This is a genomic window from Peribacillus simplex NBRC 15720 = DSM 1321 (genome assembly GCF_002243645.1).
Taxonomy (GTDB): Bacteria; Bacillota; Bacilli; order Bacillales; family DSM-1321; genus Peribacillus; species Peribacillus simplex.
In genome coordinates this window covers 461,372-576,714 of sequence record NZ_CP017704.1, presented here as the reverse complement: position 1 = coordinate 576,714, position 115,343 = coordinate 461,372, and the positions used below count along the sequence as shown (strand labels likewise).

Annotated in this window: 91 protein-coding genes, 5 pseudogenes and 2 riboswitches (2 of these 98 running past the window's edge); of the genes and pseudogenes, 81 read left to right on the top strand and 15 right to left on the bottom strand. The window is 37.6% G+C overall.

Features of this window, described 5'->3' with window-relative positions:
* On the top strand, positions 1-32 hold the end of the coding sequence (locus BS1321_RS28470) for a hypothetical protein (protein WP_257790330.1). Its footprint begins 91 nt before the window's first position; only the last 32 of its 123 coding nucleotides appear in the window; the start codon falls outside the window, past its left edge; it ends in the stop codon at positions 30-32.
* 217 nt (positions 33-249) lie between these two features.
* On the opposite strand, the gene dapA is transcribed toward BS1321_RS28470, so the two are convergent.
* Positions 250-1,146, bottom strand: a complete 897-nt coding sequence (dapA, locus tag BS1321_RS02595; RefSeq protein ID WP_063235434.1) for a 4-hydroxy-tetrahydrodipicolinate synthase — start codon at positions 1,144-1,146, stop codon at positions 250-252.
* 135 nt (positions 1,147-1,281) lie between these two features.
* Positions 1,282-1,460: riboswitch (Lysine riboswitch) on the bottom strand.
* A gap of 406 nt (positions 1,461-1,866) precedes the next feature.
* On the opposite strand from dapA, the gene BS1321_RS02590 reads away from it, so the two are divergent.
* From BS1321_RS02590 to sda, 4 genes and pseudogenes are all read left to right on the top strand, one after another.
* A complete protein-coding gene (locus tag BS1321_RS02590; protein ID WP_411836524.1) occupies positions 1,867-2,454 on the top strand; it encodes a threonine ammonia-lyase in 588 nt (195 codons plus the stop codon).
* Positions 2,414-2,635 (top strand): annotated as a pseudogene (locus BS1321_RS02585) (amino acid permease); the annotation flags it as partial. The gene BS1321_RS02590 and the pseudogene BS1321_RS02585, both read left to right, overlap by 41 nt.
* A gap of 615 nt (positions 2,636-3,250) precedes the next feature.
* A riboswitch (ZMP/ZTP riboswitch) is annotated at positions 3,251-3,329 on the top strand.
* A 52-nt stretch (positions 3,330-3,381) separates the two neighbouring features.
* Positions 3,382-4,974 carry a glutamate/serine transporter AimA gene (locus tag BS1321_RS02580; protein ID WP_063235437.1) on the top strand — a complete coding sequence of 531 codons (1,593 nt, stop codon included), beginning with the start codon at positions 3,382-3,384 and terminating at the stop codon, positions 4,972-4,974.
* Positions 4,975-5,183: 209 nt separating this feature from the next.
* Positions 5,184-5,315, top strand: a complete 132-nt coding sequence (gene sda, locus BS1321_RS27300; RefSeq protein WP_144477046.1) for a sporulation histidine kinase inhibitor Sda — start codon at positions 5,184-5,186, stop codon at positions 5,313-5,315.
* Between the two features lie 770 nt (positions 5,316-6,085).
* Here sda and BS1321_RS02565 read toward each other — a convergent pair.
* Positions 6,086-7,528, bottom strand: coding sequence for a GntP family permease (locus tag BS1321_RS02565; protein WP_063235439.1), 1,443 nt, complete (start codon positions 7,526-7,528; stop codon positions 6,086-6,088).
* A gap of 295 nt (positions 7,529-7,823) precedes the next feature.
* Entirely contained in the window at positions 7,824-9,812 is a 1,989-nt protein-coding gene (locus BS1321_RS02560) for a YjhG/YagF family D-xylonate dehydratase (protein ID WP_063235440.1), read from the bottom strand.
* A 667-nt stretch (positions 9,813-10,479) separates the two neighbouring features.
* On the opposite strand from BS1321_RS02560, the gene BS1321_RS02555 reads away from it, so the two are divergent.
* The 13 genes and pseudogenes from BS1321_RS02555 to BS1321_RS28675 all read left to right on the top strand — a co-directional run.
* A complete protein-coding gene (locus BS1321_RS02555) occupies positions 10,480-11,247 on the top strand; it encodes an IclR family transcriptional regulator (RefSeq protein ID WP_063235441.1) in 768 nt (255 codons plus the stop codon).
* Positions 11,248-11,320: 73 nt separating this feature from the next.
* The gene (locus BS1321_RS02550) at positions 11,321-12,214 is read left to right on the top strand and encodes a fumarylacetoacetate hydrolase family protein (protein ID WP_063235443.1); all 894 of its coding nucleotides are present in this window, start codon (positions 11,321-11,323) and stop codon (positions 12,212-12,214) included.
* Between the two features lie 172 nt (positions 12,215-12,386).
* Positions 12,387-13,853: an alpha-ketoglutaric semialdehyde dehydrogenase GucD gene (gucD, locus tag BS1321_RS02545; RefSeq protein ID WP_063235444.1), complete on the top strand. Its 1,467-nt coding sequence runs from the start codon at positions 12,387-12,389 to the stop codon at positions 13,851-13,853.
* A 481-nt stretch (positions 13,854-14,334) separates the two neighbouring features.
* Positions 14,335-15,732, top strand: a complete 1,398-nt coding sequence (locus BS1321_RS02540) for an MFS transporter (RefSeq protein WP_081113052.1) — start codon at positions 14,335-14,337, stop codon at positions 15,730-15,732.
* Between the two features lie 131 nt (positions 15,733-15,863).
* On the top strand, positions 15,864-17,477 hold the full coding sequence (locus BS1321_RS02535; protein ID WP_063235445.1) for a glycoside hydrolase family 43 protein: 1,614 nt from the start codon (positions 15,864-15,866) through the stop codon (positions 17,475-17,477).
* Positions 17,478-18,159: 682 nt separating this feature from the next.
* Complete coding sequence (locus tag BS1321_RS02530) at positions 18,160-19,191, top strand: ABC transporter substrate-binding protein (RefSeq protein ID WP_063235446.1); 1,032 nt, start codon at positions 18,160-18,162, stop codon at positions 19,189-19,191.
* Between the two features lie 13 nt (positions 19,192-19,204).
* Positions 19,205-20,011 (top strand): ABC transporter ATP-binding protein, encoded by an 807-nt coding sequence (locus tag BS1321_RS02525; RefSeq protein ID WP_063235448.1) that lies wholly within the window; start codon positions 19,205-19,207, stop codon positions 20,009-20,011.
* Positions 20,012-20,038: 27 nt separating this feature from the next.
* A complete protein-coding gene (locus BS1321_RS02520; protein WP_063235449.1) occupies positions 20,039-20,860 on the top strand; it encodes an ABC transporter permease in 822 nt (273 codons plus the stop codon).
* Positions 20,861-20,882: 22 nt separating this feature from the next.
* Positions 20,883-22,241: an LLM class flavin-dependent oxidoreductase gene (locus BS1321_RS02515; protein ID WP_063235450.1), complete on the top strand. Its 1,359-nt coding sequence runs from the start codon at positions 20,883-20,885 to the stop codon at positions 22,239-22,241.
* Positions 22,242-22,277: 36 nt separating this feature from the next.
* Complete coding sequence (locus tag BS1321_RS02510; protein WP_063235451.1) at positions 22,278-23,630, top strand: LLM class flavin-dependent oxidoreductase; 1,353 nt, start codon at positions 22,278-22,280, stop codon at positions 23,628-23,630.
* A 309-nt stretch (positions 23,631-23,939) separates the two neighbouring features.
* Positions 23,940-24,185 (top strand): hypothetical protein, encoded by a 246-nt coding sequence (locus BS1321_RS02505; protein ID WP_063235453.1) that lies wholly within the window; start codon positions 23,940-23,942, stop codon positions 24,183-24,185.
* Between the two features lie 420 nt (positions 24,186-24,605).
* A complete protein-coding gene (locus BS1321_RS28465) occupies positions 24,606-24,737 on the top strand; it encodes a hypothetical protein (RefSeq protein ID WP_094246567.1) in 132 nt (43 codons plus the stop codon).
* 630 nt (positions 24,738-25,367) lie between these two features.
* Positions 25,368-25,531: pseudogene (locus BS1321_RS28675) on the top strand (IS4 family transposase); the annotation flags it as partial.
* Between the two features lie 11 nt (positions 25,532-25,542).
* Here the strand turns inward: BS1321_RS28675 and BS1321_RS02495 are convergent.
* On the bottom strand, positions 25,543-26,907 hold the full coding sequence (locus BS1321_RS02495) for a citrate:proton symporter (RefSeq protein ID WP_063235454.1): 1,365 nt from the start codon (positions 26,905-26,907) through the stop codon (positions 25,543-25,545).
* 1,047 nt (positions 26,908-27,954) lie between these two features.
* Here BS1321_RS02495 and ttdA point away from each other — a divergent pair.
* From ttdA to BS1321_RS02480, 3 genes are read left to right on the top strand one after another with little or no spacing between them, the layout of a single operon-like run.
* The gene (gene ttdA, locus BS1321_RS02490) at positions 27,955-28,866 is read left to right on the top strand and encodes a L(+)-tartrate dehydratase subunit alpha (RefSeq protein WP_232522761.1); all 912 of its coding nucleotides are present in this window, start codon (positions 27,955-27,957) and stop codon (positions 28,864-28,866) included.
* The gene (gene ttdB / locus BS1321_RS02485) at positions 28,863-29,474 is read left to right on the top strand and encodes a L(+)-tartrate dehydratase subunit beta (protein WP_063235456.1); all 612 of its coding nucleotides are present in this window, start codon (positions 28,863-28,865) and stop codon (positions 29,472-29,474) included. Before ttdA ends, ttdB begins: the two co-directional genes overlap by 4 nt.
* A 20-nt stretch (positions 29,475-29,494) precedes the next feature.
* Positions 29,495-30,292, top strand: a complete 798-nt coding sequence (locus BS1321_RS02480; protein ID WP_081113053.1) for a fumarylacetoacetate hydrolase family protein — start codon at positions 29,495-29,497, stop codon at positions 30,290-30,292.
* Between the two features lie 179 nt (positions 30,293-30,471).
* On the opposite strand, the gene BS1321_RS02475 is transcribed toward BS1321_RS02480, so the two are convergent.
* Positions 30,472-31,263 carry a GntR family transcriptional regulator gene (locus BS1321_RS02475; RefSeq protein ID WP_063235458.1) on the bottom strand — a complete coding sequence of 264 codons (792 nt, stop codon included), beginning with the start codon at positions 31,261-31,263 and terminating at the stop codon, positions 30,472-30,474.
* A 1,178-nt stretch (positions 31,264-32,441) separates the two neighbouring features.
* Here BS1321_RS02475 and BS1321_RS02470 point away from each other — a divergent pair.
* The 7 genes from BS1321_RS02470 to BS1321_RS02440 all read left to right on the top strand — a co-directional run bounded on the left by BS1321_RS02470 (position 32,442) and on the right by BS1321_RS02440 (position 41,407).
* Complete coding sequence (locus tag BS1321_RS02470; protein WP_232522760.1) at positions 32,442-34,040, top strand: long-chain-fatty-acid--CoA ligase; 1,599 nt, start codon at positions 32,442-32,444, stop codon at positions 34,038-34,040.
* A 101-nt stretch (positions 34,041-34,141) separates the two neighbouring features.
* On the top strand, positions 34,142-35,419 hold the full coding sequence (locus tag BS1321_RS02465) for an MFS transporter (protein WP_063235461.1): 1,278 nt from the start codon (positions 34,142-34,144) through the stop codon (positions 35,417-35,419).
* 96 nt (positions 35,420-35,515) lie between these two features.
* Entirely contained in the window at positions 35,516-36,688 is a 1,173-nt protein-coding gene (locus BS1321_RS02460) for a thiolase family protein (RefSeq protein ID WP_063235462.1), read from the top strand.
* 157 nt (positions 36,689-36,845) lie between these two features.
* Entirely contained in the window at positions 36,846-37,994 is a 1,149-nt protein-coding gene (locus BS1321_RS02455) for an acyl-CoA dehydrogenase family protein (RefSeq protein ID WP_063235463.1), read from the top strand.
* A 70-nt stretch (positions 37,995-38,064) separates the two neighbouring features.
* Entirely contained in the window at positions 38,065-39,249 is a 1,185-nt protein-coding gene (locus tag BS1321_RS02450; protein WP_063235465.1) for a thiolase family protein, read from the top strand.
* Positions 39,250-39,335: 86 nt separating this feature from the next.
* Positions 39,336-39,740, top strand: coding sequence for a PaaI family thioesterase (locus BS1321_RS02445; protein WP_063235466.1), 405 nt, complete (start codon positions 39,336-39,338; stop codon positions 39,738-39,740).
* Positions 39,741-39,808: 68 nt separating this feature from the next.
* Positions 39,809-41,407: a long-chain-fatty-acid--CoA ligase gene (locus tag BS1321_RS02440; protein ID WP_063235467.1), complete on the top strand. Its 1,599-nt coding sequence runs from the start codon at positions 39,809-39,811 to the stop codon at positions 41,405-41,407.
* A gap of 109 nt (positions 41,408-41,516) precedes the next feature.
* On the opposite strand, the gene BS1321_RS02435 is transcribed toward BS1321_RS02440, so the two are convergent.
* The gene (locus tag BS1321_RS02435; protein ID WP_063235468.1) at positions 41,517-42,269 is read right to left on the bottom strand and encodes a hypothetical protein; all 753 of its coding nucleotides are present in this window, start codon (positions 42,267-42,269) and stop codon (positions 41,517-41,519) included.
* A gap of 479 nt (positions 42,270-42,748) precedes the next feature.
* Here BS1321_RS02435 and BS1321_RS02430 point away from each other — a divergent pair, with 479 nt between their 5' ends.
* Positions 42,749-43,321, top strand: a complete 573-nt coding sequence (locus tag BS1321_RS02430) for a hypothetical protein (RefSeq protein ID WP_063235470.1) — start codon at positions 42,749-42,751, stop codon at positions 43,319-43,321.
* 172 nt (positions 43,322-43,493) lie between these two features.
* Here the strand turns inward: BS1321_RS02430 and BS1321_RS02425 are convergent, their stop codons facing one another.
* Complete coding sequence (locus tag BS1321_RS02425) at positions 43,494-43,910, bottom strand: PaaI family thioesterase (RefSeq protein WP_063235471.1); 417 nt, start codon at positions 43,908-43,910, stop codon at positions 43,494-43,496.
* Positions 43,911-44,327: 417 nt separating this feature from the next.
* Between BS1321_RS02425 and BS1321_RS02420 the strand changes: the two genes are divergently transcribed.
* The 12 genes from BS1321_RS02420 (at position 44,328) to BS1321_RS02365 (ending at position 58,321) form a co-directional block, all read left to right on the top strand.
* Positions 44,328-44,486: a hypothetical protein gene (locus BS1321_RS02420; protein ID WP_155726518.1), complete on the top strand. Its 159-nt coding sequence runs from the start codon at positions 44,328-44,330 to the stop codon at positions 44,484-44,486.
* Between the two features lie 180 nt (positions 44,487-44,666).
* Positions 44,667-45,521, top strand: coding sequence for a MurR/RpiR family transcriptional regulator (locus tag BS1321_RS02415; protein WP_063235474.1), 855 nt, complete (start codon positions 44,667-44,669; stop codon positions 45,519-45,521).
* A 46-nt stretch (positions 45,522-45,567) separates the two neighbouring features.
* Positions 45,568-46,698 carry an amidohydrolase gene (locus BS1321_RS02410; RefSeq protein ID WP_063235475.1) on the top strand — a complete coding sequence of 377 codons (1,131 nt, stop codon included), beginning with the start codon at positions 45,568-45,570 and terminating at the stop codon, positions 46,696-46,698.
* Positions 46,699-46,718: 20 nt separating this feature from the next.
* Complete coding sequence (locus BS1321_RS02405; RefSeq protein WP_081113054.1) at positions 46,719-48,218, top strand: amino acid permease; 1,500 nt, start codon at positions 46,719-46,721, stop codon at positions 48,216-48,218.
* 154 nt (positions 48,219-48,372) lie between these two features.
* Positions 48,373-49,203: a GNAT family N-acetyltransferase gene (locus tag BS1321_RS02400; RefSeq protein WP_063235477.1), complete on the top strand. Its 831-nt coding sequence runs from the start codon at positions 48,373-48,375 to the stop codon at positions 49,201-49,203.
* 113 nt (positions 49,204-49,316) lie between these two features.
* A complete protein-coding gene (gene menC, locus BS1321_RS02395) occupies positions 49,317-50,432 on the top strand; it encodes an o-succinylbenzoate synthase (RefSeq protein ID WP_063235479.1) in 1,116 nt (371 codons plus the stop codon).
* 314 nt (positions 50,433-50,746) lie between these two features.
* The gene (locus BS1321_RS02390; protein WP_063235480.1) at positions 50,747-52,720 is read left to right on the top strand and encodes a transporter substrate-binding domain-containing protein; all 1,974 of its coding nucleotides are present in this window, start codon (positions 50,747-50,749) and stop codon (positions 52,718-52,720) included.
* Between the two features lie 19 nt (positions 52,721-52,739).
* Positions 52,740-54,095, top strand: coding sequence for a sigma-54-dependent transcriptional regulator (locus BS1321_RS02385; RefSeq protein WP_063235481.1), 1,356 nt, complete (start codon positions 52,740-52,742; stop codon positions 54,093-54,095).
* Positions 54,096-54,459: 364 nt separating this feature from the next.
* Positions 54,460-55,404 carry a formimidoylglutamase gene (gene hutG, locus BS1321_RS02380; protein ID WP_063235482.1) on the top strand — a complete coding sequence of 315 codons (945 nt, stop codon included), beginning with the start codon at positions 54,460-54,462 and terminating at the stop codon, positions 55,402-55,404.
* A 5-nt stretch (positions 55,405-55,409) separates the two neighbouring features.
* Positions 55,410-56,603 (top strand): sodium/glutamate symporter, encoded by a 1,194-nt coding sequence (gene gltS, locus BS1321_RS02375; protein ID WP_063235484.1) that lies wholly within the window; start codon positions 55,410-55,412, stop codon positions 56,601-56,603.
* A gap of 477 nt (positions 56,604-57,080) precedes the next feature.
* Complete coding sequence (locus tag BS1321_RS02370) at positions 57,081-57,695, top strand: HutD/Ves family protein (RefSeq protein WP_063235485.1); 615 nt, start codon at positions 57,081-57,083, stop codon at positions 57,693-57,695.
* Between the two features lie 272 nt (positions 57,696-57,967).
* Positions 57,968-58,321: a C40 family peptidase gene (locus tag BS1321_RS02365; protein ID WP_063235487.1), complete on the top strand. Its 354-nt coding sequence runs from the start codon at positions 57,968-57,970 to the stop codon at positions 58,319-58,321.
* Positions 58,322-58,592: 271 nt separating this feature from the next.
* Here BS1321_RS02365 and BS1321_RS02360 read toward each other — a convergent pair whose 3' ends face one another.
* The 3 genes from BS1321_RS02360 to BS1321_RS02350 form a co-directional block, all read right to left on the bottom strand.
* Positions 58,593-58,817, bottom strand: coding sequence for a twin-arginine translocase TatA/TatE family subunit (locus tag BS1321_RS02360; RefSeq protein ID WP_063235488.1), 225 nt, complete (start codon positions 58,815-58,817; stop codon positions 58,593-58,595).
* A 116-nt stretch (positions 58,818-58,933) separates the two neighbouring features.
* Positions 58,934-60,103, bottom strand: a complete 1,170-nt coding sequence (locus tag BS1321_RS02355) for a ZIP family metal transporter (RefSeq protein WP_063235490.1) — start codon at positions 60,101-60,103, stop codon at positions 58,934-58,936.
* A 17-nt stretch (positions 60,104-60,120) separates the two neighbouring features.
* The gene (locus tag BS1321_RS02350) at positions 60,121-61,128 is read right to left on the bottom strand and encodes a multicopper oxidase domain-containing protein (RefSeq protein WP_063235491.1); all 1,008 of its coding nucleotides are present in this window, start codon (positions 61,126-61,128) and stop codon (positions 60,121-60,123) included.
* Between the two features lie 421 nt (positions 61,129-61,549).
* Here BS1321_RS02350 and BS1321_RS02345 point away from each other — a divergent pair, with 421 nt between their 5' ends.
* The 7 genes from BS1321_RS02345 (at position 61,550) to BS1321_RS02310 (ending at position 68,891) form a co-directional block, all read left to right on the top strand.
* Positions 61,550-61,753, top strand: a complete 204-nt coding sequence (locus BS1321_RS02345; RefSeq protein ID WP_063235493.1) for a hypothetical protein — start codon at positions 61,550-61,552, stop codon at positions 61,751-61,753.
* 247 nt (positions 61,754-62,000) lie between these two features.
* On the top strand, positions 62,001-62,843 hold the full coding sequence (locus tag BS1321_RS02340; RefSeq protein ID WP_063235494.1) for a YitT family protein: 843 nt from the start codon (positions 62,001-62,003) through the stop codon (positions 62,841-62,843).
* Positions 62,844-63,445: 602 nt separating this feature from the next.
* Positions 63,446-64,222 carry a GNAT family N-acetyltransferase gene (locus tag BS1321_RS02330; protein WP_063235498.1) on the top strand — a complete coding sequence of 259 codons (777 nt, stop codon included), beginning with the start codon at positions 63,446-63,448 and terminating at the stop codon, positions 64,220-64,222.
* 385 nt (positions 64,223-64,607) lie between these two features.
* Positions 64,608-65,165 (top strand): isochorismatase family protein, encoded by a 558-nt coding sequence (locus BS1321_RS02325; RefSeq protein ID WP_063235500.1) that lies wholly within the window; start codon positions 64,608-64,610, stop codon positions 65,163-65,165.
* Positions 65,166-65,612: 447 nt separating this feature from the next.
* A complete protein-coding gene (locus BS1321_RS02320; protein WP_063235502.1) occupies positions 65,613-66,995 on the top strand; it encodes an aminotransferase-like domain-containing protein in 1,383 nt (460 codons plus the stop codon).
* Positions 66,996-67,205: 210 nt separating this feature from the next.
* Positions 67,206-68,408: an aminotransferase-like domain-containing protein gene (locus tag BS1321_RS02315; RefSeq protein WP_063235504.1), complete on the top strand. Its 1,203-nt coding sequence runs from the start codon at positions 67,206-67,208 to the stop codon at positions 68,406-68,408.
* Between the two features lie 105 nt (positions 68,409-68,513).
* Positions 68,514-68,891: a VOC family protein gene (locus BS1321_RS02310; protein ID WP_063235505.1), complete on the top strand. Its 378-nt coding sequence runs from the start codon at positions 68,514-68,516 to the stop codon at positions 68,889-68,891.
* An 811-nt stretch (positions 68,892-69,702) separates the two neighbouring features.
* Here the strand turns inward: BS1321_RS02310 and BS1321_RS02305 are convergent.
* Complete coding sequence (locus BS1321_RS02305; protein WP_063235506.1) at positions 69,703-70,017, bottom strand: helix-turn-helix domain-containing protein; 315 nt, start codon at positions 70,015-70,017, stop codon at positions 69,703-69,705.
* 941 nt (positions 70,018-70,958) lie between these two features.
* Here BS1321_RS02305 and BS1321_RS02300 point away from each other — a divergent pair.
* The gene (locus BS1321_RS02300) at positions 70,959-72,317 is read left to right on the top strand and encodes an MFS transporter (RefSeq protein ID WP_232522759.1); all 1,359 of its coding nucleotides are present in this window, start codon (positions 70,959-70,961) and stop codon (positions 72,315-72,317) included.
* A gap of 217 nt (positions 72,318-72,534) precedes the next feature.
* On the opposite strand, the gene BS1321_RS02295 is transcribed toward BS1321_RS02300, so the two are convergent.
* Entirely contained in the window at positions 72,535-74,478 is a 1,944-nt protein-coding gene (locus tag BS1321_RS02295) for a XylR N-terminal domain-containing protein (protein ID WP_063235507.1), read from the bottom strand.
* 377 nt (positions 74,479-74,855) lie between these two features.
* On the opposite strand from BS1321_RS02295, the gene BS1321_RS02290 reads away from it, so the two are divergent.
* The 8 genes from BS1321_RS02290 (at position 74,856) to BS1321_RS02255 (ending at position 84,288) form a co-directional block, all read left to right on the top strand.
* Positions 74,856-76,034, top strand: a complete 1,179-nt coding sequence (locus BS1321_RS02290) for a thiolase C-terminal domain-containing protein (protein ID WP_063235508.1) — start codon at positions 74,856-74,858, stop codon at positions 76,032-76,034.
* A gap of 37 nt (positions 76,035-76,071) precedes the next feature.
* Entirely contained in the window at positions 76,072-76,521 is a 450-nt protein-coding gene (locus tag BS1321_RS02285; RefSeq protein ID WP_157732793.1) for a Zn-ribbon domain-containing OB-fold protein, read from the top strand.
* A 7-nt stretch (positions 76,522-76,528) separates the two neighbouring features.
* Entirely contained in the window at positions 76,529-77,857 is a 1,329-nt protein-coding gene (locus BS1321_RS02280) for a CaiB/BaiF CoA transferase family protein (RefSeq protein WP_063235511.1), read from the top strand.
* A 16-nt stretch (positions 77,858-77,873) separates the two neighbouring features.
* Positions 77,874-79,127 carry a CaiB/BaiF CoA transferase family protein gene (locus tag BS1321_RS02275; RefSeq protein ID WP_063235512.1) on the top strand — a complete coding sequence of 418 codons (1,254 nt, stop codon included), beginning with the start codon at positions 77,874-77,876 and terminating at the stop codon, positions 79,125-79,127.
* 551 nt (positions 79,128-79,678) lie between these two features.
* Complete coding sequence (locus BS1321_RS02270) at positions 79,679-80,959, top strand: Rieske 2Fe-2S domain-containing protein (RefSeq protein WP_063235514.1); 1,281 nt, start codon at positions 79,679-79,681, stop codon at positions 80,957-80,959.
* The gene (locus tag BS1321_RS02265; protein WP_063235515.1) at positions 80,959-82,161 is read left to right on the top strand and encodes a dipeptidase; all 1,203 of its coding nucleotides are present in this window, start codon (positions 80,959-80,961) and stop codon (positions 82,159-82,161) included. Before BS1321_RS02270 ends, BS1321_RS02265 begins: the two co-directional genes overlap by 1 nt.
* 224 nt (positions 82,162-82,385) lie before the next feature.
* The gene (locus BS1321_RS02260) at positions 82,386-83,807 is read left to right on the top strand and encodes an amidase (RefSeq protein ID WP_063235516.1); all 1,422 of its coding nucleotides are present in this window, start codon (positions 82,386-82,388) and stop codon (positions 83,805-83,807) included.
* A gap of 97 nt (positions 83,808-83,904) precedes the next feature.
* A complete protein-coding gene (locus tag BS1321_RS02255) occupies positions 83,905-84,288 on the top strand; it encodes a VOC family protein (protein WP_063235517.1) in 384 nt (127 codons plus the stop codon).
* Between the two features lie 765 nt (positions 84,289-85,053).
* On the opposite strand, the gene BS1321_RS02250 is transcribed toward BS1321_RS02255, so the two are convergent.
* A complete protein-coding gene (locus tag BS1321_RS02250; protein WP_063235519.1) occupies positions 85,054-87,132 on the bottom strand; it encodes a helix-turn-helix domain-containing protein in 2,079 nt (692 codons plus the stop codon).
* A gap of 151 nt (positions 87,133-87,283) precedes the next feature.
* On the opposite strand from BS1321_RS02250, the gene BS1321_RS02245 reads away from it, so the two are divergent.
* From BS1321_RS02245 to BS1321_RS27290, 4 genes and pseudogenes are all read left to right on the top strand, one after another.
* Positions 87,284-88,522, top strand: coding sequence for an MFS transporter (locus tag BS1321_RS02245; RefSeq protein ID WP_063235520.1), 1,239 nt, complete (start codon positions 87,284-87,286; stop codon positions 88,520-88,522).
* Positions 88,523-88,689: 167 nt separating this feature from the next.
* Positions 88,690-90,090, top strand: a complete 1,401-nt coding sequence (locus tag BS1321_RS02240) for a M20 family metallopeptidase (protein WP_094246564.1) — start codon at positions 88,690-88,692, stop codon at positions 90,088-90,090.
* Positions 90,091-90,294: 204 nt separating this feature from the next.
* Positions 90,295-91,716, top strand: a complete 1,422-nt coding sequence (locus BS1321_RS02235) for a M20 family metallopeptidase (RefSeq protein ID WP_094246563.1) — start codon at positions 90,295-90,297, stop codon at positions 91,714-91,716.
* A gap of 69 nt (positions 91,717-91,785) precedes the next feature.
* Positions 91,786-92,009: pseudogene (locus tag BS1321_RS27290) on the top strand (IS3 family transposase); the annotation flags it as partial.
* Positions 92,010-92,324: 315 nt separating this feature from the next.
* On the opposite strand, the pseudogene BS1321_RS02225 reads toward BS1321_RS27290, so the two are convergent.
* Positions 92,325-93,961, bottom strand: a pseudogene (locus tag BS1321_RS02225) (spore germination protein).
* A 646-nt stretch (positions 93,962-94,607) separates the two neighbouring features.
* On the opposite strand from BS1321_RS02225, the gene BS1321_RS02220 reads away from it, so the two are divergent.
* On the top strand, positions 94,608-94,820 hold the full coding sequence (locus BS1321_RS02220; protein ID WP_063236070.1) for a hypothetical protein: 213 nt from the start codon (positions 94,608-94,610) through the stop codon (positions 94,818-94,820).
* Between the two features lie 452 nt (positions 94,821-95,272).
* Here BS1321_RS02220 and BS1321_RS02215 read toward each other — a convergent pair whose 3' ends face one another.
* Complete coding sequence (locus BS1321_RS02215; RefSeq protein WP_063236077.1) at positions 95,273-96,160, bottom strand: DMT family transporter; 888 nt, start codon at positions 96,158-96,160, stop codon at positions 95,273-95,275.
* Positions 96,161-96,393: 233 nt separating this feature from the next.
* Here BS1321_RS02215 and BS1321_RS02210 point away from each other — a divergent pair, with 233 nt between their 5' ends.
* The 19 genes and pseudogenes from BS1321_RS02210 to BS1321_RS02120 all read left to right on the top strand — a co-directional run.
* Complete coding sequence (locus tag BS1321_RS02210; RefSeq protein ID WP_063236069.1) at positions 96,394-96,876, top strand: Lrp/AsnC family transcriptional regulator; 483 nt, start codon at positions 96,394-96,396, stop codon at positions 96,874-96,876.
* Positions 96,877-97,128: 252 nt separating this feature from the next.
* A pseudogene (locus BS1321_RS02205) lies at positions 97,129-97,820 on the top strand (aminotransferase class I/II-fold pyridoxal phosphate-dependent enzyme); the annotation flags it as partial.
* Positions 97,821-97,938: 118 nt separating this feature from the next.
* Positions 97,939-99,246, top strand: a complete 1,308-nt coding sequence (locus tag BS1321_RS02200) for an MFS transporter (protein ID WP_169803991.1) — start codon at positions 97,939-97,941, stop codon at positions 99,244-99,246.
* A 396-nt stretch (positions 99,247-99,642) separates the two neighbouring features.
* Positions 99,643-100,830 carry a hypothetical protein gene (locus BS1321_RS02195; RefSeq protein ID WP_063236075.1) on the top strand — a complete coding sequence of 396 codons (1,188 nt, stop codon included), beginning with the start codon at positions 99,643-99,645 and terminating at the stop codon, positions 100,828-100,830.
* 17 nt (positions 100,831-100,847) lie between these two features.
* Entirely contained in the window at positions 100,848-102,074 is a 1,227-nt protein-coding gene (locus BS1321_RS02190) for a Zn-dependent hydrolase (RefSeq protein ID WP_063236068.1), read from the top strand.
* 2 nt (positions 102,075-102,076) lie between these two features.
* Entirely contained in the window at positions 102,077-103,252 is a 1,176-nt protein-coding gene (locus BS1321_RS02185) for an amidohydrolase (protein ID WP_063236067.1), read from the top strand.
* A gap of 728 nt (positions 103,253-103,980) precedes the next feature.
* Positions 103,981-105,219 carry an amidohydrolase gene (locus BS1321_RS02180; RefSeq protein ID WP_198319692.1) on the top strand — a complete coding sequence of 413 codons (1,239 nt, stop codon included), beginning with the start codon at positions 103,981-103,983 and terminating at the stop codon, positions 105,217-105,219.
* Between the two features lie 118 nt (positions 105,220-105,337).
* Entirely contained in the window at positions 105,338-105,526 is a 189-nt protein-coding gene (locus tag BS1321_RS02175; protein ID WP_063236065.1) for a twin-arginine translocase TatA/TatE family subunit, read from the top strand.
* 56 nt (positions 105,527-105,582) lie between these two features.
* Positions 105,583-106,335, top strand: coding sequence for a twin-arginine translocase subunit TatC (gene tatC, locus BS1321_RS02170; RefSeq protein ID WP_063236074.1), 753 nt, complete (start codon positions 105,583-105,585; stop codon positions 106,333-106,335).
* A 337-nt stretch (positions 106,336-106,672) separates the two neighbouring features.
* Complete coding sequence (locus BS1321_RS02165; protein ID WP_063236064.1) at positions 106,673-107,449, top strand: DeoR/GlpR family DNA-binding transcription regulator; 777 nt, start codon at positions 106,673-106,675, stop codon at positions 107,447-107,449.
* Between the two features lie 523 nt (positions 107,450-107,972).
* On the top strand, positions 107,973-108,800 hold the full coding sequence (locus BS1321_RS02160; RefSeq protein ID WP_094246561.1) for a MerR family transcriptional regulator: 828 nt from the start codon (positions 107,973-107,975) through the stop codon (positions 108,798-108,800).
* 130 nt (positions 108,801-108,930) lie between these two features.
* Positions 108,931-110,418, top strand: coding sequence for a UbiD family decarboxylase (locus BS1321_RS02155; RefSeq protein ID WP_063236063.1), 1,488 nt, complete (start codon positions 108,931-108,933; stop codon positions 110,416-110,418).
* A gap of 55 nt (positions 110,419-110,473) precedes the next feature.
* The gene (locus tag BS1321_RS02150) at positions 110,474-111,049 is read left to right on the top strand and encodes a non-oxidative hydroxyarylic acid decarboxylases subunit B (RefSeq protein WP_063236062.1); all 576 of its coding nucleotides are present in this window, start codon (positions 110,474-110,476) and stop codon (positions 111,047-111,049) included.
* Positions 111,050-111,084: 35 nt separating this feature from the next.
* The gene (locus BS1321_RS02145; RefSeq protein WP_063236061.1) at positions 111,085-111,546 is read left to right on the top strand and encodes a pyridoxamine 5'-phosphate oxidase family protein; all 462 of its coding nucleotides are present in this window, start codon (positions 111,085-111,087) and stop codon (positions 111,544-111,546) included.
* A gap of 279 nt (positions 111,547-111,825) precedes the next feature.
* Positions 111,826-112,659: an alpha/beta fold hydrolase gene (locus tag BS1321_RS02140; protein WP_063236060.1), complete on the top strand. Its 834-nt coding sequence runs from the start codon at positions 111,826-111,828 to the stop codon at positions 112,657-112,659.
* Between the two features lie 239 nt (positions 112,660-112,898).
* Positions 112,899-113,585: a cyclase family protein gene (locus tag BS1321_RS02135; RefSeq protein WP_063236059.1), complete on the top strand. Its 687-nt coding sequence runs from the start codon at positions 112,899-112,901 to the stop codon at positions 113,583-113,585.
* 14 nt (positions 113,586-113,599) lie between these two features.
* On the top strand, positions 113,600-114,319 hold the full coding sequence (locus BS1321_RS02130) for a carboxymuconolactone decarboxylase family protein (protein ID WP_063236058.1): 720 nt from the start codon (positions 113,600-113,602) through the stop codon (positions 114,317-114,319).
* 21 nt (positions 114,320-114,340) lie between these two features.
* Positions 114,341-115,030 carry a CoA transferase subunit A gene (locus tag BS1321_RS02125; RefSeq protein WP_063236057.1) on the top strand — a complete coding sequence of 230 codons (690 nt, stop codon included), beginning with the start codon at positions 114,341-114,343 and terminating at the stop codon, positions 115,028-115,030.
* A protein-coding gene (locus BS1321_RS02120) for a 3-oxoacid CoA-transferase subunit B (protein WP_063236056.1) crosses the window boundary here: on the top strand, positions 115,023-115,343 show its 5' portion. It continues 312 nt past the right edge of the window; only the first 321 of its 633 coding nucleotides appear in the window; it begins with the start codon at positions 115,023-115,025; its stop codon lies off the right edge, out of view. Before BS1321_RS02125 ends, BS1321_RS02120 begins: the two co-directional genes overlap by 8 nt.

The window sequence follows — 115,343 nt, the reverse complement described above, 5'->3', positions numbered from 1 at the left end:
TTAATGAGTTAAAGGAAAACGCGGTGAATTAAAGGTCAGGCTATATAATTAATGTTGGTTCAGTTGACGCAATAATATCTTTAACTTTATTATCTCTAGCTATTTCTACTAGCTTTAATTCCTGAGTCGTGATCGATTAGAAAGCAGTGCACTTCTTTCGGAGTTGCACTGCTTTTTAAAATTTCTCCAGTTTATATGATTATTAATTAGGAAATCTGTATCCCAAGACTCGCTAAATGAATCATTAGTTTATTTATCTAACAAAATTGCTTCTACGTTACTAGGGGGTAGAGCTATTTGTAGTGCTCTTTTTTCTTCATAGTTTAAAGGGACCAATGGTAAGCGGACACCTCCAACATTTAACCCCCGCATATTTAATGCTGATTTTACCGGTGCTGGGCTTGGTGCAGCAAATAATGCTTTCATAATTGGAAGAAGGGTACGATGTGTAGTAGCGGCACCATGGACATCACCATTTTTAAAGCTATTGATCATTTCTTGCATTTCATTACCAATTATGTGTGAAGAAACCGAAACAATGCCTGTTCCGCCGATGGCTAAAACCGGTAATGTTAACCCGTCATCGCCGCTGTACAGTGTAAAATCACTAGTTGTTTTGCTTATGATTTGTGCCATGGCATCTAAGTCACCACTTGCTTCTTTTACTGCCACAATATTGTTAATTTTTGAGAGACTAACAATCGTCTCTACTGACATGTTTACAACACTCCGTCCTGGGATATTATAAAGCATTACCGGTAATGATGTTGAATGGGCAATAGCATTAAAGTGCTGAAATAATCCTTCTTGAGACGGCTTGTTATAGTAGGGGGTAACGAGCATAATTCCGTCGACTCCTGCTGCCTCTGCTTGCCTTGTTAAGCTGATAGAAGCTTTCGTGTTATTTGAGCCAGTTCCAGCTATGACTGGAACTCTTCCATCAACAATTTCTACAACAATTTTGAATAAATCTACTTTTTCTTCTGCAGTTAATGTTGGAGACTCTCCAGTTGTACCAGCTATAACTAAACCATCAGAACCATTAGCAATTAAATAATTTACTAAAGTTCGCGTAGCATTAAAATCAACCTCATTATTATGATTAAATGGGGTAACCATTGCGGTTAAAACTTGGCCAAAATTCATAACTTCACACCCTTTTGTATAATTTTTTTAAAAAATTCAGAGGTGGTTAGGGCCTTTCAGGAGTAAACGCAAAAAAGCAACAACGAGGATTCGCTGCTGCAGTAGAAACAATATTTATCAAAAAAATGTTTCCGCGCGTAAGATAGCCCTCCATATAGTTTCCTATATGACAGTCCTGTATTTATTCAATAGCAGAACCAGCTTCAAGAACATGAGATTCTTTCCGCTTCGGCAAATTCCCCTTTCCACAATAGTCATAGGATCTCATTCTCCTCAAAATGTGTACTAATGGTCTTTGCTCCTCTATCCTCACTTCAAAAAGTATGAAGTAAGAAAATATTTAATTGACTGTAATATAACAGGGAATCCTTTTTATTGCAAGGCAAATTTTGAAGTTTTTTTTAAGAATACATGGATAATCGATGGAAATGGCTACAGTATTGGGTTGGATTCATCTTTTTTAGTTATTATGTAAACTCAATATAATAGTTTTATAAAACAAATTGTATGAAAAGTTTCACCCTTTTATAGTCAGTATTTACAATTGATATATCTTATAGAAGGGAATTAGTATTTACCTTATGAACACCTAGAATAATAATCAAGGAGGGGGAGGATAACATGACTAATGCAAAACTAACAAAGGAAAGAAAAGATATGAAAATTCGTGATGTTTGGGAAGCAAGAAATCGAATCGCTTAAATTGTAAGTAGAACTCCATTGATTCAATCTACTATACTATCAGAAAAAACTGGCCGTCCTGTTTTTTTAAAGCTTGAAAATGTTCATGAGGTTGGAGCATTTAAAGTAAGGGGAGCCGCCAATAAGATACTCAGCTTGAGTGAAAAGAAAAAAACGTGGGGTTGCAACTTTTTCAACTGGAACCATGGTATTGCTGTAGCATATGTGGCAAAAAAAATAGGGATTGATGCTGTTGTATGCATTTCAAATCGAGTACCAAAAGCAAAAATAGATTCATTAAAAAGACTGGGAGCTCAAATTGAGATAGTTGGTGATAGCCAAGATGCCGCAGGAGAGCGTTGCTATGAGCTGGAAAGAGGGAAAGGATTAACGGTGATTCAATTTGATGATCCTCACGTCATGGCTGGACAAGGGACAATTGGCTTGGAATTGTTAGAGGATCTTCCTAATCTAACAGATGTAATTGTTCCCCTTTCAGGTGGTGGGCTTCTCTCCGGAATTGGCTTGGCATTAAAGTGGATTGATCGGTACTTTCCAGAATCTCTAACGGTATTTAAGAAGTGGGAGGGAAAAACCGTTCAAAATGCCGTTGGCCCCTTACAGTAACTATGCGATAATTGCCTTTTTACTGATGGTGCTGGTTGGTATTTGGTTCAATCCCAGTACCCGGATTTCCTTGGTTGTCGGGATCGTTTTCCTAGCCTTGGTCGCAGCAAGTTATTACATACTGAAAATGGATAAACGAACACCATTGGATGTTAAATCCGATGATGATATTTCCAGTTAAGAAGCCTCGTGCCATTTCAATAAAAAGATGAGTGATACGAGTTATTCTATTATAAGGATTTAGGGACATCATCTTGTTTAAGGAAATTTAATCTACGTTCATTACTCTAGCTATGCCGAGTGTGTTTCACATTAGTTAAATATAATAGACACTAATTAAAGTTGTGCATAAATTGTGGACAAAACAAAGAGAGATAAAGAGAGATCTTCATCCCTCAGGTATTTTCCCCAACTTGTGCATGGCTTTTTTTTGAGGAAGAAAAGAACAGTTATTGTAGAAAAATGCTCAATAAAGGTATGGAGTATTAACTAACTGATTCATGACTTCTATGTAAATGTTGTTGGGATATAATTTGTAAAATATGAACGGTTTATTTTGCGCATATAAGCTCTTAAAGATTTTTAAGTATAATGTTGAAGAGAAATGATTATATTGATGTAGCATGTGTTCTGGAAATCGAATGTTTGTTTTTGAACTTTAATTCACCTAATTTTATCAAATTAAAATGAATATCGATAGGAAATTACGAAAAATAAATAAGATTATATATAAAATATAAATATTTTTCAAGTATTGTGAAATTTAAAATAATCCTATATACTAAAAAAAAACTATTTTCCTATATGTAACTGGCGCAACATGGAGTACCATGGGGGAGCATATAGAGTATAAGCCGCGCGCCTGGGCAAACACTTGATTTATAGATCAAGTGTTTTTTATTTTCCTAGGAAGAGGTGTAGGTAGAGATGAGTAATATGCATAGAAAGATGGGTACTTTTGCTTTAACTATGACAGGTATTGGTTCTATTATCGGCTCTGGTTGGTTGTTCGGAGCGTGGAAAGCTGCCCAGATTGCTGGACCAGCAGCTATTTTTTCTTGGATTATCGGTATGGTTGTAATTTTATTTATTGCATTATCTTACGCAGAGCTTGGGGCAATGTTTCCTGAAGCTGGAGGAATGGTTAAGTATCCTCAATATTCGCATGGCTCTTTTATTGGATTTTTAGCTGCGTGGGCGAACTGGATATCTATCGCTTCGACTATTACAGTTGAGGCAATTGCTTCAGTACAATATATGAGTACGTGGCCTTGGGAATGGGCCAGTTGGTCTCATTCTTTAGTTGATAACAATATCTTAACGACTAAAGGATTATTCATAGCTTCTTTACTATTATTGTTCTATTTCTTCGTCAACTATTGGACAGTTAACCTTTTTGCTAAGGCAAATTCATTTATTACTATTTTTAAATTAATTGTTCCAGGTGTAATGGCAGGATCGTTATTTTTTGCTGGATTTCATGGTGAAAACTTTACAAGTTCTCAAGGTATCGCACCATATGGTTGGGCAAGCGTTTTAACAGCAGTAGCTACTTCTGGTATCGTGTTTGCGTTTAATGGATTTCAAAGTCCCGTAAATATGGCAGGCGAAGCGAAGTCGCCGAATAAGTCTATACCTATTGCTGTTATTGGGTCTATTCTAATTGCAGGTTTTATATACGTTATTTTACAAGTTGTGTTTATCGGTGCAGTTGATCCGTCTATGATCGTGAACGGATGGAGTCATCTGAATTTCAATTCACCTTTTGCTGATTTGGCAATTGCTCTTAGTCTTAACTGGTTAGCGATTGTATTGTATGTAGATGCGTTTGTATCACCGTCTGGTACAGGAGCTACTTACACAGCTACAACTTCACGTATGCTTTATGGAATGCAGAAAAATGGGTACTTACCGAATATCTTTGGTACATTACATCCACTTTATGGTGTTCCTCGTCCAGCGATGTTATTAAACTTAGGCGTATGTTTTATCTTTTTATTTTTATTCCGCGGATGGGGCGTACTTGCTGAAGTGATTTCAGTTGCTACACTTATCTCGTACATTATGGGGCCAGTTGCATTGACAACATTAAGACGTACAGCTTCTCATTTTAATCGTCCATTTCACTTAAAAGGAGCTTCTATTATTGCACCTTGTGGATTTGTTTTCGCATCGCTTACTTTATACTGGGCGCGTTGGCCATTAACAGGAGAAGTCGTTTTCATCATTGCAATTGGATTACCTATTTACTTTTATTATCAAGCTAAAAATAAGTGGAATGGATTCAAAAAACAATTTTTATCAGGTGTTTGGATGCTGCTTTACTTAGGTTGTATGATTTTCATTTCTTATATTGGAAGTGAGAAGTTCGGCGGAAAAAATATTCTTACATTTGGCTGGGATATGGTGGTCATCGCATGTATAGCACTTGGCTTCTTTTGGTGGGGAGTTAAGAGCGGGATTAAAACAGAATACATGGCTGAGGCTGAAAAAATTAACAAAGAATTTATCAATAAATAACTTTTATTGTAGACACCGCTATATGAGTAAAAAGAAAACATGGTTACTTTTGAACTGCACCTCCAATTGTTAGACATATCTAACAATTGGAGGTGCAGTTTCTTTATGGCCAAATTTACAGCACAACAGAAAATACAAGCCGTACAGATAAGGTGCGTGGTAAGGAAAGAATTGAGAGTTCTAAAAAAGTGTTGAAAGGGGGAATAATATTGCTTCAAAAGTTAAGCAATGAATTATTAATTAATCCCTATCTTAAAGCAAAAAAATTAGAAATTGATCCCAGTTTTATATCGTTATTAACCAATGAAATAAATAAAAGATTTCGTTCTGATGTAATATAATCATTAAATTTTCTAGAACTATCATAGAAATACACCCAAACCAACAGATAGTCTTTGCAAATGAAATTGTACCAGTAACCTCGTTGAAAAAAATTTATAAGGAACAAAAACAACTCAAAAAAAGTAGAGCAGCTAAAAATGCTTTGAAATAATTGGGAAATAATATTCAAAAGAAGAAGTAGAGACAATTATCTAGTTGAAAAGCCTATCAATTAGGCTTTTTAATGTGTTTTAAAATTAAAGCAGGGGTCTCAGTCATAACTAATGGTTGGCATAAGAAGCTCGATAATATATAAGAGGTGGATTTTTCTTGTCATGCAGCTGCTCGTGCGGCACCCTTGTCATAAGCAGCATGATTCTTTAACATGACAGCTAATTTATCGCCTTTTTGAAAGTCACGTTCCAAGAAAGCGTTTCCAATTGAAATAATGAATCCCCGGCTTTCTGAGTTTCTTAGTATATATTCTACTTCCGGTCCAACCAGGCGATAGATGTCCAAGATTTAGAGATTAATTGCAATTGTCCTGAAGTTTTTGCACGAAAACCAAAAGAGTAAGAACAGTAGGTTTGCTCTTCCTGTTTCTATCTTTTGTTCAGCTACAGTAACAGATTGTAGAAGAAGTTGCAACAGACATTTTCATCAATACACTATAAAAAAAGAGAAGTTGATTATCTACATAATAGTAGGTTATCAACTTCCATCTTTTCTTTAAATAGACTTTTTCACTGGTCTCAAACCGTCCCCTTGTTTTCCAAAAGGTTTTATGCCTTTATATCCCCAAAGCGTTTCTTTTATCCTTAGATCGGTCAAACATACTGAAATATATTGCTACTATACTAATGAGAATTATTACTGCTCCCGAGATAATTAAGGATGCATCTAATAATAAAATAAACCCTAAACCTGCTACAGAAGTAATAGTGGAAAGGATTGTCCATGTTGAAAATGTTTCATTCATGCTTAACCCAAAATATTCTTTAATCATCCAAAATCCTGCATCATTAACATGCGAGCAAATTGAGCTACCTGCTCCAGTTGCAAGAGTTACTAAGGCTAAATTAGCATCGTATTGAGCCATCATTGGAATAACTAATCCTGCAGTGGACATAGCTGCAACTGTGGCTGATCCTAAAGATATCCGTAATATCGCAGCAACTAACCAAGCAAGTATGATAGGTGACATTGAAGTTCCTGTAAATAATTCTGCTACATAATCCCCTACACCACCATCAATTAGTACTTGCTTGAAAGCACCCCCACCTCCAATAATTAATAGCATCATACCAATTGCTGCAATTGATGACGTACAAGAATTCATCACTTCTTTTATTGGAGTATTTCTTGCTATTCCCATTGTATAGAATGCTAGAAATAAAGATATCAACATTGCAGACGAAGGGTTTCCTATAAGACGAACAATTTCTATTAATGTATTACCTTCAAACCCTACTGATTTTTGAATCATATCAAGAATTGTAGATATAGCCATTAATAAAACGGGGAACATTGCAGTCAATACACTTATACCGAAACCTGGTGTTTCTTCAAGTTGGAATGTTTTTTGTTCGCCTAAAGAAGCTATATTACCTGTTTTGTTGAATGCATCAGGTACAACTTTTTTAGCAATCTTAGTATATAGAGGGCCTGCTAAAATGACGGTTGGTATTGCGACAATAATACCGTAAAGTAAAACTAATCCAATATCTGCACCATATTCACCAGCTATTACTGTTGGCCCTGGATGTGGGGGTAAGAAACTATGAGTTGCTAATAAGGCTGCAGCCATAGGAATACCTAGGTGCAAAATAGAAACTCTTAATTCTTTCGCAATTGAAAATACAATTGGAATTAATAAAACTAATCCTACTTCAAAAAATAGTGCTATACCCACAATAAACGAAGCAACTACAACAGCCCACTGAATTCTTTTTTCTCCAAATTTGTTAATTAAGGTCATTGCAATACGCTGGGCTCCCCCTGCATCAGCAATTAACCTACCAAGCATTGCACCAAGTCCAAATATTAAAGCAATATGACCAAGTGTACCTCCTAATCCACCTTCAATTGATGTAACAACATTTCCTAGAGGCATTCCTAGCGCTAAAGATACAATAAAAGATACAATAATTAATGAAACAAATGTATTTAATTTGAATCCAGTAATCAAAATTAGCAACAGTATAATCCCAATCGCTACTATAAGTAATGGCATAATAAACCTCCAAAAAAATAATTAAAATATTTCTATTTGCTCAACTTACTAAAATGCTGACCCTATATTTTAATTAGTAAGTAACTCTAGGATGCTTATGCTATTTTGTTTACTAGTCATAAAGTGTAGTTATTTGAAAAAACGATATATAGAAATCGCTTTCATTTGAATCTATAACAAAATTTTAACGTACACCTAAAACCCAGTCTCCTAACTATTTAATAAATTGGAAGAATAAACTATGAAGTTTAAAAAGCAAGGTCTTAAATGTGTTTTAAAGTTGTGCAATAATAGATTAATTTTGAACTAGTGTTTTTTCTTCACCTAAGGCTTTTACTCCAGCTTTTAGAACTTCAATAATTCGATCTGTATCATAGATATTTCCGCGCCAAGTTCCTCCACTTACTGATTGAAGCGCAGCCCATAAACGAGTATCATCTGGCAGACCAGGATCCGGTTTGAGGTCTGGATGAAGGTCACGTTCTTTCAAGACTTTAGTTGCTTTTTCTAAAGAAAGCCTTTCATTCTCAGTTCCAACAAAATTAACGGAACCCACTAACTGATTGCGGTCAACAATGATTTCAATTACATCTCCATCACGCAATTTTCCAATTGCTCCCCCAGCCAATGCCTCAGGTCCAATATGTCCAATACATGCGCCAGTAGAAACACCCGAAAAACGCGCATCTGTAATCAAGGAGACATGTTTTCCAAAAGACAAATGTTTTAATGCCGATGTTAGTTGATATGTTTCCTCCATCCCGGTTCCTGAAGGACCACCGCCCATAACAACCATTATATCTCCTGCTTTAATGCCTCCTGTTTTAATAGCTTTTATAGCTGCCTTTTCTGAAGTAAAGACTTTAGCTTTTCCTGTATGTCGATACACTCCGTCTTCTCCTACCACAGATGAATCAATGGAAGTTGATTTAATTACTGATCCTTCAGGAGCAATATTTCCTTTCGGGAATGTAACAGTAGAAGTTAGACCTTTTTCTTTTGCTTTGACTGGGTCCATGATAATATCATCAGGATTAATTCCATCAATTTCTAACAATTGTTTTTTCATCATTGCACGTCTTTCTGATTTTTCCCACCAATCGAGGTTTGCACCAAGGGTTTCTCCGGTAACTGTTAGTACATCTTCATGCAAGACACCTAATTTTCTTAAATGAAGCATAACCTCTGGAACCCCACCTGCTAGGAATACCTTAACGGTTGTGTGACCAACAGGACCATTTGGTAGTACATCGACTAAGCGAGGAACTTTCTTATTGATTCTAGTCCAATCTTCAACAGTGGGTATCTTACAATTAGCTGCATGAGCAATTGCTGGGATATGAAGTAATAAATTTGTTGAACCTCCGAAAGCTGCGTGAATCACCATAGCATTTTCTATCGCTTTATCCGTAATAATATCTTTGGTAGATATCTTTTTCTTCTCCAATTCTAAAGCTGCACGTGCTGATTGCTTAGCCATCTCCATCCATATTGGCTGACCTGAAGGTGCTAGTGCCGAGTGAGGTAATGCCATTCCAATGGCTTCTGCAACTACTTGGGAGGTGCCAGCTGTTCCAAGAAATTGACATCCACCTCCTGGTGTAGCACAAGCACGACATCCGAGATCGGCAGCTTCTTGTAAAGTAATTTCGTTGTTTGCGTATCTTGCCCCAATTGTTTGAATCTTTCCTGCGTCTTCTCCATTTGTAGGTGGAAGAGTAACACCTCCAGGGACAATGATAGTTGGCAAGTTGTGCATTGACGCTAGAGCTACCATCATTGCTGGAAGACCTTTATCACATGTAGCTACCCCAATAATTGCACGACGCGTAGGCAATGATCGAATTAATCTTCGATAAACTATAGCTGCATCGTTTCGAAAAGGAAGGGAATCAAACATACCGGTAGTTCCTTGAGAACGGCCATCACATGGATCACTTACGAATCCAGCAAAAGGAACCCCTCCTTGTCTACTAATCTCTTCAGCTGACGCCTTCATTAATAAACCTATTTCCCAATGGCCAGTATGATAGCCTAATGCAATTGGAGTACCATCATGATTCCTAATTCCACCTTGAGTACCGAGGATTAGAACTTGTTTTCCAAGGAGGTTTGAAGGTGCCCATCCCATTCCAACATTTTGGGATAATCCAAAAAGGTCACCACTTGGTGAATCTAGCAACATTTCTGATGTAAGTGGGAGTGAACCATCTGCCCCTTTTGAATGAGTTTGAACTTTGTAAAGAGAGACATCCTCTTCGCCAAATATCGATTGCAATGACATATGTATTCCTCCGTTAATAAGATTTTTTTATTTCAAAAAAGAAATATTTTATGTTGCTCACATAATTTTCTGTTAATTTCGACCTATATTTATAGCAATTACTATCATGCTTGCCTACTGCTAATTCAATTTTTATAATCTGAAATATTGAATATTCTTAGGAATGTTTATCTTTGTAAACTCTCTATATAAATCCCTCCTTTTGTTTTATATTATAAAACTAAGTTTATCTATATTAAACTTTTGTTGCCATTTAAAATAATCACATTTTATCTGAAAAGTCAATAAACTTTACAAAGCCAATTATAGTGTAAGATTTCATGTTATTTACAAGAAACCTCTACATTTTACTCGTATCTACGTTAGTTTTCTAAAAAGGAATCTAATTGTTTTAAAAAACAGAGGGGATAATTCTAAAAAATACTAGTTTCTATCAAGATTTCAACTCTTATAAATCTTACGTAGATAATTGTATGACTTAATAACTTCGCTTTGTAGAATGAGAATTATAAATGAATTCTTTACAATTTTTCTTTGGCCGAAAGATATCCATGTATTTAATTATGGTTCTTGACTTTTTTTAAAGACTAGTATTATATTTGAATTGTAAGAATAGTTTGTAATAGTAAAAACGGGTTTTATAATCTAAAACAAGTAGGTGAAATTCATGCCTGTTATTCAATCAGTAGATCGTGCTCTTCGTATTCTCGATTTGTTTGACGAGCATACAACAGAATTGAAAATAACAGATATAAGTAATCAGTTAGGACTTCACAAAAGCACTATTCATTCTTTATTGAAAACGCTTTTAAATCATGGCTATATCAGTCAAAATCCTGAGAATGGGAAGTATGGATTGGGAATGAAGCTCTTTGAAAGAGGAAACTATGTCATTCAGTCTTTAGACGTTAGAGATTTATCAAAAAAATACTTAATGGATTTATCGGTAAAAACCGGACAGACTGCCCACTTAGTTATACTAGACGGCAAAGAAGGAGTTTATATTGATAAGGTTGAAGGTCCTATGGCTGTTATTCGTTATTCAAAAATAGGGAAACGAATTCCACTTCACTGCTCCGCGGTTGGTAAAGCTTTAATAGCTTTTAAAGACCAGGAAGAAATTAAAAAAATTCTAAATGAATATGTCTATTTTAAACAAACTGAATTTACCATTACAGGTGAATCTGAATTTTTGCGTGAGCTTCAACAAGTTCAATCTCAAGGGTACGCAGTTGATAACCAGGAAAACGAGCCAGGTGTTCGCTGTATTGCAGCGCCTATTCGAAATCATGAGAATAAAGTTATTGCAGCTATTAGCCTTTCTACACTTATAGCTCGTATAGATGAGGCTCAGCTAGAAATTTTTATTGAACAACTGAAACAGGCAGCTTTCCAATTATCAGAACAAATGGGAAATGGGATACCAATTTCATAGAGGTGGTTCCCTTCTCTTTTGTCTATATATAGAAACTCAGTTTTATAATATAAAACAACAGGAGGCTATTTTTATGCGTATTATCCGATATTTAAATGAGCAATCAAAAACAACTCTAGCAGCTGTTACAAATGAGGGAAAAGTATACCCCCTTCCTCAAGAAGGATTGATTGAATTAATCCAACAGGCAAACGAACAAAATGTTTCTCCACTCTCTTTTGTAGAATTTACTATTTCCAAGTCAAAGCCTATTCAATACTCTGTAGAAGATTTATCGTTACTTGTTCCTATTGTAGCTGAAGAAGTATGGGCCTCCGGTGTTACATATGAGCGTAGTCGCGATGCACGTAACTATGAAGCAACAGGTGGAAAGCTTGATGCAACTACTTTCTATGACAAGATATATGAGGCTGAACGTCCAGAAATTTTCTTTAAGTCTACGGCTGCTCGTACAGTTGGTCCAGGACAGGAAGTTTATATACGTAGTGATTCTAATTGGCAAATTCCTGAGCCAGAATTGGGCCTTGTTATTAATCGATATGGTGAAATCCTTGGATATACGATTGGAAATGATATGAGTTGTCGTGACATTGAAGGAGAGAATCCTCTTTATCTACCACAAGCAAAAATGTGGAAAAATTCTTGTTCCATTGGACCGGCAATTCTCCTTGCAGAGTCCGTGGAAGATCCCTACAATTTTGACATCACATGTCGAATCTACCGCAATGACGAGCTTAAAGTAGAGGGAAAAGCGAATACTAACCAGTTAAAAAGAAAATTTGATGAATTAATATCTTTCCTCATTCGCGACAATGAAATTTTTGACGGTACTGTATTATTGACTGGTACGTGTATTATTCCATCAAATGACTTTACCTTATTAGATGGCGATCAGATTGAAATTGAAGTCTCTAATATTGGTGTCTTGAAAAATAGTGTAAAGTTACCAAATAACATTTTAGTTTGAGTAAATCAGATAGTACACTAATCATGCAGAAAAATACTCATTGAATTCTTAGAAAAACACTGGTTTAACGAGAGTTATCTAACTATTCAATAAAATTAACTACAATAAAGACTTTGGCATTCAATGTTTCAGGATTAAGCAAACTATTTCAAGGAATATGGGGGTATATAAGATGGACGTAAAAACTGACGAAAAAACGTATTTAAACTATATCAATGGTAAATGGGTAACTGCTTCTATTCAAAAGGTTGATACTAGTATCAATCCAGCCAATCGTCATGAAATCATCGGTTATGTACAACAGTCTGAAAAAGAAGATTTAGATTACGCTGTTCTTGCTGCGAAGGAAGCACAAGTTTTCTGGGGGAAGCTTTCTGGTGCTGCCCGTGGAGAGTATTTGTATAAGGTCGCAAACGCACTCGAGCAACGTATTGATGAAATTGCGGAAACGATGACTCGTGAAATGGGAAAAACTTTTCTGGAAGCAAAAGGGGAAACAGCTAGAGGTGTCGCTATCCTTCGTTATTATGCAGGAGAAGGGATGAGAAAAATAGGTGATGTGATTCCTTCATCGGATTCTGAAGCACTGATGTTCACTACTCGTGCTCCCCTTGGAGTTGTAGGTGTTATCACACCTTGGAATTTCCCAGTGGCAATCCCCATCTGGAAAATAGCACCGGCACTCATCTATGGAAATACTATTATTCTTAAACCAGCTCAAGAAGCCGCAGTAACCGCAGCCAAAGTAATAGAATGTTTTGACGAGGCAGGGCTTCCGATGGGTACTATTAATATGGTAACAGGCCCTGGGTCTGTCATTGGTCAAGCGATTACTAATCACCCGGATATTAATGGAATTACATTCACAGGATCTGATGCGGTTGGTAAATTAATTGGACTAGGAGCTCTAAAACGTGGTGCTAAATATCAGTTAGAAATGGGTGGGAAGAATCCTGTAATTGTAGCCAATGACGCCGATTTAGAAGAGGCAGTAGAAGCAACTATTAGTGGAGGCCTCCGTTCTACGGGACAGAAATGTACAGCTACAAGTCGTGTAATCGTACAAAGTGAAGTTTACGAGCAGTTCAAAAATAAACTTATTGAAAAGATAAAGGAAATAAAAATTGGGAATGGTTTAAAAGAAGATGTATGGATGGGGCCATGTGCAAGTGAGAACCAGCTTAATACAGTACTTTCTTACGTAAAGAAAGGAATAGAAGAGGGCGCAACATTGATTTATGGCGGTAAACGTATGGAGGAAGATGAATTAGTCAATGGATTCTTTATGGAACCTACTGTCTTTGAAAATGTTAGTAATAGAATGTCTATTGCCCAAGAGGAAATTTTCGGACCAGTGCTTGCCCTTATCAAAGTTGAGACTTTAGAAGAAGCAATACAAATTGCAAACGACGTGAAATTTGGACTAAGTGCATCTATTTTCACTAAAAATATTGGTCACATGCTTTCTTTTATTAATGAGATGGATGCTGGTCTCGTACGTATTAATGCTGAATCTGCTGGAGTTGAACTGCAAGCCCCATTCGGGGGAATGAAACAATCTAGCTCCCACTCTCGTGAGCAAGGAGAAGCTGCAATTGAGTTTTTCACTTCTATTAAAACCGTATTTGTAAAGTCATAAATGATTTTTTTAGAAGAATATCTTCTATATACAATACAGATATGTTCTTGCTATTAATTATGTTCTCATGAAATAAACCTGGTTAAAAAACAAACCCTCAAAAACTTATAATTGATACTTAGAAAAGTGCATAAAAGCTATAACTCTTATGCACTTTTCATAGTGGAGGTGTACCTACTTCTGGTAGTAACATCATGATAATTATGCTTTTTCAATTCTTGATCCAAAGCACTTTGAACTTTTGAAGTTTCTTGGAAATGTCTATGATGTAGACCCTATTATAGAGCTTTTAGAAGCTGGTAAGAAAGCGATTACAAATAATTTCACACACACGTGAGAAAATTTTTAATAAATTAAGTTAAGTAAAATAAAATTGAAAGCTATTTTAAACTTAAGCAACTTAATGATAAACGATCTATGAGATGTAATAATAATTTCAAATTAGTTTATGCCTTTAATTGATCGATAAGGAGGAGAAAAAATGGCTGAAAACCTAAAGATAGAAAAATTATCACCATCAGGACAAACCCCAACTGTACCAGGGGAAAATATAGGGCTCGTAGAAAAAATAGGATATGGTACTGGAGATTTAGCAAGTAACTTTATTTGGACAGCAATGACTACTTTTATAGTTTACTATTATACGGATGTTATTGGCATTGCGGCGGGTATAATAGGTTCGATTATGTTATTCTCTCGTATTTTTGACGGTGTTGCGGATGTCCTGATGGGATACATTATTGATAAGACAAAGTCTAAGCACGGGAAAGCACGTCCTTGGTTGTTATGGTTATCGATTCCGTTTGCTGTCTCAGCAGTGCTCCTATTTATGGTGCCTAATGTTAGTACAGTTTGGCAAGTTATTTATATAACTATTACATATAATGTTGTTAGTTTGGTCTATACAGGATTAAATGTCCCTTATGGAACAATGAATTCGTTAATTACGCAAGATCAATACCAAAGGTCAGTTTTGAATGTCTTTCGTATGAGTCTTGCATTAGTTGGTACACTGATCGTAAGTAATTTAACACTGCCATTGGCAAACTTTTTTGGTGGACAGCGATTTGGTTGGGTATTAACCTTTTTAATCTTTGGATTGATAGGTAGTTCTTTATTTTATCTTTGCTTTAGAACTACCAAAGAGAGAGTTAGGCCTGCAAACAAGGAACAACAAGTTAAAACTGTTCCACTCAAAGAAAGTCTTAAAACATTAGGAAAAAATAAATATTGGGCTCTTGCAACAGTCTTCATTTTACTAACATATATTTTCAATGCACTTAACTCAGGGTCGGTAATATATTACGCTGAATATATTTTAGATAATACGTTATTAGTAGGATTAGTTACGACAGCTTATACGGTTTTCATTCTTGTAGGAATGGTTATTGTTGCCCCAATTACCAAACGGTTTGGTAAAAGGAATGCTATTATTGTCGGTGAATTAATTACGATCTTGGGATATTTAGTTATGTTAATTGACGTCACTAGTGTGACCTTTATTGTGGCTGGAACAATAATTAGAGGGATAGGCAAAGCTCCGATTAACGGAAGTATGTTTGCATTGCTTGGCGATACAATTGAATATGGCGAATGGAAAACAGGTATTAGAAATGAAGGAATGGTCTATAGTGGCGGCAGTATGGGGATAAAAGTAGGTAGTGGACTTGGTGCTGCGATAATTGGTTGGGTACTAGCCTTTGGTGGTTATGTTGGTAATAGTGCAGTACAAACCGATGCAGCATTGCTTTCTATTCAAACGATATTCATTTACATCCCAATGGGTATCACCATATTGATTCTTTTCATAATGCCTTTCTATGACCTGGATAGAAAATACCCACAAATCATTTCGGATTTAAAAGCACGAAATGCCTAATATCAATTTGAAATTATAGATAATTCCAAAATAATTTGGTTAGGGCCTAGAACCTTAGAAATCTTTTAGATGCCATTTAAAGCTGATTTGTATGAACTCTAGGTCCTACCTAGGAGAGGGGAAAATAATTAATGAGTAAAATAATAAATCCAGTACTCCCAGGCTTCCATCCAGATCCATCCATTATAAGGGTAGATGATGATTATTACATTGCCGTCTCCACGTTTGAATGGTTTCCGGGGGTTCAAATCTATCATTCAAAGGATATGGTAAACTGGAGACTGCTTACCTATCCGCTGACACGCGAATCCCAATTAAACATGATTGGAAATATGAACTCTGGCGGCGTTTGGGCACCTTGTTTAAACTATTCCGATGGACTCTTTTATTTAATTTATACGGACGTAAAAAGTAGAATGGGGGCCTTCAAAGATACACACAACTACATGGTAACCGCTGAAAATATCGAAGGTCCATGGTCCGAACCAATATACTTAAATAGTAGTGGTTTTGATCCATCTTTATTTCATGAAGAAGATGGTACAAAGTGGTTAGTAAATATGATTTGGGATCATCGTAAAGGGACCAATTCTTTTGCAGGAATTGCGCTTCAACAATATTCTGTTGAAGAAAAAAAACTCGTAGGCCCAGTTAAAAATATTTTTAAAGGTTCAAGCATAGGGTTAACCGAGGCACCTCATATTTATAAAAGAAATGGTTACTATTATTTAATTACTGCGGAAGGTGGCACATGGTATACACATACTGTGACTGTCGCCAGATCTAGATCCTTATTTGGTCCGTATCAACTAGATCCTAAGAACCCGATACTGACATCGAATCAGGATGAATTGGATCAATTACAAAAGGGTGGGCATGGTAGTTTAGTAGAAACACAAAATGGTGAATGGTATATGGCTCATTTATGTGGACGGCCGGTTGTTGATAAAAAATGTATATTAGGCCGTGAAACGGCGATTCAAAAATGCTATTGGACGGATGATGATTGGATTAGAGTAGAAGGTGGTCCATACCCGCAATTGGTAGTAGAGGCACCAGATTTACCAGCCCATCCATTCGAACAGGAAAGTAATTATGATGACTTTAATGGGAATACGTTAAAAAAATACTGGAATTCATTGAGGAGAGCATTTTCAGAAGATTGGGTATCCCTTATCGAACGTCCTGATTATTTACGGTTAAAAGGTGGCGAATCGATGCAATCGATGCATCACCAAAGCCTTTTAGCGCGAAGATTAGAAAGTTTTTATATTGAGGCTGAAACAGCTGTAGAATTTAAACCTGAAAATTTTCAACAAATGGCTGGCCTGATCGTTTATTATGACACCGATGATTATGTATATCTTCGTGTTACAGACCATGAGCAATATGGTAAGTGCTTAGGAATTATTGAAACAAAGCATGGAAACTATGATGAATTGTTAAAAGAGGATATTCCGCTAACTGCTAATTCAACAACATTAAAAGCAAGGATTGAAAATGAATGGCTACAGTTTTCTTTTGCTGATGGACAAGGAGAATGGCAGTCGATTGGACCAAAGATAGACATCAGTCATCTTTCGGATGATGATGCAGACTATATTCGTTTTACTGGTACATTTGTCGGAGTTTGTGTTCAAGATTTGAGTGGTCAGGCATTAAATGCTGATTTTGAGTATTTTGATTATAAAGAGTATAGAAATGTAGAGGACTATGCAAAAGCGAGAAGCTCTTTAGAAGTTTAAGTTAACTTCCCTATTCTAATTGTGGACACTAGTGTTGCATTAATTAAATTGATTATTATAAATACTCAAAATTTTCATTTTTATCATTTTGTGTAAAGAAAAAGGGTTCTTGTGCAAATATGACCTGTTAGAAACATAGAATCAGATGAGCTATTTGTTCAGACTAGTGATGAAGAGAAAACGATGTTCGCTTTGGAGGAATTAAAAAAGATGTATCCCATGCTTACCATAAGTAGTTTTAAAACAACTATAGAAGAGGCCGATAGGATGTTTCATCAGCGTTGGGGACTGTTTACTGGGTTGCTTTTAACATTAAAAAGAAAGAATTTTTAGAAAACTATTGACATTTTCAAGCGAAATAAATATAGTAAACCTATAAACTTTATTGGAATTAAATTATGTTGGCTTACTGGAAAACCGGAGGCTCCTAAATTCACCGAATGGTGAAAGTGGGGGTCTATTTTGTTTACTAAGGAGGGGAATATCCGATCAAGTTTTATACATATCGGTCCAATAGAATGGGATGTAAGATGTAATCAATCTTTAAGTGGACCTTCATTTAGACTCTGATATCATAATCGAATAGTATGGCTAACTAGACTACTGGAGGCCTTCGTTTAATTGAAAAATTAATCGAGGGTCTTTTGTGTTTAAGAGCCTCATTAACAAAGGAGATTAAAAAATGAAAATGACTCGACAGGCCTTATTTTTAGCATGGATTGGTGCATTGCTTGTACTGGCTGGATGCTCCGCAGGGAAGGCCGTAGAAAAAAATAAAGATGGGTATGAAAAAGTGGAACTGAAGTATCAAGGGTATGCAGGAGTAGTTACATATCCTGAACTGGCTGAAGATTTAGGGTATTTAGGTCCCATTAAGTTGAATTGGGTAGGAAATGTGAATGGCGGACCGCAGGATATTCAAACGGCTGCGACGGGTCAAACGGATTTCGGTGGAGCCTTTAATGGGGCCATCATCAAATTAAAATCAAGCGGAGCACCGATTAAAGCGGTCCTTGGCTATTATGGTAGTGATGAAGAAACCTTTGTTGGGTATTACACATTAGAAGGCAGCTCGATAAAAGATGCACGTGATTTAATCGGTAAAAAAATTGGAGTGAATACGCTTGGTGCGCATTTTGAATTGGTTTTAAAAGAATATTTGAAACAAAATGGCCTTACGGATGATGAAATCAAACAGGTTACTTTAGTGGTGGTGCCCCCAGGTAATGCTGAACAAACATTACGGCAAAAGCAAATCGATGTCGTGGCTTTAAATGGGGCGGCACGTGATAGGGCGCTGGATAATGGTGGCCTTAGTAAAGTATTTAGTGATTATGATCTATTTGGAACCTTTACTGCAGGCAGTATTGTCTTTACAGAAAAATTCATAAAGGAAAACCCAAATACGGTGAAAAAGTTTGTAGAGGGAACTGCAAAGGCGATTGAATGGTCACGAATAACTCCTCGTGAAGAAGTGATCGCCCGTTTTGAATCGATTATTGAGAAACGAGATCGAAAAGAAGATTCAGAAACCGTTCAATACTGGAAAAGTCCGGGTGTCGCAGCAAAAGGTGGCTATATTAAAGAATCAGAATTCCAAGTTTGGGCGGATTGGCTTGCAGAAAACGGGGAGATCAAAAAGGACCAAGTGAAGTTGGATGACTTATATACAAATGAGTTTAATCCATTTACGAAAGAGTTTGAGACTAAATGAACGGGGTGTGGATATGGCAGATAAAATTCGATTTGATTCAGTAACAAAGGTGTTTACTGTACGAGATACCGAAAAGGGAAAAGGCTCCAAGAAGGAGTTCACGGCAGTAAAGGACTTGAACTTCTCTGTGAAAGATGGTGAATTTTTAACACTGGTCGGTCCAAGTGGCTGCGGTAAATCCACTTTGTTAGATTTACTCGGGGGATTAACGAAACCAACTACCGGTAGGATTCTTCTTGATGGAAAGGAAATTACGGGTCCTGGATTAGACCGCGGAATTGTATTTCAGCAGTATGCTTTGTTTCCATGGAAGACAGCGCGAGGCAATGTCGAGTTTGGTTTAGAAGCAAAGAGAGTCTCGAAAAAAGAACGGAATGAACTGACTCAATATTTCTTATCTTTAGTTGGTTTAGAGGGGTTTGAAGATCGTTTTCCTCATGAATTGTCAGGAGGCATGAAGCAACGCGTTGCTATTGCTAGGAGTCTAGCTTTTAACCCTGATGTACTGCTCATGGATGAACCGTTTGCGGCGTTGGATGCACAGACAAGGGAAACCTTGCAGAGTGAATTATTACGGATTTGGGATAAGACCAAGAAAACGATTATCTTCATTACGCATGGCATAGATGAGGCTGTGTACTTAGGCCAGCGTGTGGCGGTGATGTCCACAAATCCTGGGACGGTGAAGTATATGGTCGATATCCCTTTGGATTCACGATTAAACGAAGTAGACATTCGATCACATGCAGAGTTTGTAAAAGCGCGACATCATATCTGGAGCCTTCTTCACGAAAAGGTCTATCAAGCGGCTTCCATTTAGTCTTTTAAAAAAAGGAGTGGTTCATAAATGTCTAGTTTAGAAAAAGCTATAGCTGTACCTATTGAAAGAAAGCGGCATACCCCCTTTTCCTTTACCTGGCTGCAAAAACTTGTGAAGCAGACAGCCGTGATCGTCCTGTTACTATTGATTTGGGAGATTGCACCGCGAATTGGATTGGTTGATACAGTATTCTTCCCACCTTTTTCATCAGTGGTAGTAGGATGGTGGGGATTGGTGACATCAGGAGAGTTATTTGCCCATTTTAAAGCAAGCTTTGTGCGTTCGTTCATTGGGTTTGGATTGGCCTTATTGATTGCTATCCCTTTAGGACTAATCATTGGGTGGTTTCCTTTAGCAAAAGATCTATTAAATCCAGTATTGGAGTTATTCCGAAATACGGCCGCGTTGGCGTTATTGCCTGTTTTTATTTTACTGCTGGGTATCGGTGAAATATCCAAAATAGCGATTGTTTTGTTCGCCTGTACGTTTCCTGTTCTTTTAAATACCATCAATGCGGTTCAAAATGTGGACCCGTTGCTCATTAAATCAGCCAAATCGATGGGATTACCTTCTCATAAACTATTCTATAAGGTCATTTTGCCGGCTTCTATACCGACTATTTTTACCGGAATACGTATGGCGGGGACGGCGTCGATTCTCGTGTTAATTGCAGCTGAAATGGTAGGAGCCAAGGAAGGCTTAGGCTATTTAATCAATTATGCGCAAATGAATTTTCAAATCCCTGAAATGTATGCCGGTATTATAACGATTTCTTTACTTGGATTGTTATTGAACTATGCTTTGGTTTCTCTGGAAAAACGATTCTCTGCTTGGAAAACCAATCAATAATAAAAGAAAGAAGGGATAGTGTATGGCCAACGATAAACGCGAAATGAAGTTAGGTGCCTTTTTCATGATTCCAGGTCATCACGTGGCAGCTTGGCGTCTTCCAGAAGCAGAAGTAAAGGATATTATGAACTTTGATTATATAAAAAAATTAGCCCAAACGGCAGAGCGCGGAAAATTCGACTTACTTTTCCTTGCCGATCATGTTTCACTAAGCACTCTGGATGAAAAAGTATTAACACAAACCGTAAATACACGTTTTGAACCGTTTACTCTGTTATCGGCACTTTCAGCGGTAACAAAGAATATTGGGCTAGTTGGTACAGTATCGACAACGTATAACGAACCTTACCATGTAGCGCGTAAGTTTGCGTCTTTGGACCACTTAAGCAATGGGCGAGCAGGTTGGAATGTCGTCACTTCGGGCTCTGACTCAGAAGCACGCAACTTTAATTTAGACGCACATCCCCTTCATGAAAAGCGCTATGAGCGTGCCGAGGAGTTTGTCAACGTTGCTCAAAAGCTTTGGGATAGTTGGGAAGATGAGGCGTTGGTCATGGATAAGGAATCTGCGCAATTTGCAGATGGTTCAAAAATCCATACGATCAATCATAAAGGGGAATGGTTCTCCGTTGCAGGTCCCTTAAATATTTCCCGTCCGGTCCAAGGGCATCCCGTTGTGGTTCAAGCGGGCTCTTCCGAAGCTGGTAAAGAGCTTGCGGCGCGAACGGCGGAAGTGATTTTCACAGCGTGGCAAACCTTAGAAGAAGCGCAAGCATTTTATGCGGATGTGAAAGGACGAATGGCGAAATATGGCCGTTCCCCTGAGGAACTGAAAATAATGCCTGGAGTATTTCCAGTCATCGGGAATACAGAAGAGGAAGCAAATGAGAAGAAACAAAGGTTGGTCGATTTGATCCCAGAAGAAGCCGGAGTGTCTCTTTTATCGAAGATGATTAATGTGGATTTGAATGGGTGCTCATTGGATGGTCCTTTGCCTGAACTACCTGAGCTAGAAGAAATCAATGGAACAAAAAGCCGCTTTCAGTTATTGAAAGATATAGCAGACCGTGAAGGCTATACAATCCGGCAATTATACCAACATATTGCAGGTGCACGAGGTCATCGTGAAATTAAAGGAACACCCGTACAAATTGCTGATCAATTACAAGAGTGGTTTGAAAAAGGTGCGGCAGATGGTTTTAATATCATGCCTCCCTATTTACCAGGAGGGCTAGATGACTTTGTTGATCAAGTCATTCCTGAACTACAAAAACGGAATGTATTCAAGACTGAATATTCAGGTAGTACGTTACGTGAAAACTTAGGATTGCAACGTCCTCATAATACCTTAATTGAAAAGGTAGAGGGCACTCATATATAAGTTTTTAAAATAGAACAACAGAGAGAAGGAGATTAGATGAGTACGAATAAAAAAGAAATGAAGTTAGGTGCTTTTTTCATGATTCCTGGACACCATGTGGCTGCTTGGCGTCATCCAGAGGCAGAAACGCATAATATATTGAATTTCGATTTTCTTAAAAGGCTGGCTCAAACAGCAGAGCGAGGAAAATTCGATATGCTGTTTGTTGCGGATATCAATGCGTTTCAACATAACGGTTCTAAAAACGTTCAAAGGTCGGGAATTTATTTTGAACCGTTTACTCTGTTATCGGCTCTTTCAGCGGTAACTGAAAAAATCGGGCTTGTTGGCACGGTGTCCACTACGTATAACGAACCATACCATGTAGCGCGAAAGTTTGCTTCTTTAGATCATTTAAGCAATGGTCGTGCAGGTTGGAATGTAGTAACATCTAATACGGATGCAGAAGCAAAGAACTTTAATTCGGATCAGCATCTTCTACATGAAAGGCGCTATGAACGAGCCGGAGAATTTGTAGATGTCGTCCAAAAGCTTTGGGATAGCTGGGAAGATGAGGCATTGGTCATGGATAAGGAATCTGCGCAATTTGCTGATGGCTCGAAAATCCATTCTATCAATTATAAGGGCGAATGGTTCTCTGTAGATGGCCCCTTGAATATTTCCCGTCCAGTCCAAGGGCATCCCGTTGTGGTTCAAGCCGGCTCTTCTGAAGCAGGGAAAGAGCTTGCGGCACGTACGGCAGAAGTGATTTTCACAGCGTGGCAAACAATCGAAGAAGCGCAAGCATTCTATGCGGATGTGAAAGGAAGAATGGCGAAATATGGCCGCTCGCCTGATGAACTGAAAATAATGCCGGGTGTATTCCCAATCATTGGTGCAACAGAAGAAGAAGCGGAAGAGAAAAAGCAATTATTTGAAGAACTTATTCCAGAGGAAGCTGGTGTTGCTCTTTTATCGGCGATGATCAGTGTGGATTTAAGCAGGTATCCCGTTGATGGTCCACTGCCTGACCTTCCGGAACTAGAGCAAATCAATGGAGGGAAAAGCCGTTTTACATTATTGAAGGACCTTGCTGAACGTGAAAATCTAACCATTCGCCAGTTATATCAGAAAACAGCTGGAGCAAGAGGCCATCGCGAAATCAAAGGAACACCGGAACAAATCGCAGATCAACTGCAAGAATGGTTTGAAAATGGAGCAGCGGACGGTTTCAACATCATGCCTCCCTATTTACCAGGCGGTCTTGAAGACTTCGTCGATCAAGTCATCCCTGAATTACAAAAACGCGGCTTGTTCCGTACCGAATACACAGAAGATACATTACGCGGGAATTTAGGACTGAATCGGCCAGCCAATACGTTGGTCAATACGATTAAAGAAACAGTGTAACAAGTAAGACCGGGCGTTTTCTGCTCGGTTTTTGTTTTAGTTCATTTTTGTTAATAAAACGGTGATTTGTTTATATCATTTTTGGGAAACTGTGCCAAAACAAGAAAAATACGAGGATATCACAGTAATGGATGTACAATTCGTTCAATCAAAATTACAGATCATCACTCAAAATGATGTAATTTCGAACAATGAAAAAATACGGATGAAATCCATCTCTATACCATTGATTTAGCCGGTAAAAAAATAATCAGCGATGAAACGCTTTTATCCGAAACGTTTGATTCATCCAACGAAGGGCATTTCGCCATGCCGTCAAAGGTTGATGAAGGGAAAGCCAATAACGTGTTAGTACTGGCGTTAGTGAAAGGCAGTTACATTGAAGAAGAAGGATTCAAGGAAAAAAAGGGTGAAAGCTCTCTGTTCGCTTTAGAGTTGAGGGTCGAGGATTTACTGGTGATTTTGTTCATAGGCTTTCTGAAGAGGATTAAAGAAAAGGGAAACTCAAGCCAAGCCATGAAGGCCATTTTATTGAAATTTGAGGATTACTTTTGATAGGCGGTCAAAAAATTAAGGCACAGAAAGGATATTTCACAACTAACCTTTTATTATAAAGATCTTTTGCACTGAGGTTCAAGAGTAATGAAATCCTTGCGATTAAGCGAGTATTTGTAACGCTACTACTTCTGAATTCATTTGTAAGGACCTCTTTCGGTTTTCACGTAGTAAATAGGGTGCAATTGAATTTGAACATCGAAGGGATATAAGTTTTGATGGGGATATTTTTGAATCATTACAAGAGCGGGCTCTAAACGGGTTTGCTCTTTTTGTGTTATTGAAATAATGTTGTCCGCGGTCTGTACGGGATGTCTTTATGCTATTTAGCGATGTGCTACATCCAGGTGAGGCGTATAAAATTTGGAGGCAAGAGTAAGCTAACATACGTATATAAGCTGCCGCGGGAGGTGAATAAGTATGAGTAATGATGCAAGAGGTTCTAAAAAAAATAAACCAAATGATGCAAACCATGTGAATGCTGAGACGAAAGCCAATCAAAGACGAATTTCAGAAAAGAATAACCAAGAGAATAATGATAAGAAAGAATAATGAGAAGGTTCAATAGGGACTGATTTTTTTTGATTTCACTATAAATTTCTTCTCATATTAACAAATAAAGAATATGGAACAAATTTCACTAGAGAACTGATATATCGACATCAGTTCTCTTTATTGATCTATCACTCGAAAAAGAAGGTCATATTCAAGATCATGCACCTTGTTAGAATATATAATATTAAAAGTGATCTCTATAAATATAAGATAGTTTCCTTTTGTCCTAGAGTTACTGCCTAATTGAAACCATCTTTTACATAAGCTCTAGATTTATGATGAGGAAGAGAGTGTGGCAAATTATATTATTAATCTTTGCGTGAAATATCTATTTTACGTATCATAAGGGGACCTAGAGGGCTTACCGTTTTGATAAAGGAATAGATGAAAAACAGAGTACTCAGCCCTAACAACCTGTAACTTTTAGAGATATTTTGCACTTTTTTATACTTATTTTGCTTGGATAAAAAATAAAGGATTACACAAATTAGTCCTGACTAATTTGTGTAATCCTTTTACATCTTTTCAATAAACACGCCTTATATTCAGTAGCAGTGACAAGGGTTTGATAGAATGCACCTTTTATCCTTGTGTATCTACATTCTGCGTACAAAATAATAATGCTAAAAGGAATTCCAATCACGCAGTTATAATGCGTTAGTAGCTTATACCACGATTGTTTTCACACGTTATGAGTGCTCGAGAAGAGGCGGATCCAAAAACAATTGGTCAACTCTTCTATTTGTGTTGCGATGAAAATGGAAGATATTTGTTTCGCTCAAGCTCTTATAAGGACTTTTTTCTAAATCGGCAATGCCCCGGTTAATGTATAAACAACTAGGTATATAAGTAGAATGGGCCAAGCATAAATTACATACTTTTTTTGAAAGTCTATAAAGTTTGTCTCCGTAGAATCAACTAACATATATAGAGCTGGAATAACTGGTGAAATTAGACGGAATGCCTGTCCCACCATGGAAGCTACAGCTGCTTCGCTAGCAGAAATTCCATATTGACCCATAACATCTGACATAACGCCGGCAATCCCAAAGTAGAAAGCATCTTGCGGTAAAAATGTAATTGCAGGTGCTGCAATTAACGCGTAGATTGGTGCCATATTTGAACCTAATGATTCTGGGATCATAGCTGTAATAGATGTTGCTAAAGCTGTTGACATCCCACTACCTGTTAAAACGCCAGAGAAAACCCCGGCAGCCAAAGTTGCCAAAGCTGGTGCTAAAGCATCTGCTGCCAAGTCATCAATTCGTTCATTTATAAGACTTGTTGACTTATAGTTTACCGTAAGGGCAATTGCTGCACCTATACCAAATAAAACACCGCCATGTGCAACATCCATCACAAGCATAACTAAAATAGCAAGCGTTAAAATCAAATTAAAAGCATATAGTTTAGGTCTCTTCAATTCAGGATCTTTTAGACGAATAGCGTTTAACATACTTTCCAATTGCTCTGGAGAAATATCTTTAGCAGTCTTAGGATCAAAGTTTAAGCGTTTTCTTTCTTTTATTCCGATAAAATAAGCCATAAAAATTGCAAATACTTCAGCAACTAGCATTCCTGGCAATAAATCTGCAAACAGTTCGCTAATACTTACACCCATTGCTGTGCTTGCAGCAATTGTTGGGCCTCCCCATGGTAATTGATTAAAAATTCCAATAGGGGTAACAATAATTACTGCTAAATAAATTAGCTTAATATTCATTTGTTTATAAAGTTGAAGGAAAGCAGCAACACAAATAATAATTGTTGTAGTAGTATCACCATTCATAGTGACTACTGTCGCAGTTAAAACTGTTGCCATTGTAACCTTCAATGGGTCCCCTTTTGCTTTTTTAATAAAGAATTCGCATAAAGGGTCAAACAAACCGACATTAAGCATTAAACCAAAATACAACACAGCAAATAAGATAACAATAGCAGGTGAAATAACCCCAGTAGAAACCTTTCCTGTTTCTTCATCTACACTAAATAAAATACCTTCTTTAATCCATTCAAAGAGATCCAAAAAGGAAGCACCCGTTACAAAGGTTGCAATTGCTCCAAAAACAAATGGAATAATTGTTAATGCACCGAAAACAGATAATTTATTTTTTGAGAGAAGTACAATGAATACAATGATCATTAATAATGCTAGGAATGTTAACATACAAACCAGCTCCCGTATAAAGTATGAACTTAAGTTATTTGTAATTTTAAATAGTTACTACGCTATTAAGCTATGAATATATTTATCTTTTATCCAGAACCTTATCAGAAGGGCCAACTAAGGAGGTTCTAGGTTCTTTTTCATTTACTTGATGAAACTAACTTGTTAGCAATGGAAGCGTATACAAAAATGTTCATCCCTTATGATAATACGAAAAAAACAAATCGTGTGATGTAGGAGAATACATTGGTAGGGCAATGTTGCTAAAACGTTCTCTTTTTACCTATACCTCCATTTCATTAATTTTTGTGTGACAGGTCTTTTTTTCTAAAATCCAAGTTATCTAGCTTAAGAATGATTACAGATGAAAACTTAATTTGAAAGCGTATCCAATAATATCACTCCTTATATTTCTAAATTTGATTGTATGTTAATGTATACATTAATGTCAACTTAATTTTTAGAATATTCAACCTTTTTCATTGTGGTAATTTAAAAAAACACAGATAAATACATTATATAGAGGAAAAAGGACGTATTTATTAGGAAATTAATTTTATTAAAATAAAATAAAACCATTGACTTTAATGTATACATTATTTAATAATTAGCTCATAAGATATTTACATTAAGCTGATTCACATGCAAGAGATGTGAATCGTGGTAGGAGAGCTAGCAATGAGTGAAAAACCTGTTTTGCATCTAGCTGTTATCCCTGATGAAGGATTTTGAAAGGAGATAAACAGTATGGTTACATTTACTGACTCATTTGGCTCAAGCATCAGGCGTGTAATTTTCTTTTGAAAGCGATTTCTCCCTTTAAGGTTGTAAGTATCTCGAAAATGGGCATATGGTGGATGCTAAAGGATTAGAAAAACTTTAACACGATCCTGTTGTTTGTGAGTTCACTCGCGTTAGCTTAGCAATCGATATAGCTGGAACAGGGGTATTGGTGTCAGAAAATTCTTTCATTATAACTTTGAAGACAGTTACCAATTTTCTTCCCTTTCTACACAAAAATATTAAAGATAAAAAAGGAGAGTTATTATGAGCGTTATTATGGAAAAGTTACAGAAAAAAGAAAAGATGACTGATTTGATGGCAAGGTTTGTCTCCCTTGTCAGCTACAAACTTCCTGATGATGTGGAAAATAAACTGAAAGAACTAAGTGAAGAGGAAGATAATAAGCTTGCAAAAATCATTTACAAAACGATGTTTGATAATCAGAAGCTGGCTTATGAGTTAAAGAGACCTTCATGTCAGGATACAGGTGTTCTCCAGTTTTTTGTTAAGTGCGGACAGAACTTCCCCCTGATTGGACAGTTAGATAGTATTCTGAGGGATAGTGTGTATAAGTCAACTCAAGAAACTCCATTACGACACAATTCTGTAGAAACATTTGATGAGTACAATACAGGAAAGAACATCGGTGACGGTTCACCAAGCATCTTCTGGGAAATTGCAGAAGACAGTGATAAAGTGGAAATCTATACTTATATGGCAGGAGGAGGTTGTACCCTTCCTGGAGTGGCGACGGTTCTAATGCCGGGTGAAGGCTATGAAGGTGTGGTAAAGTTTGTACTCGATCGGATGACTAGTTATGGAATTAATGCCTGTCCTCCACTTCTTGTTGGTGTAGGCGTCGGTACTTCTGTAGAAACAGCAGCTATGAACTCTAAAAAAGCTCTTATGAGACCTGTTGGAAGTCGTAATGAAAATGAAAATGCTGCTAAGATGGAAAAGCTTCTTGAAGATGGAATTAACGCTATTGGCCTTGGTCCTCAGGGACTTAAGGGATCTAAATCTGTCATGGGTGTAAATGTTGTGAATACGGCAAGACATCCTTCTACTATTGGAGTTGCAGTTAATACAGGGTGCTGGTCCCATAGAAGAGGAAAGATCACCTTTGACAGCAATTTGAACTATGAAATTAGTACTCACGAGGGGGTAACACTATGAGTAAAAAAGTATTAACCACCCCTATAAAAGATGAGGATCTTAAGGAAATAAGAATTGGAGACATTATCTACCTAACAGGTACACTGGTTACTTGCAGAGATGTTGCCCACAGGAGACTCATAGAAGAGAAGATTCCTTTACCTGTAGATCTTAAGGGGAAAGCTATATTTCACGCAGGTCCCATTGTTAGAGACCTTGGAAATGAAAATTACGAGATTGTTTCTATTGGTCCAACAACGAGTATGAGAATGGAGAAATTTGAAAAGGAATTTATCGAAGAAACAGGTGTTAAACTTATTGTTGGAAAAGGTGGAATGGGGAAGAACACTGAAGAAGGATGCAAGAATCATAAAGCACTGCATCTCGTCTATCCAGCCGGAAATGCTGTTTATGCAGCAACAAAGGTTGAACAAATTAGAGAAGTACACTGGAAAGACCTTGGAATGCCAGAATCTCTTTGGGTATGTGAAGTGAATGAGTTCGGTCCTCTTATTGTTTCCATTGATACAGAAGGAAATAACATCTTTGAAGAAAATAAGGTGGAGTTCAATAAAAAGAAGGAAGAACAATATGAGTTGATCAGTAAGCAAGTAAGATTCATCAAGTAAGTTATGGAGTTGGTGTGGTCATGCAGGTACTACAAAAAACACAAACGATAGTTCGCTATCAGCAACATAACGGAAAAGTATATTACGGAATTGTTGAAGATGGGGAAATTCTACAATTGTCTAGTGATTTTGTTGAAGTTGTAAACAATGAACTAAAATATGATGGATCAAGAGTTAAATATAGTGATGTGAAAATTTTGGAGCCAGTAGTACCCTCAAAAGTCGTTAATTTTGGATGGACATATGTTGAACACGCAAAAGAGACTGGGGGGAAGGCAAATCTGAAAGAACCGTTCTTGTTTTTAAAACCTACATCTTCGGTGATTCCAGATCAGGGAGAAATCATTCTTCCCTCTAGTGATTTAACCAAGCAGGTGGAGATGGAGGGGGAAGTGGCACTCGTTATTGGTAAACGCGGCAAAAATATAAAAGAAGAAGAAGCATTGGATTATGTTTTTGGCTGTACTATATTTAATGATGTGACTGCAAGAGATCTTACAAAAACTGATCCCCAATTTACGCGCGGTAAAGGTTTTGATACCTTTGGCCCGTTGGGTCCGTGTATTGTAAAAGGAATAGATCCAACTAATTTACGAATCGTTACAACATTAAACGGCAAAGTTGTACAAGAGGGTAATACTAATCAGATGTCACTTTCAATTCCTTTCCTTATCAGTTGGATTTCACAGGTTATGACACTAGAGCCGGGTGATGTTTTGGCTACTGGTTCGCCTTCTGGAAGTTGCCCAATGAAGTCGGGAGATATGGTAGTTGTTGAAGTAGAGCAGATTGGTAAGCTTTGTAACTTTGTAAAATAGAAAATACTATACCGAAAATTAATGGGTGCTAATTCAATAATGGGTTAGTTTATGATAATAAACATCATATCAAAACTGATTTATCAATATTAAGCACGACTGTCTAACAAAAAAAGGCTGTAGTTGATTTCTGTGAAATCTCTACAGCCTTTCTTTATTAATAATAATAGATTATTACATCAGGGAAAAGTCTCCTTATTTCCCGTTTCTTCCGGTAATGGAGGCATAGATTGAAGAGCCTCTAGAATTTCGTTGCGCGCTCTATAGCGATGAGACTGCAACATAGTTCGTACAGCTTCAGGCTCGCCTGCTCGCATGACTGCTAAAATCGCCTTATGTTCAGTCACTGATCGTGTTGGCTTTGGTCGAAGCCCAATTGTGTATAAGCGTGCGCGATAGAGTTGGTCAGACTGACTGTCAACAATCCCTCTGAGGCGTGGGTTTTGGGCTAAATCAACAATATAATTATGAAATTGATCATCAAGTTCTGTCCATGAAAGTAGATCGTTTAGTTCTAGTGCCTTTTCTTGTTCTTCAATCAGATGCTCAAGTTGGTTTAACTCTTGGTGAGTAGCACGACCGGTAGCGAGTCTGCCTGCAACACCATCGAGCGCTTCCACCACTTCATAAATCTGTTGAAGATCATCTGCTACAAGTGGTGCAACAATAAAACCACGACGCGGTATGAGCCGTACCCATCCTTCCGTTTCCAAACGGACAAGTGATTCACGTACAGGTGTCCTGCTCATGCCCAGGATTTCTGCCATTTCCCTCTCTAGCACAGTCTGTCCAGGCGGCAATTGAAGGTGGCGAATCGCATGTCGAACAGCTAGATAAGCACGTTGTGGCAATCGTGACTCTCCATTTACATCTAAATTAGATAAAAATGAACCAACAGCTAGAGCAAGGTCAGACTGATCTAGTCTTTTAACATTAGAATCAGGTGTTTGAGGTGTTTTTTGATTATTCATTTCATTATCACTCATCCCGACAAATTTCAATTTTTATGTAACACATAACCAAATACTGTTGAGTAGGTTATGATTAACAAGGTTATATTATGACTTTACAAGTAAAATCATAACAGAAAAACAATCACTCTCTCAATTGGTAAAATAGAAAAACAGATAATCTTGGTAAAGGTCATAATTGATGATTAAAGAAAATTCCACCTCAAATCAAAATATAACGGTTTTACAGGAACACATATTTCGCAATAATTGTTTTAAACCATATCACTAGTACATATTTCAGAATGTATGTTCTGTATAATTCTCATTAGCTTGTTGATCCTGTTGCATACAAGTCCTCCTCAGTTTATTGTTTAACAATCTTATTATTTACAAAAAAACACTCTATATCCAGAGGGTTTGAGCGGATTTTTCTTAAAGTAAAGGGGGTTTTCGTTGAACAATGGGGTTGCTGCGGCAGCCCCTTTTCTTATTCGACTAACGGGGCTGGTTAATTAAAGTAACATAGTTTATATGAACTGTTCATCAAACATATACTAAGAGAGATACTAAAAAGTGAAAATATTTTTACCCACCTTTATTTTTGGGATTTCTTTTGCTTTGCAACCATTATTGGCTTTTTACTTTTAAATACCTTATAGATTTAAAAACCTCTAAAAATATTGGAGTATATTGGTTTGGATGATTCTTGGATACACGGTGTCAAAATCAGTCTACGAATGCGCAAAATCTAAAAATCTAGGAATGGAAGTTGTGCTATAGATTTTTTATTTATTTACTCGTAAGCCAAGTTTCAATTAACATTGCACTTGCCCACCCTTAGTTGGATGGGCTTTTCAAATTCTATAATACACTATGGATAAAATCAAAATCACGATTTGTGAGTAGATATAATCTATAATATGGTAAAAACCTACTTTTCATATCGATTGAAAACCAACCAGAGCCTTTAAAAATTCAATAATGAATTATTGGTATTTCGATGAATCCTCTATAGAAAGGCATTATATGTGAATAAAATTCATTAATGAATTGACTGATCTTAATACTAAGCGATTTTACACCAAAATAGGACTTGGCATGCAAGTTGCATAATCCTAATAATAATAATAATAATAATAATAAGTATAAATCAAACATGCACGATATGAAATTCGTTTATGTGTGGAGGGATAATGGTGCGAAAAACGATAATTAAACCATGGGAGCAGTGGTATGTTGAAAGAATGAAATCTATGAAGCTACCGGAAATATCCGTCTATTCACTGCTTGATGTAACAGCAAGTAAGTTTCCACACCATACAGCCATCATTTATGAAGACCAGTCCATGGATTATAAGAATCTAAAAATGCAGGTAGACAAACTTGCAGGTAAATGGAGAGAAATGGGCTTTGTTAAAGGTGAACGGATTGGTCTGATGATGGCCAACCACCCTTATTTCATAATCAGTTATTACGCTGCCCAGGCACTAGGTCTGTTAGTTGTACAAATTAATCCCATGTATAAACCACGGGAACTATTGCAAATTTTAATAGACTCGGATACCAAGAATATTGTATTTGACCAAACGGCCGCAAATACAATCGAAGAAACGAAAGTGATATATGAATTTGATGTTTGCATTGACACGGAAAATGATCAAAATGGTTCTGCTTCCCTTCAAACAATGATTGAAACCGGGGAGGCCATTATGAAGCCCGAAATGATAAGCCCGCATGACGATACTGCAGTCATCCAATATACTGGCGGCACCACTGGGAAGATGAAGGGTGTCATGCTTACTCACCATAATTTAACCTCTAATGTCGTGCAGAGTTTTGAAATGTATGGAGATTCCCTGAGACCTGGCGAAGAAATCGTTTTGGCAGCTACGCCTCTTTACCATGTTTATGCCATGACAAGTGCTATGAATCTAGGTATCTATATTGGAGCTGCCATCCTCTTATTTCCTAAATTCGAACTTCAAGATGTACTTGCAAAAATAAAAGAGTATCGTCCGACTTTCTTTCCAGGAGTTCCAAAGATGTATAATGCATTCGTCAATCATCCAGGAATTGAAAACTATGGACTGAATTGTTTAAAAAGTTGTTCTTGTGGATCGGCGCCCCTGCCGGTTGAAGTAATTAAGCGATTTGAGGAGCTGACCGGTGCCAAAATCGGAGAGGGTTTCGGTTTGTCGGAGGCTTCACCTTCCACTCATCGTAATCCGCCTTTCGGAAAAAGGAAAATAGGAAGCATTGGCATCCCTTTTCCTGGTACGGACTGTATGATCATTGACGATGAAAATAATGAAGTGCCTAACACATGCGTCGGGGAGTTGCTCATAAAAGGCCCCCAAATCATGAAGGGTTATTGGAATAACGAAGCCGAAACCCAAAAGGCATTACAGAATGACTGGCTATATACTGGCGATCTTGCTGTGATGGATGACGAAGGATATTTCTATATAGTCGGGAGAAAAAAAGAAATGATCATCGTCGGCGGATTTAATATTTACCCTCAGGAGGTAGAAGGAGTTCTGTATGAACATCCTGCAATTAAAGAGGCAGCTGTGGTGGGCATCCCCCATAAAGAAAAAGGCGAAATTGTGAAAGCGTTCATCGTACCTAAAGAAAGCGCTTCCGTGGATCTTGAAGAAATAGAAGGATATTGTTATTCCCAATTGACGCCTTATAAGGTACCAAAAGTATTTGAATTGAGAAAAGAACTTCCGCGAAATACAGTGGGTAAACTATTAAAAAGATTGTTAGTTAAAGAAGAATTGGAAAAGGAATGAAAGAGGGGGAATGTGGTTAGCTCATCCAACCATTTATGATCAAACCTACGTTGGATGGTATACGAGTTTGTATACAAAAATAAAGAAGAGGAGGGATTCATATGCGTTGGGTTGTTCTCATTCTATTATTCTTTGGGGCCGTCATCAATTTTGCAGATAAATCTATCGTAGGTCTTGCAGCGGTTCCTATCATGAAGGAATTCGATCTTTCCTATGCGGAGTGGGGCCTTGTTGGAAGCAGTTATTATTGGCTCTACCCAGTAACAGGTATTTTTGGGGCAGCATGGGCTGATCGGCTGGGGGCTAAAAAAGTGCTTGGGTTCATCATGCTGACATGGACTGTTTTGCAATTCGGCGTTTTAGCCATTACCGCTCTTCCATTATTAATTCTATACAGAATTTTACTGGGCGCATTCGAAGGGCCTTATAGCCCAATTGCTTACAGTCATGCCGATAAGTGGTTTCCGCCGAAACTGAAAGGCTTTGCCAATTCGGTAGTGGTTGGCGGAGGAACCGTTGGTGCGATGATTGTGGCACCGATCCTCGTTTCCTTAATAACGATATTCGGCTGGAAGGCTGCCTTTGCCGCTCTTGGTGCAGCAAGCCTTGTTTGGTTCTTCCTCTTTCAATTTTTAACAAAGGAAAATCCAGTTGAAGTATATGAAAACGTACAAAAGAAAAAGAAACCAAGACTAGAAAAAATAAAAGTGAAAGACTTTTTGTTGCTACTGGCTTCACCTACTGCTTTGTTTACTACACTCGCTTATTTTTCAACGTATATTTTAGTTGTTTGGTTTTCTGTTTGGCTCCCGATTTATTTAGTGGAGGCCATAAAAATGACTCCCGGTCAGATGGGAACCAGCGTTGCGATAATTGGAGTCGTTTCCGTATGTATTTATATGGGTGTATCGATGGTGTCTGATCATTTATTCAAGAAGAATCAGAATTGGCGGTCATCGAGGGTATTTGTCGTCGCGGGCGCTATGATTCTTGGTGCATTGTTCTTTTCCTCAATCATGGTGTTTCATAATCCAATCTGGGTGATAGTCGCCATGTGTTTAGCAAAGGGCCTTACATATGCCATTTTACCGATAGGACCTACGATCATGATCAATGAAATGCAAGAGCGGGGGGGATTGATGACAAGCATCTTAACATCTTCAGGGAATATAGCAGGCATTATTGCACCTCTGTTAACTGGCTATATCATAAGTTTAGCTGGAGGAAATCAACTATTGGGTTATAACTTATCGATATTGTTCATGGCCATCCTTGTCCTGGCTTTTGGCATCCTGTTTGCGATATTCGTAAAACCTGCCAAATTAAAAGGGAATCATAAAAATAAAAGTTCGGATGACTTTGATCTTAAGTCCTCATAAGCATGGTCGAACCTGCTTACATTCAATGAAACTAGTGAAATGAAGGAATGCCTGCACAAAATGGGGTGAATAAAAGGAAAAGGAGCGGATGGGGAAATGAATAGAGATGCCGTCATAGTTTCTGCAGTTCGAACAGCAATTGGAAAACAGGGAGGAGCACTTGCATCGGTTCCTGCCCACGTTTTTGGGGCAGAAGTGATGAAAGAAGCCATAAAACGAGCGAATGTCGAACCTCGAATGATAGATGATGTCATCATGGGGAATGTGTTAAGCGGGGGTGGAAACATTGCCAGGTTAACTGCTCTGGAAACTGGTCTCTCGATTCATCTTCCGGGACTGACTGTCGACCGTCAATGCGGCTCGGGAATAAATGCTGTCAACTTGGCTGCACAAGCGATCCGGGCAGGCGAAGGCGATGTCTATATCGCCGGTGGGGTCGAGAGCATGAGCAGGGCGCCATACTTGATGGATCGTTCGGAAAAAGCGTACAGTGCAAAGCCACCGCAGTTCAGAAAGTCCCGGTTGTCCCCAAAAGAGATTGGCGATCCCCCGATGGGAATCACGGCTGAAAACCTAGCGGAAAAATATGAGGTTAGCAGGGAAGAACAAGATGCATTCGCTCTGCAGAGCCAAAAAAATATGGCCAGAGCCGTTGAAGAGGGCCGTTTCAATGAGCAAATTGCGCCTATTTACATTCCCGTCAGAAAAGGTGACGATATCAAATTTAGATTGGATGAACATCCACGACCGCAAATAACGAAAGAAGGGCTAGCCAAATTATCACCTGCGTTTTTAGAAGGCGGGTCCGTGACTGCAGGCAATAGTTCAGGATTGAATGATGCCGCATCAGCCCTGGTCATAATGTCGAGGGAAAAAGCGGCGGAATTGGGGATTAAGCCTTTAGCGACGATCAGGGCCCAGGCCGTTGCAGGGGTAGATCCAAATTATATGGGCATAGGACCTGTTCCCGCTATAAGAAAGGTAATGGAGAAATCAGGTCTTTCTGTAAATGAAATGGACATCATTGAAATTAATGAAGCCTTCGCAGCCCAAGTCATTGCTTGTAATAGGGAGCTTGATATGAATCCCGCAAGAGTGAATGTGAACGGGGGAGCCATTGCACATGGACACCCACTAGGTGCGACGGGTGCCATCCTCATTACGAAAGCGGTTTATGAATTGAAGCGTTCTGCCGGAAGATTTGCTCTTATTACAGCTTGCATTGGAGGCGGACAGGGAATTGCTACGATAATTGAACGCGAGGCCTGATTTTGTAAGAGTGAGGACTCTAATTTACCAAAATACAAGAATTCCATGAATTCCATTAAATGATTAGATGATAACAAGACATTCAGCCCAATATTCCATAAGAAGAAAACATGTCAATGGCTACTATACATGAAAAGACCTAAGGAGGAATAAACTCATGACAATCACTTTAACCAAGGAAATGCAGCAAATGAAGGAAATGATCCGTAATTTTGTTGAAAGGGAAGTGGAGCCCTACGCCATACAAATTGAAGAAGAAGATGCCATCCCGGAGCATTTGGTGGAAAAAGCAAAAGACCTTGGCTTATTCGGGATAAGCATTCCTGAACAATACGGTGGAATTGGCTTAAATGCGGTGGGAAAGGCTACCGTATTAGAGCAGTTAGGAAGGACCCATAATGGTTTTGTTTCATTAATTAGCGCTCACACCGGAATTGGCAGTACAGGTCTGGTTAAGCTTGCATCCGAACATTTGAAAAATAAATACTTGCCTGAAATGGCAGCAGGCACGAAAATTGGCGCCTTTGCTTTATCTGAACCCGGAGCGGGATCGGATGCAACCAATTTGGCAACAAGTGCAGAAAAGAAGGGTGATTACTGGGTGATGAACGGGACGAAACATTTCATCACGAATGGGCCGATAGCTGATGTTTATACCGTATTCGCTTTAACGGATAAAGATAAAGGGGCAAAGGGAGGGATTACTGCTTTTTTGGTAGAAAGAGATTTTCCTGGTTTAATTGTCGGCAAAAAGGACAAAAAAATGGGGTTAAGAGGATCATATACCTCACAGGTCATTTTCGAGGATTGTATCATACCTGAAGAAAATGTTATCGGCGAAGTTGGAATGGGATATATCTCTGCCCTTAAAATTTTAGGTGAAGGGCGTGTAGGATTGGCTGCAAGAGCAGTGGGATCAAGTGGGGAATTAATTGAATTATCAGCTAAATATGCAAAAGAGCGCATTCAATTTGGTAAACCAATCGCGGACAACCAAGCGATTCAATGGATGCTTGCTGATATGGCAACCGAAACGGAAGCCGCAAGAGCATTGACGATGATGGCGGCACAAAAGATTGATGAAGGAAAAAAAGTGATCAAGGAAGCATCAATGGCAAAACTGTTCGCTTCAGACGTTTTTAATCGGGTGGCGGATAAAGCGGTTCAAATTCATGGCGGAATGGGATATATGGCTGAATATCCAGTTGAACGTTTTTATCGGGATGCCCGCATAACGAAGATCTATGAAGGAACGAATGAAATCCAACGTTTAATCATTGCAAGGAATGTCCTGGAAGAGTGTTAAGTGTTTACTGTTTTATTCGGGCAGGTAGTCTTTTGCCCATGTATCTGGATTTTTAAGGGGGAGGAACGAAATGGGAGAAGATATCGTGATTGTGAGTGCTGTACGAACACCAATTGGAAGGTACGGTGGAGCATTTAAAGAGATTAGTTCCGGTCATTTGGCGAGTATTGCCATTAAAGAAGCGATCAAGCGGGCGAATATTGCAGCTGAACAAGTCGATGAAGTAATTTTCGGTGAGGTTAGGCAAACAACCGAATCCTCGAATGTTGCGAGAGTGGCAGCACTGCGCTCAGGGATTCCAGATTCTGCACCGGCTTTTACAGTAAATCGGTTATGTGCATCTGGAATGCAAGCCATCACCTCAGCAGCACAGCAGATAAGCTCAGGTCAAGCAAATATAGTTGTTGCCGGCGGTACGGAAAGCATGAGCCGCGCACCGCTTTATTTAAGAAGTGCCCGTTTTGGGGGAGACAGGACTAAACTAGTGGATTCTAATACTGAAGCTGGACAGCAACCTCAAGAAATTTATGGGAAAAGTTTGGGGATGGGAATCACCGCAGAAAATGTCGCACAACGATACAACATTTCTAGGGAAGAACAAGATGCCTTTTCAGTGGAAAGTCAACGAAGAGCGGCGCAAGCGATAGAAGAAGGAAAGTTCAAGGATGAGATCGTTCCTGTCCAGGTCTCTGACAGGAAAAGTACGGTTACCGTTGAAACGGATGAATATCCACGCCCCGAAACCACAATGGAAAAGCTTGCAAGCTTAAAACCGGCATTCAGGGAAAACGGAACCGTCACTGCAGGGAATGCTTGTGGCCGTAATGACGGGGCTGCTGCATTGGTATTAATGAAAGCCAGTGAAGCGAAACGGTTACAAGTACAGCCAATCGCAAAGATTGTCGATTGGGCGACTGCCGGAGTTTCTCCTGAAGTGATGGGAATTGGTCCAGTACCAGCCGTCGGAAAACTTATGGAGCGCACCGGGAAAAAAGTAGAGGAAATTGGGCTTTTCGAATTAAATGAAGCGTTCGCTTCACAGGCATTGGCAGTAATCAGGGATTTATCGTTAGATGAAAACAAGGTTAATGTAAATGGGGGGGCCATTGCACTTGGGCACCCAGTCGGTTCGACTGGCGCCCGGATCGTGACAACGCTAATATATGAAATGATTCGCAGAAAAGAAAGATATGGAGTTGCTACACTATGTGTTGGCGGCGGACAAGGAATGGCTATCATGATTGAAACGATATAGGCCAAGGATAAAGGAGTGGAAACCCCATACGTTTCTGCTCCTTTCCGTATATAAGTTTAATCGCGCAAAAGTGAGGGGGAGGAAGATTGCCTGTTGAAGTGGAGGATATTCGGAATCAATTCGAAAGTAGTGCATTCTTTTCACATATAGGGTTTGAAATCATTCGGTTTGAAGAAGGGAATGTAACTATAAAGTTAAACATTGAAGAACATTTACTTAATGTTAATGGAACACTGCACGGGGGCATTCATGCTACCATGCTGGATACCATACTAGGAATGGTGACTCGCTCCGTTACCAAATCTAAAGTCGTGACGACAAGTTTAACTGTACATTATTTAGCTAGCATATCGAGCGGGGAATTATTTGCGGAAGCAAAAGTCCTTCAAAAAGGATACAAAATTGCCTTTACTGAAGGAGAAATAAAAGATACTGAAGGCAACATCATTGCAAAGGGCACAGGAATTTTTAAAATCATTCGTGAAAAATGAGGCAAGAATGATCAAAGTTGGCTTGCCTATGTTCCATTTTATTAGAAAAGAGTGAGGTGTGAAAAAAATTGACTAGAAATTGGCATGGATTTTATCCGAAAGAAACTCCTGCTGAAATTGACATTCCATTATTGTCATTATATGGGCTCCTGGAACGTTCAGCCCGACATTACCCAACCTGCAAAGCTGTAATAGATGGGGAGAGGGAAATGACATATATGGAATTGAAGAGTGCCTCAGATCGTTTTGCTGTGTATTTATACAACCGTGGATTTCAAAAAGACGATCGTATAGCAATCATGCTGCCAAATTGTCTAGAATATATCATTGCCTATTATGCTATTCATCGTTTGGGAGGTGTGGTTGTTCAAGTGAACCCACTGTATCAGTCGAGTGAATTGGATTATATATTACGGGATTCAGAAGCCGATTGGTTCATTGGACGTGAGGAACATCGGGAAAAATTAGTGCTAACAAGTTTCTCTGAAAGGTTAACGTTCATATCTGCCGAACAATTAATGGAAACTGGAACGGATTTATCAAGGAAATATATGGAACTTCCTGCTCTGGCTATCGATCCCAAGGAATCTGTGGCTGTACTTCAATATACAGGGGGGACTACAGGGAAATCAAAAGGGGTCATGCTCACGCATTTTAATTTGATCTCGAATGTATATCAAGACTTTGCCTTCACGGCAAATGCCCTTAAACTCCAAAGGCCTGGCGAACGGATGCTTGGATTGACCCCATTATTCCATGTGTTTGGTAATGGAAGATTGAATAGCGCTATTTATGCCGGATCAACTTATATCACAATAGAGAAATTTGAAATAAACAAGGTGGTAGATTTGATTCGAAAACATCGGCCAACTATTTTTCCTGGTGTCCCGACCATGTATATTGCTTTACTGAATCACCCGGATTTAACGGCGGACGATTTAAGTTGCTTTAAGTACTGCAGCTGTGGTTCAGCGCCGCTCCCGATAGAAATCATTCATCAGTTCGAAAGAAAATTACGGGTTACAATATTAGAAGGATTTGGAATGTCGGAAACTTCACCCACTACCCACCGCAATCCAGTTATAGGTCAGAAAAAAACAGGAAGTATCGGAATTCCTTACCCTAATACCGATGCTAAAATCGTCGATTTGAAAACAGGCATTGATGAATTGCCAGCAGGGGAAATTGGCGAACTGATCATTAAAGGTCCGCAAGTAATGAAGGGGTATTGGAAAAATCCAGAGGAAACGGCAACGGCTTTGCGGGATGGATGGCTTTACACTGGGGATATCGCGACGATGGATGAAAACGGATATTTTTATATCGTAGGCAGGAAGAAAGATATGATTATTGCAAGCGGTTATAATGTTTATCCAATCGAAGTCGAAGATATTATTTATCAGCATCCAGCCGTAAAAGAGACATGTGTATATGGAGTTCCGGATTCATACCGTGGGGAAACGGTAAAAGCGGCCATAGTTTTAAAGAAAGGAAAGTCAGTCTCGGAGCAGGAAATCAGGGAGTTTTGCGTGCAACGACTGGCCAGATATAAAGTGCCGCGAAGTTTTGAGTTCAGGGAACAACTGCCAAAATCAGCTGTTGGGAAAATATTGCGTAGAATATTAATGGAGGAAGGAACGCAGAGCACTACTGCCGGGGAGAGATAAGCATATCAGTTATCGTTAGGGAGCTCATATGAAACCCTAAAAAAGTGAAACCTTTTTTCGAGGTTCCCCTTATTTAGGGTTTTCTATCATATCTTTATAGACTATAAAACTACTTTCCTTTTAGGGGAATTTCAAATGAAGTCCCATCCACCAATAATTCATGAGACTCACCATCCGCTATATCATCGGTAGTGAATGAAAAGGAATCGAGCCGTTCGAAGTTTTCCTCGGGATCAACCAATAAGCCAATTGTGCCTTTTCTTGTTTCTCCTGGTTGGTAATCTGATCGACTTACTTTTTTTGTCCCCATAAACGTATCTCCAAAATGGATGAAATTTTTAGAAGGCACATCATATGTAAGATCATCATTGAAAGTAACATTTTCCATGCTGAAGAACTGAAGTTCCTTCGAATCTTTATTTTCAACAGAATAAGTTATCTCTAGATAAAAAACCTCTTCATCAATATCCGTTTTAGAAAACGCAGCCTGTTGATCGATTTCCTCCATGGATAAATTCTCTTTATAGTATATCGAATAGGCCTCATCAAAACTCAATCCCGTATAGGACTTGAGCTCCTCTTTTACTTCATCTGTGAGTGAAGATAATTGAATCCTGCGGATATCCTTGATTGTGATGACCATGGGTGCCAATTCAAATGACTCATTAATAGACTTCGTTTCTAGTAATGTGAATGTTCCCCAATTTTTTTGGCGAACCTTATCGCCGACTTTTTCAAGATGGTTTCCGCCATATTCCTGCACCTCAGGAATTTTGGATTCCTTGGCTTCCGCATTTTTCCCTTTTTCAGTTTTATCGCTCTCGAAATAATTGAAGGCAATTACACTTAAACAAATAAGCAATAATCCAACAATTGTTGAAATGATCCATCTTTTACGGATACTACATCACTCCTTGTCGTAAACCATTGATGTCAAAGTATAATATACCATTTTTTTGAAAATGAAGGAAAGAAGAGTACCTGAAGATTGACCCTTTTGATTACTAGAATAATTTCCATGTTCCTCCAAACAATTCGAAGTTCCCTGTCCATGATAATGATTTATCAGCTACCGTACAAGCCGTTTAATAATAAAGTCATACCATATAACGAAGGGGAAATCTTGAAAAACTGAGAACATGATCTGTAATGGAGCCATGGATGATGAATATGGCATAAGAACGACAAATAGCATACCCTTACTTATGAAAATTCTTGCCGTTCATGAAAAACTGCTGCAAAAATCTTTTCTTTATTATGGATCTTCTATGTGCTTGTTTTTTCATCCCTAGAAACCATCTCTCTAGTAACAAATTTTTAAAAAAAGGAGACGTTTAGGGAATGTGGTCAATTACCAATGATAAGGAAAGGATACATCAGCCGAATAAAAGTACAATGCTGTCCCGGCAAGAGATAAAAGCCATTGAGTCCTGGATATCTCAAATGGGGAAATTCCAATTTTATAAAACCGCTGGACAAAAAATGTCTACTGCCAGAAAAACGCTAAAGTTCAAGTATAAAATCCTTGGGCATGGATTTAACCGAGTCGTCTATGATTTAAATAATGGCTATATATTAAAAGTTGCATTTTCAGAAGTAGGATTAATAAGTAATGCAAATGAAGCCTATATATATAATAACTGTAATAAGGAAGTCAAAGAGTATTTTTGTCCGGTTAAGGAGTATGGGACGGGCTGGATTATCATGAAGAAGGTTGACACGAAAGTGCCGTTTGCAATCAAGGAATATACGAAACTGATCAAGTTGGAATTAAAATTCCTGAGGTACGGTATTATACCAATAGATTTGCGTTTAGAAAATGTCGGATATAACGAGAATGATGAAATGGTCGTCATTGATTACGGTCTATTCACTCTGGATCTCAAAAGCCCTGTGCTGCGATGGTTAGTTTGATGATGGGTCTTTCCAAAGAAAATATATATCTTGTGAGCCGTTCTTCAGAGTTCTTTAATTCCTAGAAATAAGTTTATCTAATTGCAACTGGTGAAGAGATATTATCGAATTATCTAAACGAAAAAAGCATGTTACGAAGGGCTTTTTTGTGCAACATGCTTTTTTATCTGGTTTAAAGGACCATAACTGATGACACAACGCTTGCCACTTTTTTATCATCTTGGTATAAATCTGCGAGTACATAAGCAGTTTTTTTTCCGATTCGGTCTACTTTTGCTTCAACCTGTACGTCTCCTAATTTTACTGGTCGATGAAAGGTAGTATGTAAATCAATGGATGCGAAGGATTGTCCGATACTTAATTTAGATGATATCGCATAAGCCATTATAATATCTGCTGCAGAAGTGACAAACCCACCCATTGCTACACCATTTCCGTTTATAAATTTTTCATCTACTTTCCATAGTCCCCTCGCAATTCCATCCTGGGCATAATTTGCTTCAATCTGTAACGTTAAATCACAATTCGGAGGCTGTTTTCCCTCTGTTAAAACTTGTATAAGTTCGTTTCCTTTAAATAATTCCCCCATTAAATTGTCCCCCTTGAATAAGTTGAAACTACAGAATATTCTAACATATATCTAGATATTAAATGTCAATGAAGTTGTTAACTTTACAAATAAAGTAATTAAACAATGAAGAAGGGAGCAGATTTTTGAAATCAACTGGAATGTTTTTTTTGAGGGTTTGTAAAATTAGAACGTTGATTTCCACTCCAGGCACTCGCTTTCCGCGGGCGGTCCTGGGAGCCTCCTCGTCTTGCGCCTGCGGGGTCTCCCCTAGACGCGCTTTTCCCGCAGGAGTCTCGTACCTTCCGTTACAATCAACTGGAATGTTTTATAGAAAAAAATTGTAGGCAAACTTCCGAATGCTCTATGATTTTAAAAGAAAACTTGGTTATCATTTATGTTTTTTTACTTTTTTATATGGATGAAACCTTCATTGGATTGAAGAAATTTATGACACTCCTGCCGAATAACTGGCTAGCCGAGACCCCACAGACGCTTGCGGCGAGGAGGCTTGGCAGAATGTCGGCGGAAAGGGAGCGGATTTCTGAAATCAACTGTAATGTTTTTTTAGCTTCGGATTTGCTTACCATCTTATAGTTTTTTTGCTTATTATCTAAATGGTGATTTTTTTCAGAAATTTGAAATTAACAATTATCAAAAAAATCAAAAACCTTCTTCTATTTCTAATTAAATTGTGATAGTGTATAAAACAAAGAAGTATTACCTTCTTCATTTTATTAAAAAGAAGTATTTGATTCATCGGAAAGGGGTTATATTTTGGAACATCTTCCTTTTAAATTATTAGTAAAGGAAAAATTTGACCATCTATCGGCAGGTCAAAAAAAAGTTGCCGCTTACCTGATTGAAAATTTGGATGAAGCCGCCTTTAAAACGGCTTTTCAAATTGGTAGGGAAGCGGAGGTTAGTGAAACGACTGTCATTCGGTTTTCCTATTCCTTAGGATTTGAAGGATTTAGTAGAATGCAGGCCAGGATTCAAAAGCAGCTGCTGCACCAAAATCAAATAGACTTATCCAATAATGATTCCGTTCTCCGCATTGATGACAAGCAAGATCCATTTACCAAAGTGATAGAAAACGAAGTTCATATTTTAAGACATCTATTAGATCATACGAACGTTCAGGATATATGGAAAGCAGTCGATGTCCTGATCGAGGCTGACCAAATTTTAATTGCAGGGCATCGGATTTCCCATGCCGCCGCCTATTGGTTCTCCTATACGCTAAGTTCATTAAGGGAAAATGTAAGTTTATGTTCACCAACAGGTGACTTCTATGAAAAGTTTTGTAATCTCACTAACAAGTCTGTAGTAGTGGTTTTTTCCTTTCCAAGATATGCGAATGAAACATTAAAAGTTGCGGAGTGTGCCAAAGAACAAGGAGTTTCTTTAATTTCAGTTACAGACCGCCTCCTGTCACCTATTGGCCGCATCTCTGATATTGCACTGACAACTGAAGAAAACGCAGAAACCGGAACCAATTCAATCGCTTCCGTTATTAGCTTATTGGACTTGGTTATTGCAGGCATACATCAAAAAGACGCAAAACGGATATACACCCATCAGCAAAAATTAGAAAGGCTATATTCAAGTTATGAAGTGTTTAATGAATGAGTTTTTAATAAAGTTAAAATTCATGTAAAGGAGGAGGTGCATCATCATGAACCCGATTCAATATATTGATGTGAATCAAGAATCATTGAAAAAGTCCTACCATGACCTGCATTCTTTGGCTGAGCCAAGCTGGCAGGAGGAAAGGACGTCTAGCTATATAATTAAATGTCTTAAGAAAGCGGGAATAACCCTAAAAACATTTCAAAGCCATTATGGAATCATTGCCGAGATTCCAGGCATCTCAAAAAAGGTTGTGGCATTAAGGGCTGATATGGATGCGCTTGTTCAGGAAGTAGATGGTGTTGTAAAGGCCAATCATTCATGTGGACACGACGCACATAGCACAATGGTTTTATATACAGCATTGGCCATTGCCTCCAGTGGAATCCGGCCTAAACACACTCTCCGATTTATATTTCAGCCTGCGGAAGAAAAAGGAGAAGGCGCTCTTCAAATGATCAATGATGGCGCATTGGAGAATGTTACATATTTATTCGGGGTACATGTAAGACCCAGTTCGGAGGTTCCTTATATGAAAGCTTCCCCCGTCATTGTCCATGGCTCTGCCGAAACAATAAAGGGAACAATCAAAGGTATTCAGGCCCATGCATCCCGTCCGCAAGATGGAATAAATGTCATCGACGCAGCAGCTTTGCTTGTCCAAAAGTTACAGCAGATTAATCTGGAAACCGAAACTCCTTATTCTATCAAAATGACTCAATTTGAAACAAACAACAAAGCATCAAACGTTATCCCGGAAACAGCTGTCTTTGCAATTGATGCCAGAGCTCAGTCAAATGATGTTATGAATGAACTAAACCGCTTAACACTGGAAGCTATTGACCAGACAATGGAACAAACTGAAACATCTATCTCCTGGTCTGCGGAGGAATTCGTCCCAGCGGCGAGCTTGCATGAAAAAGCCATAAAGGTGGCTGAAATTGCAATAGGAGATATACTTGGGACGGAAAATGTTGTTCCAGTCTGTGTTTCTCAAGGAGGAGAGGATTTTCATTTTTATACAGCCCAAAATCCTGATATAAAAGCAACCATGATAGGATTAGGCTGCGATTTAACGCCTGGTCTGCACCATCCGGATATGAAATTTAATCTAGAAGCACTTATTTATGGAACGAAAATTTTAATTAACACAGTAATTATGGCGGCAGGAGAATAAATTTTTCACTTTAAAAATTAATGAAGGGGTGTTTTATGGAAAATACCGCACAAACATCACAAACTGGTGGCCAAGCGGCCACTGATGAAAAACAACTGGAGCGCAAGCTGAAACCAAGGCATCTTTCCATGATTGCAATCGGCGGAACCATTGGAACGGGACTATTTTTAGCAAGCGGTTCCATTATTCATACTGCGGGTCCTGGAGGGGCTGTAGCTGCCTATATAATTGCCGGAATCATGGTTTTTTTTCTGATGACAAGTTTAGCCGAAATGGCTGCCCTCATTCCTATTACAGGCTCTTTCAGTACCTATACATCAAGGTTTGTCGACCCGGCATTAGGATTTGCGATCGGATGGAACTATTGGTATAACAATGCAATCGTAGTCGCTCTTGAATTAGCAGCTTCCTCCCTGATTATGAAATATTGGCTGCCTTCTGTTCCGGGCATCATTTGGAGCGCATTATTTCTTGCAATCATATTTGGCCTGAATATTTTATCGGTAAAAGGATATGGAGAATCTGAATTCTGGTTTGCCATTATAAAGGTTTTGACGATTATCATTTTTATAGCAGTAGGGTTATTAATGATTGTAGGAATCATGGGAGGGGATGCCGTAGGTTTTGAAAATATCACCAAAGGAGAGGCACCGTTTAAAGGAGGCTTTTTATCCGTTATAAGCGTCTTTATGGTGGTTGGGTTTGCCTTTCAAGGCACAGAGTTAGTAGGAATTGCGGCCGGCGAGAGTGAAAACCCAAGAAAAAATATACCAAAGGCTATTAAGCAAATCTTCTGGAGACTGCTCTTGTTTTATGTATTGGCGATAATCGTGATTGGATTTTTAATCAATTATAATGATCCGCGTTTGTTAAGCTCGGATATTGAAGATATTGCGGTAAGTCCCTTCACTCTAGTTTTTCAAAACGCAGGGCTTGCTATCGCTGCCTCCGTTATGAATGTGGTAATTCTTACTTCTGTTCTTTCTGCGGGCAATTCCGCAATGTACGGAGCTTCTAGGGTCCTTTGGGTGCTGGCTAAAGAAGGAAAAGCCCCTTCGTTTCTAAAAAAAGTGAATTCAGGCGGCATTCCAGTGAACGCTGTGTACTTTTCTACCATCGTTGGGATGGCAGCTTTTCTTACCTCTCTTTTCGGTGAAGGCACTATTTATACTTGGTTATTAAATGCTGCAGGTTTATCCGGATTTATATCCTGGTTAGGAATTTCGATTACACATTATCGTTTCCGGAAGGCGTTCATTGCACAAGGAAGAGATTTGAAAGATTTACCTTATGTATCAAAATGGTATCCATTCGGTCCGATATTAGCAACATTTTTATGTGTTACGGCTATCCTGGGACAAAATTACTCTGCTTTTTTCGGCCCTGAGATTGATTGGTATGGAATTTTAATTTCTTATATCGGGCTTCCTTTATTTTTCCTGGCATTTCTAGGTTATAAAATCGTAAAGAGAACAAAAATGATTCCATTGCAAGAGGCTGATTTCAGTAAAGTGGAATAATCTCTTTGTAAAAAAAGTAGGAAATTATTTCATTTTAAGAAAAACCATTTAAATTTTAGCTCCAGTGCCTAGCCACGGAAAGCCGTCAGCTGAGGAACAAACTTGTCCATCTTATGTTGGGTGATCAAGGCGCTTGTGCTTTAGGAGGTTGACCATGACGAAAACACAGGAAATTGTAATTCGTTCTCTTCATAGAATTGAAGAGTTAGAGGACGTAAGAAAGCTAGAGTCCAGTATTTGGGGAGAAACCGACTCAATCCCCTCACACCAAACCATAACAGCAGTGAAAAACGGTGGTTTGGTTATAGGAGCTTATTGTGAAGGGAAGCTGATTGGATTTCAATACAGCTTTCCGGGATTCAATGGGCAATCAGCCTACCTTTGTTCACATATACTAGGAATAGATGAGCAATTTCGCAACAAAGGTATAGGGGAGAAGTTAAAGTTAGCACAACGTGAGGAAGCGATAAAGCTCGGCTATTCCCTTATTACTTGGACATACGATCCATTAGAAAGTATTAATGGGTACTTAAATATAGCCAAGCTTGGTGGGGTATGTGCCACATATATCGCAAACTGCTATGGTGAAATGGATGATCTATTAAACAGTGGAATTCCTTCTGACCGCTTCCTTGTCGAATGGCATATTGGTAAAAAAGATACAACGGATTCTAGTGGACGGGGAATATCGCTGGACTTTGTGATAGAAAACTCGCTTATTCAATGGGATACCATTGAAAAGGGAGTGCCTGTTCCTACTTTCACTCTTCCGCTGCCTGAACAAGAATGTGATACAGCTTTTGTGGCCATTCCAAAGGACTTCCGAACAATAAGAGTCACAAATATTCAAGCGGCCAATGAATGGCGAATGAAAACCAGGGACATTTTTACCGATTTATTTCAGCAAGGATGGCAGGTAACAGATTTTATAAAGAATTCCATGACCGAAATTCCCGTTCAATTTTATATGCTAACAAGGAAATGAACTAGTAAGGATTAATATAATGTTTAGTAATTTCAGGCTGCTGTCAGCCTATTTTAAAAAAATAGGTAAGACTGTGTCTTTTAACAGTTTTATCACAAAAGGAGAATTTCCAAGTGAAAATTAAACAAGTTATTCTAAGACATCTTAAGCTGGACTTGCTTGAACCTTTTACAACTAGCTTTGGGACGGAATACGATAGGGATTTTATCCTTGTAGAAGCCAAAAGCGATGATGGCATTTCCGGTTGGGCTGAATCGGTTGCGATGCTCGACCCTCTGTATAATGAAGAGACCTTAAAAACAAACTGGCATATACTTGAGGATTATCTAATTCCAATTATTCTAAAAAATGAAATCAAACATCCGGATGAACTCTCTGAAAAATATTTCACCCATATTCGCGGCAATTATATGGCAAAAGCCGCTTTAGAGGGTGCTGTATGGGACTTGTATGCGAAAAAGCAAAATGCTTCTCTCTCGAGTGTGTTAGGTGGAACAAAAAAGAAAATTGAAGTGGGGGTAAGCATCGGAATAAAGGACTCGATCGATTCAACTCTAGATATGATTGAAGCTTGTCTACGTGAAGGCTATAAACGTTTTAAACTTAAAATCAAACCGGGCTGGGATGTTGAATTAATAGACAAGGTTCGAAAAGTATATCCTGAAATCCCGCTAATGGCAGATGCAAATTCAGCTTATACATTGCAAGATATAGACCGGCTATCCGCCTTGGATGATTTTAATTTAATGATGATTGAACAACCGCTTGCCTATAATGATATCATTGACCATGCAGATTTACAGTCAAGATTAAAAACACCTATTTGTCTGGATGAAAGCATTCACTCATTAGAGGATGCAAGGAAAGCAATTAAATTAGGCAGCTGTAAAATTATTAATATAAAGATTGGCCGCGTTGGAGGTTTGACTGAATCCAAGAAAATCCATGATTTATGTCTTGAACATGAAATTCCGCTATGGTGTGGGGGTATGCTGGAATCAGGCATTGGAAGAGCGCATAATATTGCAATCACTTCACTGCCAAACTTTACTCTTCCTGGAGATACCGCAGCTTCCTCCTTATACTGGGCAGAAGATATTATTGACCCTGAAGTTACAGTGGAAAACGGAATAATCATGGTTCCAGAATTGCCCGGAATTGGCTATGAACCAAGCATGGAAAAAATCGATAAGTATACTATACACAGTCAAATATTTAATTTAAGTTAGAAGTTGAAAGAAACGACTAGGGTTCCTACCAACATCATCTATTTTCCTTACATAAAGGCATGGTCCCCAAGAAGGGGGCATGCCTTTTTTATTTACAAACCATTTGCCACTCAATATTGTAATTGGACATTCTGCTATATTTTGAATCTCCATTATCCAAGCTTCGTATGAAGTGATTTGCAAGCTTTATTAGATGCAATGCACCTTAGCTTTTCTTATATACTTTAAAAAGTTATCATAATAGAGTCTCTGTACATTGTATATATACACATTTATGATACAAAACTGTATGTATAGATAAAAGGGGTGAGGCGATGCGAAATTTACATATTATCTGTGCCATTATAACCGTCTTCCTTTTCTTTTTTGGCTGTTTCTTTCCTTTAGCAGTGCATTCGGAAGCCCCAAAAGTGATAAGGGTTGCAGGGGATAATAACTTTCCGCCTTTCGAATACTTGAGCGATTCGGGCGTTTATACCGGTTTTAATGTGGATATAATGAACGCCATTTCTATCGAGACAGGCATTAGGTTCGAATACTATCCTATGCCGTGGAATGAGGCAGTACAAGCTATGCGGTCGGGAAGAGTGGATGCGATTCAAGGCATGAAGTACAATCAGGAACGTGAAGAGATTTATGATTTTTCTGCTCCGTATTTCACAAGTTCACAAGGGATTTTTGTGTTGAAAGATAACATGTATATCCGAAAAATCGAAGATCTTAAAGGCCGGAAAGTAGCCGTACAAAAAGGTGATGTTGCCAGCGGTCTATTAAGCAAAGTCGATCGTTTGCAATTGGTGGAAACTAATAATCAACAAGAAGCCGTTCAGTCGTTGATCGACGGAAAAGTGGATGCTTTCATTGGAAATCGGATTACGGGTCAATATTTCTTACAGAAAAATGAGCAGCAATCACACATTAAGATTGTCGGTGAGTCACTTGACACCACAAATTATGCTGTAGCTGTGATGCCGAAAAACAAAGAGTTGCTGACACTTTTCAATCAGGGAATTTCTCAAATCAAGAAAGATGGAACGTATGACAAGATAGAGAAAAAGTGGTTCGGGGAATATATCCTGCCGAATACTCAACGACTACGCAAAACGCTGTTGTATTTGGAAATTGGTCTTTTTCTTACCTTCATTGTAATTTCTCTCATCTTATGGTGGAATCTCAGCCTTAAACGAGAAGTAGCTAAGCGAACCGAGCAAATTGAGCACGTGAATAAAGACTTGGAAGAGAAGATGCTGCTACTTGAGGAAAACATTCACTTTCAGCAGCAAGTATTAAACAGTGCCTACAGTTCGCTAATAACACTGAATCAACAAGGTCTTGTATCAATGATTAATGTTAGGGCCATGGAATATTTGGAGTTGGACGGTAATGTTGTAAGAAAACCTTTTCAGGATCTGCCCATTGCCTGTTTCATCCCAGAAAAGGAGATTAAGGCTGCGTTAGAGAAAAAGAGAGTTTTCTTACAAAAGGAAACGGTGTGGTCTCAGTATGCGAGCAAAAAAAGGCATATTACTTACAGCGTGTATCCAATTCAGACTATGGGGGGAGAAAGTGTAGGTGCGGTGTTGAATTTTTTCGATATTACTGAACAAAAACAGCTGGAGAGAAAAGTGGCTCAGGATGACCGATTGCGTTCATTGGGACAACTCGTGGCGGGTATCGCTCATGAGATAAGAAATCCGTTAACGTCGATCCTTACCTATACGCAATTGCTGCCGAAAAAATTTGCAAGCGCAGATTTCCGTACGTTCTTTTCCGAACAGGTTACTAGTGAAATTACCCGACTTAATACATTGATTAACGATTTGCTCGATTATGCTCGCCCTAAAAAGTCAGAGCCTGTCACATTTTCGCTGAATGAGACCATGGAAGGGATTGAGCTATTGCTTAAGCCGAAAATCCAAGAAAAAAACCTGCGTATTGTTCATGAGTTCGCTGGAGACATTCAGACGACTGCAGATAGACAGCAGATCAAACAAGTACTGGTGAATGTCATTCTTAATGCCATTCAGGCGTCCAATATAGAGGGAAACCTTATTTTCCGGGCATATTATCGGGACATGTTCACTGTCGTTGAAATCGAGGATGAAGGAATCGGCATTTCGGAAGAAGACATTGATAAGATTTTTGAGCCGTTTTACACCAGGAAACCAAACGGGGTCGGGCTTGGTCTTTCTATTTCGTATCAGCTTGTCAAAGAAAACGATGGTACTATTGAGACAAGAAGTGAAGAAGGAAAGGGAACAGTAGTGACCATTTGTTTACAGCATTAAAACAGAAAGGGTGAAGACGATGCACGATATCATGATTATTGATGATGAGCCAACTATTTGTCAGTCACTTACGTTTGCATTGGAAGACCAGTATCACGTTTATTCGTTTACAGACCCACGCGAAGCTCTCCCTCTTCTCGAAAGGGCAGAAATCGCCATCGTTTTGCTGGATTTAAAAATCGGGGGATACAATGGGATGGAAGTGTTGGAAGAAATCAAGCGCCTCTCCCCCTCGACAGTTGTCATTATGATGACGGCTTACGGTACCATTCCATCTTCCGTAGAAGCAATGCGTAAGGGAGCATTTTCATATGCGACAAAGCCGCTTCATATTGATGAATTGGAAGTGCTGATGCAAAAAGCAGAAGAAGTATATACCCTTCAGTCCAAAGTGAAATGGCTTAGTGATGAATTGGATAAGGTGGCAGGTGTGAACGGCCTTATCGGTGAAAGTTTGGCAATGCGCAAAATATTCTCCCTAATCGATAAAGTGAAGGATATCGATTCTAACATTCTCATAGAAGGGGAAAGTGGAACCGGTAAAGAAGTCGTCGCCAGAACAATCCATAATCAAAGCAAACGCAGAAACAAAAAGTTTCAGGCTATAAATTGTGCCGCCATTCCGACTCACCTGTTGGAATCAGAATTATTTGGATACGAAAAGGGCGCATTTACAGGGGCGACACAGCGGAAATATGGACTTTTTGTGTTGGCGGAAGGAGGAACAATCTTTCTTGACGAAATCGGTGAGATGGATTTGGCGCTGCAGGGGAAAATTTTGCGCGTTCTACAAGAGAGAAAGGTAATGCCCGTTGGAGGGATAGAAGAAGTCAGCATCGATGTCCGTATCATTGCTGCGACAAACAGAGACTTGGTTAAAGAAGTAAAAGATAATCGATTTCGTGAAGATTTATATTACAGATTAAATGTGATTCCGATTCACCTTCCGTCTTTACGTGAACGAAAAGAAGACATTCCTCTGTTGTTGGAATTTTTCATTGCAAAAATCGGTGATCGAATGGGAAAACCTGTAGAAGGAATTTCCCATGAAGCGCTGCAGCTTTTACAGCAATATAACTTCCCAGGAAATATTCGTGAACTGCAGAACGTGATTGAAAGAGCAATTGCGCTTACGAATGAGTCTTATATACAGAAAGCCGATTTACCCTCCGATATCCAAAAAAGCTCGCGCGCATTTTTCGGCAACACCTTAATTCCCGTCTATGTCGGCGAACCGCTTGAAGAAATCGAAAAAAGAGTGATTCTTCATAACCTTGCCGCTTTTAACGGTCATCAAAGGAGAACAGCCCAAACTATTGGCATCGGGGAGAGGACATTGCGGGACAAGTTGAAGAAATATCGGGAAGAAAAGTAGGCGGAAATTGCCGATCGGCAATTTCCGCCTACTTTTTATTTTGAATAAATCTTAATTTTCCTCTGTTTTTATGACGATGGACTTGGCATGAAACTTGCTTAATTAAAATGTAGTAAAACCATTAAACAGAATGGAGGGAATATAGATATACACCATAATGGTCTACAGTGCTGGACTGGAAGTTACAGTGCAGCGAAAGCGGGGATGTGCAAAATGCATCAGGTGGTATAAGTCAATATCCTATCCACGTTTAACGAAAACAAAAAGGACAAGCCTTTGCACCAGATCTTTTAAAATAGTACAACCCGAAATTGATTGGCGATTGCACATTTGAAGTATTTTTATTTATGGGGAGGAAAAATAAATGTATGCGTTACCAAATATGGATTTATGGAAAGGCAGAACAGATAGTCTAATAGACAAAGATGAATTTAGAATTCATCAAATAGTAAAAGATAATCAAATAACATCAATAAATAATACTTGTGGAATAATAGGGTTCTCTTGTGAAGAAGGCGTACGCAGGAATAAAGGAAGACTTGGAAGCAAAGAAGCTCCCAATGAAATACGTAAATCCTTATCTTCTTTATCTTGGCACGGCCAATCAGCAGATAGTCTAGTTGATTTCGGAAATATCATTTGTGAAAATCAACAGTTAGAAGCAGCACAAGCTGAATTAGGAAGTCACGTAGAGAAAATATTATCTAAAAATATGTTTCCTGTTATATTGGGGGGCGGACATGAAACCTTTTATGGTCATTATCTTGGAATTAGGTCGAGTGTTGGACCCAATGCTAAAATAGGCATTCTTAACATTGATGCTCATTTTGACTTACGCTCTTATGAAGAAATGACTTCTTCTGGAACGATGTTTAAACAAATATTAGATAATGATCAGCAAGCTGGTTATTTGCCTATTGGTATTCAACGTTATGGAAATACAAAAAAGTTATTTGACACTGCAACTTCACTTGGTTGTTCTTGGATATTGGAAGAAGAATTATTAGATGAGATTTCTGAGGGAAATGAAAATAAAATTCTGAATTTTATAAATCAATATGATTATATTATATTAACACTTTGTATGGATGTTATAAACGCTTCTGAAGCACCAGGTGTTAGTGCACCTTCCTCATTTGGTCTATCTGGAAAAAGAGTTAGACAATTAATTCGTAAAATTACTTCACATACGAAAACTATTTCATTTGATATCTGTGAAGTGAATCCATCATTAGATTGTGATAATCGCACTGTAAAACTAGCTGCAAACCTAATAAATGAAGTATTCATGAGTGTGGAGAGGAGATAGACAATATGAGCATCGAGATTAATCAAACGATTACTATTTTTTTAGCGATACTGCTTTTGGCACTGGGCGGGATTATCGTTAAGAAAGTCAAATTATTTAAACATTTTTGTATCCCTGCACCTGTTGTTGGGGGATTACTTTTTGCAATAGTGGCTACAAGTCTTAAAACCTTTCTAAACGTAACCATTTCATTAGATACGACACTCCAGGGATTATTTATGTTAACATTTTTTACGACTGTTGGATTGGGTGCTAGTTTTCAATTGGTAAAAGTCGGCGGTAAACTATTATTAATATATTGGTTGTTATGTGGGTTTCTGGCATTTGCTCAAAATTTAATTGGAATTTCTTTAGCACCCGTTTTTGGGATTGATCCATTGATTGGTATGATGGCAGGAGCAATTTCCATGGAAGGTGGCATTGGTGCAGCAACAGCATTTGGTGGTACCATTGAATCGCTAGGAATTCAATCTGCCCAAGCAATTGGAATAGCGGCAGCTACTTTAGGATTAGTATTTGGTGGATTAGTTGGAGGTCCAACTGTAAAGTATCTAATTAATAAACACAAATTGACACCAAGTAAAAAGGATATTGAAATTCAAGAAAAGAAAGAAAAGGAAGACAAAATAGAATTAAATGTAGCTTCATTTATGAAACAAATATTAATACTGACATTTTGTATGGCTTTAGGTTCATATTTAGGAGAGTTATTTTCAGCGAAGACAGGTTATGTTTTACCGAATTATGTTGGAGCAATGATAGTGGCTGTAATAGTTCGGAATATTTTAGATAAAATAAATGGGAAAATTATCGAAATGCCTAGTATAAATTTTATTGGAGATATCACTTTAGGTATTTTCTTATCAATGGCATTAATGAGTATAAAACTATGGGAAGTTGCTGACCTTGCTTTACCAATTATTTTAATTGTAGTAATACAAGTAATTTTCATTATACTTTTAAGTATATTCATCATGTTTCGCTTCCTTGGCAAAAACTACGATGCGGCAGTTATGGTTGGAGGGTTTATCGGACATGGTATAGGGGCTACACCAAATGCTATGGCCAATATGTCAACAATCACTGCTAAATATGGACCTTCAAGTAAAGCGTATTTAATCGTTCCGATAGTGGGTGCATTTCTTATTGATGTTTTTGCGATGCCAATTATCATTATAAGTATTAATCTATTTAAATGATAATTTGTCCTTATTATGGAATGAATTTCATAAATACTTGCCTTTGTTTATCGGGGTTATTAATGCATGAATAAAGTGGTTTTAGTGCAAAGCCCGAAATGGTCAAAATAAAATAAGAATATAGTGTTAATACCGAATGTTTTTGGTTGTTATACAAAACATTCGGTATTGATTTTTTTATATCGAAATTGCCCATGAGTAGTTAATTCACAATGGTTTTTCTGTATGATTATTAATGCAACAGAACCCCATCTATTTCAAGTAGGTATGAGCGAGCTTGTGTGTATCATATCGTTTCACATCCTGATCTAGTAAGAATGAATTTATGATACGATGAAAGAGACCAGTAGACTTAAGCTCAGTTATGCCTCTCTGTTTATCGTATTCACCCTATTGGCAATACACCAATTTTAATCTGCACTCTGGTCTAAATTGTTTTCAACTGAAGAAAAGTAAAAATAAAAGGGGAGAAAATAGTTGTCATATTCACTAAAAATAATTAGAAAAAGTGAACAAATAACTAGTCTTTGGTCAGGTGGTAAAACCACTCAACTTGCAATTTATCCTGAAGATGGAGATTACTCGAAGCGTGATTTCAAATGGCGGATAAGCACCGCAGATGTCGAGGTGGACGAATCCTTATTTACTCACCTTCCAGGCATTCAGAGAATCATAATGATCCTTGATGGTGAAATGTTGCTGCAACATAAGGGAAAGCACCGTGTGCATTTACACCCATTTGAACAGGATCGGTTTGATGGAGGCTGGACAACCCAAAGTATTGGGAGGGTTACGGACTTTAATTTGATGTTAGCAGAAGGATGCGAAGGTGACCTTTGCACGATTCATATGAATAATGGAATCCATTCTGAAGTGTTGGATAATGGGGAATCTTCGAAAAGATCCGACGCCTATTATTGTTTCAAAGGAAAAAGTAGAATGAGTATCGATGAAAAAGAGACTATTGTTTTAGAGCAAGGTGACTTGGTAATCTTAAACATAGATCATTTATGCAAAAATTTAAATATAAAGTTATCCAATTACGAAGACGACTCATCTGCAACAATTATTAAGGTAAGTATTTTTTATTGATAGAAATTCTGGTTCTAGTGCAAAAAACATTCACTAGAAGTATAGTATTCATTCAAATTTTGCGGTAAAAGGCATATCCAAATAACTTTTGTATGAGGAGCTGCAGACAAAACGCGGATATATCATAACCAAGACGAGTAGGCTGCAATCGATCTTGTAAAAGTGCAGTCGTAAAGTTCCAAAAAAGTAAAAGCTTAAAAGCTGACGGTATTGTAGGTCCGAATACTTATAAAGCATTGGGTGTGAAAAAGCAGACATCCAAAGTAGCTAATGTGAATAAAACAAGCTATAAATCTACAGCGATAGTGAGTGAAGCAAAAAAACATTTGAATGTACGGTATGTATGGGGTAGAACCACTCCTAAAGGTTTTGATTGTAGCGGATTCCTAAAATACGTTTTCGAAAAAGGTGCAGGCGTCACTTTACCAAGAACGGTATCTGAAATTTATAAAAAGGGGGCAAAGGGTATCAAACCACAAGTTGGAGATTTGGTCTTTTATGAGGCCTATAAAGCTGGCGCCTTACAGGATATTTATATTGGAGGTAATCAATTCATACACAGCTCATCATCAGATGGTGTAAGCATTTCCTCCATGGATAATAGTTATTGGAAAAAAGATATTTAGGAGCAAAAAGAATGTAATAGAAAAAAGTTGCCAGTTTTATTAGAGACTGGCTTTTATTTATTTTTATTGTTCTACCAATAGGTTACGATATTGAGATGTCCTATGATGAATAAGGCTGCTAGTATAAACCCCCACCCATGCTATGTATCAAAGTAACTTTTGACCAAGTTCTTCCGAATGTTCAATAAGATTTATCTCCTAGTTTTTCATGACAGGATACATCCTATAAAAATGAAAAATAAGTAGACGAGTTGCCTCGTCTACCCATTACTTATGAAACTGTTGATTCATCCTGCTTCTTTTCAACAGTCGTTAACTCAGGATTTTTCCCTTCATCTTTATCTTCATCCTTTACTAACCCATTGGTTGCACTTTTGAATTCAGTTAAAGTACGTCCAAAAGCCCGGCCGATTTCCGGCAATTTCTTAGGACCAAAAATGATCAAGGCAATGATAAGTACTAAAATTAATCCAGGAATACCGATATTTGAAAACATATAGAATCATCTCCTAATATTGAAATCTTAACGTTCGTAACACAGGGAAGTGGCATCGTGTCACTAGGTTGATGCTGCCAAATGCCATTCAGGTGCTATACCACAACATTAATCCCTTAAAATTTCACAAAAAATGCAGTAAAGTACATGATCAATAGTCCAATCGAGAATCCAGAAAGGTTTAACCATGAAACAGATGCTTCGTTATGTGTTCTATGATCTTCAATGAGCATTTTCGATATTACATAAATTACTTGAAGAATGGCCCCTGCACCAATACCCAGGAACAAAGCTCCCCAAATTGGAGAGAAGATAAATCCGCCAACCCATGTACCTGCAATGGCGGGTGCGCCTGCAATAACTCCCAGTAATAGAAAGTCTCTGAATCGAGGTGTGGTCTTTAATAAAGGAGCAGCGATTCCAATACCTTCCGTAATGTTGTGAAGGGTAAATCCGATGATTAAAAAGGTTCCCAGAGCTGCTTCACCTAGGGAAAAGGAAGAACCAATAGCCAAACCTTCCCCAAAGTTATGAAGCCCTATTCCGGTAGCCATCAACAAAGCAAGACCTAAGGGAGAATATCCTTTCTTTTTTTGCTTTCTTTGTTGATACTGATCAAAGCCGATCAATAATAAGAAGGTTAAGGAAGCTCCAATAATTACAACCATATTGCCCTGAAAGACAGAAGGGGCTTCTGCACCAATTTCAAAGCCATCGGCTAGAGTCCCAACAAATAAAAATAAAAGCAGCCCAACCGTAAGGGCAAGGATCGCATTAATCCACTTTCGTGAGAAACGCTTCATAAATGGATACCACAACAACCCCAATGTGATCGGGACAATTCCAACGTAAAATCCTATTATGCCGTAGTTTAAAAAGTTGCTCCAGGTGGTTTCTGGTGTGAGTGTGGCAGCTGCAACTTCACCTTCCGTGATAATCCCATTTTCTGTGATTAGTTTAATGGCATGTGGATCACCTTCCACCCATGGGTAAGCGATGGTCACCATTCCTTCTTCAAATCGTTCAAGTTTTGCTTGAGGAGAGATACTGAAATTCCACACCGAATCATTGACCATAACTTGAGAAATCGTTAGTGGTTTTGGCCCCGTATTACTTACAGATAATTGGAAGCCGGTTTCGGTTATCTTGATGCGTTCAATGTTCAGGACTTCAATTGGTGCTGCAGGATCTTTTTCTACACCTGCTCCATTCATTAGTACCCATCCAAGCACCCCTATAAGTAAAATTAGCGGAATTAAACCAGTAATTATCCATTTCCCCTTCATATTATTATCTCCCCTCTTTATTCGACCTCAAAAAATCCCATCCAGCCTAACTCAGCGAATTCGCTTACATGAGCATGAAACATATACATTCCCTTGAATGGAAAACGAACTTCTAAAATTCCACGTTCTCCCTGACATTGCATGATGGTATCTGTGAACTGGGAGGGATTATCGTTTCTGCCTGTTGGATAGTACGTAAAGTAGTTCGCATGTAAGTGAAACGAGTTTAATAAGTCGAATTCTGTTAAATTACTTAGATAGATACGGACCAGTTGATCTTTTTTGATTTTAATAGGGTGATTCATAAATGCGAAGGCATAGCCATTCACGGTATAAAACTCGTTTTCACCATCTAAATCCAAGTCAAATCCATTCATAACCATGTTTAACTCTAATGCTGGCTCTCTTGGCTTTTTTGGATCAATAATAAAATTTCCATATAACCCTTTATGGATATGGCGGGCAAGGGGAAGTACATGGCAATGGTATATTTGCAAACCGTATGGTTTCGCTTCAAATTCGTACGTGAAATTTTGTCCAGGATAAATGGAAGTTAATCCGTCCATCGCAGGGGGATGGATTCCGTGAAAATGGATAGAGTGGGGATGGCTGCCCTCATTAATAAAGTGAAACCGCAAAAGATCACCTTCCGTACAACGAAAAGTTGGTCCTGGAATAGTTCCGTTATAAGTCCAGCCTGGGAATTTAATTCCTTTGGCAATCTCGATTTCCTTATCCATTGCCACGACTTCATATTCCCGGAGTGTTTGGCCGTCTGGCAACTTGGTAACTTTTCCATAATCAAACTCAGTAAGGAGCCGTTCAGCCATTTTATAACCAGTTGTTATTGTCTTATCACTCATATTTGAATGATTGCTCTTCTTATGAGACGAATCATTGGATGCCTGAGCCACAGTTGGAATTTGTGTCATTTTATTTAAGTAATAAGATCCAGCTATTCCAAACGCACCTGCAGTCCCCATCTTTAAAACATCTCTGCGGGAAACCTTTTTCTCATCAGACATTACTTGACCCCCTTCTAAAAAGTTTCCTTTAGGAAACTTTTTGTTGTATAAGCTATACTTTAAGGTGGGTACAAGTTTTATGTCAACTCTTTTTTTTAGCTATGTTCGTATAAATTGTTGCTCAGGTGGGGATATTCAACCGTATAATGACTGGAGTGTTTTTTTATGCATCTTTAAATAATACTATATGTGCTCTTATGACTCGGATTTTTTTTCAACTCTACAATAAGTCTCCTTTCATTTACCTGTGTAATCTTTAATGAGCTAAAGAAATCAAGATTATTAATGAGTAACTAACATAAGTGAAAGTGTTACTTTTTTATCATTAATTCACTAACATTTGCTCTTTATTACCTTTTTCCTTGGTACAATTATAGATGAATTTAAGTAATTAACTATTTATTGTGGGGGAGAGGTCATTGTGTCTTTATATGAAGAGTTACCTGATGATCTTTTAGCAGGCTTTTTTATGGAGATTAGCAAAAATATAAAAAAGGGCATTCTTTCCGAGGCTATGTATTATGAGATAGGTTTAATAAAGAGAGCTGCAAACAAGCGAGGCCTTTCAGAAATGAACCTGAGAGCGATTTATCTTAGGACCTATAAAGTAAACATCAGTCCTTGATTTATGGATTGGTGTTTTTATTTAGTTCCTCAGATAAATTATTATCCTCCCTTTGATATCAATAATTAATTGTACCTGAATGGCTTACTGGGGAGTAGTATCGAAGTAGTGATTTTGAATTCTGTACCAAACGGGTCAGATTGTTGAATAGTTTTTCCTACAAGAAGTATACGTTTAATCGAATTTTCATGTATAATTCTGAAAGAGAATATTCTATTTTACCAATAAATTGAAGAAGGGATGCAATATGAGAAATAAAGGGAAATACCGTATTGTTATTGAGGTATTGAGTATCATATTTGGTAGCTTATTAATTGCTATAGGTGCAAATACATTATTACTTCCAGCTAATTTACTCTCTGGAGGTGTCATTGGGATTTGTATGATTTTGTACCACTTTTTTCATTGGTCAGTGGGAGTGCAGTATTTTATCTATAATATTCCACTTTTAATCTTAGGATATATCCATTTAGGGAAAAAATTTATCCTTTATACGATTCTTGCGGTCATTTCTGACACCATATTCTTACACTTTATCCCTATTCGTCTCATGTGGACAGAAAATGTTATTTTAGCTTCAATATTCGGGGGTATAGTTTCGTTTGCTGGCGGAGCCATCATGCTTCGTGTAGGAGGCTCAAATGGCGGATTAGATGTCCTTGGACGGATCATTGCTAAACACAAAAATTTGTCCATTTCAAAATTTGGTCTTATCGTAAATCTGATTATTGTTGCTATTTCTGCTGTAATCTTTGATGTTCAGGCAGCTATGTTTACCATTCTTTCGTTATATGTTGGAGCTAAAACGTATGAATCCTTACTTAATATAGCGGAAAGGAGTTCTGTAATTATTGTGACGGATAAGGGAGAAGAGATATCTGAAGCCCTCAATCAAGCGTTCCATCGCGGTGTTACATCTTGGGAAGCTTTAGGGGCTTACTCACATAGTGAAAAACAAGTCATACTTTGTGTGATTGTGAATATCCAGTGGGCAGAATTATGTCAAACTGTACAAAGTATAGATGATCATGCATTTATTTCAGCCATGCCAGCTCATAAAGTCATTGGTAATTTCAAAAACGTTTGGTAGAAAAAGGGGTTATCATAAGAGAAGACCCGTTCGTATTCCTGAAAAGATAAACGAAATTTTTAAGCAATACTCACCCTATAATTTGATAGATATAAGAAATTAAACGTATTGGCTCGTTTATGTACGAAGAACTATAAAGTATAGAACCTGAATTTATAATGGATTCAGTATCTATTAACATTTAAATATCGACATTTTCCAAAAGGTCCATCTTATTAATGGGCAATAAATATATGATGAGGAAGATAAAAAGGCATCTATGTGAACATCATAGATGCCTTTTATTTTATTAAGAATTGAAAGAGGAGAATATGCTTGTTTTTCGGTATGTCCTAAGATGTATTACCGTTTTGAAAAAAGTTCAACCGTTTATATGTGGATTTTTGATAATGTAGGATTTTCTCTTATTAAGCAAACGGGCCAGATTGTAAGTAAGATTGTACAACTAACTTGGAGGTTAGAGAAGGATTTCACGAAACTAAAATAGAATTTCACACTAATACTTTTAGATGATTTATTGGATAGATTCTCTTTATTTTATGAGTAATAAGATATATTGCATGAGTACTAATGAGATCAACAAAAATACGAGGTGTCCAAACATGAGTTTTTATTTTAAAGAATGTAAACAAAGTGATATTGGGGATTTAATCCAAAGATATGTTAGTACATTAAGTTCTCCTATTGATTCCTTTTTAGAGGAGCACATTCTCAATTCCGTATTTTATACAATCAGTTACAACTCTGACGTTGCAGGTTATTATGCCATACATAGTAACCAGTACCTAACTCAATTTTATTTAGATTTATCATACTACAAAAAATCCCAAGAGATTTTTGACAATGTTCTTAAGGATCATTCAATTCGGTCAATACTGGTTCCAACATGCGACGAACTTTTTTTAAGTTTGGTATTAGATCATGATTATAAGATCGAAAAACAAGCTTACTTTTTCCAAGATAACAAAGTGGAAATTCTAAAGGGAAAATTATTTAAAGATGGGGAATTCAGAGCTGCGGTGCCTAGCGATGCTACAAAAATAACTGAGGTATGTCAGGACTTCATTGATAAAGTGGAGGAACGTATTGAAAATAGGGAAATATTCACCTACACCAAAGGAAGTATGCTGCTTGGAATAGGGATTATAGAAACAAGTAAGTTACATGATAGATATGGAAATATCGGCATGTTTACAAATGAACAATACAGAAAAAAAGGAATAGGCAGAACGATAATTCATCATTTAAAGGAATGGTGTTATGCCAATAATCTAAATCCGATTTGCGGTTGTTGGTATTATAACACTCTCTCGAAACAAACGTTAGAAAGTGCTGGTATGGTCTCTAAAACAAGATTATTAAATATCAAAGTCCTATAGATTTTTAAATGAATGAATTTATAGCTAATCTTGAGTTATTCAAGAATCGGGCGCGATTGTGGAACAACATAGGTAGAAAATGATCAAACTTTTTTATAAAAACCAAACTTAAATCTGCTGGAGAAGAATCCATTTTGATCAATCTTTTTTCAAAATTGATTCTTTTTATTTATCGTAAAATACTGGTTTGTGAGTTATTTTTGATCAAACTTTATTTCAAAGCAACAGCTTTTTCTTATTGAACTAACGGGGCAGGATCAAGAAGGTATTAGTAAATCTTTTGACGAAAATATAAAGAGCTTAGTAAGAAGTGCTTAAAATACTATCTGATATTTAATAAAAAACAGGAAAAAACTAACTGCTAATAACTTTAGGGGGGAAAATATTGAAACAAACATTACTGATAATCGATGCTCAACAGGAATTAATAGAAGGTAATAATGAAGAACAAGGAGTCTTTGAGAAAGAAAAAATCGTTAATAACATAAATACTGTAATTAAAAAAGCGATAAATGAAAGTATCTCCGTTGTTTTTATAAGAGATTTAGATGTTTCAAATGGAGAAGGACCTGGATTCCAGATACACAGGGATATTAAAGTACCATCAACTGCTATCATATTTGATAAAGCTGCCACAAATTCATTTTATGGCACTCCATTACACGAACATTTAAGTAAAAACAATGTAGATCATATTGTAATAATGGGATGTAAGACGGAACATTGTATTGATACAGCTGTTAGAACAGCAACAATCAATCATTTTGATGTAACATTAGTTGGTGATGGACATTCTACTTCTGATTCCAAAAACTTATCTGCAAAACAAATAATCCTTCATCACAATGAAACCCTTCACGGTCACTATAATGTAGACAATTTTTCACTTGTTAGAAATACTAATGAAGAATTGTTTAAACCTGTTCACAATAATTACCGATAATAATCACCTTCAACTACGAGTGCGTTAGCTGAAGATCAGAGCTGTCTTTAAGGCAGCTTTTTCTTTATGCAACTATCGGGGCAGGAAAGTTGTAGAGTGCTGTTTGGTCTTTGTTCAACAATTGGGCCATATTCTAGAGTAACTGATTGTGCAAATGATCAAAATTTGAAATAAATGTTATTAAGCTAAATGGCAGGATTGTTGAAGAAGGAGTAATGCTCTTATTAATAAGGAATGTTGATGATGGATAAAAAAAGGTAATATGGAGGCTGCAAGTAACTCCACAGTTTTTTCCACTAATGGGTTCCTTTCTGGAATATCCATGCTGCGTGAATGTTCCAGGGCAACGAGCATTCCGCACTCTACTAGTAAAAAATTTTAAAAGAATTTATGGATTTGAATTTGTTGCCATACAATTTTATAATTGTATGAAAAAGGATGAGGAATGTGCCGATTAATTCGTTTGAGGATTATCCAATGACATGGAAGCCGACAATAAATCGAGAAGATAGACCGATTTATCAGGCATTAGCTAAGCAGTTAGAATATGACATTATAGAGGGACGCTTAGTGCCTGGCACGAAGCTTCCACCACAAAGAGAGTTAGCGGATTACTTAGAGGTGAATCTAAGTACGATTTCGAAAGCATTTAAAGTATCTGAGTTAAAAGGACTGGTCAGTGCGACGATTGGTAGTGGCACTTATGTTTCGTATGATGCGATTTCGAACGCTTATTTGCTTGCAGAAGAAAAGCCAAAGCATTTAATTGAAATGGGAGCAATTTTACCAGATCGTGTGTCATATGGACCTTTATTTGACTTATTGCAATCGATGTTACAAGAATCAGATTGTGTGAGATGGTTTGGATACAGTCGGCCAGGCGATTCGATTTGGCAAAAAGATGCAGGCGTCAAATTATTGAAATTTGCCGGTTTTGAAACGACTAGAGAACATATCTTACTTGCTAATGGCGGGCAAAACGCCATCACAGCAACACTTGCAAGCCTTTGTCAGCATGGAGATCGAATTGGTGTAGATCACCATACATATCCAGGCTTAAAGACAGCAGCCGCGATGCTGGGGATTCAGCTTGTACCGATTCGTTCAGAATCTGATGAAATGAGTCCGGAAGCACTTCTTTATGCATGTAAAAATGAAAATATTAAAGGATTATATATTATTCCAGATTATCAGAATCCGATGACTTATACGATGAGCGTTGAAACTCGTAAGGCTATTGCTGAGATTGCTGTAAAGTATAATTTATTTATTATTGAAGATGGAGCGTATCATTTAATCCAAGAAAAAGTGTTGCCGGCTGTAGCGACATATGCCCCTGAGCATACGATTTATATAGCGAGTTTATCGAAATCGATGGCACCTGGACTCCGTCTCGCTTATGTGGCAGTTCCTTTAAAATACCTGGATTCTACTCGAAAAGCTCTTTATAATTTAAATATTTCCGTATCGCCACTACTTGCAGAGTTAGCATCACGAGTAATTGTATCGAATCAGTTTGAAAACATTGTTGCATTTCATAAAGAGGAAACAAAAGCTCGCAATCAGTTGGTCAATCAATATTTAGGTAAAGAGAACTGTTTAGGTGAAGAAACAGGGATTTTTCATTGGTTACATCTGCCGCATCAGTATACAGGTGACCAATTTGAACAACTAGCTGCAGAACAAGGTGTACAGGTATATAGTGGAGGGCGATTTGCGGTAGGTAATGTCGCACCAGCAAATGCCGTACGTGTTGGGATTTGTGCTCCAGAAACGAGAGAGGAACTTGAAAAAGCTCTTATTATACTTAGAAAAATAATTGAAATATAAAATAAATATTGTTTGCCATACAATTATAATATTGTATGGATTTTTTTTTGCGTGTTATGATAATTCAAACCTAGTTGGGGGATGAAAGAAAATATTAAATTTGGTGTCATAGGCTTATCATTGCCCTTTGTAAAAAAATCTGAATATTCAATTAAAATCAGAAGTGGGTAGGTAAAGAAATTGAAATTTTAAAGGAAGGAATGTTTACAAATGGAAAATAAGTTTGCTGAGAGAGCTCGTCTAGTTACATCTTCTGAGACCCGTGAGATATTAAAAGTAACAGAAAGACCAGAAGTCATTTCTTTTGCGGGAGGACTTCCAGCTCCAGAGCTGTTTCCTGTAGAAGCCCTTAAAGTTGCGTGTAATGTTGTATTGAATGAAGAGGGCGCGGCTTCACTTCAATATAGTACTACTGAAGGCTATGGCCCGTTGAGAGAATCTATTTGTCAAAAGTTAAAAGCCATTGGGATTAACTCTACTATTAACAATATTCTTATCACTTCAGGGTCCCAGCAAGCAATAGATCTTACTGGAAGACTATTTATTAACGAAGGAGATACTATTATTTGTGAAAGTCCAACCTATCTTGCAGCAATTAATGCATTTAAATCATACAATGCAAACTTTGTGGAGGTAGCTATGGACAATGATGGGATGATAATGGAAGAGCTAGAGAGGAAACTGCAAGAGCATCCTAGCGCAAAATTCATCTATACTATTCCCGATTTCCAGAACCCTACAGGTCGTACATTAAAACTTCAAAGACGTAAAAGAATGATTGAACTTGCTAATCAATACGATGTACTGATTGTAGAAGATAATCCTTATGGAGCTATAAGGTTTGCTGGAGAAGGGATCCCGCCAGTGAAACATTTTGACACAGAGAACAGAGTAATTTATATGAGCACGTTCTCTAAAATTTTTACTCCAGGCCTTCGAATTGGATGGATTTGTGCAGATCAATCGTTTATTGATAAGTACGTTGCTTTTAAGCAAATAGCTGATTTACATACTGACAACTTTGCTCAAAGGATAACAGCTAAGTATATGGAACTTTACGATATGGAAGAGCATATAAAAAAAATCAAAGCAGTATATAAAGCAAGATGTACAGAAATGTTAAACTGCATGGAAGAATTCTTTCCGGAAAATTTGTCTTACAGTAAGCCAGAAGGTGGGTTATTTATTTGGATTGAGCTCCCAGAGGGAGTCGATTCCAAACATATATTTACAGAGTGCTTAAAAAATAATGTCGCCTGTGTTCCTGGTGTTCCATTCTTTCCAAATGGCACACAGAAGAATACTTTACGTTTAAATTACTCGAATATGCCTGAAGACCAAATCATTGAAGGCATGAAGCGTATGGGTGATGTATTACATCGTGAATTAAATAAAGAGACAATATGTTTGTGAACTAAAGGAAACAAAAAATTGTGGAGGTTTGAACTTAAACTAAAGAGCTGGATTGCTGAATAGAAAGTGTATTATTTGCTATAAAGAATAAAAAGGGGTGATCCAATGAAAATCTCTAGATTAGATCACTTGGTTTTGACTGTAAAGAATATTGATAAAACATGTGAATTTTATAACCAAGTTTTAGGAATGGAAGTTATCACATTTGGAGAGGGCAGAAAGGCACTACATTTTGGAAAGCAGAAAATAAACCTACATGAAGTAGGCAAAGAATTCGAACCAAAAGCAAAAACACCCATGTCTGGTACTGCTGATTTATGTTTTATCACAGATGTTCCTATGTTAGATGTGATAGAACATTTAGACAGTTACGGAGCACATATTGAAGAAGGTCCAGTAAAAAGAACAGGAGCATTAGGATCGATGACCTCTATTTATACTAGGGATCCAGTTGGAAATCTAATAGAAATTTCTAACTATTAATATTTTATTTGCTTTTTAATTAATTTAAGAGTGTCATCCTTGAATAATTATCGCTTTTCTTATAGAACTAACATGAAAATAAGTTTTTTTAAGAATGGAAAAATGACAATACTTAAGAAGACCCTGCTCAATCGTTAAAAAAAAGAGGAGAGCGTTAATTAATTAGTATATGGATTAGGGTTGACTGGATTAAGGTCAGTATCAGTATTGACACTACCTAACCATTTTCATTCTTTGTGGTGAATCGCCGACTTTTGCGATTCATGGATGGCTAACGGGTGCGTTTGTTGATGAAGGAACACAAAAATAATCAATCTTTTTTATAAAAGAATGATCCAATTAAATATTATAAGGGCATGTTTTGATTAATCTTATTTCAAAACATGCCTTTTCTATTTATTCATTCATCAAGGTTTCTTGGGCAGGTACGTTCTATCTCGGCTACCGTTATCATATATCGATATAAGAATTGTTCAACCAGAAATAACTGGCTGACCTTATAATACGAACGGGGCAGGATAGTTGAAGAGTGCTATTTGACCTTTGTTCAACAATTGGGCGCTTTTCCGGAGTTAGGAGTGCGCTCTTTTCACGTCTAAGTGTTCATTACAAAGACCAGCTAATATCATGACAAGAAACGAGAGATGCCAAATAGGAACAGCTACATCTGCATTATCTTCGAAAAGTCGCTAAGTTAGAGCAAATGACAAAAGCTGCGCAAGAGCTTCGTATCGCGCAGCCTCCGTAAGCATATTCCTTACAATTGTCCTCTATTGTTTATCAGTTATTTCTTGATTGCTTACAGCAAGTTTTAGCTTGTCTCCCCGTTTCTATCATTATTGAGAACTTGATCTAAGGTTATTTTATAGATTTTTTTAGGTCTACCCCTTAATTTTTTTTGCTGTATAAATGAAATTTTTGCATATCCATTTACCTCTAGCTTATTTAAAATTCGATAGGCACTTCTTAACGTAACTCCCGAATATGCAGCCATATCTTCTGCGGATAATTCATTAGTATGTACTTTTGAAATTACAGCAAGAATTTTTTGTATATGCAACGTAGAGACGCCCGTCTGTTTACTTATTTTTTCAATAAAAGGTTCTATCGTATTAGAATAATTCAAACATAATTCTTCCCCTAAAGGACCTATGATTTGTTCATTTTCAGTAACAATGAATGATACGTTGCTGATACTCCCTTTCGTTTGGCGATTGGCAATAACGGCATTATTACGTGCCTCATAAATCGTATTACCAATACCCCACCCGCTATTTACATTAAATGGAAGTTCTTTGCAAAATTAAAAGGCATGAGCCCGGTACAATACCGAGCTCATGCCCAACAGGCTGCCTAACGATATAACCTGTCTAACTTTAGGGGGTCAGTTCACGTAGAGGAGATCGACTATTTAAGTTGAAATTCTCTTAGCGTATAAAATTCCGAAATGGACGGTTTAGCATTGTCGCTAACGTTCGTAAAAGTACACTTTAACGAATAGTGGAATCCTTGACCAAAACAGCCCTTATTTACGTTCGCCAAATTATGAAAACATTTTACGAACGTCCTGAACGAAATTCCTCAAACATCTCCTTCGCAACTAATATTTTTCTATAAAATAATAATGGTTACCAAAGGCAACATTTAAACGAAAAAGTAGGTAGGGGGGATTAAATGACTACTAGTGTTTGTAATTAATTTGCAAAAAGTGTTCAAAACTACTTAAGGGTTAAACAATGATTAACCTTTTAGAATTAGCAACTTAAATCAAGTGCATATCCATGACTAACTTTAAAGTGAGTACCTATTTCAAGTTCAACAGAAAAGTATAGAATGAAAAAAGAATTCCTACAGAATATGTAGCATACAAGTAGATTTAATTTTCTGTATAATCTGAATAATAAAGTGAATCATTGAAATGAGGTGGGTCTTTGAAATAATTAATGAATCTTTAGGTAAAGTGCCTTATTTAAAGTATTTTAAGTAGGCGGAAAAAAAGGATTTCTAACACCTTAGATGCAATTTATCAGTTAACTTGACTGTGATTAAAAATGGAGGTGTGATGATTTGTCTAAAAAAACTAAAGATATGGGGAATGAACTTTCTAATAAAAAAATGAAAAGAAGGGCGCTTGTAGGCTCTACTTTTGGAGCAGTAATCGAATGGTATGACTTCTTTCTATATGCAACTGCCTCTGCATTAATCTTTCCTAAATTGTTTTTCCCAGATTCGGATCCGTTTATCGCTACATTGTTATCCTTTGCTACTTTCGCGACCGGATTCTTGGCACGTCCAATAGGTGCGGTTATCTTTGGGCATTATGGTGATCGTATTGGAAGGAAAAATGCACTAGTAATAACATTATGGATGATGGGCTTGAGCAGTTTTCTTATGGGGTTATTGCCTACCTTTGCGACCATTGGAATCTGGGCTCCTATTTTACTTGTTATTCTTCGTCTAATTCAAGGAATTGGAGTCGGAGGAGAATGGGCAGGATCGATTCTGTTGTCAATGGAATGGGGTAGCGAAAAGAAAAAAGGGTTCATGGCAAGCGTGCCAAATGCAGGGGTAGGAGCAGGTATGTTATTATCCTCTGCTGTAGTAGGATTGTGTCTATATATTTCAAATGACAGTTTTTATACTTGGGGGTGGAGAATTCCATTTCTTGCAAGCTTACTACTTTTGGCCGCAGGTGTAATTATTCGGAATAAAATCTTAGAAACTCCTTCGTTCCGTCAAGTTAAAGAGGTAAATCAGGTCTCTAAAATGCCGGTTTTGGAAGTACTTAAGTTATACCCTAAGCAAGTTTTATATACTGGGTTAGCAAAATTCTCTGAACATGCACCTTTTGCTATATTTACAACCTTTATGATAAATTATAGTATAAATAATTTTGATGTAAGTTCGGAATATATGGTGAATGTCAATATACTTGCAAGCGTATTAATGTGTATCAACATTCCTTTATTTGGTTACCTTTCTGATAAGGTTGGGATTAAACGTCTGTATATTGTGGGAGTCATTGCGACCCTTCTCTTTGCATTTCCATATATCGGATTAATGAATACTGGTGTTCCAGGCATAATTTTACTTGCAACCCTCTTATCGATGTTCCCACATAATATACAAGCTGGTGCTCAACCAGCTCTAGTAGCTCAGGCCTTTCCCGCCAGACTACGTTATAGTGGCGCTTCATTGGGAACACAAATACCTGCAGTATTTGCTGGAGGCATTGCTCCAATGGTCTGTACTTATCTAATACAAACTACTGGATCCATATATTCTATCGGTTTTTATATAGCTTTTACTTCGGTGGTAAGCTTAGTGGGGACCATTTTACTTAAGAATCTTTCAAATGTTAGTGTGGATTCTGAAATTTGTAAACAGAAGATGGTATTAAAGAGTACGGAAAAGGCAAATGCATAGAGAAATTCTTTCAGGAATGGAATATTAATAATTACCAATTATTATATATACCATATTAGGATTCTGCCAAAATAAGAGAGGACATTTTCAAAAAATGTCCTCTCTTATTAATTTTTTATATTAGGGAACATCAAAACAAAAAACATTAGAACCTTTACTAACTATCATTGGGTAAAGGTAAAATAGAAGATTGAAACAATCTATACAATAATATATCTCAAATTTTATCTTGTATTTGCATAAAGGGTAGTTTACCAAATGCGAGGTATATATCTAAGGCTAATTGTACTTCGCGCCGAGTACTAGAATTCATCATATCAATGTTAAATCGTTCTGATATATTTAACAGGCGGTAACGCATTCCACCAATCGATAAGTTCATATAACGAGCAGTTTTATGTAAATTACATTCGTTATCTAAATAGAAATATAAAGTTTTTAATAGTTCTGTAGATTTCCGAACATCATAATCATACATAGGCCCTAAAACCTTATCGGCATAACTTTCTAATTCCTCTGGATTTCGTGCATCTAATAAAATAGAAATAGGACCTAGTTCCGAAAATAAGATAACCCGTTGTTGCTGATTTGTGATTTGTGCAATTTCTAATGCTTTTTTCGCTTGTTTAAATCCATGGTGGAAATTATTGATATCTAAGCAAAGGTTACTTATACCAATTAATAGTTGAGAAGTGGGAATAATTCGCTTTACTTCTTCCATTATTGCTTCGCCGTATTGTTGTGCACTAATCTTACGAGATACTAATATATCCTCGGGTATTAGCGCTTGTATTTGTCCAAAGTAATTTGAAACCAAAATTTTTTGCTCCTCATATTCTGAATGTTTCCTTAGAATATTAGCGATTAGATCTTTTTCTTTAGTTAATAATTTATCATTCTTAAAGAGAAGATTTTGGTTTTGTAATCGAAATATAAACACAAAATGAGGTTTATTAAGATAGTAGCCTAAATAAGATAGTCGTTTTGCAATACTTGAATCTAGATTTGGCTGGAGTAATATTTCGTTAAGCATTTCACCTTTCATACGGTGTTCAGTTTCTATGACCGTTTTTTCATTTAGTAAATGAAGAGCGCAAATATTTGCGGCTCTTTCAATAAAAGAAGGCTCGAGTTCTTCTATTTCCTTTGAATTTTTTATTATTGAAATATATCCGTATATATTATTCTGGACGACAATTGGAGTGATTAATGGGAATTTGAAGAATTCTTGTTCTTCTAGGGTATTTAGTTGAATTGTTGCTTGTTTATTAATCATTTCTTCCATTTTTTTTTGGTCGGATGCACGAAGTTTTTCTTTGTTGTCAATGATATTTTTTAAAGAATAGTTGAATACTTGTCCATACTCCGTAATCGTCTCAAAATACTGATTGGAAATTACTATTCCGCATTGAAGGCTTTTTCCGAGGGTTTGGGCTATTTCGCCAAGACCTTTTCCTTGTAGAACTATTTGTGTCAATTGGTTACTTAAGATATTCCCTCGCTTTAAAATTTCACTTTGACTTTCAATCCGCTTGTAGGCCCAATCAAGTTCATCACCAATATCCTCTCGGGCATAATCAACAGAATCGATAGAAATTTCGTCACCCCATAATTCCAAAGTTTTTCCTACGAAATGGCAATGTTTATCACCTTTTCCGATACACTCTATTTCTTTAAAGACTACTTTTCTTCCAAAAGATGTACTGCAGTAGCCACTTGCATAACCTTCCAAAAAGTAGCAGACAGGTTCAGAGTGAAAAGGGAAATGTTGTAAGTATTGTTTTGCTTCATAGGAATTATACCAAAAACCTTCAACGTCGAATTCTCCAGTTTCGGTATCTATTTTCGCCTTTGTTGGAACAGATGATGTACGTCCAGAAAGGTTATGCATGGTGACTCCTGCTAGAACCCATTCCTTTTTATTTTCCCACTCAAACATATCTTTTAATACTTCAGCTTCATGTCTACCGCATTGATACCCGTAGCGTAATAAAAAGCGCTTTGCCCGTTCGATTCCAAGAGTCAAAGTCAAATCCTTAATTAAGGTCCCCCAAGCATCTGCACTAGAAATAAACATTCGTTGAGACTGAAGAAAGTTATCCATTTCGGCATCGATCCTAAATAAATCGCCCAAGGTTATATTATTTGCTTTAACTGCCATAATCAGCCTCCTATTAATAGCATTTTTACTTATGTACTACCATAATTATTTATTGATTTTTATTTTAACTACAGAATAATACAATATTATACCTATTTTCCTACTCATTATGTCGTTTAATATATTTAATATTCAGATTATACTTAATATTAAGATATCAGATTTTGTTAGTACAATGTAGCATTTTGTTTTTAATAATTAATAACAAGCTGGTGAACTGTTAAAAACATAGAGGATCTAGTTTCTACCTGTAATATGCAGCTAGATACTAAGTTTTCTAGTTTTAAATAATTAATAAAGCATGTTTCAAGTTAATTGTCTTTAATTAGCCATAGCGACAAAATGACAGCTATGGAGAGAAAATGGAGGTAAGAGAAATGGAACGGTCTTTAAGTGATAGAGCATGTATCGTGGGTGTTGGGGAAACAGATTATGTAAGAGGCACATCCAAGGCATTAGCACATCTTTGTATTGAAGCTTCTCTTAATGCTTGTAGAGACGCTGGGATTGATCCTTCTGAGATAGACGGTGTAATTTCTCCCTGGAAATATAATGTTCGTCATGAGGAGTTTGTTCATGGATTAGGAATGAAAGAACTTAAATTCACCGGACGTCATGAAATGGGAGGGGCCAGTTCCATCGCAGCCATTCAGACTGCAGCATTAGCAGTGGATGCAGGAATCGCAGATTATGTGCTTGTTGCTACAGGACAAAAAGGCTATTCAGGTCCACGACTGGGTGCGGGGGATCCCAGTATTCTAGATTTAAATAATGAATTTATGCCTAACTCCGAGTATCGTGATAACTTAGAATATCCATACGGCTTAATGGTTCCATTGCAATATTTTTCACTTCATGCAAATAGATGGTTTCATGAATATAATCCTGATCCAGTTGGCATGCAGATTGTAGCTATGACTTGTAGGGAACATGCTCAGTTGAATAAAAAAGCATATATGAGAGGACGCCCAATGACATCAGAGGATTACCAAAACTCTCCTATGCTTGTTTCTCCTTTTCGGCTATTAGACTGCTCACTAGAAGTGGATGGTGCAGGCGCTGTAATTGTCACCTCTAAGAAAAATGCATATCGTTTTAAAAAACCTGTTTATATAGGCGGAATCGCTGAAGGTCATCCGACTTATCCAGATGATATGCCTACGCGTCCTGACATTTTAGATATGGGGATTACCCATGCTGCACCACGTGCATTTGACATGGCTGGAGTGCGACATGAAGAAATTGATTTTGCAGAAATTTATGATTGCTTCACTTTTATTGTCCTTAGGCAACTTGAAGAAATGGGCTTTTGTGCTCGGGGTGAAGCGCCGGAATTTACTAAAAATGGCCGGATTAGTCTTGGGGGACAATTGCCTATCAATACACATGGTGGGCTGCTTTCCCAAGCACACATTGTTGGAATAAATCATGTTGTTGAAGCAGTTTATCAATTAAGAGGAGAAGCTGGAGAAGCTCAGGTTGATGATGCAAAGATTGGTATTGTCACAGGTTATGGGGATCTTAGCGATGGTTCAATTGCTATTCTGCACAATTAACTCTTTAAATAAACCCTTAAGAAAGAGAGTTGTTAAAATGGAAAATTTAGATATTCTTTTTCGTCCGTTACCTAATCGTAATATAGACCATTGGGACAGGGAATGGGATTTGTTTTCACCATTTTGGGAAGCGGCGCGATCTGGAAAACTAATTGTTCAAGAATGCACAGAAACAAAAAAGAAAGTTTGGCCTCCAAGATTTGTTTCACCTTATGCCCCTGGTGCCGAACTAGAATGGGTACCGATTAAAGGTATAGGAGAAATTTATACTTACAATATCGTTTATAGAGGCTTTTTCCCTTACTACAAGGATAAAGTACCATACGCACTAGTAGTGGTTGATTTAGGAGAAGGAATTAGAATGCTAGGCAATACGGTAGGTATGGATCCTACAAAGGTGCACTGCGGGATGAGAATGGAAGTTGCTTTTGAAATAGTAAATGATGAAATTACTTTGGTGAATTGGAAACCGTCTGAAAGGGGTTAAGAAATTTATGACGAACCAGGCAGAAGTTCTAAAAGGAATTCGCGTTTTAGATTTCACATGGAGTGTCTCCGGTGCGACCACGACCAGAATTTTAGCTTCCTTTGGAGCGGAGGTTATTAAAGTTGAATGGCCGAAGACCCCCGATGCTATGCGTTTTTCCATGTACGCTAAGGAGGATGAACCGGGACTCGATAATGGTGCTTTTTTTAACAATTTAAGCGCTGGAAAAAGAGGGATAACGTTAAATGTAAAATCAGAACGTGGCATGGAACTAATTCATGAATTGTTGAAAAAATCAGATGTAGTAACAGAGAACTTCAGCGCAGGTGTTTTTGAAAAATGGGGACTTGATTACGAGACTTTAGAAAAGATTTCTCCAGGAATCATTTATAAGAGTATATCTGGTTTAGGTCATAGCGGTCGAAATAAAAAGTACGGAACATGGGGTCCGACCGCCGCAGCCTTATCTGGGATGACCTATACTTCTGGACTTCCGGATACTCATCCTTCGGGTTGGGGATATTCCATTTTAGATGTGGTAGCAGGCTATACCGGTGCTTATGCTGTAATGACTGCGCTCTATCACAAAAAACGTACGGGGAAAGGGCAATATATCGATATTTCACAGGTTGAAACTGCGATGCACCTAACCGGAGCAAATCTCCTGGATTATACAGTGAATAAACGATCATCCAAGAGACCAGGATTTCCACCAGGGAATCGTTCGATAGTCTCCAAAGCAACACCGGAAAACAGCTACAGAGGACAAATAGGATGTCCACATAACAGCTATCGCTGTGCGGGTGGTGGTCAGAATGACTGGTGTACGATTGCTATTTTCACTGATGACGAATGGAATGCTTTCAAACAAGCAATTGGAAATCCTATATGGACAAATTATGACAAATTTAACACGTTTGAGGGACGGTTGGCCCATCAAGATGAATTAGATAAAAATATTGAGTCATATACGATTGAGCGTGACAAATATGAAGTGATGGAACTGCTACAGAGCCATAGAATCGTATGTGGAGCCGTGCAGATGAATGAGGATCTTATGGTAAATGATCCTCAGCTGAGATCACGAGGATTGTTTGAAAACCTTCAGCATTCATTACTTGGCATACGATCCTTTGAAGGCATTCCTATTAAAATGTCTAAAACGCAGCCCTATCTCAAAAAATCAGGACCTCTAATGGGAGAAGATAATACTTATGTGTTTGGAACGATTTTAGGCTACAGTCAAGACGAAATCGAGCGATTGACAAATGAAGGAGTTTTATGGCCTGAAGATATGCCGAAGGATGAGATTAAGGCTATCCGCCCATTATGGTGAAAGGAGTGATAACAAAATGATTCAGGGAGCTTTAGATGGAATTAAAGTATTGGAAATCGGTGACCAATTGACTCAGTATGCCGGAAAATTACTGGCGGATATGGGAGCGGAAGTTATTAAGGTAGAACCTTCGAAAGGCGTTCAATCACGCAATGTTGGCCCATTTTATCAAGATGAGCCTGACGTGAATAAAAGTTTATACTTCTGGCATTATAACACTTCTAAAAAATCAGTAACACTTGATCTGCAAACTGAAGTTGATAAGCAGCGTTTTTCCCATATAGTGTCCGAATTTGATGTTGTTCTGGAGGATTACAAGCCCGGACAGATGAAAGAATGGGGCCTTGATTTTGAGAATCTCTCTAAGTTACACCCAGGTTTGATTTATTGTTCGATAACCCCTTTTGGACAATCCGGGCCTTGGAGTCAGTATGAATCTAGTGATTTGATCCAGCTTGCTCTAGGTGGAATTATGGCTGTAACTGGCTATGACGATGTGAAAGATGCGCCGCCAATTGCCCCGACAGGAGGTCAATCCGCTCACTTATCGGGATATTTTGCTGCTATGGGAGTTATTAGTGCCTTATTTTATCGAGATATAGCAGACGGGGGCGGGCAGTATATAGATATTTCGGTTCATGACTGTGTTACGGTTTCAACAGAAATGTCCATTCCGTACTGGGAATATCAAAAAGCACATGTTAACCGTCAAACTGGACGACATGCCCTGCCAAACAGGTCAAGCCGCTGGAATTTCAGATGTAAAGACGGTCGTTACATTCTTTGTTTGAATACGTATTTAAGTTCCGGGCGTTGGCGAGACTTGGTGACCTGGCTTAAATCAAAGGGAATGGAAGGGGAATTGGAAGACGAGAGATATGTGGATGATCATTTTCGCGCTACACATATGGAATATGTATGTGAAGTGTTAGAACGTTTTTGCTTAGAGCATGATTCAGAATATATATTCCATTATGCGCAAAGCATCAGCCTTCCATGGGCACCCGTTCGTGCACCTGAAGATATGTTGGAAGACGAACACTTGGTTGAAGATCGGAATACTTTTGTTAATGTTCGACACCCGGAATTAAATGAGTCCTTTACTTACCCAGGAGCTCCTTATATTTTTAATAAAACTCCTTGGAAAATATCCCAAAGGCCTCCATTGCTAGGTGAGCATAACAATGAATTTGAGAAGTATATAGCCAATGAAGCTTCATCGGCTGCAATTGGTAAGATAAGAATCAATGAACGTGGAATTCTAAAGTGATATAAATTAATATTTAGAAGTAGTCCAACCATCGATAATACTTACATCATTTAATAATATTTTTTCAAGCGTTTTGTTCTAAGCCATTGCTGATAGATGTTCATACTTATGGTTGGATTGATTATTTTTCTTTTATCGTCCTCTTCCATGTGGTTGTAAGAATTCCTGTGTAGAAGACTTGTTTGTTTAGGGAACAAAACAAGTCTATCTACAACAGGTTTTTTTATTGTGTAAAGATTTTATCAACTTATAAGAATACTTTTAATTCATTTTAGTAACTTTGTGAAAGGTAAGGTCGATAGCTAACTGCTTTGTATCTTATGAAATATAGAAAATCTATTGCTGATTTGAATTTCTGTAAAATTCGCTTTCTTATTTTCAGTAACAGGGAATTTTAACTGTACGATTAGGCCGAAAAATTAATATTTTCCGACCTAAATCTAAATTGTATGATTTTAATAGTTAACCTATGATGTATTTATGAATTAATTTTTTGAATATTGTTTCAATTACTATTTTGTAAAGCATTTAATTATATAGGGGGAATTAACATGTTAACAAAAGAGGATAATCAATTACTTACTCAAACAAACCCTGAAACACCGATGGGACAATTATTTCGCAGATACTGGATTCCTGCTCTAAAGTCTAACGAATTAAAAAGTGATGGTAAACCTCAAAGGGTAAAGTTGCTTGGTGAAGATTTGATTGCCTTTCGTGATACAGAAGGAAAAGTAGGTTTGATCGATGAACGGTGTCCACACCGTGGTACTTCTCTTTATTTTGGAATTAATGAAGGATGCGGCATCCGGTGTATGTATCACGGATGGAAATTTGATACGGATGGAGAATGTATGGAAATTCCTTCTGAAGAAAAAGACGGAAAATTCAGACAATCGATCAAGTTGAACAACTACCCTACTAAGGAAGTAAGCGGAATTGTATGGACATATATGGGTCCGCCGGAAAAGCAACCACCATTTCCTGAATTTTATTGGATGGGGCTACCAGAAGAAAACAAATTGGTAGAGCGAGTTTGGCAAGAATGTAACTATGCACAAGTAATGGAAAATGACTTGGATTATGTACATGCTGCATTCTTACATAAAGCACATGGTACACAAGAAGTAGAAGAAGGTATTTTAAGCAGTGATTTAGGAATAGATCCAGATCATCCGCTTGTAAAAAACCCACCAGTAAAACAAGCAGTAGAGGATACGAATTATGGGAAGCGGTGTATAGCCGTAGGAATCGGGACTGAAAAAGAAAATGCTTTCATGGAGATCCATTATATATTCCCATTTTATACATTTCCACCGAGGTTTGGGGGTGAAGACGGAATGTGGCATGCTTTTATTCCACGGGATGACTACAGTACATGGTCATGGGATGTGCAGTTTGCGCATGACCGGGTGATTGATGTACAAGCTCAACATGATCGTCGGGGATTAAAACTGGATGAAGATTTCAAAAAACAAATCAATCTTGAAAACGAGTATGGACAAGATCGTGATTTGCAAAGAACAGGAAATTTCACAGGTATTCGTGGGATAGCGAATCAAGACCATGCAGCGACTGAAACGATGGGTCCTATTGTTGACCGATCAATTGAGCATCTTGGGACAAGTGACTTACCGGTCATTCATATGCGACGCATCTTGCTGCAACAAGTAAAAGCATTCCAGGAGGGGCAGGAGCCATTAAAGTTAGAGAACGATTCATTAAAAACATTGTATAGCGATGGTCTCTATGACAATAATCAAAAATCATGGCAAGAAGCATTTCCAATAAAAGAACAATTTCAAAAGAAAGTATTGGAAAAAAAGCAGTGATGAATGAGAAACCATATGATGGTTATACATCCTTTAATTATTTAAAGGCAAGCAAGGATTACAAACAATATGAGCTATCCACTGAAATTCATAGAGTTTCAGAGTATTCACTACACTTAACAGATGAAGAAAATAATTTGCTGAGTGAAGTATTAACAGAATATCCTATTGTTTCTCTTAGAGATCATGGTTTTGTTGTTCCAAGAAAATCTAAGGATATACTTCCTTATTGCAGTAGTCTTCATACAGCTTTTCATTATGAGGGAATTTCTAAATCTGGAATTGATGTTATGTTTGAAAATTTCATGGATGGAATTTCAACAATTACATCGAAAAATGGTTTGAAATGGGACGATATCATTTATTTATTGGGAATGCGCTATGCAGATATTTATCATCAAAAAACTGTTTATATTGCAAGTACGTATAGTGATTTAACAAAAGCTAAGGGGCAGAAACAAACAGCAATTCTTCCATCCTTGGAAGCAGCTAGTATTTTGGAAAACGAACTGGATCGTGTTGATATTTTATATGGTTTAGGGATTCGTTGTATGGGGATAACCTACAATGAATCAAATACACTTGGTACTGGCCTTACAGAAAAGAGAGACGGTGGTTTAACTAACTTTGGACACCGTGTTATTGAAAGAATGAACACAATAGGTATGATCATTGATATTTCTCATTGTGGAGATCAAACTAGTTTAGATGTGATCGAGGCAAGTCAACATCCTGTTTTCATGACACATGCAGGTGCAAGAGCAAAATGGAACACACCGAGAATGAAACCAGACCATGTATTAAAAGCTTGTGCAGAAAAAGGAGGAATTATTGGTATTTGTGCTGCTCCCAATACCACGTTAACAAAGAATTCACCTACTCATTCGATCAATACGGTAATGGAGCATTTTGAGTATATTAAGAATTTAGTAGGTATCAATCATGTTGGCTTTGGTCCAGATACATTCTTTGGTGACCATGTAGCCTTACAGCATGCTTTTGACGACATGTTAGGAATCTCAGCTTCGCACAGTGGAGAAATATTTGAGGAATCTTCTTATGTGAAGGGTCTCGAAAATCCTGCAGAAGCAATGAAAAATATGATTGGCTGGATGATTAAAAATCATTATTCAATAGAGGAAATTGTTAAAGTTTCTGGTGGGAATGCCATGAAGGTAATAAAGGAGATTCTAATACGTTAGAAAAGATCGAAACATTTAGTATAAACAATTCGCAGAAGGTTCTGTAACAGTGTCTAAGATTAGAAATAAGGCATGAAGCTTTTATTGAAATTTTCTATAGAAAGTAGTGATTTAATGACTTTAGTGGAATTTTTGGGTAAAATCCTTAACCAAAAAGAACTGGAACTTATAAACTCGGAACCAGCCTTTATATTTAACCTTGAAGATTTTGAGGAGACTAAACAGTGAATGATATTCTTTTTGAAACAATTGAAGCAGCTAGTTCAGCCATTAAAAATAAAAAGCTATCGCCAGTCGAGTTGACAAAGTTAACACTCCACCGTATTAAACAACATGATCCCGTCCTTAATGCATTTATAACCGTTATGGAAGAAGAAGCAATGGAGCAGGCTAAGCAATTAGAAATAGAAAGTCAGAAAAATCATATTAGAGGTCCTTTGCATGGAATTCCGATTGCTGTAAAAGATATCTTACAAACAAAGGGAGTCCTAACAACTGGAGGATCTAAAATTTTCCAAGACTGGGTACCTAATGAAGATGCAACCTCAATAAAAAAGCTAAAACAGGCTGGCGCTATTATTATTGGGAAGACAAACTTGCATGAGTTTGCTATGGGAGCAACAACTGAAAATCCTCACTATGGAAGTACTAAGAATCCTTGGGATATCACCAGAATACCTGGTGGTTCAAGCGGAGGTTCAGCAGTAGCGACAGCAACGGGTTTGGCTTTTGGTGCTGTTGGTTCAGACACTGCCGGTTCCATTCGCCTACCTGCAGCTTTTTGTGGCACAGTCGGTTTTAAACCAACATATGGTCTTGTAAGCCGGGAGGGCTGCCTTCCTTTCAGTTGGTCATTAGATCACGTCGGTCCTATGACAAGGTCAGTAAAAGATGCTGCATTTATGCTTGAAGTGATGAGAGGATACGATCCTAATGATCGTTCAACCGTAAAAAGAGATGAATTTAAAATATCAGACTATTCATTATTGAATGATTTAAAAGGTATCAAATTTGGTATCTATGAACCATATATGTTTTCTGGGATCGATCAAGATATAAAAGAGATCATTGAACAAGCCTTTGACCAATTAGAAGCACTTGGAGCAGAAATAGTGCCAATTCATTTACCGGGTATTGAGGAAGCACTAAATGCCCTGAAGTGTATTGCTCAATCAGAGGTTGTCTCCTTTCATCAGCCTTTATTGAGAAGACACGGAGAGTTGTACGGAAATGATTTAAAATATAGATTTCAATTCGGGAGAGAAGTTTCTGCTACATCATATATTAATGCCCATAGGATTAGAGATCAGTTTGTCAAAGAAACCATTAAGCAAATGAAAGACATTGATGCTCTTATTGGGCCAACTAACATTCAACGGCCTTTTAAAATAGGTACAATGGTACCTGAACAGGCAATCAGCAATATGTTTACACTAGGGAAAACACCGCTTGCAAATATTTTAGGTTTCCCTTCGCTATCAGTTGCATGTGGTTTTACAATGGATACCCTTCCCATAGGTCTTCAGCTCATTGGAAAACCTTTCTCTGATAAAAAAATATTGCAAATAGGAGATTGCTATGAAAATTCACAACGATGGTTACAGGCATTAAGAGAAAATAGGAATTACTCGCCCATAAAATCATAATAGAAGAAAATGGCCTACTGTGGGACTGAGTCACTCCTAACCTTGCAATTAATAAAATGGAAATAATTCAAATAAAAAAAGAAAAGAGATTAAATTTATGATTCGAAAAATAGAACATACCGCAATAATTGTTAAAGATATTGAAAAATCAATCCGATTTTATACGGAAATATTGGGGCTAAAATTGCGCTTAAGAGGAAGTGGACCTGATCGTGAAATGGCTTTTTTGTATTTAGACTTGCAGCCTGATGTAGAGATTGAATTAATTCAGGATTTTGAACCGATTGTAAAATACCAACCGTTTGGAATAATGAATCACCTGGCTTTTAGTGTTAATCATCTTAATGAAACTATTGGATATTATATGGAAAAAGGAATTAAATTTCTAAGCGATGAGCCGAAACCCACTCTTGATGGAGGGCGTATGATATTATTTCACGGTCCCGATGACGAACTTTTACAATTTGTAGAAAGGCCGTAAAAACCAATAAAATACCTTTATTGTCATTAAAAGTATATTTTAAACCTTCCCCCTTTAACTACTTTCTGGACTAAAGTAGTCTCCTTGATTAGAGAAGAATATTATATTATCAGCTTTGGTGACTTACTAAACATTGGACAAGGACCTTGCTGTTTTATGTGTAACTTTAATAACATTGAACACAACCTTGTCAATATCTCTACTTACCAAGTGACAGACGATATATTAGCATAAAGGATGAGGTGTTTGACTATGAAGAAAATTGTACTATTCATAAATTAATAGATAGAGTAACGCTTGTCCAAACACATGCATAATATATATAAGACGTGAGGAAGCACCTGACGTCACCTTTAGACTGACTATTTATAGTCAGTCTTTTTTGTTTTAAATTGATGCAGCCATTGACTTCACTTTCATTTATGATTTGGTGAAAGATACGTATTCAGAGGTAGGTCGCCAAAGTATGATCCAGTTATTCATGTCCCTCACAGGTCATCGTCTAAACAAGGATCAAATCCTTTAATATCAAGGGGTTGGGATCAACCTAATAGAGGTGACCAGTTAAGAGTCTGCCCATATTCCGTTTCAAAACTTTTTTTGTCGAATAATTAATAATTGATACATTAAATTCCATTATTATCTAGATTTATGTTTTGCTCATTAGTCTTATGTGAGACATGAGTTTGAAATTAAGAATTTTTTCTATAATGAATAATATGATCAACGTCCGGTCTCTGAAAGTGCTCGTTTACAAAATATTTATTATTCAAAGGTCTCTCTTAAATGACAGGTTAACTGGATTTTCAACATGTCTTCAGCATTATTAAAACTTATGTTTAATAATTCTTCTATTTTTCTTAAACGCTGGTAAAGTGTGTTGATATGAATATGAAGTGTCTTTGCTGTTTCAGTAGCAGATTTATTTGATGAGATATAGATCATTAGAGTTTTTTCTAAATCTTTATTTTGTAATTTTTCAGATCGTAACTGGGAAAAGATTTCTTCAGTAAACTCCTCTATCTCTTGAATAGGTTGATTTAAGAAAAATCTATTTACTCCTATTTCTTCATAACGAATCAACCCGAATTTATTTCTATTTATTAAAAAAGCTAAGCTTTTGTTCGCCTCATTATAACTCTTTACGATATTTTTAATTTCTTTATATGGAGTACCAAGGCCTATGCGTATGTCGTTTTTATCGTATCTTTCCTCATCTTCAATAATCATTTTAATATGATGTATGATTCTGTTTACGTCCTTCGTATTTGGTACTGAAAACAGTAAAGTTACTTTGTTATGAAATCCGAAAATTAACTTATTAATTTTTGGAAATCCTTTTTTAATTTTTGATAATAATCGTTGAATTCTTGCCTCGATTTCAAAAGGTTCAAAAAGATCTGGAATTTCACATAAAACAACAAATGTGTAGGTAGAAAATTCTAAATTAAATTTATGGCCTTTTGCAATCAAAGTTTTGTGATCGTGATTTTCAAGTAATTGATTAAAATATTCCTGAACTTTTTTGTAATGAATTTCAGTCATAGATATTTTTTTTGCAAGTTCTAATGCAAGAACTGAACCACTTTGTTCAATTGTGATAGTATCCATTGAAGAAAGTGGGTGGGAAAGAGTAATGATAATGCAACCTAATAATGCTGTACCAACGATGATCGGATAAAAATAATAATCCTGATTATTCATTTCAATGTATGCGGGAGAATTTTTATGAATCGAAATTAGATTCGATATGTGATCAATACTAAATTTTTTTTGATTTTGATTCCTAGGGTAGAACTCACCGTCTAAAAAATCAACATAGCCAACTGGCATCCCAAGCATTCTGTTTGTTTCGTAAATAATCGCTTTAATTCCTTTGTTATTTAAGGAGAGTTGGGTTAATGTATCATGCACGTTGATTCTTTGTTGAAGAAGTTTATTTTTCTCCTCTAATTCATTACTTAATTGTGTAACCTTATTTAATCTTGTATGAGCTTCTTTATATAGCTTGGCATTATTATAAGCAATTGCAACTTGATGAGAAAAACCTTGTAATAAATCTAAATCTCTTTCTGTAAATTTCTTTTTCTTAGAGAATTGGAGAATTGTCATCGTTCCTATACGGGTGCCTCCTAATGAAACTGGTACGGTTATCATTGCTCTAGCCATATCACCATTTTTTACAAAAGACCAATTTTCTTTCGAAATATTTATTCGGTCCATTAAAATCTCTTGCTTGGAATGGTGAATTCTAGGAATTCCATCTATGAATACTTGACCGGAAGTAGATTCCCCTATTCTTGTTTTATATTGGATATATTCTTTCGGCAGTCCAACTGTAGTAAGAGGAACTAGGAGATTAGTTTTAGAATCAAATATCCTGAAAACTCCTGCATCTCCAGAAGGAATTACATTTAAAGCAATTTGAAAAATTTTCTTTAACAATTCATTTAAATCAAGGCTAGAATTAAGAATTCTTATACCTTCAATTACTTTTTCAAGTTCTTTGTTTTTAGATTTACTAATCTCTTTATAATAGAGAACTGAAAACAGGAGATATAAATGATCAAATTCAAATTCATTAAAGATGTTTCTATCAAAAAAACAAACAATAACCTGAAAACTATCTTCAAAAGTCATTCCCATGTAGGTTATATTGTTTTGTTGTAAAAAAGTATAGTTGGTATCTTTATCATTAAGGGGGATAGGAGGAGGATATACAGCTGGTTGATGCCCGCTGAACGAGCATAATTCCATCATACTATGTTTTCCTAACCAAACCTGATAAGGGATATTTTTGAATTTTTTCTCTATGAATTTTTCAATAGATGTAAGATTTAGCATTTATCCACACTCTCTCTCTATGTTTGAAACTACATAAAAACTATGAATTATCGTTAATAAACTCCATATATTTTACTTTTTTTATAGCTTATCATATTTTAAGAACATTCAAAATATTTTGAGTGATTAAATTCAAAAGGGAGGATAATTCATGAAAAAGACTTTAGGAAGTAAAAAGAAATTTATAATCCTTTTATTATTATTTTTAGCTCAGATTGTGTGTTTTATCGATAAAACTGCTATGAATTTTGCTATTATACCGATTTCGAAAGAACTAAATTTGACATCGGATAAAGCAGGTTTAATTTTAAGTAGCTTTTTCCTCAGTTATGCCATTATGCAATTTGTAGGGGGATACTTGGCTGATAAGTGGGGAGTTAAAAAAGTTCTAACCGGTGCTATTACTATATGGTCCATTGCTACCATACTAACTGGTATGGCCCGTTCTTCTTCCACATTGATCGCATCACGCTTTTTGCTTGGAGTCGGAGAAGGTGCCTTTCCTGCAAGCGCTTCGGTTGCCATTGTTGATAATTTTCAAAAACAAACAAGAGCGCGAGCTAAGTCGGTTATATCAGCAGGTGCTTCGGTTGGGTTTGCAGTTGGCTCTGTTGCTGTTACTTTGCTGTTAACTTCTATTGGTTGGAATTGGATGTTTTTCGTTTTTGGTGTGATAGGTATCCTACTTGCTGTAATCTTTTGGTTTGTCCTTCAGTCATCGGAAGAGAAAAAAGATACTCAAAAGGTAAAAAAACAAAATAAAGTTCCTATTAAGTCATTATTGAAACTTCCATTGATTTGGAAATTGATGATAGCTGCTTTCTTTACTAATATTGTATTTTGGGGACTACAAAGCTGGCTACCATCTTACTGGGTAAAGGTAAAAGGTATGGACATGGTCTCTATGGGAGCTTACTCATCGATTCCTTATATTCTAGGATTTATATCTTTTCTTGTAAGTGGTTGGATCTTGGATAAATTCATGGTCGGACGAGAGAAATATATGTTTATTATCGGCGCATTTCTTTCTGCAATTTTCATCTACCTGATGTTCAATTCGCAATCGATTCCACTTGCCTTTACGTATTTGTCTTTGTCTAATGTGTTCCTAAATGCAATGAATATTACTGTGTTTGTTTTGCCTCTCAAACATATTTCGGAAGATTCGGTAGGAACAGCTACGGGTATTATTAATACCGGTGCTCAGATCGGTTCCATTCTTACTCCAACGATTATGGGTTTTCTGATTAATGCTTTTGATCAGAACTATAATGTAGCGTTTATGTTTTTGGTAGCTTCCGCCCTCGCCGTATTAATTGTAGGGATTACGATTAACACCAAAAAGAAAATAGATGACCTGAATGAGACTACCGCAGTGGCTAGTAAATAGTGTGGAATAATGTCGAACAGAATCGAGAAGATATTTCACAAACTGGTGAATTTGTTTCAATTGACCAATAATAGCTTTTCTGCTGATGTTTATATAAATAAAGCGTCCTAAACTGTTCAAGTAGGTCAAATTTGATAAATTATTCGAATAAAATTGGAGTGAAACAATTGAGTTATCATGAAACCATATCTAACATTATCGAGCAAAAGAGAAAGAAACTCGTCCATGTAAGCGATAAAATTTGGGGATTTTACGAAACAAAATATGAAGAATTTCAGTCTGCAGCTCTTTTATGTACAACGCTTGAGGAAGAGGGATTTCAGGTTAAACGACATGCAGGAGACATTGAAACCGCTTTTGTGGGAAGTTATGGAAGTGGGAAACCTGTGATTGCGATTTTGGGAGAATACGACGCCCTACCAGGATTAAGCCAAAAAGCCGGAGTAGCTACCAAGGAAGCGATCGTCGAGGACGGAAACGGGCATGGATGCGGACACAATCTTCTGGGATCAGGATCGCTTGCCGCAGCCATTGCTATTCGACATTACATGGAGCAGAACGGACTGAAAGGCACCGTGCGCTATTATGGTTGCCCTGCGGAAGAAGGAGGTGGCGGAAAAGCGCATATGGCTAGAGCCGGTCTATTCAATGATGTAGACATTGCGTTTACATGGCATCCTTGGGATGAGAATCTTGCTTATAATGCTAGGATGCTAGCTACCAGTCAAGTTTATTTTAAATTCAAAGGGTTAAGTACCCATGCTTCGTTTAGCCCTCATTTAGGTCGAAGTGCTTTAGATGCAGTGGAATTAATGAATGTGGGAGCAAATTTTTTAAGGGAGCATATCATTCCAGATGCTCGATTACATTATGCGATAACAAACGCCGGTGGTTCTGCGCCCAATGTTGTTCAGGCGGAAGCTGAAGTACTATATAAAATCCGAGCCCCTAAGATGCATCAAGTAAGTGAAATAAGTGAACGTATTTTCAATGTAGCCCGGGGAGCAGCCCTGATGACAGGAACACAAGTGGACATTCAATTTGATGGGGCTTCTGCGGATTTGATCCCCAACATCACCTTGGGCTCTCTAATGCACAATCATTTCAAACAAATTGGGGCTGAATCTTATACCCAAGAAGAGATTGATTTTTCTAAGTCCATTCAGGCTACTTTTTCAGAAGAAGAAAAGAAAGCAATCCGGAATAATAATGGAAAAGTGCTATCGGATAAAGTTAACGAGTATTCGTTTGAACCGGGATTTCTCGCATCGTCTACTGATGTTGGGGATGTAAGCTGGATTGTGCCTACAGGACAAATATATGTAGCGACATGTGCTTTTGGATCACCATTTCACAGTTGGCAATTGGTGGCTCAGGGAAAATCCTCCATTGCCCACAAAGGTATGTTGTTAGCAGGAAAAGTCATTGCTGCCTCAGCTATAGAAGCAATGCAGAATCCTGAACTCATCGAAAAAGCGAAGGCTGAACATAAAAAGCAATTAGGTGGAGAAGTGTATCAATCGTTGATTCCACTGGGTGTAAAGCCCTCTCCGATTAGACGTGCCTAATATCCAGGATAGTCGCGTAGCTGACATTATAGATAATAGATTCCACCTCCTAAACCGTTTTCAAAACGATAGGGTCAGTCCGCTTTCTCTGTGCTCCAACAAATGCAATCACTAGTAAATATATTAAAGCCTTAAAAGCCTATTCTAAACTGTTCAAGTAAGTCAGATATTTGATAAATTATTTAAAGAAGTGGAGTGAAACATTTGAGTTATCATAAAACCATATCTAACATTATCGAGCAAAAGAGAGAGATATTAATTGAATTAAGCGATAAAATTTGGGGGTTTTGCGAAACAAAATATGAAGAATTTCAGTCGGCAGATCTTTTATGTACAACGCTTGAGGAAGAGGGATTTCAAGTCAAACGACAAGCAGGGGACATTGAAACCGCTTTTGTGGGAAGCTATGGAAGTGGGAAACCTGTGATTGCAATATTGGGAGAATACGACGCCCTATCTGGATTAAGCCAAAAAGCCGGAGTTGCTGCCAAGGAAGCAATCGTCGAGGGTGGAAATGGGCATGGATGCGGACATAATCTTCTGGGGTCAGGATCGCTTGCCGCAGCCATTGCTATTCGACATTACATGGAGCAGAACGGACTGAAAGGCACCGTGCGCTATTATGGTTGCCCTGCGGAAGAAGGCGGTGGAGGAAAAGCGCATATGGCTAGAGCCGGTCTCTTCGATGATGTAGACGTTGCGTTTACATGGCATCCTTGGGACGAGAATCTTGCTTATAATGCTAGGATGCTAGCTACCAGCCAAGTTTATTTTAAATTCAAAGGGTTAAGTACCCATGCTTCGTTTAGCCCTCATTTAGGTCGAAGTGCTTTAGATGCAGTGGAATTAATGAATGTAGGAGCAAATTTTTTAAGGGAGCATATCATTCCAGATGCTCGATTACATTATGCGATAACAAACGCCGGTGGTTTTGCGCCTAATGTTGTTCAGGCGGAAGCTGAGGTATTATACAAAATCCGAGCCCCTAAGACGCATCAAGTAAGTGAAATAAGTGAACGTATTTTCAATGTAGCCCGGGGAGCAGCCCTGATGACAGGAACACAAGTGGATATTCAATTTGATGGGGCTTCTGCGGATTTAATCCCCAACATCACTTTGGGCTCTCTAATGAACAATCATTTCACACAAATTGGAGCTGAATCTTATACCCAAGAAGAGATTGAGTTCTCTAAATCCATCCAGGCTACCTTTTCAGAAGAAGAAAAGAAAGCAATCCGGAATAATAATGGGAAAGTGCTATCGAATAAGGTTAACGAGTATTTATTTGAACCGGACTTCCTCGCAGCGTCTACGGATGTAGGGGATGTAAGCTGGATTGTGCCTACAGGACAAATATATGTAACAACATGTGCTTTTGGGACTCAACCACATAGTTGGCAATTAGTGGCCCAGGGGAAATCTTCCATTGCCCACAAAGGTATGTTGTTAGCAGGAAAAGTCATTGCAGCCTCAGCTATTGAAACAATGCAGAATCCTGAACTCATCGAAAAAGCGAAGGCTGAACATAAAAAGCAATTAGACGGAGAAGTGTACCAATCGCTGATTCCGTTGGGAGTAAAGCCCTCTTCGACTATACAAGTAAAATCCAGAGTAGCAACTATATAAAGTTTAAAAGACTTTGCAGCGATTCCAAGCGTCATACCCGGTTTAATACGGTGGGGTATGAGGTGTGGTTTCTCTGGTATCATGAAATCGGAACTTCTTTATCTAAAAGAATTGAAAGTGTGGAACACTTTAAACAAGAACTAGCAAAATATATAGAATACTATAATTACAAACGAATCAAGGCAAAATTAAAAGGCATGAGCTCGGTACAATATCGAGCTCTCATGCCCAACAGGCTGCCTAACGATATAACCTGTCTAACCTTAGGGGGCAGTTCACGTCGAGAGAATTGACCTTTTAGGTTGGAATTCGTTTCAATTCGTCTGCTTCTCGAAATGCCGAAATAAAGCAGGGTACGGATGGGTAAGAGATTTACCCTGTTTTAGAATTTCTAAGATAAAATTATTATAAACTAGAATCCACTACTAAAAGTAAATACTCCAGGAACACCCATTGCTATAAGGATTCGACTTAATAGGTTGGTATTAAAACCACCGTTGCCATAAGGTAATGGGTTATAAATTTCAACTGTCGAGACGATGACTATTTAACGCATCAGCAGCCGGAGGTGAATGTGATGCCAATCAACGAGGAGAAATAACCAATTACTATTCATTACCGTCACCTTTTTTCATGTTAAAAGTCTTCATACCACGTGATGTAGGAGGCAGTGGCCTTTGATTATCGCCTTCCCTTTTCAGATTAGTATTGGAGCTTAAAAACTTGGGTCTTTCTTTAAACGCCCACATTGGTCTCCTGAAGAATGTATCACCTAGGCCTTGCGGATTAAGTGGAGCAAATGGTGACATATAAGGAACTCCGAATGAACGCAGGCTACATAAATGAACTATGACGACAAAAAAGACTAAAGTCATACCATAAAAACCCATTGTGCCTGCGCAAATGATAAATATGAACCGCAGCAAGCGAGCAGAAATTGCCATAGCATAGGAAGGGGTCGCAAAACTTGCAATGGCCGTGATCGATACGATGATGACCATTGCCGGTGATACAATTCCGGCCTGAACTGCCGCCTGCCCAACCACCAGAGCACCAACAATGGACATAGTCGCACCAATGGCTTTGGGCATCCTTAGGCTTGCTTCTCGTAAGAGTTCAAATGTTATTTCCATGATGAATGCTTCGATAACTGCCGGAAAAGGAACGGAATCCCGTTGTGCTGCAAGAATGACGAGCAGCTTTGTTGGAATCATTTCTTGATGATACGTTGTAGCTGCTACATAAACAGACGGGGAAATTAGCGAAAAAAAGAAAATAGCAATACGTAAAAAACGTATAGCTGAGGCTATATCAAAGCGAGTATAGTAGTCCTCGACAGATTGAAAGAACTGAATAAATAACGCAGGCGCCACCAAGACAAAAGGCGTTCCGTTAACAAAAATGGCTACCCTTCCTTCAAGGAGATTGCCAGCGACCTTATCAGGTCTTTCTGTATGATCAAGGGTAGGGAATGGGGTCATGACTTGATCTTCTATCAATTGTTCAATATATCCTGATTCAAGAATACTATCGATATTTATTCCTTTTAAGCGCTCTTTGACCTCTTCGACGATTCCATTTTTGGCAATCCCATTTATATACATAATGGAAACATCCGTCTTTGTCACAGTGCCTATTTTCATCGACTCTATCCATAAATCCGGACTGTTAATGATACGGCGTACCAGGGCTATGTTTGTTGCATTTGATTCAGTAAACCCTTCTCTTGACCCACGGACCACCGAATTTGTGCTTGGTTCCTGAACGGAACGCCTTTCTCCCACTTTTGTACTAGCAATCAGGGCTATGTTTATGCCATCAACAAAAATGATGCTATCCCCTGATAATAATGACAAAATAATTTTTCCAAGTCCGTGACGGTTTCTACACCGCCGAGTGAAACCACGCCTTCAGAGACCACTTCCAGCGCTTCATGTGGAAGGAGCTTTTCTTTTAGATGGGGATTTTTCATGATGGATTCAATTAAAAAGTCTTGAACGCTTGGATTATCTATCAGACCCTGTACATACAAAATAGTCACCTTAATCTCAGGGTTTTGACTCATTTTCAACTTTCGTATAATGATATCCGGGCTGCTTCCTGTTTTTTGCTTCACGATATCCAGATTGGCTGTTATAGAGTTGTCAATATATTGGGGTGTTTTACTTTTAGATTGAACTTTTTCATCTGTTTTTTGCTTCCCGCGTTTCTCCATTTGTCCTTTTTGTTTAAAAAAAGAAACCATAGCACCGGACCTCTTCCTTTCCTTTTTCTTTCTATTCTCTCCCGGAAAATTGTCCTTATTGTGTTCATTAATTTTAATAACAAAAGGTGGACAGACTATATATACATTATGTGTAAAAATGGGCGGGGAATTGTTGCGTTTCTTTTTAAAAGGAATTATGAAAGTTCATATGACTTTGGCATGATTAGTAGTTTTTTTTATATAGATATCATCTTGGTTTAAACCCAAATGTAGGGGGCATTTCTGTTTCGGATTGGAAGAATATCATTTTTTACTTTAGTCAGGGGTAATTGTAAAGCGCTTGAATTTCATAGAATTCGAGGGCTTTTCCATTTAACATTGAGCCTGCTTGGTTGCATTATCTTCAAAGAGTCATCAAAAAAATGAAAAACTATGTAAAATATATAAAATCATCCAAATATTGTATATGTAATCGTTTTTATGATGAATGTTTCCGTTTCCGACAACTTTGTCCAAAAGTTCCTGATATACGATAATAAATAGTAGCTTCTGAACATGCTAGAACCAGCACTATGCTATGCCGAATATGTAGGGGTGATACCGGCAGCTTGTAGTGCTTACACCTACAGTTATGCTGTAAAAGGAGAAGGAGCAAAACAAATTTACCTATCTGGAGGAATGTAAAATGGAACAAATGAGTATGAAAATGACGATGATGACATGTATGGAAAGAATGATGTGTGAAATGAGTTGTATGAAAATATTGATGGATCAGATGTGTGACATGAACATGGAAATGAATATGGACATGGATCAAATGATGTCTAAAATGCAAGAGGGAGATGAGATGATGACATCTATGATGAACATGATGGTTAGAATGAAAGAAAAATGCTAAACATATTTAAATGGCACCTTACCCTATTAGGAGAAGGTGCTTTTATATTCATATTCACCATTTTATAAAATGTTTAATTCAGAAAATGCTACTAGCTCCACTTCATGGAGCCTGCTTTTTTAACGAATTTCGCGGTCTAAAAGATACAGTGCCTACGAGGGGTTGCATTTGAAAATGTTCCAAAAGTAAATGATAGTTTAGATTGAAAATTTCTAACTAGGATTCTAGAGTATTATTTTTTTCTTCTTCATAGGACGATGCAAATGCTTCCGGGTTAGTTATTAAACGATCGGTACGTTTCTGCATCGGATGCTTCAAGTATTTTAATTAGCATTAAGACTTTTACTCCCTAATTATGTACCAATTACAGCACATATTTTACTTAATTAGTTATAAAATGTTGGTGTATATTATTTTGCACAGTTAAATTTAATTGTATCTGAAATATTACTCTAAGATTCAAATAAACGTATTTTTTTTAATCCTTCTAGTCGATTGAATCGAGTGAAAAGAAAACAACCGATAATAACAATCAAACCACCGACGACTTGGAATAGTGTAATTTCTTCTCCGAGTATTAACATCGCTAAAATTGCAGTAAAGATTGGATTGAAATTTAGAAACAGACCAGCATTCGTTGCTCCCAATTTCTGTACGCCAAGATTCCATAGGACCATACACACTACAGTTGAGACGACTCCCGTGTATAAAAGTGACAGAATAAAAGCAGTATCGATATTTGTAATAAATGATCCCTCAATGATGGCGAAAGGAGTTAGGATAAGAACTCCGAATACACCAGCGTACAATGTAGCCATTAAGGGGCTAACATAATTCATAGCATGTTTGCTGAAAACTGCATACATACCCCAAATTAGGGATGCCATAAGCATCCACAAATCACCAATGTTCAAGTGTAAGGAAGTTAATTCAGCCACGTTCCCATTTGTTAAAACAACCAGCACACCTATAAATGACAGGCCAATTGCTCCAACTTGTAAAAGATTGATTTTTTCTTTAAGAAATATAACAGAAAAGATAGCTATGAAAACGGTGTTTAAAGTTGATATTAATCCTACATTTGTTGATGAAGTATAATTAAGTGCTTGAAATTGAAAAACGTTAAACAAAACAACTCCTGTTAATGCCATAAAAAACAACGGTTTTATAGCTTTCTTAGGTGGTGTTAATTTTCTTTCTTTTTTCCATAACATTGGAATTAATACAATAACTGCAATGAGCCACCTTAATGCAGATAAAGTGATAGTTGAACCGTGATCAATTAGAGATTTACTAATAACAAAGTTACCTGCCCATAGTAAACTAGTTAATAGCATCATGAGCGCATACAAGTGTACCTTTTTCAAATTAAAAAATCCCCTTTAAACTCTTTATATTCTGATTACTAAATCGATTAATTCATGTAAGTATATGTTACAATTAATTTAATAAAGTTGCATCTTAAAAGAAAAAATCAATAAAAATTAATGTTAAATGGCTTTTATAGTTAATTAAATTAAAATCAATAACTGTATTGGAACATATACGTTAATATTATTAAGGGGGATTTTGAGTGAAGAGCTCAGAGAAGGAATTATTTGATGATATTGATTACCGGATATTAGAATGCATTCAATCAGTGAATAATATTAGTAACACTCAAATCGCAGAAATTGTTAATTTGTCTGCACCTGCAGTACATACTCGGTTAAAAAAAATAGCTTCTCAAGGTATTATTGATAAACAAGTAGCTATTTTAAACCAACAAAGATTAGGATTTGATCTTCTCTGTTATGTGTATATGAGCACTGACATCCACCGAGAAGAAGAACTGAGGATTCTTGAAGACCAGCTAATAAACATAGATGAGATTTTAGAATGCCATAGTCTTACAGGAGAGTTTGATTATCTCATGAAAATTGTGGTTAGGGATCGTAGAGAATTAGCTCAGTTTATAAGGAAATTAAACAAGATGAAGGTTACCAGAATCCAAACTAATCTGTCTTTGCGGGAAGTGAAAAGCACAACCGCATTGCCAATTAAAGGAGAGTTTTAACGAATTCATATCCAAAGACATAAATCTCCCTTACCTTTTTGATATTTAAGGTATACATGAGCAGTTATGGCTTCTTTATCATTAGTATGATCTTCAACAATCGGGCGCGATTGTTGAAGATCATATTTACAAATGATCAATCTTTTTTATAAAAACCAGACTTAAATCTGCTGGGATGGAGTCTTTTTAATTATCATAAAATATGGATTTGCGAGGTATTTTTGATCAACCTTTATTTTAAAGCTACATTCTGCATTTGAATATGCGTGTAAAAATGACAATATTAAAGGCATTTACTTGATCCCAGATTATCATAATCCGACAGCTTGCTGTATGTCTGTCGAGAATCGAAAAGTGATTGCAGCAATTGCCAAAAAGTATGAACTGTTCATTATTGAAGATGCGACGTATCATCTTCACAACGAAAAACCACTTCCAGCAGTCGCATCATTTGCACCAGAACAGGTCATCTATATTGCGAGTTTATCGAAATCAATAGCACCGGGGTTACGACTAGCCTATGTAGCAGTGCCGAGTCAATTCAAGGAGCCAATTTCTAAGGCATCTTATAATTTTCCACGTTATTAGCAGAACTGGCAGCACGTACTATTGTATCGAATCAATTTGAAGTCTTAATTGAGAGTCATCGGGAACAAACAATTCGCAGAAACCAAGTCGTAAATCGATATTTGGCAGACTATACGTGTTTAGGTGTTGAAACAGGCATCTTTCGTTGGTTGCTATTACCAGGCAAGATTACAGGTGCAGAATTTGAAACGTTAGCTGCACAGCAGGGGGTACAAATGTATGCAGCTGAACGTTTTGTAGTTGGAAATAGTGTTCCAAAGAGGGCTGTAAGGGTGTCTGTCTGTGCAACAGAAACGCTCGTAGAGCTTGAGCAAGGATTGATAATCCTTCAACGTTTACTAAACGATCATACTTAATATTGTTCGCCATACAATTATCGTATTGTATGGTTTTTTTGTGCGTGTTATGATGATTCAAATCTAGTTGGAGGATTATGAGAAATAGAATTTTCTTTCTAGAAAGGGAGGTTAAATTGTGTTAGATAAAGAGAATGTAAAAGTGTTAGACGTTCAATCAGATTGGTTACAAAGCTACATTAGTTCTCCAGAAAAACAACAACAACTATATAAAAGAACATTAATGGTTGTTGTCATATCCCAAATTTTTGGAGGAGCAGGACTTGCAGCGGGAGTAACAGTGGGGGCACTCCTAGCTCAAGACATGTTAGGTACAGATAGCGTAACGGGAATTCCTACGGCATTATTTACTTTAGGGTCTGCAGGGGCTGCACTACTTGTGGGACGACTTTCTCAGCGATTTGGACGTCGTTCTGGACTTGCGGCGGGATTTTTGGCTGGAGGCATTGGTGCCATTGGAGTAGTCATTTCAGCATTAACAAATAGCATTCTGCTTTTATTTATTTCACTTCTTATCTACGGGGCTGGAACGGCTACAAACTTACAAGCACGCTATGCAGGAACGGACTTGGCAAACTCAACACAAAGGGCAAAGGCTATTAGTATAGCCATGGTTTCCACTACATTCGGTGCTGTTGCAGGCCCAAACCTGGTGGATGTGATGGGTGAGTTTGCTATATCCTTAGGAATTCCTGCTTTAGCTGGTCCATTTATATTAGCTGCTGCAGCTTATATACTGGCTGGTTTAGTTCTATTGATTTTACTTCGTCCTGATCCCTTTATTGTTGCAAACGCAATATCAGATGCTCAAAGAACAACTAGTAATTTACCTTTAGAGGAAAATTCTAATTTGTTATCGATAAACAAGCGAGGCATTTTCGTAGGGGCTGCAGTAATGGTTCTAACTCAATTTGTGATGACGGCAATTATGACGATGACACCCATACATATGGGACACCATGGACACGCTTTGAAGGAAGTAGGGCTTGTCATTGGATTTCACATAGGTGCTATGTTCTTGCCTTCTTTAGTAACAGGTTATCTTGTTGATAAAATTGGCCGTGCTGTAATGGCTATTGCTTCTGCCATTATGCTACTTGTTTCTGGCATTTTAGCTGCTGTGGGACCTGAGGATTCAATGGCAGTACTCATTACAGCACTTGCTTTACTTGGGCTTGGCTGGAATTTTGGTTTAATTAGTGGCACAGCAATTCTTGTAGATGCAACTCCACCTTCTACTCGGGCTAAGACTCAGGGGTCTGTAGATGTTTTGATTGCTTTGTCAGGAGCATTAGGAGGAGGCTTGTCTGGAATGGTTGTAGCACATTCTAGTTATGCAGCCCTTTCAATTGCTGGTGCTGTGCTTTCATTACTGCTTATTCCAATTGTTATTTGGGCCGGTATCAACAAACAGAGTAAGGTCTAATAAAATAAAAATAACTGAAAATTCAAGAGGCTATTGAGTAAAGGTAGCTATTAAACTTATAAATAATTGTTAAACGTAATCAATTATAATTAATCAGAGCTGTCCTTAGACGGCTTTTTCTTTTTGCAATAAAAGGTTGGTGTTTAGATAATTCAGTCACTAACGAGATAAAGAAGTATCCAAAGATAATTTTATGATTAAAATTATTTTGATATACCCAACCATTTAATTAATTGAGAATATTTGGTTTTTGAAATCGGAATTAAAACACTTACATTTCCTATTATCTGTGTACAATTACCTGAAAATATCAAGTTATCTTTAAATTTTGATTATTCAGTGTTATTATTTTATAAGAATATTCAAACTATTAATTTGGAAGGTGAGGGAACTCTTATGTCACAGATGTTGGCTTTAGTTATTGTTATTCTGATTTTATTTGTTGGAGACATAGTGGCGGTTCGAACAAAAGCCTGGGTACCTTCCGTTTTCATTTCCGCGATCCTATTTCTATGCGGTTATTGGACATTCTTCCCGCAAGACATCGTTTCAATAGCAGGTGTTCCACCGGTAGTTGCAACCATGATGATGTACCTATTAATCACAAACATGGGAACTTTGCTTTCGGTTCAAGAATTGATGAATCAATGGAAAACGATTGTCATCTCCTTATCTGGTATTCTTGGTATTGTTGCACTATTATTCGGAATTGGCACATTTATATTTGATCTGCAAACTGTCCTTGTAGCGATTCCACCTTTAGTGGGCGGAATGGTATCTTCAATAATCATGTCAGAAGGAGCGGCAGACGCAGGACTTACGAGTTTGTCCGTTTTTGCCATCGTTATTTATGTGATGCAAGGCTTTGCTGGATATCCTTTAACATCAATTGTCTTGAAAAAAGAAGGGAAGAAGCTTTTGGGGCAATATCGCAATGGGCAATTAACGGTAAAAAAGAGTGATACTGCAGCCGCTACAGAGGGGATGACGGAACTTAAGCTGTTTAAAAAACTTCCTGAAAAATATAATACGGAATATTTTAAATTTTTCAGACTTGCGGTTGTTGCTTTTCTCGCTTACCTTGTTTCGACAGGATTAGAGCCAATTATATCAATAAATGCATTTGTTCTTTGCCTACTATTCGGGGTTGTCGGAAAAAGTATAGGTTTCTTGGAAAGACAGACACTGCAAAAAGCAAATGGATTTGGATTTGCTATCATGGCCCTTATGCTTTTTGTCTTTGACGGTTTAAAAAGTGCAACACCAAGTATGATGATGGAGATTCTTTACCCACTTGTTGTTTGCATTTTCTTAGCTGTGATTGGTATGTATATATTCTCATTCATTGTAGGGAAATTGTTAAAAGTCAGCAAAGAAATGGCGTTTGCTGTATCTTTGACAGCATTATACGGATTTCCAGCCGATTACATTATCACCAATGAAGTCGTCAATTCATTAACAAAGGATGAAAATGAAAAAGAAGCATTGCTAAGCCATATGCTGCCGCCGATGCTTGTTGGTGGATTTATATCGGTTACAATCGTGTCGGTTATTTTGGCAGGAATATTCGTACAATTCTTGTAAAATAGGAGGGATTCTAAGTGAGTCTTATCGAACGAATAGAAAAGCAAATAAATGATTTGAGCGAATTTACATCAACACCCGGTAAAGGGACTACCCGGCTTACGTATAGTAAGGAAGACTTACTTTCACGTAATTATATTAAAAATAAAATGATAGAATACGGTCTAACAGTACAGGAAGATGGATTTGGAAATATTTTTGGAAAGCTTGAGGGTACTTTAAAAGACGCACCAAGCGTTCTGGTCGGTTCACATTTTGATTCCGTACCAAATGGCGGTGCATATGACGGACCAGCCGGTGTAATTGTCGCTCTTGAAGTGGCTGCCCTATTTGCAGAAAATCAATTAACACCTAAATATCCATTGGAAATAGTTGCCCTAATTGAGGAAGAGGGTGCTCGTTTTGGCGGAGGTCTAATGGGGTCGAGAGGAATAGTGGGAACACTTAGTGAGGAAAGTTTTAAAAACTTAAGGGATAAAGAAGGTATCACAACAATTGAAGCGATGTCAAAAATTGGACTGGATTTCTCTCTTCCGAAAAGGAGAAATCCCAATAGCATTAAAGCATTTCTCGAATTGCATATAGAACAAGGACCAATCCTTGAAGAGAAGAATATCCCCATTGGTGTTGTAGAAGCTATTGTTGGTTTAACTCAATTAGAAGTAACCATTGAAGGAAAGGCAGGACATGCAGGCACAACCCCAATGGATCGCCGGACGGATGCCTTGGTGGCAGCCGCTCAAATTATTTCTCAATTACCGAGCTTTGCAATTGAGGAAGGAGAAGGAACGGTTATCACGACAGGACGACTGCATGTTTTACCAAATGGAGCCAACGTCATCCCGAATAAAGTGGTATTTTCGGTAGATATTCGATCTAGCAAGGAAGAACATATTAACAATGTCATCAAGCGGGTGAAAGATTTAATCGAATCCTATCATGAAAAGGGGATCCATACAACTGCGGAACAGCTGTTATATATGCCGCCAAAGGTATTGAGTAATGAGATTAAAGCTTTATTTAAAGATAAAAGTTCTGATTTAGAAATCCCATACTGTTCCATTAATAGTGGAGCAGGTCATGATGCGATGGTTTTTTCCGATGTGACTGATGTTGGCATGCTCTTTGTTCCAAGTAAAGCAGGACTAAGTCATTGTCCAGAGGAATGGTCTGATGCACGTCATTTAGCAAATGGAGTGCAAATATTTTACGAAGTGGCTAAATGTTTAACGGAGGTAGAATAAGAATGATTAATCTAACGATAAAAGAAGCAATTCAAAATTATAGTGATGAATTAACAGAAATACGTAGAAAACTTCATAGCGAACCTGAGTTATCATGGGAAGAAGAAAACACAACTGCCTTTGTTTGTGACTACCTTGAAAAATTAGGGATTACTTATCGAAAAGCAGAACCAACAGGTGTTATTGCAGAAATTAAAGGCGGTAAGGCAGGAAAGACCGTAGCATTAAGAGCAGATATGGACGCCCTTTCTGTTGAAGAATTAAATAAAGACTTGTCGTATGCTTCAAAAGAAGAAGGAAAAATGCATGCATGTGGTCATGATGCACATACATCAATGCTATTAATTGCAGCGAAGGCACTAAACGTAATAAAAGAAGAATTACCTGGGAATGTGCGACTAATATTTCAACCAGCTGAAGAAGTAGCAACAGGTGCAAGGGAAATGGTTAAACAAGGGGCTGTCAAAGGTGTTGATAACGTTTTTGGCATACATATTTGGTCGCAAATGCCAACAAACAAAGTTGCTTGTACTCAAGGACCTTCATTCGCTTCAGCAGATATCTTTACAGTAACGTTTAAAGGAAGAGGGGGACATGGTGCAATGCCACAGGATTGTATCGATGCAACTATTGTTGCCTCTTCATTCGTCATGAATGTACAGTCTGTCGTATCAAGAACGGTCGACCCACAAAATCCCGCTGTTTTGACAGTTGGAAAAATGGTCGTTGGCACACGATTTAATGTCATTGCAGAAAATGCCGTTATTGAAGGGACTGTCCGTTGTTTTGATCATAAAACACGTGACCATATTGAAGAACAGCTTCAGATTTATGCTGAAAATGTTGCTAATATTTACGGTGCGACAGCAAAGGTTGAGTACTACCGTGGAACGCAAGCTGTCATTAATGATGAATACAGTGCCAAATTAGTGCAAAAAGTGGCTTCAAATGCGTTTGGTGAAGACGCAGTATATAATGAAAAGCCAACAATGGGTGGAGAAGATTTTAGCTTCTATTTAGATGAAGCACCTGGAAGTTTCGCTTTAGTTGGATCTGGAAACTCTGAAAAAGATACGGAATGGGCCCATCATCACGGGAAATTCAACATCGACGAAGATGCGCTTGCGACCGGTGCAGAACTTTATGCTCAATATGCATGGGCATATTTGAACGAATAACGGACTGGATAAAAGAGGGAATACGTTAATTACTAAAAGGTGTTTGAACGCCAGAAGGACGCCAATTGGCGGCCTTCTGGCGTAAAGGGTTAAATTTCACTAAAAGGGCTTTGCATACAGTCAAGAAGGGAATGGATTTTACCATTCCCTTTTTGATTTCCATTAACAAGGAATGAAATAACAAAGAATTCTTTTGTCGAAATTAAAAGTGAGAAATCAATTAATTATCTACAAAAACTTAAAACAACTTAAATTAATGCAGAATTCATTGCTATTAAAAATAAATAGACTTATAATTGGATCTATAGGGTGAGATCATGTAAATGGACGGGTGACTATTTCGACAAATATGAAAATGGATTGATATCTAAACAATTTGTTAAATAAATGATAAATCCAAAAACACAACTAGAAGAGATATGAATAATTGGAAGATAAGAGAAAACTCAATCAAATATTGGATGGTTGCCTCTTGTTCTCCAATGAAGTCTATTAATCATGATCATCTTAAAATACAAACGTACTAGAGGAGGATTTTACAGGTGAATCAGGAAAAGGAAGGTTTGTCCCGCAGAAAGTTTATAGGTAACGTCTGTAAAATTGGAAGCGCTTCCGCGGTTCTCGGTGTCACGGACACGATGGGATTGTTCATGCCTGAGATGGCAAGTGCGGATACTAGGAAGAAGGCTGGCCATATCACCAAAAAACCAGGAAAGAACAGTTCCTACATGTTGATGAATGTTCGATTGGAAAGTGGATACAAGTATAAAAATGGCCAGGTCGTCGCAACCGAAACCGTATTGAGGAACCTCCATATTGTTAAAGGCACCATTACCAGAATACTAGATACTAAGTCCCCTTATGGAAAAGGTATCGATTGCTACGACGCGAAAGGCATGTTGCTACTTCCTTCTTTTAGAGATATGCATATTCATTTGGATAAAACCTATTATGGGGGTCCTTGGAGAGCAGCTGCGACGAGGAAAAATGGCATTTTTGACATGATTACCTTGGAGCAGACACTGCTACTGGAGCTCCTTCCAACAGCCCAGGAGCGTGCGGAGAAATTAATTGAACTAATTCTTGGCTACGGCTCGACATATGTCAGAAGCCATTGCAACATCGATCCAGTCGTTGGTCTAAAAAATCTTGAGAAACTCAATCGGGCTTTAGCAAACTATTCAGATAAAATATCACATGAAATCGTTGGCTTTCCTCAACATGGCTTGCTTCGTTCAAATGCTCAGGGACTGATACGCGAAGCCATGCAGCTCGGAGTTACACATGTTGGCGGACTAGATCCAACCTTAGTTGACGGTGATATGGAAAAATCGTTGCAAACGATGGTACAGATCGCGGTGGACTACAAAGCAGGTATTGATATTCACCTTCATGAAGGTGGCGAAACGGGATTGAAGGCAATTCGTCGATTGGCTGATCTGACTGAGGAAGCCGGTCTGCAGGGGAAAGTGACGATCAGTCATGCGTTTTCGCTCGCTTCGTTAGGGGATGGCGCCGACGTAGAAATGGCAAAACGCCTTGCATCGCTGGGTATTTCCATTGCCTCAACCGTTCCGATAGGCAAAGACGTAATGCCGATTCCGCTGCTTCAGAAGCATAAGGTGAACGTCATGCTTGGTAATGATAGTATTACTGATCACTGGTCACCATTCGGGATTGGCGATACGCTGCAGAAGGCACATCTCGCTGCAGATCTGTATGGATGGTCAAACGAATACAACCTGTCTCGCGCACTTTCCCTTGCTACCGGCGGCATTACACCGCTAGACGAGTCCGGTAAGCAAATATGGCCAAAGGTAGGCGATGCCGCGACCGCTGTACTCATTCCAGCAAGCTGCTCGGCCGAAGCCGTAGCCCGCCTGCCTAAGCGTGCTGCCGTATTGCATAAGGGAACTCTGTCTTCGGGTTCTCTGGATAGCGTGAAGCCTAAGCTTCATACCAATTAAAAGTGTATGACATTGTTAATGAACCTTGGTAAAAAAGAATTGGGGATAGGTTCGATGAGCACATAAACGTTTAACCTTATAAAGGAATTACAAAATATAAATACCAATGGGGGAAGTTATGCTACAAAATATTGGAATACCAGGATTGATGCTAATTTTAGTGATTGCCCTTATTATTTTCGGCCCTTCAAAGTTACCGGAAATTGGAAGGGCGTTTGGCTCAACATTAAGAGAATTTAAAAAGTCTACAAGAGACCTTGTAGCAGATGACACTAATGCAGATGTGACCAATAAGAAAGAAAGCTAATCAAATAAATGAAGAGGGGATGTAGGATCTGTCTTACATCTTTTTTTCCTGGAGTGATGAAGTTGGAAAATCAAAAAAAAACGAGCATGATTCAGCATCTTGAGGAGTCACGTAAACGTATTATTATCACTTTAGTCGTTTTCACGCTGTTCCTCGTACTGACATTTATTTATGTTCAAGATATTTATAATATAATAGTTAAAGACTTGCCGTTTAAGCTAGCTCTGTTAGGACCGAGTGATATCATACTCGTTTATTTAATTATTGCCACCGTCGTTGCCATCGCGGCTACTATACCGGTTGCTGCTCACCAAACTTGGCTGTTTGTACGTCCAGCGTTAACACCAAAAGAACGCAAAGTTACTAGCGCTTATATTCCAGCACTATTTATTCTATTCACACTAGGAATCAGTTTTGGTTACTTTATTTTATTTCCGCTTGTACTAAATTTTTTAATGTCTCTATCAAACGACATGTTTACAACTTTCTTTACAACGGAGAAATATTTCCGATTTATGCTTCATATGACACTGCCTTTTGGATTTCTGTTTGAAATGCCGGTTGTCATTATGTTTTTAACAAGTTTAGGAATAATAAATCCATACCGTTTGCAAAAAATCAGGAAATATTCTTACTTTATTTTAATAGTTATTTCAATTTTGATTACTCCACCAGACTTTCTATCAGATATCCTAGTTACGATACCTTTATTACTATTATATGAAAGCAGTGTAAGCTTATCCAAATTCGTATATAAACGACATCAAAAGGAAAAAGAAGGTAAAAAAGAGATGTATGAATCTGTTTAAAAAGGGCCTGGCACTTGTCAATCAAATTAAATGAGAATTCTCAGGTAAAGGGACTTTAAGACGGTATAATCTCCATTTTAAGGGTAATGTTTTTTCATGCCTGCAATACACCTTTCCTATAGTCTGGTTATAAATATCAATAATTTAGTGGGATTTTACCAAGATATTACCCTGGCTGACTATCCCGATTTGGAATTCTGTTAACGAAATATTTTGATTAATGTGTTCAGTATTTACTAATAATCTACCCTCAAAAGCTTAATTATCCTTAAAATAATTCATGTTTCGTTGTGATTAAACTTGGATTAACTTATAATTAAATTTGCGAGGTGAGATCATGCTACAGGATGAACGACTAGACGCCATTATTCAATATTTAAACGAACATGACCGGATTGATATTGAAACAATTTGTAAAATAAATAATGTATCTAAAGATACGGCCAGAAGAGACTTAATAAATTTAGAAGAGGAGAGGAAGATCATTCGAATACGGGGTGGGGCGAAAAAGGCTCTGCTTTCCAATGAAGTCCATAATTATGGTGAGCGTATGAACATGGCATCGGAAGCTAAAAGTAAGATCGGAAAATTTGCAGCTTCTTTGATAAACGATGGGGATCATCTTATTTTGGATGCCTCTACAACAGTTCAATTTTTAGCTAAATATTTAACGAGCCGGAACAACACTGTCGTGACTAATTCGATTAACATTGCCAGTTCATTAAACCAAAGAGAAGATATAAAAGTTAATTTATTAGGCGGAACATTAAGTACTAGACACCAAGCCATTTATGGTTCAAGAGCCATTAGGGATGTACAAGATTATAAGGTGAATAAATGCATCATTGGTACTTGCGGAATATCTTCTGAAGGATTGTCTACTTCCATCGAGGAAGAAGGCCTCCTCGTTCACGAAATGATTAAGCGTTCTGACCAGGTTATTGTGATTGCAGATTCAACGAAATTTAATAAAACTTTTTTTCAAAAGGTGTGTGACTTAGACTCCGTTGATATAGTGATTACAGACAAAGTAGTACCAAAAAACATGCAGGAAATCCTAAATAAACATGTGGTAGAAGTGATTGTGGTTCCAAGTTATGAATGGGACCATTGAGTAATAGAAATTATGGGTTCGAGCTTAAAAGCTACTCCCTAGATATAAAAAGTATCAGTTGTCTTTATAATTCCCGCTTTTTAAGCTGAGGGACTTAGTTTGAGAGAAAAGGTATAAGATGTAGCGTTGAACGAAAAGCAACAAGATATGTTTGTGAATCACGTTGAAAAAATAATTCATGGAAAAAGGGCGCCCAAGAGGTGCTCTTTTTTTCAATGCTGGTAAATGCAAATAAACCTTCTGTATTCTTTCAATATCTCACTTATTGCCTATTAATGAAGATGTTGATAGATTCATTTTTTTCGAAAGACAGGGCCTTTGAAAATCCATTCATTATAAATGGGAAAATGGTAAAGTTAGGGGAGGATAGATGTTGTCTTTCAAACTGACCCTCTCCAATCGGTTGTAGCTGTCGTATGGAAGGAGGGAAATCAAAAAATAAATAAATTATATTATGGTAGTAAAAGTAAATGTGAGAATTAGAAGAACTTTACAAAAAAGGATTTGCGGAGGAGGAACACATTTGGGCAATTACTTATCAATCAGTGAAATGGCTTCCATTCACAGTATCTCAAGGCAAACACTCATTTATTACGATAAGATCGAATTATTTAAACCTGTACATATAGATGAACATGGTTATCGGTATTATAGTGCAGTTCAGATTCCGTTTCTAAGGGAAATTTGCTTTTTGAAGTCGATTGGCATCAAACTGAATGATATTAAGGACCATATAGGGAATCGGAATTTAACTACTGCTATGTCACTTTTGGAATTTCATCAAGAATTCATTGATAAAGAAATAAATGCCTTGATGAATACACGTACATTTATTCAGCAGAGATTAATGAAATATTCAGAAGCCAAAAATATTAAAAGTGAATTGGATAAACCTATTATAGAAGAATTTCCTGAAAGGCATGTCTTATTTATACCATTTGAAAATGAATTGTGCCGAGAAGAATTACATTTAACGCTGATGAAAGCTTGGAATGTATTAAGTAAACATGAGATGCTTCCGTCAGAGGGATTTGGCACGGTTATTTTAAAGGATAAGCTTGGAACGGATGATGTTTTCGAGGGTGCGGGAATATATACTTCATTACCCTTTATAGATCCTTATATGGATAACATGATGACGTTGCCTACTGGTCAATATGCATGTGTGTATAAATATGGAATGCCATATAACATTGCGTTTTTAAATGAATTGGTTCATTGGATCAGTGAAAATCAGTATAGAATTGTAGGGGACGTCGTGGACGCTTGCTTATTGGATACGACCTTTTACGAGAATGATAATAGTGTTGATTTTTGTCAGCTGCAAATCCCTGTAGAGAAAATTACTTGAATTTTCAAATATCCATTGACTGTATAGTAGAAATACACTTTAGAATATCAGTTGTAACCGATACCATATAGGTTATTTGAATTTGATTGATACATAGGATACTGGTCATAAAGTGATAGGGGGATTTTTAATGTCTGAAAAAATGAATAAAGTGACAGATTTACGTTCTGCCTTGGAACTACTGAAGTCCATTCCAGGACAATTGATTGAAACGGATGAACCAGTCAATCCTCATGCTGAATTATCTGGAGTTTATCGTCATGTCGGTGCTGGCGGAACAGTAATGCGTCCAACAAAAATTGGACCTGCCATGGTTTTCAATCATGTATTAGGTCATGAAGATTCAAGCGTGGTGATTGGACTTTTAGCCAGCCGGGAAAGAGTCGGTCTCATGCTGGATACAAAACCGGAGCGACTGGGGTTCCTTTTAAATGAAGCTGTAAAAAATCCAATTGATCCAATCATCATTTCAAATGATAAAGCTAAAGCTCAAGAAGTGGTTCACTATGCAGAAGATCCGGATTTCGATATCAGAAAGTTAATACCTGCGCCTACGAATACAGAGGAAGATGCAGGCCCGTATATCACCATAGGCATGTGCTATGCCTCCGATTCAGAAACGGGTGAATCTGATATAACGATACATCGTTTATGTTTACAAAGTAAAGATGAGATGTCTATGTATTTTGTTCCTGGCCGCCATTTAGAAGTTTTTCGTGAAAAGGCTGAAAAAGCAGGAAAACCGTTACCAATTTCCATTAGTATCGGTGTTGACCCTGCTATTGAAGTCGCTGCTTGTTTTGAAGCACCTACGACTCCCCTTGGCTTTAATGAGTTGAGTGTTGCAGGGGCGATTAGGAAAGAAGCGGTAGAATTGGTCCAATGCTTGACCATTGATGAAAAAGCTATCGCAAATGCTGAATATGTAATAGAAGGGGAGTTGGTTCCCGGAGTGCGCGTTCGGGAAGATCAAAACACCAATACTGGAAAAGCAATGCCGGAATTCCCTGGTTATACAGGTTCAGCTGTTGCGGACCTGCCTCTAATCAAAGTGAAAGCTGTAACGCACCGTGTCAATCCAATCATGCAAACAGTTATTGGACCAAGTGAAGAACATGTGAATATGGCTGGCATTCCAACTGAAGCAAGCATTCTGCAAATGGTGGAGAAGGCCATGCCAGGCAAATTATTGAATGTTTATGCCCATACTTCAGGAGGAGGTAAATATATGGCTGTTCTTCAATTCAAGAAAAGTCAGCCAAGTGATGAAGGTCGCCAAAGACAAGCTGCACTATTGGCGTTCTCTGCCTTTTCTGAACTAAAGCATGTATTCATAGTGGATGAGGATGTGGATCCCTTCGATAGTAATGATGTTTTATGGGCGTTAAATACTCGTTATCAAGGTGATGTTGATACGGTTTTCATTCCTGGAGTGCGCTGTCACCCGTTAGATCCTTCACAAGATCCCGCATACAGCCCTACCATTCAGGAAAAGGGGATTTCCTGTAAGACCATTTTTGACTGTACAGTACCGTTTCATTTAAAAGATGAATTTAAAAGGTCTAAATTTAAACAGGTAGATCCAAGGCGATTTGTGCCTGGATTCTCCAATGTATAAGTTCTCAATATTTTAAAGTTTCGATTCAATGACTAATGAATAAGGAGGGGAAATAATGAAAATCATTGTTGGGATAACAGGAGCGACTGGAGCCATTTTCGGAATTAGGATTCTTCAGATGCTTAAAAGCAGTGAAGTGGAGACCCATTTAATCATGTCCCCTTGGGCACATGCCACCATTCAACATGAAACTTCATATTCTGTTAAAGACGTGGAGGGATTAGCTGATCATTCCTATTCTTACAAAGATCAAGCAGCAAGAATATCAAGTGGATCTTTCCGGGTTGATGGCATGATCGTAGCACCTTGCAGTATGAAAACACTTGCTTCCATTCGCATGGGACTAGCGGATAATTTATTAACGCGATCTGCTGATGTCATGTTGAAAGAAAGAAAAAAATTATTACTAATGACAAGAGAAACACCTCTAAATACGATTCATTTGGAGAATATGATGGAGCTTTCCAAAATGGGGACTATTATATTCCCTCCGATGCCAGCCTTCTATAATCATCCTGAGAATGTTAACGATATCATTGACCATCTGGCTTATAGGGCGTTAGATCAATTTGAAATCGATGCTCACGGTGCGAAACGGTGGGACGGAATGAAATATCGCACCAAAATATAACAGATTACTAGTGAATTAATGAAAAAGGTGAAAAAATGAATGGGATGGAAATGTCAGAAGAGGTATTCGACTTGTTAAATGGTAAAGAACTTGTCGACAAGCAGCATGAAGCCATGATGCTGTTGACGGTAAGTGAAGAAGGATGGCCACATACTGCAATGATTAGCGTGGGTGAGATCGTAGCGATAAGCAGGAACGAATTAAGGATTGGCCTATGGCCGGATACTTCGACTACAGCCAATGTCATTCGTACCCATAAAGCTACACTGGTTTTGTTTTGGAAAGGTAAAGCACAATATATTCGACTTTCATTAGAGAGATTAAAAGAGCTGCCAAATGTCCAATACCAAAGAGAAAGATTCCACGCCAAAATAGTAGAGGCACGGGAGGATATTGCTAAGTATGCTGAAATAACCTCTGGAATTAAAATCGACTTGAAAAACCCTAAAGAAATTGTTGAACGATGGAGTGAGACCATAGAGGACCTCCTTCAATAAAATTCCCAGGTACCGAATTTAAGTTACTAAGAAATCAAAATTATCAAATTATAATTGAAAAAATTAGAACTTCATGTAAAATGGAATCATTACATGTATTTATATCTTGCCTATTCATTAATCATTAAAAAAAGCCCTTTTTTAATGAAAATTAATGAACTGACTGGCTATCTTAATTTCTCGATCAAGTTACCTTGATGGTGAAGTTAAGATAGCTTTTTTTATATAAATATGTAGGCTGGTTTATGTTAATAATCATGGAAATGAAGGAGTGTTACTATGGAAATGTATGTAAAGGAATTGGGGAATCAAAGAATCCAAATTGCAGATTATCCTGGAACAAAAGGGCCAATCATCGCCATACATGGTTTAACGGGTAATCATAAGCAAATGCATTATTATGCAGAAATGTTAAAAGGAGAGTACAGAGTCATTTCGATTGACTTAAGAGGAAGGGGAAATAGTTCAAGGGCAGATGTGCAGTCTTCTCTTTTCAAACATGCAGAAGATGTAATTGAGTTAATGCAAGAGTTAAAGATTAAAAATCCGATTTTAATCGGGTATTCAATGGGAGCCTTCATTTCAAGCGTTGTAGCCAGCAAGTTAAACTCGGTACAGGCCCTGATATTATTGGATGGTGCGGCCACTTCCTCTCAACAACAAAGGGACATCGTACAACCATCATTAGGACGATTAAGTAAAGAATATGAATCTCAAGAAAGCTATATTGCAGAAATTAAAGAAATCTATAGCCGTTTGGGTATCAAATGGACGGATCATCTGCAAAGTGTGGTGGAGTATGAGGTTCATGAAGTGGAGGGTCACTGGGAGAATAAATCTTCAGAAGATAGCATTCTTACAGATTTCAATAGTTTTTATTCTTTTGTCCCTAAAGAAGTTTGTAGACAAATTTCCTGTAAAACCTTATTGGTCTATGCCAGTGGGAAAATAGGGGATTTTCCTCCATTATTTTATGAAGAAGCCTATGATGATACGAAGAAATATACACCTGATATTGAAACAATCGTTTCAACTTGTAACCACTATACAATGGTGTTTGAAAATAGGGCGGAGATTAACAAAGAGATAAAGTCTTTCTTAAAACGAATTTGATTTTTTTGAAGATATTTTTAAAAAAATATTGTAATTAACAGAAAATAGTGTAATATTATGAATATATAATAAACTTAATTATTGCCTATTCATTAGCTATTAAAAAATAACCTTTTTTAATAACAACTAGTGAACAACTGGCTACCTTAAACACCTGCTGTCAATTATTGATAGTAATGTTTAGGGTAGCCATTTTGTCGTGATAATGTAAACGCTTAATGAATTTGGGGGTTTTATCGTTGAAAATCATTGATTTAACATTGGAACTTTACGATGGTCTAGTTACGAATAATGATTTACCTGCAATAGGGATTAAAGATGAACCTCTTGAACATAAGGGGAAATATGATTCACTTCCTAAAGGCTACCGTTCCAAGTTGATTTCTTTTTCTGACCATAGTGGGACACATGTGGATGTGGCTTCACATTACTCAGAAAACGGGGAGTCGGTTGAAACCATCAATCTGAAGAATATGTTTGGGGATGCCCTCATACTGGATGTAAGCATGTTAAAAGCGACACATGAACCTGTTACGAAAGATTTACTTGAAGAGGCCGAACGCAGGCAGGGAGTATATGTTGAAAAAGACGATATCGTCCTGATTAGGACATGGGGCAGATCATGGGGGGAAGAAGGCTTTTTTGAAGCGCAGGCATTAGATGATAGTGTGGCACAATGGTTAATTGAAAAGCAAATACATATTGTCGGGTTGGATTTGCCAAATGCCGATTTGAACCAAGATTCAGAAAGCGGAATTCATCAAAAGTTACTGAACAATGATATATATATCGTTGAAAATCTAGTGAATCTGGAAAAATTGCCTAAGCATTCTCGTTTTCTTTTTTTCGGGATTCCTTTGAAACTAAAAAATGCAACAGCCTCACCAATAAGAGCACTATCGATACTTGACTCTCAATTAATTTAAAGAGGTGCAGACGAATGAGCGAAGGATTATTGTATTTCAAAGAAGTTTATGATGTGGTACCAGGCTGGGTGCAAAAGATGCACGATTATAGCCCTAATGCACTTGATCACTATACCAACTTGCGCAGTAACATCATGCAAGAGGGAGCCTTGACGAAGAAGGAGAAAGATATATTACTGGTAGGCATGAATGCTGCGAGGTTGTATGAACGGAGTATGGTTTACCATACAAAAGGGGCAATGGATGGTGGAGCAACAGTACCGGAACTGGTGGAATACCTAATAGTTTCATACTTATATAACGGAACTAAGGCTTTGAAAACAGGGATAAAGTCTTTGGAATATGCCCTTACACTTAAAGGCATTCGATATCCCGAAGTAAGTGGCCATAAAGAAACAGCAGAAGAAATCCTGCATTATATGATTGAATTATTAGGTGATGAGGAGACGGGATTTGTCTCGAATGTTTTGAAACTGGTTAAATCGGAAGACCAAAACTCCCTCAAAGATTATATATTAAGTGATTCAGTCGTTTCAAAAAGGCTAAAACATATCCTGATGACAGGAATATTCATTACAGAATTAAAAGGGAAACAGGTTGGGGAATGGATGGAGGCGGCAAGGTTAAATGGAGCTTCGGAAGAACAATTAGCGGAAGTGGGACTAATTTGCTTATTGACTGCTGGAATACCTGCATGGTTTGAGGCAAGTGATTCATTAATTGAAAATAAGTAACGTGAGATTGGTGGGGAAAACATGACGAAGGTACATCAAGATATAGAAGCAGCTTTATCTTGTGTGAAGAACGGTCATACATTAATGGTAGGTGGATTTGGCTTGATCGGTGCCCCTCTTACATTAATTGATGGTTTGGCCAAAAAGAATGTAGCAGGCTTGACAGTGATCAGTAACAATTTAGGCGAGAAAGGGAAAGGTCTGGGAGTTCTCCTAAGCCAGAAGAAAATAAAAAAAGCGATCGGCTCTTATTTTACAAGCAATCGTGAAATTGGGGAGTTTTACCAACGTGGTGAAATTGAATTAGAACTATTACCACAGGGGACATTAGCGGAATCCATTCGTGCTGGCGGTGCTGGTATAGGCGGTTACTATACGAAAACGGGTGTAGGGACCGATTTAGCAAAAGGAAAAGAAGAAAGGGAAATAAATGGGGCTACATATATTTTTGAACCTGCCATAAGAGCAAATGTAGCTTTGATCAGGGCATGGAAGGCTGATACGCTTGGTAATCTTGTGTATTATAAAACGGCTCGAAACTTTAATTCGGTTATGGCAACGGCCGCAGATGTCGTAATTGCAGAAGTGGATGAGATAGTTGAACCTGGAGAACTCTCGCCAGAGGAAATTGTAACACCGCATCTATTCGTCGATGGAATTATTAAGGCAAAGAAAATCCTGACGAAGGAAGGTGTGAAAGATTATGGGTGAAAAAGAATTAATGCAAAACATGATAGCAAGACGTGCGGCAAAAGAATTGACGGGTCCTTGTATAGTGAACCTTGGAATCGGGATTCCGACCTTGGTTGCAAAATACATTGATGATGAAAATGTTTTTTTCCATACGGAAAATGGATTATTAGGGGTTGCAGAAGTGGATGAAGATAAAATCGATCCCAATTTAGTTAATGCAGGTAAGTTACCAGTAGGGGAATCGATTGGTGCATCATTCTTTAATAGTGCAGAATCGTTTGCAATGATCCGTGGAGGACACATTGATGTTGCTATCTTAGGTGTTTTGCAG

Excerpts from the sequence above, each read along its gene's own strand:
- BS1321_RS02565 (WP_063235439.1), bottom strand. The coding sequence starts at position 7,528 with ATGCCATTACTTATAGTAGCGATTGGGATTATACTGTTGCTAATTTTG.
- BS1321_RS02555 (WP_063235441.1), top strand. The coding sequence starts at position 10,480 with ATGCCTGTTATTCAATCAGTAGATCGTGCTCTTCGTATTCTCGATTTG.
- BS1321_RS02185 (WP_063236067.1), top strand. The coding sequence starts at position 102,077 with ATGATTAATCTAACGATAAAAGAAGCAATTCAAAATTATAGTGATGAA.
- tatC (WP_063236074.1), top strand. The coding sequence starts at position 105,583 with ATGAAGTTGGAAAATCAAAAAAAAACGAGCATGATTCAGCATCTTGAG.
- BS1321_RS02310 (WP_063235505.1), top strand. The coding sequence starts at position 68,514 with ATGAAAATCTCTAGATTAGATCACTTGGTTTTGACTGTAAAGAATATT.
- BS1321_RS02330 (WP_063235498.1), top strand. The coding sequence starts at position 63,446 with ATGAGTTTTTATTTTAAAGAATGTAAACAAAGTGATATTGGGGATTTA.
- BS1321_RS02505 (WP_063235453.1), top strand. The coding sequence starts at position 23,940 with ATGCCGTCAAAGGTTGATGAAGGGAAAGCCAATAACGTGTTAGTACTG.
- BS1321_RS02425 (WP_063235471.1), bottom strand. The coding sequence starts at position 43,910 with ATGGGGGAATTATTTAAAGGAAACGAACTTATACAAGTTTTAACAGAG.
- BS1321_RS02350 (WP_063235491.1), bottom strand. The coding sequence starts at position 61,128 with ATGTCTGATGAGAAAAAGGTTTCCCGCAGAGATGTTTTAAAGATGGGG.
- BS1321_RS02125 (WP_063236057.1), top strand. The coding sequence starts at position 114,341 with ATGACGAAGGTACATCAAGATATAGAAGCAGCTTTATCTTGTGTGAAG.
- BS1321_RS02475 (WP_063235458.1), bottom strand. The coding sequence starts at position 31,263 with ATGAATAATCAAAAAACACCTCAAACACCTGATTCTAATGTTAAAAGA.
- BS1321_RS02540 (WP_081113052.1), top strand. The coding sequence starts at position 14,335 with ATGGCTGAAAACCTAAAGATAGAAAAATTATCACCATCAGGACAAACC.
- BS1321_RS02315 (WP_063235504.1), top strand. The coding sequence starts at position 67,206 with ATGGAAAATAAGTTTGCTGAGAGAGCTCGTCTAGTTACATCTTCTGAG.
- BS1321_RS02130 (WP_063236058.1), top strand. The coding sequence starts at position 113,600 with ATGAGCGAAGGATTATTGTATTTCAAAGAAGTTTATGATGTGGTACCA.
- BS1321_RS02285 (WP_157732793.1), top strand. The coding sequence starts at position 76,072 with ATGGAAAATTTAGATATTCTTTTTCGTCCGTTACCTAATCGTAATATA.
- BS1321_RS02255 (WP_063235517.1), top strand. The coding sequence starts at position 83,905 with ATGATTCGAAAAATAGAACATACCGCAATAATTGTTAAAGATATTGAA.
- BS1321_RS02340 (WP_063235494.1), top strand. The coding sequence starts at position 62,001 with ATGAGAAATAAAGGGAAATACCGTATTGTTATTGAGGTATTGAGTATC.
- BS1321_RS02290 (WP_063235508.1), top strand. The coding sequence starts at position 74,856 with ATGGAACGGTCTTTAAGTGATAGAGCATGTATCGTGGGTGTTGGGGAA.
- BS1321_RS02250 (WP_063235519.1), bottom strand. The coding sequence starts at position 87,132 with ATGCTAAATCTTACATCTATTGAAAAATTCATAGAGAAAAAATTCAAA.
- BS1321_RS02400 (WP_063235477.1), top strand. The coding sequence starts at position 48,373 with ATGACGAAAACACAGGAAATTGTAATTCGTTCTCTTCATAGAATTGAA.
- BS1321_RS02580 (WP_063235437.1), top strand. The coding sequence starts at position 3,382 with ATGAGTAATATGCATAGAAAGATGGGTACTTTTGCTTTAACTATGACA.
- BS1321_RS02280 (WP_063235511.1), top strand. The coding sequence starts at position 76,529 with ATGACGAACCAGGCAGAAGTTCTAAAAGGAATTCGCGTTTTAGATTTC.
- BS1321_RS02145 (WP_063236061.1), top strand. The coding sequence starts at position 111,085 with ATGAATGGGATGGAAATGTCAGAAGAGGTATTCGACTTGTTAAATGGT.
- BS1321_RS02265 (WP_063235515.1), top strand. The coding sequence starts at position 80,959 with ATGAATGAGAAACCATATGATGGTTATACATCCTTTAATTATTTAAAG.
- BS1321_RS02180 (WP_198319692.1), top strand. The coding sequence starts at position 103,981 with ATGTTGATGAATGTTCGATTGGAAAGTGGATACAAGTATAAAAATGGC.
- BS1321_RS02270 (WP_063235514.1), top strand. The coding sequence starts at position 79,679 with ATGTTAACAAAAGAGGATAATCAATTACTTACTCAAACAAACCCTGAA.
- BS1321_RS02155 (WP_063236063.1), top strand. The coding sequence starts at position 108,931 with ATGTCTGAAAAAATGAATAAAGTGACAGATTTACGTTCTGCCTTGGAA.
- hutG (WP_063235482.1), top strand. The coding sequence starts at position 54,460 with ATGTATGCGTTACCAAATATGGATTTATGGAAAGGCAGAACAGATAGT.
- BS1321_RS02520 (WP_063235449.1), top strand. The coding sequence starts at position 20,039 with ATGTCTAGTTTAGAAAAAGCTATAGCTGTACCTATTGAAAGAAAGCGG.
- BS1321_RS02530 (WP_063235446.1), top strand. The coding sequence starts at position 18,160 with ATGAAAATGACTCGACAGGCCTTATTTTTAGCATGGATTGGTGCATTG.
- BS1321_RS02455 (WP_063235463.1), top strand. The coding sequence starts at position 36,846 with ATGACAATCACTTTAACCAAGGAAATGCAGCAAATGAAGGAAATGATC.
- BS1321_RS02360 (WP_063235488.1), bottom strand. The coding sequence starts at position 58,817 with ATGTTTTCAAATATCGGTATTCCTGGATTAATTTTAGTACTTATCATT.
- BS1321_RS02495 (WP_063235454.1), bottom strand. The coding sequence starts at position 26,907 with ATGTTAACATTCCTAGCATTATTAATGATCATTGTATTCATTGTACTT.
- BS1321_RS02150 (WP_063236062.1), top strand. The coding sequence starts at position 110,474 with ATGAAAATCATTGTTGGGATAACAGGAGCGACTGGAGCCATTTTCGGA.
- BS1321_RS02355 (WP_063235490.1), bottom strand. The coding sequence starts at position 60,103 with ATGAAGGGGAAATGGATAATTACTGGTTTAATTCCGCTAATTTTACTT.
- BS1321_RS02385 (WP_063235481.1), top strand. The coding sequence starts at position 52,740 with ATGCACGATATCATGATTATTGATGATGAGCCAACTATTTGTCAGTCA.
- BS1321_RS02510 (WP_063235451.1), top strand. The coding sequence starts at position 22,278 with ATGAGTACGAATAAAAAAGAAATGAAGTTAGGTGCTTTTTTCATGATT.
- BS1321_RS02525 (WP_063235448.1), top strand. The coding sequence starts at position 19,205 with ATGGCAGATAAAATTCGATTTGATTCAGTAACAAAGGTGTTTACTGTA.
- BS1321_RS02515 (WP_063235450.1), top strand. The coding sequence starts at position 20,883 with ATGGCCAACGATAAACGCGAAATGAAGTTAGGTGCCTTTTTCATGATT.
- BS1321_RS02450 (WP_063235465.1), top strand. The coding sequence starts at position 38,065 with ATGGGAGAAGATATCGTGATTGTGAGTGCTGTACGAACACCAATTGGA.
- BS1321_RS02140 (WP_063236060.1), top strand. The coding sequence starts at position 111,826 with ATGGAAATGTATGTAAAGGAATTGGGGAATCAAAGAATCCAAATTGCA.
- BS1321_RS02535 (WP_063235445.1), top strand. The coding sequence starts at position 15,864 with ATGAGTAAAATAATAAATCCAGTACTCCCAGGCTTCCATCCAGATCCA.
- BS1321_RS02550 (WP_063235443.1), top strand. The coding sequence starts at position 11,321 with ATGCGTATTATCCGATATTTAAATGAGCAATCAAAAACAACTCTAGCA.
- gucD (WP_063235444.1), top strand. The coding sequence starts at position 12,387 with ATGGACGTAAAAACTGACGAAAAAACGTATTTAAACTATATCAATGGT.
- BS1321_RS02220 (WP_063236070.1), top strand. The coding sequence starts at position 94,608 with ATGGAACAAATGAGTATGAAAATGACGATGATGACATGTATGGAAAGA.
- dapA (WP_063235434.1), bottom strand. The coding sequence starts at position 1,146 with ATGAATTTTGGCCAAGTTTTAACCGCAATGGTTACCCCATTTAATCAT.
- BS1321_RS02560 (WP_063235440.1), bottom strand. The coding sequence starts at position 9,812 with ATGTCATTGCAATCGATATTTGGCGAAGAGGATGTCTCTCTTTACAAA.
- ttdB (WP_063235456.1), top strand. The coding sequence starts at position 28,863 with ATGAGTAAAAAAGTATTAACCACCCCTATAAAAGATGAGGATCTTAAG.
- BS1321_RS02465 (WP_063235461.1), top strand. The coding sequence starts at position 34,142 with ATGCGTTGGGTTGTTCTCATTCTATTATTCTTTGGGGCCGTCATCAAT.
- gltS (WP_063235484.1), top strand. The coding sequence starts at position 55,410 with ATGAGCATCGAGATTAATCAAACGATTACTATTTTTTTAGCGATACTG.
- BS1321_RS02245 (WP_063235520.1), top strand. The coding sequence starts at position 87,284 with ATGAAAAAGACTTTAGGAAGTAAAAAGAAATTTATAATCCTTTTATTA.
- BS1321_RS02165 (WP_063236064.1), top strand. The coding sequence starts at position 106,673 with ATGCTACAGGATGAACGACTAGACGCCATTATTCAATATTTAAACGAA.
- BS1321_RS02175 (WP_063236065.1), top strand. The coding sequence starts at position 105,338 with ATGCTACAAAATATTGGAATACCAGGATTGATGCTAATTTTAGTGATT.
- BS1321_RS02195 (WP_063236075.1), top strand. The coding sequence starts at position 99,643 with ATGTCACAGATGTTGGCTTTAGTTATTGTTATTCTGATTTTATTTGTT.
- BS1321_RS02460 (WP_063235462.1), top strand. The coding sequence starts at position 35,516 with ATGAATAGAGATGCCGTCATAGTTTCTGCAGTTCGAACAGCAATTGGA.
- BS1321_RS28465 (WP_094246567.1), top strand. The coding sequence starts at position 24,606 with ATGAGTAATGATGCAAGAGGTTCTAAAAAAAATAAACCAAATGATGCA.
- BS1321_RS02390 (WP_063235480.1), top strand. The coding sequence starts at position 50,747 with ATGCGAAATTTACATATTATCTGTGCCATTATAACCGTCTTCCTTTTC.
- BS1321_RS02410 (WP_063235475.1), top strand. The coding sequence starts at position 45,568 with ATGAACCCGATTCAATATATTGATGTGAATCAAGAATCATTGAAAAAG.
- BS1321_RS02405 (WP_081113054.1), top strand. The coding sequence starts at position 46,719 with ATGAAGGGGTGTTTTATGGAAAATACCGCACAAACATCACAAACTGGT.
- BS1321_RS02215 (WP_063236077.1), bottom strand. The coding sequence starts at position 96,160 with ATGATGCTATTAACTAGTTTACTATGGGCAGGTAACTTTGTTATTAGT.
- BS1321_RS02480 (WP_081113053.1), top strand. The coding sequence starts at position 29,495 with ATGCAGGTACTACAAAAAACACAAACGATAGTTCGCTATCAGCAACAT.
- ttdA (WP_232522761.1), top strand. The coding sequence starts at position 27,955 with ATGAGCGTTATTATGGAAAAGTTACAGAAAAAAGAAAAGATGACTGAT.
- BS1321_RS02295 (WP_063235507.1), bottom strand. The coding sequence starts at position 74,478 with ATGGCAGTTAAAGCAAATAATATAACCTTGGGCGATTTATTTAGGATC.
- BS1321_RS02275 (WP_063235512.1), top strand. The coding sequence starts at position 77,874 with ATGATTCAGGGAGCTTTAGATGGAATTAAAGTATTGGAAATCGGTGAC.
- BS1321_RS02430 (WP_063235470.1), top strand. The coding sequence starts at position 42,749 with ATGTGGTCAATTACCAATGATAAGGAAAGGATACATCAGCCGAATAAA.